The organism is Streptomyces sp. NPDC058001, from assembly GCF_042886315.1.
In the GTDB taxonomy this organism is placed as follows: domain Bacteria; phylum Actinomycetota; class Actinomycetes; order Streptomycetales; family Streptomycetaceae; genus Streptomyces.
This window is the reverse complement of sequence record NZ_JBHVQT010000007.1, coordinates 1,275-114,712: the sequence shown is the minus strand read 5'-3', so window position 1 is coordinate 114,712 and position 113,438 is coordinate 1,275. Positions and strand designations below refer to the sequence as shown.

Here is a 113,438-nt window from a genome sequence, read left to right as displayed (position 1 = left end):
GTGGCCACCGCGCTGTTCGCGTTCATCACCGCGTGGAACGAGTTCTTCTTCGCGCTCGTCCTGCTCAAGACCTCGGAGAAACAGACCTTGCCGGTCGTCCTCACGCACTTCATCGGCGCGGAGGGGGCCGCCGACCTGGGGCCGCTCGCCGCCGCCGCGTTCCTCGCCACGATCCCGTCCCTGGTGATCTTCGCGATCATCCAGCGCCGGATCACGGGCGGGATGCTCACCGGGGCGGTGAAGGGCTGATGCGGCCCCGGATCACCCGGCCTCGTATCACCCGGCCCCGGATCGGGTACGTGTTCGCCGCCCTCCTCGCCCTGGTTCTCCCGCTCGCCCTCACCGGCTGCTCCGGCGGCGGTGGCGAGGGGGACGACGGTGGCCGGATCACGCTCGACTTCCAGTCACTGGCCTGGCAGAAGGAGTCCGTCGACGCCAACAAGCAGCTGGTGAAGGAGTGGAACGCGGCGCACCCGGACATCCAGGTCCGCTATGTGCAGGGCAGTTGGGACAGCGTCCACGACCAGCTGCTGACCTCGTTCGAAGGCGGCGAGGCGCCCGACATCATCCACGACGCGTCGGACGACCTCGCCGACTTCGCGTACGGGGGATACCTCGCCGATCTGCGCGATCTGCTGCCCCGGCGGCTCAAGGACGACATCCCGCAGCGCAGTTGGGACACCGTGACCTTCGGCGACGGCATCTACGGCGTGCCGTTCCTCCAGGAACCGCGCGTCCTGATCGCCAACGCCACCTGGCTGAAGGAGTCCGGCGTACGGATCCCGACACCGGACGCGCCCTGGTCCTGGGACGAGTTTCGCGATGTCACGAAGGAACTGAGCGGCAAGGGCCGGTACGGGATCGCCTGGCCGCTGAAGGAGCCCGTGTCCGCGACGCTGAATCTGTCGCTGTCCACCGGCGGCCGGATGTTCGTGCGGGGCCCCGACGACAAGGTGACGGTCCGGTTCGACGCGGCCGACGCGGTGATGCCCCGTACCGTCCACGAGCAGGTCGGCGTGGACGGCAGCGCGTCCGGGGCGACGCTCGGGATGGGCGGATCGGACACCTTGCCCGGGTTCTTCGGCGGCAAGTACGCGATGGTCCCGCTCGGGTTCTCCTACCGGCAGCAGATCGTCCAGCAGGCACCCAAGGGTTTCGACTGGCAGGTGCTGCCCGCACCCGCCGGGGCGGACGGGCTCGCCCAGGGCGTCAGCCCGCAGACGCTGTCCATCGCCGAGGACAGCCCGCACAAGAAGGAGGCCGCCGCGTTCGTCGACTTCCTGCTGCGCCCGGCGAACATGGTGCGGCTCGCGCTCGGCGACTGGATGCTGCCGACCGGCACCGAGGCGCTGAAGGACGCGGCCCTGCACACGGACCGCGACGACTGGGCCACCGGGACCGCGCTCGCCGATGGGCTGCGTCCGGCGCCCGCGCAGTCCGTACGGGGCTATCCCGAGTGGAAGGACAAGGTCGCGACCCCGGCGTTCCAGGAGTACTACAGCGGGGCCATCGGCCTGGAAGAGCTACGGAAACGGCTGGTCAAGGACGGGAACCTGGTGCTGGCGCGCTATCAGCGGTGAGGTGGCAGGCCGAGATATTCGGTTGTACGAGACGTCTCGTCTTGCGTAGTGTCGCGCCATGACCACCTCCCGCACCCCAGGCATCCCCGGCAGTTCCGGCGCGTCCCGCCCCGCCCACATCGCCATGTTCTCCATCGCCGCGCACGGCCATGTGAACCCGAGCCTCGACGTGATCAGGGAACTGGTCGCCCGGGGACACCGGGTCACCTACGCGATCCCGCCCGCCTTCGCCGAGAAGGTCGCGGAGACCGGCGCGGAACCGAAGCTGTGGAACTCGGTCCTGCCCACCGCCGACGCACCGGAGGCATGGGGCACCGAACTGATCGACCACATCGAGCCCTTCCTGACCGACGCCCTCCAGGCCCTCCCGCAACTCGCCGAGGTGTACGCGGGGGACGAACCGGACCTCGTCCTCTACGACATCACGTCGTACCCGGCACGCGTCCTCGCCCACCGCTGGGGCGTCCCCATCGTGCAGCTCTCACCGAACCTGGTGGCCTGGGAGGGGTACGAGGAGGAGGTCGGCAGGCCGATGTTCGAGCCGCTGAAGCAGACCCCGCGCGGCAAGGCGTTCTACGAGACCTTCGGCGACTGGCTCACGGACAACGGCATCGGGATCGGTGTCGAGGACTTCATGGGCCGTCCCGACCGCTGTCTCGTTCTGATCCCGAAGGCGCTCCAGCCGCACGCCGACCGCGTCGACACCGACCGCTACACCTTCGTCGGCGCCTGCCAGGGCGACCGCGCGGCGCAGGGCACCTGGCGGCGTCCTGCCGGCGCCGAGGACCGGAAGGTGCTGTTGATCTCACTCGGCTCGACCTTCACCAAGCAGCCCGGGTTCTACCGCGAGTGCGTCCGGGCGTTCGGTGATCTGCCCGGGTGGCAGGTGGTGCTCCAGATCGGCAAGCATGTCGACCCGGCCGAACTGGGAGAGATTCCCGGCAATGTCGAGGTGCGTGACTGGGTGCCGCAACTCGCGATTCTGCGGGAAGCTGATGCATTCATCACGCACGCGGGTGCCGGTGGCAGTCAGGAGGGGCTCGCCACGGCGACCCCGATGGTCGCCGTTCCGCAGGCCGCCGACCAGTTCGGCAACGCGGACATGCTCCAGGCACTCGGCGTCGCCCGGCATGTGCCGGCCGAGGAGGCCACCGCCGAGACGCTGCGCGCCGCCGTACTCGACCTGGTGGCAGATCCGAAGGTGGCTCGCCAACTCGCCGCGATTCAGCGGGGAATGGCGGCCGAGGGCGGCACGCCACGCGCCGCCGACCTGATCGAGGCGGAACTCGCGGCGACCGGACGCGAGGCGACGTGAGGCGGGGCGATGCGAGGCGACGTGCGGCGGCGCGAGAGGTGCGTGTGGTAACCAACTAAGACAGGTGACCGAGTCAAAAGGTTGCCCCGGGTCGTCGTTCATTTCATAACGCTCACATAACGCCGGTGCGGCCTGAAATGGCCATTGACTTGGTTGTTCTGTGGGACCCGTACCCCTCGGCAAAGGTTGTGCCGTCCGCTTCTTGAATTTGGTGTGAATTCATTCCTAGCGTGAGGTGAACTCAGATCTAACGCCAGGAAGTTGACTCATGCCCCGAGACATTCCGCCCCTTCACGAGGTGCGCCGCATCACCCAGAAGAAGCGCGACGCGTGGTGGACGGTGTTGCTCGTCGACCCCGTGGCCACTCCTCTGGTGCGGCTGACCGCCAAGTGGACGCGGATCACCCCTAACCAGATCACCTGGGGGGCCCTGCTCCTCGGCCTCGTCTCGGCGGCCTGCTTCGCGATGGGGGACTGGCGCTGGCTGATCGCCGGCGCCGTCCTCTATCACGCCAGCTTCATCCTCGACTGCATGGACGGCAAGGTCGCCCGGCTGACCGGCAGGGGCTCGGTCTTCGGTGCCTGGCTCGACTACATCTTCGACCGGATACGGGTCATGGCCTGCGCCATCGCCCTGATGTGGGGCCAGTACGACCGTACCGGCGACACCCGGTACATCTGGCTCGCGGCGGGCGTCGTCTTCCTCGACGGGCTGCGGTACCTGAACGCGCTGGAGATCTTCAAGACCCGGCACAACATGCGCAAGCAGATCAAGGCCCGTATGCGGCTCGCGCGGCAGGCCGAGGACGAGGCGAGTGTCGCGTTCATGGAGGACCTGCTCCGGGACAACCCCGAGGCGGACATCGAACACGACCTCCAGACGGCACGGACCGCCGAAGCGGAGGCCGACGCGGCTGCGGAGTTCCCGGCGAGGACGGCGACCACGGCGACGGCGGTCACGGGCACGGCGCGCACGGGCACGGCGGCCACTGTGGAGTCGGGCGAGTCGGCGGAGTCGGAAGGCGAGGCCACGCCCAAGCAGGTCATCGACCTTCAGCAGGAGTTCCGCCACCGCTTCCCCGCCTATCTGCGGTTCCGGTCCTTCCTGCTGCGCCACCGCATCCGGACCCACCTCATCAGCGGTATCGAGTTCCAGATGGGCGTCTTCATCGTGGGCCCGCTCTTCGACGCCGTGATCCCCGTGACGATCGTCTCCGGCGGGCTGCTGCTGGTCTTCGAACTCGCCATCGTCTACAAGCTCCTGCTGTCCACCCGGGACTTCGCCCGCACCCTGGACTCCTTCGAGGAGCAGAAGCTGCCGGTCACGGCGGCCTGAGCACCCCAGCGGTACGCGAGTACAGCGGTACGGGGACGGACCCGCGAGTCCGTCCCCGTACCGCTGTGTCAGACCCCTACCTTCTCGCCCTCCACCGACGGCGGCCGGGGCGGTGCGACCGGCTCCGGGGACTCGTCGTGCGTCAGGTCGGGCAGCCGGCGGAGCCACTTCGGCAGATACCAGTTGCGCTCGCCGAGCAGGGTCATCACGGCCGGCAGGAGTACCCCGCGGATGATCGTCGCGTCGATCAGGACGGCCGTCGCGAGCCCCACGCCCATCTGCTTCATCGACTGCATCGACAGCGTGCCGAAGATGGCGAACACCGCGACCATGATGACCGCCGCGCTGGTCACCACGCCCGCCGTCGTCACGACCCCGTGCGTGATCGCGTCCTTGGTGTCGCGGCCCCGCATCCGCGCCTCACGGATCCGCGACACCACGAACACGTGGTAGTCCATCGACAGGCCGAAGAGGATCACGAACAGGAACAGCGGCAGCCAGGTGACGATCGCACCCACGCCCTCGGCGCCCACCAGTGAGGCGCCCCAGCCGTGCTGGAAGACCGCGACGAGGATGCCGTACGCCGCGCCCACCGACAGCAGGTTAAGGGCGATCGAGGTGATCGCGATCGTCAGCGAGCGGAAGGACAGCAGCATCAGCAGGAAGGCGAAGACCACGACGAAGGCGAAGACCGGGACCACCGCGCCCACGAGCTTGTCGTTGAAGTCCTTCGACCCGGCGACCTGACCGGTCACCGGCGCCTCGACCCCGTCGACCTTGCCGAGCGTGGCGGGCCGCACCTCGTCGCGGATGAGGTCGAGACTCTTCTCGGCCCGGTCCTGATCGGAACCGCCGACCAGCGGCACGGACACCAGCGCGACGTTCTGCGAGTCGTGCACCTTGATGTCGACCGGCCCCCGCGAGGCACCCGAACTGACCGCCTGCGCACGGAAGTCGGCGAGCGCGGCCTTCACCTCGGGCGCGTTGATGTCCTTCGCCTTGACGACGACCTCGGCGGGCTCGGAGCCGCCAGGGAACGCGTCGTTGAGCCGCTGGTACGTGGCGACGATCGGCAGTGAGTCGCCGAACTCCTGGTCCAGGGTGAGGTTCTGCGTCTTCATGCCGAGCGCGGGTGACGCGACGGCCAGCAGGGCGCCGGTGGCGACGACGAGGGAAATGACGGGCTTGGCCAGGACGACGTCCAGCACCTTCTTCCAGAACCGGCTCTCGCCCGTCGCCCGCCGGCCGCCCGACCGGCGTCCGCCGCGCCGCAGGAACGGCAGGCGGCCCTTCTCGACCCGTCCACCCAGCAGCGACAGCAGCGCGGGCAGCACCGTCACGGAGCCGACCATGGCGACCGCCACGACCATCAGCGAGGCCAGACCCATCGCCTCGAACTCCGCGATCCCGGTGAACAGCATGCCCGCCATCGCCACGCACACCGTGATACCGGAGACGACGATCGCCCGGCCGCTCGTCGCCGCCGCGATCCGCAGCGCGGTCTCGGGGTCGCGGCCCGCCTCGCGCTCCTCGCGTTCGCGCCGCAGATAGAACAGGCAGTAGTCGACGCCGACGGCCAGCCCCACCAGGAGCATCACGGAGTTGGCGGTGTCACTCATCGGCTGGAAGTGGCTGACGACCGCCATCAGACCCATCGTCGCCATGATCGCGGTGACCGCGAGCGCCACCGGAAGCAGCGCGGCGACCAGCGCGCCGAACGCGATCAGCAGAATGCCCAGGGCGACCGGCACGGCCGAGTACTCGGCCTGCTTGAAGTCGTCGCCGAACGCGTCGTCGAACGTCTTGTTCATACTGGCGGCGCCGATCTCCGAGATCCGCAGGTCGCCATGGTCCTTCTGGACGCCCTCGACGGCCTTGAGTACCGGCTCGACCCGCTCGCCCGCGGTCTCCGCGTCCCCGCGGATGTCGAACTGCACCAGCGCGCTGCGGCCGTCCTTGGAGAGGGTGCCCGCGTCGTACGGCGAGGTCACGGCCGTCACCTTGCCGGTGGACTCGACCGCCTTCATCACGTCGGCGACTGCGGCCCTGAAGCCCGCGTCGGTGGCCTTGGTGCCGGGGTCCTTGCCCTGGATCAGTACCGTCTCGCCGGCCGGTTCGTCGATGCCGGCCGCGTCGATGATGTGGGCGGCCTGGCTCGTCTCGCCCGATATCTGGTCGCTGTCCTTGACGTCCACGCGGCCCGCGGCGGAACCGAGACCCATCGCGAGGACGACGAACAGCACCCAGATCCCGACGGCCGCCCATCGGTGCCGGGCGCTCCAGGCACCGGCTCTCGCGGCGATGCCCCGCACGCGTGTGTCTCGGTTTCCCATGACGGGATGCCCCCCTGTGTGCGGCGGGGCGCCCTTCGCCGCCGCCTTCCAGATGAAGTTACGGGTGGCGGGAGGGGTGCCACGTCGTGCTCCCCGGTGAGCTTGGCGGCGTCGGTCTCCTCCCTCGGGACTCGGCATGTCACCTCGGAGAAGGACGACGGTCCCTTACACCTATCGGGGTGACCGCGGGTTCGCCCTCAGGGACCGAAGGTGGCGCGGCGGCGCGTCGCGGCGCCCGTCCGTTGTCGTACCCGCGGCTTATCGTGAGCGCATGACGACGTACGCGGCGCTGTTGCGCGGGATCAATGTCGGCGGCAAGAGAGTCCCGATGGCGGACCTCCGGGCCATCCTTGAGAGCCTCGGGCACGGGGACGTACGCACATATCTCCAGAGCGGCAACGCCGTCTTCACCAGCGATGAGCGGGGCGAGCGGGACGGGCCGGACGAGCGTGCCGAGTCGGACGAGCGGGACGAGCGGCGGATCGCCGACGGCATCGCCGAGGCCCTGGCGAAGCACTTCGGTTTCCCCGTCGACGTCCTGGTGCGCGGGCACGCCTATCTGAAGGCCGTCGCCGACGCCTGCCCCTTCCCCGCGGCCGAGCTGGAAGGCAAGCAACTGCACGTCACCTACCTCTCCGAGCCCGTGGACGCCGACCGGTTCGCCCACCTCGACCAGGACGCGTTTCTCCCCGAAGCCTTCCGCCTCGGCGACCGGGCCCTGTACCTCTACGCCCCCGACGGCCTCGGCCGGTCCAAGCTCGCCGAAGCCCTCGCGAAGCCCCGCCTGTACCGGGGGATTGTCGCCACCAGCCGGAACTGGAACACCGTCGCCAAACTCGTGGAGATGACCCGTGCCTGACCCGAGGACCGCCGTCGAGGCCGCCATCGAGGGGGAGTTGCGCCTTCTCGACCCGGAGGTGCGCCGCTCCCCGGAGCAGGTCGGCGCGCTCCTGCACCCGGACTTCGCCGAGATCGGCGTCTCCGGGCGGCTCTGGGACCGGCCGTCGATCATCATCGCCCTGGCCGAGCAGACCCGCCCCGGAACCCGGCCCGTCACCACCTCCCGGATAAAGGGCGTCCAGCTCACCCCCGACTGTGTGCACCTCACCTTCGACACCGACTACAACGGCCGCCTGGCCCACCGCAGTTCGCTGTGGCACCGCACCGAGGAGGGCTGGCGGCTCTATTTCCATCAGGGCACTCCGTTCACTCCGGAACAGGAGGACTGATCACCCCGGGAGAGGACGGCCGAGGCTCACTCCCCGATGGGCAGCGGACTGGGCAGCGTGACCTTCCGTACCCCGCCATGGGTGGTGTACGAGATGATCTCGCGCGGTACCGCCAGGCGCGGGTCGGTGGTGAACCGGGCCAGTTCCTCGGGCCGTTCGTGGGCCGCCGCGAGGGCGTCGAGCAGGTCCAGCTCGTCCGCCGGGGCCTCCGCCGCCGCCTCCGGCTCCGAGATACCCCAGCAGTCCCACGGCAGCACCTCCACACCGTGCAGCGCGGCAAGGTCACGCAGCATGTTGCCGCGCACCATCCACAGCCCGAACAGCCCGTCGATGTGACTCACACCGAAGGTCGCCGGGTCCGCGCCACCGGACCGGCACGCCCGCCAGGCCGCGTCCGCGACAAGGAACTGATCGCGGGGTACGTCCATGGGGTCGAACGGCACATCGTGGCCACCGTCGACGAGCTGCGCGTCGACCAGCCGCCACCCGCCGTCCGGCAGGCGGTACTCGGTGACCCAGTGGTCGTCGTGGAAGCCGTCGCCGAAGTACCGGGCGTAGCCGCAGCGGACCCGGGCCGGGGTGCCGGTCGCGCGTAGCAGTGCGCAGTGCAGTACCGAGAAGTCGCGGCAGGTCCCGACGACCCGGTCCTCGGGTGGGCGGCTCTCGGTGAGCGGTGCGGTGGAGCGTGCGCCGAGAATTCGCAGCATCTCCGTGACGTACCGCGACTCGGGTTCCTCGCGGAGGCGCTCCATCGGGATGGTGTGGCCGAAGCGGTCGCCCTCCAGGGTGTGCAGGATCAGTCCGCGTACGACCTGGGCGAGTCCGGCGGGGTCACGGGGGAACGTCGCGAGATCGAGTCCGCCGAGGTCGGTGTAGGGGCTCTGTTCGAGATACCGGGCATCCGGTTCGGTGCGGTAGGTCATGCCGGAAACCTCGGCCTTGCCCCAGGGGCAGGGTCAAGAAGTCGGGGTCACGCAGTCAGGGTCAAGCGGCGTGGTGCACGCCAGGGTCGGACAGAAGGGCTCAGGCCAGGGCGTCCAGCCGTGCCAGGTCCGTCGGGGACAGCCGCAGCCGGGCCGCCGCCAGATTCTCCGTCAGATGCGCCACCGCACTCGTGCCGGGCGTCGGGCACAGGACCGGTGAGTGGTGCAACAGCCAGGCGAGGGCGACCTGGGCCGGGCTCGCGCCCCGCGCGCGGGCGATGTCCGTGCACACCGGGTCCTCGGCCAGCGAGCCGTTGCCCAGCGGGAACCATGGCAGGAACGCGATACCGCGCGTCTCGCACAGCTTCAACAGCGGCTCCGACGCCCGGTCCAGGACGTTGTAGCGGTTCTGTACGGACACGATGTCCACGATGCCGAGGTCCAGGGCGGCTTCGAGCTGTGCGGGCGTCACCGAGTCGAGGCCGACATGGCGGACCTTGCCCGCCCGCCGCAACTCCGCGAGCGTCCCGAGCTGATCGGCGAGCGGTACCCCGGGGTCGAGGCGGTGCAACTGGTACAGGTCGATCGTGTCGACCCGCAGCCGGCGCAGACTCGCCTCGCACATGGCCCGCAGCCGCTCCGGACGCCCGTCGACATGCCACACGTCGGGCCCGGTGCGGACCACACCGCCCTTCGTCGCGACGGTCAGCTCCGACGCGTACGGATACAGGGCCTCGGCGATCAGTTCCTCGGCGACCGACGGGCCGTAGTTGTCGGCCGTGTCGATCAGCGTGACACCCCCGTCGACGGCGGCGCGCAGCACGGCCACGGCGTCCTCGGCACTCCCGCGCGGGCCCCAACAGCCGGGGCCGGTCAGGTGGACCGTGCCGTAGCCGAGCCGCCGTACGGACACCTCACCGGCGATCGCAAAAGTTTCCGAAACCATTCCATGGACCCTACACACGCCTGTGCGAGCTGCCAGGCTCGACCTATGCGCTACATCATCATCGGAGCAGGGGCGGTCGGCGGCACCATCGGGGGACGCCTGGCGGCGGCGGGGCACGAGGTCGTGCTGGTCGCGCGCGGGGCGCACTACGCGGCGTTGCGCGACGGCGGGCTGCGGCTGAGAACGCCCGACGGCGACCGTACGCACCGGTTGCCCACCGTGGACGGGCCCGGGGCCCTCGGCACGCTGCGCGCGGACGACGTGCTCGTACTCGCCGTGAAGACCCAGGACGGCGTCGCCGCGCTCGACGCCTGGTGCCACCGGCCGGTCGCGGGCGGCGGCACGGCGGCCGAGCGGCTGCCGCTGGTCTGCGCGCAGAACGGCGTCGCCGGGGAACGCATGGCCCTGCGCCGCTTCCAGCACGTGTACGGCATGTGCGTCTGGCTGCCCGCGACCTATGTCGAACCGGGCGCCGTGTCGGCTGCGGGCGCCCCGCTCACCGGCATCCTGCACATCGGCCGGTACCCGTCCGGCACCGACGACACCGCCCGCCGTATCGCGGGGGATCTGGAGAAGTGCCCGTTCGAGGCACCCGTCGTGCCCGATGTGATGCGCTGGAAGTACGCCAAACTCCTCGGCAATCTCGCCAACTCCGTAGAAGCCGTCACCGGAGTCCTCGGCGACGACGACGGAATCGCCCTGTACCGGCGGGCCCGCGCGGAGGGCGAGGCCGTGCTCGCCGCCGCCGGGATCGAGGCCACGAGCGAGGACGAGCAGCAGCGGGTCAGGGCGGACAAGATCCGCTTCGAACCCTTCGACGGCTCCGAACGCGGCGGCGGCTCCTCCTGGCAATCCCTGAGCCGGGGCACCGGCACCATCGAGGCCGACTACCTCAACGGCGAGATCGTCCTCCTCGGCCGGCTGCACGGCATACCGACCCCGGTGAACGAGGTGCTGCGCCGCGTCGCCAACTCCTTCGCGCGGGAACGCCGGGCGGCCGGCTCGATGACGGTGGCCGAGCTGACGGCACAGGTGGACGCGGCACGCTGAGCCCGCGTCGCCACCCTGTCGCCTTTCTTCAAGCCCCGGCACCCCCGCCCCGCCTACCGTCACGGGTATGGAGAACGAGCACGCCAGTACGAACGCGTACACCTGCATGAAGGAATGCGCCGCCGAGGCCGCCCGGGTCGCCCGCGGGGTCGACGCCGACCGGCTGCCGGAGCCGTCGCGCTGCGCCGACTGGGATGTTCGGACCCTCGTCAACCACTGGGTCCTCTACTCGTCGCACGGCCTGGAGCATCGCGCGCTGCGTACGCCGCTCCCCGACGAGTTGACGGCGCGTGACTTCACCGCCGACGCGGACTGGGCCGAGCGGTACGCCGATCAGCTGGAGCGGGCCGTCGCCGCCTGGTCCGACCCGGCCGTGTGGGAGGGCGACATCGACCTCGGGCACGCGACGTTGCCGGCCGTCGAGGTCGCCGCGCTGGTCACCAAGGAGCTGGCCCTGCACGGCTGGGACGTGGCCCGATCGACCGGACAGGACTTCCATGTCTCCGATGCGTCGGCCCTGCTGATCCTCGCCACGGTCGACGCCAACGCCGAGCTGTACCGCCGGTACGAGGGTTTCGCCGCACCGGTGCCCCTGCCGGACGAGGCGTCCGCACCGCCGTTCACCCGTGCCCTGTCCCACAGCGGACGCGACCCGCACGCCTGAGCCGTGAATGGCCCATGCGGAGCACCCTTGATTGGACCAGAGGACCGCGCCACTCCCTCACTAGCGTGAAGGTCATGACGACCGACGCCATCGACGTGACCGCCCCATCACTACCGGGCCCCGGACCGACCCGAACCCGGACCCGGGTCGACTTCTTCTTCGACCCCGCCTGCCCCTTCGCCTGGATCACCTCACGCTGGCTCCTGGAGGTCGAGCGGCACCGCCCGCTCGACGTCCGCTTCCACGTCATGAGCCTCTATCTGCACAACATCGGCAATGAACTCCCGGACTGGTACCGCGACTTGGTCGACCGTTCACTCGGTCCCGTGCGGGTCGCGGTGGCGGCGGCCCAAGATCACGGAGAGGAGGTGCTGCGGGACCTCTACACCGCCTTCGGCACCCGGATCCACGGTGCGGGAGAGAAGGACTTCGACCAGGTGATCGCCGCGTCCCTCGCCGAACTCGGCCTCCCCGCCGCCCTCGCGGACGCCGCGCACGACCCCGCGTACGACGACGCCCTGCGCCGCAGCCATGACCCCGGCCGGGAACCGGAATCCGGTGGATACGTGGGGACGCCCACCCTGCACATCGAGGGAACCGTGTGGTTCGGTCCCGTGCTGCGGGCGATTCCGCTAGGTGAGGAGGCGGCGCGGCTCTTCGACAGCTTCCGGGTGCTCGCCGGGAACCCGGACTTCTTCGAGCTGAAGCGGACGCGCACCGGCGGCCTCGATCTCAGCTGAGCCCCCGGCCGGGTCCCCGGACTGCCCACAACAGCCCAGGGCCGCCCGGGTTATGCTCCAGCGCCGCAGGCGGTGCTGGGGAGCACCGGGGGATTCAGGGGTGGGAGAAGCACATGGTCGAGGACCGCAGACCGCCGGGCACGGGGGCGTGGAGGTGGGTGGGGCCCGCGCTGGTGGCGCTCGCGGCGGGTATCTGCGGGACGCTGGCCGTCGAGTTCCACTGGCTGGGCTGGACGTCGATCCCGGGCGGCTCCTGCGGAGGCCGCTACGGCAGCACGTGCCCGGACGGTACGGGTCCCACCCTGCTCCTCGCGTTCCTGTTCTCCTTCACCGCACTGCCCCTGGCGTTGGGCGCGTTCGCCCTGTGGCACCGGTTCCGCAGGGGTGCCTGGATCGCGGTCGTGCTGCTCTGCGCCGGCGCCGGACTGGCCGTGTCGCCGGGTTTCCAGGCGTACGAGTGGATGCGCGGGCCCGTCCTCGACGTCGCCTGGGACACCCCGTACGACCGGCCCAAGTCGGTCCAGGGCAAAGGGGTGTGGGTGCGCGAGGACGGCACGGTGATCCGTGCCAAGGACGACGCGCTGGTGGCGTACGACCCCGACGACGGTGCCCGGCGCTGGACCGTGAAGGCGCCGGTCCGCAAGTCCGTGTGCGCGATGAGCGAGAGCGCCCCGGACGGCGTCGGCGTGATCGCGTACCACCGGCACGGCAAGCCGTGCGACTCGGTCGCCGGGATCGATCTGCGCGGCGGGCGCACCCTGTGGGAGAAGCCGGTCGCCGGCGTCACCCGGTTCACCGACCCCTCCGACGGTCTCGTCGCGGCGGACGACGGGACCGCGGTCGCGGTGACCGATGACGGTGTACGGGCCTTCGGCCTGCGTGACGGTGAGCCCCGCTGGACGCACCGGATCGGAGGGGACCACCGCCCGCTCCTCGCCTCGGCGGCCGGCGGACGGGTCCGTGTCGTCACGGAGCGCGACACCGGCGGGTCCGGCACGCCCGAGACCCGGTTGCTGACCCTCGACGCCGCCACCGGTGACCAGGTGCGCGGCGAGCGGCTTCCCGTGGAGAGCGAGTTCGAGTCGGCCTTCGTCGTCTCGGCCGAGCCGTTCACGCTGTGGCTGAAGGAGGAGGACGAACGCGGCCTCGACGCCTTCCTGGTCTTCCCCGCGAAGGGCGGTGACCCGCTGGTCGTGCCGCGCACGTCGGACGACGAGGACCTGGTGGTGACGTCCGGACTCGGCTACTTCCCGGCCCGCCCGCCGCTGCTCGCGACCGTCCAGGGCGACACCCTGATCGTCGCTTCGCAGAAGCCGGGCGACGACTATCCGACGGCGGTGTCCGCCTACTCGCTGAAGGACGGCGAGCGGCTGTGGCGTACGGGCGTCGGTGACTCGGTCCACGCGGTGGCGTCGGTCGGCGCCGACCGTCTCGGGGTGCTCACGGGTGAAGGCCGGGTGTGGGTTCTGGACGGCCGGACCGGTGCCAAGGATGCCGACTTCGACGAGGGTGTTCCGATCCACGACGAGGCCGGCCGGTTCGATCTGTATCCGCAGCTCGTCCGGGAGCCGGGCGGGGACTGGATGCTCGTCAACGGCGACGGCAACGAGCAGCCACCCGTGATCGGCCTGACCAGGGGATAGCCGGTCAGGCACCCACCGCGACCCGGTGCTCCGCGCGCACCGCGCCGTCGTATCGCTGGAGCAGCACCCGCGCCACCTCCGGCGCGGGCCCCAGCACACCGGCGAGCACATCGGCCCCGGCGTCGACGGCGCCCCGCGCGATGCGGTCCGGCAGGAACCCGGGCGCGAGGAGGTAGGGGGCGACGGCGACCCGGCGCACCCCTTCGGCGCGCAACCGGCGTACGACGTCCTCGGTGCGGGGGAACCCCGAGGGATGTGCGGGAGGCGTGGCGGAGGCGAACGCGGGCCGCACGGCGCACCAACCGGTGTGCCGCCACTCCCGCGCGATTGCTGCGATCACCGCGATCGCCTCCGGGTCGGTGGAGCCCGCCGAGGCCAGGACGACCCCGGTCGTGGGCTTGTCGCCGGGCGCCAACCCGGCCTCGTACAGCCGCTGTTCGAGTGCGGAGGTGAGCAGCGGCGACGGGCCGAGTACCTCGGCCTGCCGGATCCGCAGCCGCGCGGGCGCGGCCCGCAGCACGGCCGGGATGTCGGCCTTGGCGTGGAACGCCCGGGTCAGCAGCAGCGGTTGGGCGACGACGTCCCGTACCCCGTCCGCGGCCAGCGACTCCAGGACGCCGGACACGGACGGGACGTTGAAGTCGAGGAAGCCGGTCTCCACGCGCAGGCCGGGGCGGAGCGCCCGCACCCGGCGCACCAGGGCGTGCACGGTCGCGGCATGGCGGGGGTCGCGGCTGCCGTGCGCGACGACCACCAGCGCCGGGCCGTACCCGTGAACCGGCGCCGGGCCGTACCCGTGAACCGGCGCCGGGCCGTACCCGCGCACGGACATCAGCTCTTCACCAGCAGACCACGCCCGCGCAGCACCCGCCGCTCCAGCGGACTGAAGATCAGCAGATCGATGGCGATACCGACGAGCAGGATCAGGAAGATCGCGAGGAACACCTGGGACATGCTGCTGTTGGTCCGGCCCGCCTCCAGCAACTGGCCGAGCCCGATGCCCAGATCGGGTGACGACGCGATGATCTCGGCGGCCATCAGCGACCGCCACGAGAACGCCCAGCCCTGCTTCAGGCCCGCGAGATAGCCGGGCAGCGCAGCGGGCATCACGATGTGCCAGGTGCCGCGCAGACCGGTGGCGCCCAGGGTACGGCCCGCCCGCAGGAACAGCGGGGGGACCTGGTCGACGCCCGACACCAGACCGTTGGCGATCGACGGGACCGCGCCGAGCAGGATCACCGCGTACATCATCGAGTCGTTGAGCCCGAGCCAGATCACGGCCGGCGGCACCCACGCGACCGACGGCAGTGACTGGAGCCCCGACAGGATCGGCCCGATCGCCGCCCGCACGAACCGCACCCGCGCCACCAGGAGCCCCAGCGGCGTACCGATCACCAGGGCGAGCAGGAAGCCGAGCAGGCCGCGCGACACACTGGTCCAGATGTAGTCGAGGAGGGTGCCCTGGTCCCAGGCGTTGACGACCTCCTGCCATACGTCACCGGGGGGCGGCAGCTTGTAGGTGTCGGTGACCTTCGCCCAGACGAGGATCTGCCACACCGCCAGGACCAGTGCGACCGCGATGACCGGCGGCAGCACCTTCTGCACCAGCGTCTCGCGCAGCGGTGTCCGCCGGGTGTGCACCGTGTCCAGGGCGTCCAGGCCCGCTTCGAGCCCGGCGAGATCGTGCCCGTCGCCACGGGACCCGTTGGATCCGGAGGCCCGGTCGTCCTTGTCGACCGTCGTCTCAGTGCTGCCCATGGCGGCGGATCTCCCCACGCAGTTGTTCGGTGATCTCGACGGACAGCTCCGCCACGGCGGTGTCCTCGATACGACGCGGCTGCGGAATGTCGACCGTCCACTCCCGCGCGATACGGCCCGGCCGGGACGACAGGAGCACCACGCGCTGCGCGAGCCGTACCGCCTCACGGACGTTGTGCGTGACGAACAGGACGGACAGACCCGTCTCGCGCCAGATCCGGGTCAGCTCGTCGTGCAGCACGTCCCGGGTGATCGCGTCGAGCGCGGCGAACGGCTCGTCCATCAGCAGGAGTTTGCTGTCCTGTGCGAGCGCGCGGGCCAGCGCGACCCGCTGCCGCATCCCGCCGGACAGCTCGTGCACCCGCTTGCCGTACGCGTCGGTCAGCCGCACCAGTTCGAGGAGTGCCTGGGCCCGGTCGCGGCGCTCGGGCTTCGCGACGCCCCGTAGTTTCAGGGCGAGTTCGATGTTCTTGCCCGCGGTCAGCCACGGGAACAGGGCGTGTTCCTGGAACATCAGGGCGGGCCTGCCGTGGGTGCTGATGGTGCCCGCGCTCGGGCGGTCGAGCCCGGCGGCGAGGTTCAGCAGCGTCGACTTTCCGCACCCGGAGGCTCCCAGGAGGGTGACGAACTCGCCGGGCGCGACATCGAGGGTGATGTCGTCCAGGACGAGCTGGGGTCCCGCGGGGCCCTCGAAGGACTTCGAGACATGCTCGATCCGCGCGGCGTGCTCCACCGCTTCCGTGCCGTCGGCGGCCTTGGCGAGCGTGGTGGCCATGGTCGTCACCTCCTGGGAGTCGGGGAATCCGGGCTACTTGGCGCCGAGACCGGCGTCGGCGACCGCGGGCTTGCCCTCGGCCTTGAGGACCTTGTTCAGTGTGGTCAGGTCGTAGATGCCCTGGAGGTCGGGCTTCTCCAGGAGACCGGCCTTGACGGCGTGCTGCGCCTCGGTGTCGAGGGTCGACGCCAGCGGGTCGTCCGTGAACTGGATCGACTTCCACGCCGGGTCGATCACCTCGGCGGGCAGTGCCTTGCCGGACAGCTCCTTGAGCTTGGCGTTGGCCGCTTCCTTCGCCTGGTCCGGGTTGGCGTTGATCCACGCGTTGGTCTTCACCGCGCCCCGCAGGACCGCCTCGACTACGTCCGGGTGCTCCGAGAGGAACTTCTGCGACACGATGATGTTCGTGATCACGAACTTCTTGTCGGGCCACAGGTCCGACTCGTCCAGGAGGACCTTGCCGCCCTCGGCGACCAGCTTCGACGCGGTCGGCTCCGGCACCCACGCACCGTCGATGGAGCCGGACTTGTAGGCGTCAGGGGTGATCTTGTTGTCGGTGCGGACCACCGACACATCGCCCTTGCCGCTCTGCGCTTCGACCTTCCAGCCCTTCTCGGCGATCCAGTTGAGGAACGCCACGTCCTGCGTGTTGCCGAGCTGGGGGGTGGCTATCTTCTTGCCCTTGACGTCGTCCAGGGTCTTGATCTTGTCCGGGTTGACGACGAGCTTCACCCCGCCGGACGCCGAACCGCCGATGATGCGCAGGCTCTTGCCCTGGGACTTGGTGTAGCCGTTGATGGCGGGCGACGGGCCGATCCAACCGATGTCGATGGAGCCCGAGTTCAGCGCCTCGATCTCCGAGGGCCCGGCGTTGAACTGCGCGTACGACGCCTTGGTTCCGCCCAGTTCCTTCTGGAGCAGGCCCTGCTGGTCGCCGATGAGCGCGGTCGCGTGCGTCAGGTTCGGGAAGTAGCCGATCTTGACGGTGTCGGCGGAGAGCTTCTTCGCGCCGGCGGCGGGAGCGGCGGAATCGGACGAGTCGTCCGCCTTGGAACCGTAACCGCAGGCCGTCGCGGCGAGTGCGAGGAGCGGGAGCGCGGTGACGGCGGCGAGGCCGCGGCGCAGGGCGACGGAGCGGGTGGTGGCAGGCACGGGAGGTGGTCCTCTCGTTGGCCCGGCGGTCACGACGTCAGGTCGTGGCCGGGAGGTCGGCAGGTCTGCGGCGCCCACGGTGGGCGCGGCGTCGGGGACAGCGGTGCGGGTGGTGCCGGTGGGCGCGCAGGCAGTGCGCGTACGTCAACGCGCACATCGCGCCACTCCGCCCTGTCCGCTGCCGAGGGCGCCGCTGCCGACCCGGCCGCCCTCCTTCGCGAAGGTCGAGAACATGTCGATACCCGTCGGGCCGGTTCTGTCCGTGACGGTCGGACCCGTTCTGCGCACGCTGCTCTGACCGGTTCTGTCCATGATCAGAAATCCCACCCGTCGTCGTCGGCCGGGGCGGTGGCCTCGGCCGGCGCGGCGAACGAGTCGCCCGCCATGCCCGCGGCCAGCGTTGTCCCGTCCGCCGGGTCGATCAGCAGGAAGGAGCCGGTGCGCCGTGAGTCGGCGTACGCGTCCAGGGCCAGCGGTTCGGCCGTGCGGACACGGACGCGGCCGATGTCGTTGGCGACCAGCCGCCCCGGCTCGGGGTGCTGCGAGAGGTCGTCCAGGGTGAGCCGGGACGGGATCTCCTTGACGATCGCCTTCACCGTGCGCGTGGTGTGCTTGAGCAGCACCCGCTGGCCGACCGTCAGCGGCTGGTCGGCGACATGGCAGACGGTCGCCTCGACGTCCTGCGTGGTCGCGGGCGCGTCCCCGGACGGCACGATCAGATCGCCGCGCGACACATCGACATCGTCGGCGAGGAGCAGCGTCACCGACTGCGGGGTCCACGCCACGTCGACCGGGGTGCCGAGCAGATCGATCCCGGCGACCGTGGAGGTGCGCCCGGACGGCAGTACGGTCACCGGCTCGCCGACCCGGAAGGTGCCGGCGGCGATCTGGCCCGCGTATCCCCGGTAGTCGGGGTGCTCGGCGGTCTGCGGACGGATCACGTACTGCACGGGCAGCCGGGCGTGACAGGTCGTCAGATCGTGGCTGACGGGCACGGTCTCCAGGTGTTCCAGGACCGTCGGGCCGCCGTACCAGTCCATGGTGGCGGACGGCTCGACCACATTGTCACCGACCAGCGCGGAGATCGGGATCGCGGTGACCTCGGGGACGCCCAGCTCGGTCGCGTACGCCGTGAACTCCTTGGCGATCGCGGCGAAGACGGGCTCCTTGTAGTCGACCAGGTCCATCTTGTTGACGGCGAGGACCACATGCGGCACCCGCAGCAGCGCGGCGATCGCGGCATGGCGGCGGGTCTGCTCGACCACCCCGTTGCGGGCGTCGACCAGGACGACCGTCAGCTCCGCCGTCGACGCGCCGGTGACCATGTTGCGGGTGTACTGCACATGCCCGGGGGTGTCGGCGAGGATGAACCGGCGCCGGGGCGTGGCGAAGTAGCGGTAGGCGACATCGATGGTGATGCCCTGTTCGCGCTCCGCGCGCAGCCCGTCGGTGAGCAGCGCCAGGTCGGGTACGTCCTGGCCGCGGCTGCGGGACGCGTGCTCCACGGCCTCCAACTGGTCGGTGAGGACCGACTTGGAGTCGTGCAGGAGCCGGCCCACCAGGGTCGACTTGCCGTCGTCGACCGAACCGGCGGTGGCGAACCGGAGCAGGGTCGTCGCGGAGAGACCGGCGAGCTGCCCGGCGGCGGGTGTGGTGCTCGTCATGGCTAGAAGTACCCCTCGCGCTTGCGGTCTTCCATGGCTGCCTCGGAGAGCTTGTCGTCGGCGCGTGTCGCGCCCCGCTCGGTCAGGCGTGAGGCGGCGATCTCCGTGATCACGGCGTCCAGCGTGGTGGCGTCCGAGTCGACGGCGCCGGTGCAGGACATGTCGCCGACCGTGCGGTAGCGGATCAGCCGCTTCTCGACGGTCTCGCCGTCCTTGGGACCGCCCCAGTCACCGGCGGTCAGCCACATCCCGGAGCGCTGGAAGACGTCCCGCTCGTGCGCGAAGTAGATCTCGGGCAGCTCGATGCCCTCGCGGGCGATGTACTGCCATACGTCCAGCTCGGTCCAGTTGGACAGCGGGAACACCCGGACGTGCTCACCGGGCGCGTGCCGGCCGTTGTAGAGCTGCCACAGCTCGGGGCGCTGGCGGCGCGGGTCCCACTGCGAGAACTCGTCGCGCAGCGAGAACACCCGCTCCTTGGCGCGGGCCTTCTCCTCGTCACGGCGTCCGCCGCCGAACACCGCGTCGAAGCGGTGCCGCTGGATCGCCTCGGTCAGTGGCACTGTCTGGAGCGGATTACGGGTGCCGTCGGGCCGTTCGCGGAGGGTGCCCGCGTCGATGTACTCCTGCACGGACGCGACCAGGAGCCGCAGTCCGTGCCGGGCCACCGTGCGGTCGCGGTATTCGAGGACCTCGGGGAAGTTGTGGCCCGTGTCGACGTGCAGCAGGGTGAAGGGGACGGCGGCGGGCGTGAACGCCTTCAGCGCGAGGTGCAGCATGACGATGGAGTCCTTGCCGCCGGAGAACAGGATCACCGGCCGCTCGAACTCACCCGCCACCTCACGGAAGATGTGCACCGCCTCGGACTCCAGGGCGTCCAGGTGCGACAGCGCGTACGGGCTGTCGGTGTCGCCGGAGACGGTGGCCACGGTCGTCGTCATGAGAGACCCCTCTCGATGAGCAGCGCGTGCAGCGCCGCCGCGGACTCGTGCACGGTCTGGTGCTGCGACTCGATGCGCAGATCGGGCGACTCGGGTTCCTCGTACGGGTCGTCGACACCGGTGAGCCCGGAGATCTCACCCGCCGCCTGCTGGGCGTACAGCCCCTTCACATCGCGTACGGAGCACACGTCGACCGGTGTGGCCACATGCACCTCGATGTACGCGGTGCCCTCGCTCTGGTGACGCTTGCGTACCGCGTCCCGGCTGTCCGCGTAGGGCGCGATCACCGGCACCAGGGCCAGCACGCCGTTGCTCGCGAGGAGTTCGGCCACGAAACCGATGCGCTGGACGTTGGTGTGCCGGTCCTCGCGGCTGAAGCCGAGGCCCGCCGAGAGGAAGGTACGGATCTCGTCGCCGTCGAGTACCTCGACGCGGCGGCCCGCGTCCCGCAGCCGGTCCGCCAGTTCATGGGCGATGGTGGTCTTGCCCGCGCTGGGCAGACCGGTGAGCCAGACCGTGGCACCGGTCACCTGGTTCCCTCCCGTCGTCGCTGCCGTCGCTTCCGTGGTCATCAGCCGTGCAGCCCGCATTCCGTCTTGCCGCGCCCGGCCCAGCGGCCGGCGCGCGCGTCCTCGCCCGCCAGCACCCTGCGGGTGCAGGGCGCGCAGCCCACGGACGCGTAACCGTCCATCAGGAGCGGGTTGGTGAGGACCCCGTGCTCGGCGACGTACGCGTCGACGTCGTCCTGGGTCCAGCGGGCGATCGGCGAGATCTTGACCTTGCCGCGCTTCTCGTCCCAGCCGACGACCGGCGTGTTCGCGCGGGTCGGCGACTCGTCGCGGCGCAGGCCCGTCGCCCAGGCCCGGTATCCGGTGAGGCCCTCTTCGAGGGGCTTGACCTTGCGCAGCGCGCAGCACAGGTCGGGGTCGCGGTCGTGCAGCTTCGGACCGTACGCGGCGTCCTGCTCGGCGACGGTCTGGCGGGGCGTGAGGGTGAGGACGTTGACGTCCAGCACGGCCTCCACGGCGTCCCGGGTGCCGATGGTCTCGGGGAAGTGGTAGCCGGTGTCGAGGAAGACGACGTCCACGCCGGGGAAGACGCGGGACGCGAGGTGTGCGACGACCGCGTCCTCCATCGAGGAGGTGACGCAGAAACGCCGTCCGAAGGTGTCGGCCGCCCAGCGCAGGATGTCGAGCGCGGACGCCTCTTCGAGGTCCCGGCCCGCCTGCTCGGCGAGTTCCCTGAGGTCGGTGCTGTCGTGCGTGACGGTCATATCTCGTCCCCTCCACTGTCCTGGCGCCGAAGCCCCCGGGCGAGCAGCCCGAGGAACTTCACCTGGAATGCGCGATTGCATGCCGCGCATTCCCAAGCACCGTGAACACCTTCGACGGCTTCACTGGGACGCAGGTCCTCGTCGCCGCAGTAGGGGCAATAGAAGGGAGCCGCCCTCTCGCTCACGACAGGGCCTCCCCTCTTTTTGAGGCTCGGTTCGCCTCCGGGGCGCAGATGCCTCCGTCGACGGTCGACCGTGCTCGGCCACTCGTTCCTCGCAGCCTCCGCGCGCTCTCCCTTTCGACGGAGGCGCGCCCCTTCGGCTCACTCGCCGAGCTCACGACAGGGCCTCCTCGGAAGCGCGGAGCGCCCACGTGGCGAAGCGTTCGCCGTTCTCCCGTTCGGCCTGGAACCGCTTGAGGACCCGCTCGACATAGTCCGGCAGTTCGTCCGACGTGACCTTCAGACCGCGCACCTTGCGGCCGAACCCGGCCTCCAGGCCGAGCGCGCCGCCGAGGTGGACCTGGAAGCCCTCGACCTGGTTGCCGTCCTGGTCGAGCATCAACTGGCCCTTGAGACCGATGTCGGCGACCTGGATACGGGCGCAGGCGTTCGGGCAGCCGTTGATGTTGATGGTGATCGGCTCGTCGAACTCCGGGATGCGGCGCTCCAGTTCGTCGATGAGCGAGGCACCGCGCGCCTTGGTCTCGACGATCGCGAGCTTGCAGTACTCGATGCCGGTGCAGGCCATCGTGCCGCGCCGGAACGGGGACGCGTTCACCTTGAGGTCCAGCGACTCCAGGGCCGCCACCAGCGACTCGACCCGGTCCTCGGCGACGTCGAGCACGATCATCTTCTGCTCGGCCGTGGTGCGCACCCGGCCCGAGCCGTGCGCGTCGGCGACCTCGGCGATCTTCGTCAGCGTGGTGCCGTCCACACGGCCCACGCGCGGCGCGAACCCGACGTAGAACCGGCCGTCGTTCTGCCGGTGCACGCCCAGGTGGTCGCGCCAGGTGCCGGCGGGCTGCTGCGGCGCGGGTCCGTCGGTGAGCTTGCGCTGGAGGTACTCGTCCTCCAGGACCTGGCGGAACTTCTCCGGGCCCCAGTCGGCGACCAGGAACTTCAGCCGGGCGCGGGTGCGCAGCCGCCGGTAGCCGTAGTCGCGGAAGATGCCGATGACGCCGCCGTAGACGTCGGGGACCTCGTCGAGCGGGACCCAGGCGCCCAGGCGTACACCGAGCTTCGGGTTGGTGGACAGGCCGCCGCCGACCCACAGGTCGAAGCCGGGGCCGTGCTCGGGGTGGTCGACGCCGACGAAGGCGATGTCGTTGATCTCGTGCGCCACATCGAGCTGCGGGGACCCGGAGATCGCGGTCTTGAACTTGCGCGGCAGATTGGAGAAGTCCGGGTTGCCGATGAAGCGGCGCTGGATCTCGTCGATCGCGGGCGTGCCGTCGATGATCTCGTCCTCGGCGATCCCGGCGACCGGGGAGCCGAGGATGACGCGCGGGGTGTCGCCGCACGCCTCGGTGGTGGACAGCCCGACGGCTTCCAGCCGCTGCCAGATCTCCGGGACGTCCTCGATCCGGATCCAGTGGTACTGGACGTTCTGCCGGTCGGTGATGTCGGCGGTGCCGCGGGCGAACTCCTGCGAGATCTCACCGATCACCCGCAGCTGCTCGGTGGTGAGCCGGCCGCCGTCGATACGGACCCGCAGCATGAAGTACTTGTCGTCCAGCTCCTCCGGCTCCAGGATGGCGGTCTTGCCGCCGTCGATCCCGGGCTTGCGCTGGGTGTAGAGACCCCACCAGCGCATCCGGCCGCGCAGATCGTTCGGGTCGATCGAGTCGAAGCCCGTCTTGGAGTAGATCGTCTCAATGCGTGTCCGCACATTGAGACCGTCGTCGTCCTTCTTGAACTGCTCGTTGCCGTTGAGCGGGGTGTAGTGCCCCACGGCCCACTGGCCCTCGCCGCGGTGACGGCTCACCTTGCGGCGGGGCGCGGCTGCGCCAGGCTTCTGCGGCGTTGCGGCCATGGGTATTCGTCCTCCGGGACAGGCAGGAATGCGGCTCTGACTCGCGCATACGGAGAGGGCACGGAGGGCGGAGCCCATCCGTGCGCCACGGTGCGCGAGGATGCGTCTGAGAAAGGGGAAACGGCGGTGCTGGAGAGATCAGCTCGCCGGACAGATGGCGCTGGACATGCGGCCGAGGTCGACGTGTCGCCGACTCACCAAGGCAATTCCAGCTCTGGACATGACGGAAGCGTGTCACGGCGGTCTCGGGGCAGTCCACCATTATCCATCATGTGGACACCCTTGTCCCGAATGGTGGGACAAGGGTGGTGTCGGTCACACCGGGGTTTCCCGGCGGCGAAACCGGGTTCCCCCGGGGTGGCGGTGCGGCCCGCCGCTGCTCAGGCGCCCGGCCAGGGTCCCGGCGTCGCCACCTCCGGCTCCTCCTCGACCTTCGTGTCGAACAGCTGGAAACCGCGCCGCAGGTAGTTGTCCATCGCGTGCTCACCGTCCTTGCTGCACGTATGCAGCCAGACCCGTTTGGTCGGGGGCAGATTCGGCCACCGCTCCGCCAGGTCCCACGCCCGCGCCACCCCGTACGACAGCAGATGCCCGCCGATACGGCGGCCCCGGAACGCGGGGACCAGTCCGAAGTAGACGATCTCGACCGCGCCCTCTTCCTGCGCCTGCATCTCCACATACCCGGCCGGCGTCCCGTGGTCGTACGCGACCCAGGTCTCGGTGCCCGGCCGGGTCAGCGCCTCCTCCCACTGCGCGTACGTCAGCGCGAGCCGGTCCGTCCAGCGGATGTCCTGGCCGACGGCCGTGTAGAGATAGCGGCTGAACTCCGGCGAGGGAACGCCGGCCCGGACGACCGTCACCTCTCCGGGGGGTGCCGTCGCCGGGCGCAGATCGGCCGGCGAGGTCTGCTCAAGGGACCAGGTGGTCACAGTGATGCTCATGCGGGCCAGGGAACCACGGGCGGACCTCCCGGTTCAAAATGACCGGGCACGCAGTACCGCCGGGGCCGTCGAGTGCGGCAACAAGTCCGCCGGGTACGCGGGCAGCACCGTCTCGACCTCCGTGTCCTCGCGGAACCGGTACGGACGGTGCTCGATGAGGCCGCCCAGATAACGGCGTACCCGCGACAGCTCCGCCCGGACCGTCACCCGGCGCTCCGGGTCCCCGAACAGGTCGTCGGCCAGCTCCGCCGCGCTGCGCCCCCCGCGGTGCGCCGCGAGGAGATACAGCAGCTCCGCGTGGCGCGGGCTCAGCTCATGCGTCCAGTCGCCCGCCCCGCCCGACACGGTCACCGACCAGCGCCGCCGCCCGCTCACGTCGAGCACCACCCGCGTCACCGCCCGCCGCCGCTCCTCCGCGTCGCCCGGCCCGTCCACCCGTACCAGCCAGCCGCCCGGCAGCGCCTCCACCGCGCACCCGCCGAGCGACGGCAGCCAGGCGCGGCCCACCGCAAGACCGCGCGGCAGCGCCAGCCGGTCCACCGGGGCCATCCCGGTCACCGCCGCCGTCCAGCCGTGCGCGTCCACCGCGATCGCCCGGCCGCCGATCCGGGCGAGCACCGGCGCCGCCACCGACCGCAGCCGATCGAGCGCCGCCCGATGCCGCTCCCGCAGCCGGGCCTCCGCGAGCTTCGCGACCGTCGCGACCAGCGCCAGCGTCGCCGGATGCATCGTGCCCAGCGGCCCGCTCACGTCCACCACACCGAGCAGCCGCCCGTCCCTCGGGTCCGCTATCGGCGCGCCCGCACACGTCCAGGGATGATGCGTCCGTACGAAGTGCTCCGCCGAGAACACCGACACCGGGCGGCGCACCACCAGCGGCGTCCCCACACCGTTCGTGCCGACCACCGACTCGGCCCAGTCCGCGCCCGGTTCGAAACCGAGCAGGTCCGCCTTCCGCAGCACCGCCGCGTTGCCCTCACGCCACAGCACCCGGCCCTCCGCGTCGCACACCACGACGATGTGCTGCGCCTCGTCCGCCACCGACATCAGCCCCTCACGCAGCACCGGAAGGACCTCGCGCAGCGGCGAGCGCCGCCGCCGCTCCGCCAGGTCGTCCGGGCTCAGCAGCCCCGACCGGTGGTCGTGGTCGGGGTCCACACCCCCGCGCAGCATCCGGCTCCACGACTCGCCGATCACTCGGCGCGGCACGGCGGGCGACCGCTTCCCGGTCAGCGCCGCGGCGCGTATCTCCTTCAGCAGCCGGGCGGCGCGTGCCGCGTCCACGGCGGCGAGCTTCGTCACATCGAACGGTGACGTCGTCACTGGGTACTCCCCGATCCCGAGCGGAGACGTTGCAAGAGGCGTTGCAACCTCTTGCAACTCTGGTGAACGGCCCCTCGTTGCCGGAGGCTTGGCGCGGCGCCGCTCGTTCCGGGCGCAGGCTCCTGTTACGGAGCCAAGTGCGGGGGTGGTGCCGTGTCGGCGCAGCACCACCCCTGTGGCGTACGCCCCTCGGCGCCCCTTGCTTGTCCACTCCTCTTACTGCTCTGCGCCACGTGCCGCTTGTCTGTGTCTCTCACTCGACAGGTCGCGCGCGCTCCACCACGGACGCCAGGTCGAGGCTGTGCGGCAGCGTGCCGAACGCCGAGCCCCAGTCCCCGCCGAGCCGGGAAGCGCAGAACGCGTCGGCGACCTCGGACGGCGCGTACCGCACCAGCAGGGAGCCCTGGAGCACCAGCGCCATCCGCTCCACCAGCCGCCGCGCCCGCGCCTCCACGCCCTCCAGATCGGCGAGTTCGGTCAGCAGGTCCTTGATCGCGCCGTCCAGGCGGTGATCGGCGCCGCGCGCGGCACCGACCTCGTTCAGGAACGCGTTCAGGGACTGCGGCTCACGTTGCAGGGCGCGCAGGACGTCCAGTGCCTGGACATTGCCCGAGCCCTCCCAGATCGAGTTCAGCGGCGCCTCGCGCAGCAGCCGGGGCATGCCCGACTCCTCCACGTACCCATTGCCGCCCAGGCACTCCAGGGCCTCCGCCGTGACCGGCGTGCACCGCTTGGTCACCCAGTACTTGGCGGCCGGCACCGCGAGCCGCAGCAGTGCCCGCTCCTGCTCGTCGCCCTCGGCCGCACGGTCGTAGGCCGCCGCCAGGCGCAGCGCCAGCGTCGTCGCCGCCTCGGACTCCAGCGCCAGATCCGCCAGGACGTTACGCATCAGCGGCTTGTCGATGAGCCGCCCGCCGAACGCCTCCCGGTAGGTGCAGTGGTGCACCGCCTGCGCGACGGCCTGACGCATCAGCGACGCCGAACCGATCACACAGTCGAGCCGGGTCGCCGCGACCATGTCGATGATCGTGCGCACCCCCCGGCCCTCGTCACCGACCCGGCGCCCCCAGGTCCCGTCGAACTCGACCTCGGCCGACGCGTTCGACCGGTTGCCCAGCTTGTCCTTCAGCCGCTGGATCGCGAACACATTGCGTGAGCCGTCCGCGAGGACCCGGGGCACCAGGAAGCAGGTCAGCCCCTCATCGGCCTGCGCGAGCACCAGGAAACCGTCCGACATCGGCGCCGAACAGAACCACTTGTGCCCGGTCAGCGCGTAGGTCCCGGTCTCCGCGAGCGCCCGCGCGACCGTCGTGTTGGCGCGTACGTCGCTGCCGCCCTGCTTCTCCGTCATGCCCATCCCGAAGAGCACACCGGCCTTGCGCGCGGCGGGCCGCAGGCCCTCGTCGTAGATCCGCGAGGTCAGCCGGGGCTCCCACTCGGCGGCCAGCTCCGGGTCGGCGCGCAGCGCGGGCACCGCCGCGTGCGTCATCGACAGCGGGCAGCCGTGGCCCGCCTCGACCTGCGACCACACCAGGAACGCCGCCGCCCGCCGCACATGGCCCCCCGGCCGCGACCAGGCGGCCGTCAGGCCCGCCGATACGCCCTTGCCGAGCAGCCGGTGCCACGCCGGATGGAAGTCGACCTCGTCGATCCGGTGGCCGTAGCGGTCGTGGGTGCGCAGCTTCGGTGGGTTCTCGTTCGCCTGGAACCCCCACTCCTGCGCCTGCGCGGAACCCGCGGTGCGGCCCAGCTCCGACAACTCGGTCCGCGCCTCGTCCAGAAGACCCGGATCGAGATGCCGCCCGACGGCCTCGGACAGGGCCCGGTCGGCGGCAAAAACGTCATATCCGACCAGCGAAGGAGCCTGGTTGGTCACTGTGTGGGTGGTCGCTGCCATGCCGCTACGGTAAGGAGGTGCACCAGGCAAAAGAAACACCTGAGCGGTCTGTCGGCCGTCTTCACCGGGCTCGCGCCCTCTACCGGAACGTGTCGATGCGCAGGACCGCCTGGCTGCTGCTCAAGGACACCGTCAACTCGTGCATGGAGTACCGGATCCTCGGTCTGGCCGCCGAAGCCGCCTTCTTCACGCTGCTCTCCGTACCACCGCTGCTCCTGAGCCTCATCGGCCTCTTGGGTTACGTGGACGACTGGACCGGTGCCAGCACCATCGCCAGCCTCCAGACCAACCTTCTGGAGGCGTCCCGGACCGTCCTGTCCGACCAGGGCGTCCGTGAGATCGCCCAGCCGATCCTCGAAGACGTGATGAAGGGCGGCCGGCCCGACATCATCTCGATCGGATTCCTGTTCGCCCTGTGGTCGGGATCGCGCGCGGTGAACGTCTTCATCGACACCATCACCGTGATGTACGGACTCGACGGCGCCCGCGGCATCGTCAAGACCCGCCTGCTCGCCTTCCTCCTCTTCCTGGTGGCGCTGGTGATCGGTTCGATCGCGCTGCCGCTGATGGTCGCGGGGCCGGACGCCGTCGTGTCGATCGTGCCGTGGTCGGCGACGGTGGTGCAGATCCTGTACTGGCCTGTCGTGATCGTGCTCTCGGTGGTCTTCCTGACGACGCTCTACCACGTGTCCGTGCCGGTCCGCTCGCCGTGGCTGGAGGACGTGCCCGGCGCCCTGGTCGCCCTCGCCATGTGGGTCCTGGGCTCCTTCCTGCTCCGGATCTATCTGACCAGCACCGTCGAAGGCCCCACGATCTACGGCTCGTTGGCCGCGCCCGTCGCCGTACTCCTGTGGATCGGCGTGTCCGCCTTCGCGGTCCTCGTGGGCGCCGCCGTCAACGCCGCCATCGACCGCGTCTGGCCGTCCCTGGCGATCGCCGCCGCGCGTGCCACACAGGAACGGCTGCGGCAGGCCCAGGCCGCCGAGTACGTGGCACGGGCGGCGGCCTGGCGGCGGCACGGTGGCGCCGCGTACTCCGACTACGCCGAGTACGGGGCCGGCGGGGACGACGCCGACTACGCGGACTACTCCGCCGACGACGATGACGCCGATGTGGACATGCCGTCCGAATTCCCGGAACGCTGGTCGAAGTTCCTGCCGCCGGACGACGTCGGCTCCCGCCTGCGGACCCATGTCAAACGCGGCGGCGACCATCCTGCGGTGCCGCATGAGGATCCCTCGCGGGGGTCCAACGGCGGGTCGGGCGCGCAGCCGCGGGGGTGAGCGGGTGCCGGGGTTCCCCCGGCCCGGGGCCGACCGCCCGAACGAACGTTTACGCTGATCGGTATGGACGCCCTCGCCGGCCTGCTGGAAGGGCCACGCGCGCGTGGTGCCTTCATGATCCGTGCGTGCTTCGATCCGCCGTGGTCCGTCCGGGTCGAGGACCGTGCCCCGCTCTCCCTGATGGCCATGGCCCGCGGTGAGGCATGGGTGGTGCCGGACGCCGGTGAACCCTTCCTCCTGCGCCCCGGTGACGTGGCCCTCGCGCGCGGCCCCGACGCCTATGTCTGCGCCGACGACCCGGCGACCGCGCCGCGCGCCCTGTGTCTGCCGGGTGGTGTCTGTGCCACCCCTGACGGGCGGTCCCTCGACGGGGCGATGGACCTGGGCGTACGGACCTGGGGCGACAACCCCGACGGGTCGGCCGTCATGCTGATCGGCACCTACCAGATGCGGGGCGAGATCAGTGGGCGGCTCCTCGACGCGCTGCCTCCGATGCTCACCCTCACCTCCGACATGTGGCAGTCGCCGCTGATGCCGCTGCTCGCCGAGGAGATGGTGCGGGACGCGCCGGGGCAGGAGGTCGTCCTCGACCGACTGCTCGACCTCCTCGTCATCCAGGTGCTGCGGGCCTGGTTCTCCCGGCCGGAGGCGGAGGCACCCGCCTGGTACCAGGCACTCGGCGACCCCGTCGTGGGACGGATCCTGCGCCTCCTCCAGGACGAACCCGCGCATCCCTGGACGGTCGCCTCGCTGGCGGCGAAGGCGGGAGTCTCCCGGGCCGCGCTGGCCCGCCGCTTCAGCGCGCTGGTGGGGGAGCCCCCGATGACGTACCTCACCGGCTGGCGCCTCGCCCTGGCCGCCGACCTGCTCCGGGACGGCGACCACACGATCGCGGCGATCGCCCGCCAGGTGGGCTACGGCAGCGCCTTCGCACTGTCCAGCGCCTTCAAGAGGGAATACGGGGTCAGCCCAGCGGATCACCGTGCGGTGAGCTGACCCGGATATACCGCACCGTTGCCCCCGGCCTGCTGCCGCGACGTCGCCCTGCCAGGCAGCCACTCGCCTCCGGCGGGCTGCGGGGTTACGGGGTTACGGGGGCCACCCTTGCCTCCGGCGGAAAGGGGGGTGCGCGACGCCTCGTATTCCGCCGGACCCTCGCCGCCGGGGCGCGCCGCCGCGTCGGCGGGAACAGGTGCTGACACGTGCCCTCCCGCCTCCGGCGGAGTAGAGGGGTGCGCGACGTCCCGTCGTACCTCGCCATCGCGGCGCGCCGCGGCGTCGGCGGGAACAGATTCCCGCCCTGTGCGGGCGCAATAGGGCGGTCCTGGGTGCCCCCGCCCACACCCTGCGGGACCTCCGCGTCGACCTCGCCGACCTCTGGCCCGCCGCCGAGGTGAACGCCGCCGAGGACCCCGCGACCGCGCTGGAAGCGATCGCACGACGGCGCGCGGCCGACACGGCGCCCCCCGACCCCCTGCTCGCAGCCGGTCAGTCCGGCGCGGCCACCGCCGACGCCCTGGGCCTGGGCGCCCGCCGCCTGGACCGGCACTCCCTCGCCGCGTTCGGCTACGGCCCCAAGACCCTCGCCCGTGTCCTCCGTCTGCAACACGCCCTCGCACTGGCCCGCGCGGGCACCCCCTTCGCGGACACGGCCGCCCGCGTCGGCTATGCCGATCAGGCCCATCTCGCCCGGGACGTGGAGGAGTTGGCGGGCACCTCGCTCACCACCCTGATCCGCTGACCGTGTCGGCGAAGGCTCGGGCCAGTGGGGAGAGGGTGTTCCAGCGGCGTACGGCCCAGCCCACCGGCAGTGGTGGCAGGTCCGGTACGGGGAGGAAGCGGAGCGGGCCGCCCGTGCCCGGGACGTATCGGCCCGGTACGGCCGGTACCACCGCGTGCCCGAGGCCGAGTTCGGCGAGCAGGACGGCGGTGTCCCAGTCGGCGACGCTCGTGTCGGACGTCAGCGGAATGCCCAACGCGGAGAAGGCGGCGTCCAGATGGGCCCGGGACGAGGAATGGTGCGGGAGCCGGATGTGCCGTGCGGCGGCGAGATCGTCGGCGTCGGCCCTGGTCCGTTCGGCGAGCGGGTCATCGGCGCGGACCGCGAGTACCCACGGCAGTTCGAGGACCGTCCGCTGCTCGATGCCGCGTACGGGGTCGCCGATGGTCACCCACGCGAGGTCGAGCAGGTGCGAGGAGAGCGCGTCGAAGCAGTGCCGGCTCGAACTCGCCGTCTGGAACTCCAGGTTCACCCGGGGATGCCGCCGCCGGAAGTCCACGACGGCCTCGGCCATGAAGTGCCGGACGGTCGTCGCGCCCGTCGTCACCCGTACGGAACCGGCCTCCTCCCGCACGAACTCGCCCAGGCGGCGCAGCGCGATGTCGAGTCCGGTGATGCCGTCCGCCGCCGCCGTGAGCAGGATCCGACCCGCAGGCGTGGGGACGACACCGCGCGGCCGGCGCTCCAGGAGCGGGGTCCCGGTCTCGCGCTCCAGCCGCTTCACGCGCTGACTCACCGCGGACTGTGTGCACGACAGTTCCCTGGCCACCGCGCTCAGGCTGCCCGCCCGGCACACCGCCACGAACACCCGTAGGTCGTCAAGGGTCATGAACCCCAAGGTATCGCTTGGGTACGGTGAAGATATCCCGACGATTGACTTGGGTGTCCGGCCTGTTCGATCATCACCACAGGGCCCCAGGGCGGCAACCCGTCCCTCGCCCCCGAGACCGGTCCGGACCGGCGCCCGGGGACGGGGGAGGGGTGCCGACCCACCCGACACGAACCCCCGACGCGACCCTCCCGACGCGACCACCCTCGCCCACAGTCCACCCGACCGCCCGGAAGGACATCCCCGCTGTGCCCACCACCCCACACCCCCGGACATCCGTCGCCGTTCTCGGCCCCGGCGGCGTCGGCGGACTCCTCGCCGCCCTCCTCTCCCGCGCCGGGCACCGGGTCGTCTGTGTGGCGTCGGCGGAGACGGCGCACACACTGCGCCGGGACGGAATCCGCGTACACAGCGGGCAGTTCGGCGACTTCACGGCGCGCGTCGAGGCCGACACGGAACTCCGCGAGCCGGTCGACCTCTGCCTGGTCACCGTCAAACACACCGCCCTGGACGCCGCGTTGGAGCGCATCCCCCCGGCCCTGGTCGCCGACGGTCTCGTCGTACCGCTGCTCAACGGCATCGAGCACCTGGACGCCCTGCGCAGCCGCTACGGCACACGGCAGGTCGCGGCGGCCGTGATCCGCGTCGAGTCGACCCGTACCGCGCCGGGAATCGTGGAGCACGGCAGTCCGTTCACGGAGATCGACCTGGCCGGCGCCCCCGAGCGGCCGGCACCGGTGGCCGCGCTGCTGAACGGCGCCGGAATCCGTACCCGCGTGGTCGAGGACGAGACCACCGCGCTCTGGGCGAAGCTTGCCTTCCTCGCCCCCTTCGCCCTGCTCACCACCCGCTACCGCCTCACCATCGGCGAGGTACGCACCGCGCGCCGCGACGAGCTGACGGCGCTTGTCGCGGAGGCCGCCGAGGTCAGCGCGGCCTGCGGCGCCCCGGCCGATCCGGAGAGGACCATGGCGCTGTACGACGCCTTCGCGGCCGGCGGCAAGTCGTCCATGCTGCGTGACGCGGAGGCGGGCCGGCCACTCGAACTCGACGCGATCGGCGGGGCGTTGCTCCGGGCGGCCGACCGCCACGGCATCCCCGTACCGTTCGCCGCCCGACTGGTAGCCGACCTGTCGGGCTGAGGCCGAACCGTCAGATCGAAGGCCAACCGTTCAGGTCGAGGGCGAACCGTTCAGGCCGAGGGCGGCGCCGACAGTGCGGCGAACAGGTCGACACCGTTCCCGTCGGGGTCCTTGACGACCGCGTACCGCTGCCCCCAGAAGGCGTCCCAGGGCTTCAGCTCACCCTCGTAACCGGCCGCCACCAGCGCGTCGTACGTCCGGTCGACGTCCTCGGGACCGTCGCACAGGAAGGCCAGGCTCAGCCGGCCGCCCGTGCCGGGCCGCCAGCCGGGGTGGAAGGAGCGGATGGTCTCCTCGGTGTCGAGCGCGAAGCGCGGCCCACCCGGCAGCGTGGCCTCGACATGCCCTTCCTGGTCCGCCCCCTCGGGAAACTCGATCCCGAGCCGACGGTAGAAGGCCAGCGAAGCGGCCATGTCGGAGACAACGAGGCCGACAAGATCAAAACGTGGAGTCATACCCCGACCTTAGGCAACGGCGGCGCACTCGGTCTTGAACGAATCGGACACCCGGAAAGTAAGGTGCGGGACATGCCGAGCGAAGAGCCCCGCGTCCTGACGTACTCCAGAACCACCGGTTACCGGCACGATTCCATCCCGGCGGGCATCCGTACCGTGCGCGAGTTGGGCGCGGCCCACGGCTTCGAGGTGGACGCCACCGAGGACCCCACGGCACTGGAGTACGGCCTCAGCAGGTACGCCGCCGTCGTCTTCCTCTCCACCACCGGCGAGATCCTCACCGAAGCGGGCCGTGCCGAGCTGGTCCGGTACCTGGACACGGGCGGCGCCTTCGTCGGTGTGCACGCGGCGGCCTGCGCCGAGTACGACTGGCCCTGGTACGGCGAGCTGCTCGGCGCCCGTTTCGCCCGGCACCCCGCGCTCCAGCCCGGCCGCGTCACCGTCGAGGACCGCACCCACCCGGCGACCCGGCACCTCCCCGCCACCTGGGACCTCACCGACGAGTGGTACGACTTCCGGGCCAACCCGCGCGGCACCGCGCACATCCTGGCCACCGCCGACGAAACCTCCTACGAAGGCGGCGCGATGGGGGCCGACCACCCGCTCGTGTGGTGCCATGGGCACGGCCCCGGGCGCGTCTTCTACACGGCGCTCGGACATACCGAGGAGGCGTACGGCGACCCCGCGTTCCGCGCCCATCTGCTCGGCGGCATCCGCTGGGCGGCCCGGATCGGAGCGGCAGCGGAATGGACCGTGCGGCGACGCCGGAGCATGTGGGAAGACCGGGGCGTGAAGGAAGGCCGGAGTGTGTCGGAAGAAGGAGTGCGGCCGTGACCGACGCCCCCGTGGCGCACACCGTCCACGGCGCCGTGCGCGGCCGGTACGAGGAGGCGACCGGGGCACCCGGTGCGTCCGGTGCCGCGCGGATCGCCGTCTTCCAGGGCATCCCGTACGCCGCCCCGCCCTTCGGCCCGCACCGCTTCCGGCCGCCCGTGCCGCCCGAGCCCTGGGACGGTGTCCGTGACACGGTCGCCTTCGGGCCGACGCCGCCCAAGGTCCCGTACACGGAGGCGTTCGCCCGGCTGCTCGCCGATCCGGTGGTGCTCGGCGACGACTGCCTCACCGTCAATGTGTGGACACCCGAACCCGCGCCGGACGCGCGCCTTCCGGTGATGGTGTGGGTCCACGGCGGCGCCCTGACCCGCGGCTCCTCGGCCGTCCCCGTCTACGACGGCCGCGCCTTCGCCCGCGACGGAGTCGTCCTCGTCTCCTTCAACTACCGCCTGGGCGTGGAGGGTTACGGACTCTTCCCGGACGCCCCCGCCAACCCCGGTCTGCGCGACCAGATCGCCGCGCTGGAATGGGTACGGGACAACGTCGCCGGATTCGGCGGCGACCCGGACCAGGTGACTGTCTTCGGCGAGTCCGCGGGCGCCATCAGCATCGGCGCCCTGCTCACCAGCCCGCGCGCGCAGGGGCTGTTCCGGCGCGCGGTGCTCCAGAGCGGCCCACCGGAGACGCTGCCGCGCGACAAGGTCCGCCGCATGGTCCGGCGTATGGCCGACCGGCTGCGCGTGCCCGCGACCGCCCGCGCGTTCGCCGCCGTGGACCGCGCCGAGCTGCTCGCGGCGCAGCGCGAGGTCACCCGGCGCAGCAGCCCGCTGCTCGGCGGGCCCGCGTTCGGGCTGGTCGTGGACGGCGACACCGTGCCCCGCGATCCCCTGGAGGCCCTGGCCGAGGGCGCCGCCGCGCATATCGACCTGATGGCGGGGTGGACCGCCGACGAGTACCGCCTGTGGCTCGTACCGACCGGACTCGCCGACCGTATCGACCGGTTGGGCCCGATCGCGGTGACCGCCGCCATGGCCCGCTGCCGCTGCGGACCCGATGTGGTCCGTGGCTACCGCGCCGCGCTGCCCGGCGCCCCCGCCTCGCGGCTCGTCGGCCAGATGATCACCGACCGGCTGCTGCGGCTGCCCGTCCAGCGCATCGCCGAGTCCCGCGCGGGCGGCCCCGCCGGCACCTTCGTGTACGAGTTCGCCTGGCCGTCGAACATCCCCGGCCTCGGCGCCTGCCACGCCCTGGAGTTGGGCTTCGTCTTCGACACGGTCGGCGTCCCCGAGGCAGCGATGCTCACGGGACCGGGCGCCCCGCAGGGTCTGGCGGACGAACTGCACGGCGCGTGGGTCCGATTCGCGGTCTCCGGGGACCCAGGGTGGCCCGCGTGGGACGCGGGCCACCCGGTACGGCGCTTCAGTGTGGACGGTGCGCCTGAGGTGGTGCGTGGGCCGCGTGATCGTGAACTCGCCTTGTGGCGGCCCGCGTCCGCGGTGCGCTGAGGGCACGGTCGGGGTTCCTGGTGGCGGCGCCCGACGCTGCGTTGCACGGTGCGGGGGCGCGGTTCGCGGTCTCCGGGGACCCGGGATCGCTTCGGTACGGACGCCGGGCCTGAGGCGGTGCACGGGCCGCGCGATCGTCAACTCGCGTTGTGGCGGCCCGTGTCCGCAGGCCGCTGAACCGGCCTCGCCGGCCGGCTGCTCAGCCGCTTCCCGTCGCGGTGAACACGAACGAGAACGTCGCCGGTGCGACGTCCAGCCGGTAGGGCGGCAGTACCCCGGGTCCGCAGGACGCCGAGCCGATGCCCTGCTGGCCGTGGTCGAGGGTGACATGGACGTGGTCGCCGGGCACCAGGTCCGTAAGGTGCGTCGCCGCGTCCAGTTCCTCCGTGGTCCAGCGGCGGGCCGTGAGCCAGAACAGCGGATCGCCGTCGATCCGCAACCCCCGCCCGCCGTCCGCGAGTTCGGCCCGGCGGACCTCAGCGCGGGCACCGTTCTCCTGGGGCCGCACATAGGGCGTTTGGAGGTCGTCCACGTCCGCCGACCACCGCGCGACCAGTTCCCCGCCCCCGGTGTCCGGATACTTCTCGCCGGGTCCGGCCCCGTACCAGCGGACGTCCTCGTAGCTGCGCGGCAGTGCGAAGCGGATGCCGAGGCGGGGCAGCGGTACCTGCCAGTCGCCCTCCGGCGTCACCGTCACGGTCAGCGCGAGGCGGTGCTCGTCGGCGGTCCACCGGTACACCGTGTCCAGGCCCAGATCGGTCGCCGCCGGGGCGACACGGGTCCGGACGGTCAGCGTGTCACCCGTCAACTCCACGTCGTCCAGGCGGTGTCGGACCCGGTGCAGACCGAGGGCGCGCCAGCGGGCGGCGAGCGGTGGCGCGGGCAGCCGGCCCGTGCCGCTGTCGTTGTCCGTGGGCGCCCGCCACACATCGAGGCGCAGTCCCTCGACCGGCACCGGACCGACCGTGCGCAGCTCGCCGGTGTCCGCGTCGAACGACGCCGGGCCCAGCGTGATCAGCCGCTCCCCGCGCAGGGGCGCGTCCCCGGCGGGCAGCGTGAGCGGCGGCCGGGGTGTGACGACGACCTGGCCGCGCGCCACCGCGTGTCCGACCCTGACCCATGGCGTCCCGACGGCGTTCAGCGCCGTCACCGTCGCGTACGTCTCCCCGGCCGGGCCACCCGGCGGCGGCGCGGGGAGCTTCACCTCTGCGCTCTCGCCGGGCGCCAGCGGCGGTACGGTCAGCGGCCCGTGAGCGAGGGTCTCGCCGTCCACCGCGTACGACCACTCGAAGGTCAGCGCCGACAGATCGGCGAAGTCGTACAGATTGGTGATCCGGACCGTGCCCGCGCCCGGGTCGCCCTCGATCCGCACCGGCTGGACGACCTGCTGGAAGTCGGCCAGGCCCGGCGACGGGGTGCGGTCGGGGAACAACAGCCCGTCGCAGACGAAGTTGCCGTCGTGCGGGTCCTCGCCGAAGTCGCCTCCGTAGGCGAACCCCAGCGTGGGGTGGGTGAGTCCGTGGTCGATCCACTCCCAGACGAAACCGCCCTGGCAGCGCTCGTACGTCTCGAAGAGCCGCTGGTAGTCGGCGAGCCCGCCGGGACCGTTGCCCATGGCGTGTCCGTACTCGCACAGCACGAACGGCATCGCGCGCCTGCGGGCGTCCGACTCCGGGTCGTCCAGCGGGTCTTCGGTGCGCTCGCCGATCCGGCGGACCTCTGTGTGGTCGGCATACATACGGGAGTAGAAATCGGTGTCCGCGCAGGACCGGTCGCCCTCGTAGTGGATCAGCCGGTCCGGATCGCGGGAGCGGATCCACTCGGACATCGCGGTCAGACCCGCGCCGGTCCCGCACTCGTTGCCGAGGGACCAGACGATCACCGAAGGGTGGTTCTTGTCGCGCTCCACCATGCGGGCCGCGCGGTCCAGGAGCGCCGGGGTCCAGCGCTCGTCGGCGACGGGGTTGCCGCGCCAGCCCACCGTGTGGAAGCCGTGCGTCTCCAGGTCGCACTCGTCCACGACCCACAGGCCCGCCTCGTCGCACAGGTCGAGGAACGCCGGGTGCGGCGGATAGTGGCTGGTGCGGACCGCGTTGATGTTGTGCTGCTTCATCAGCCGGATGTCCGCGCGCATGGTCTCCAGGTCGACGGCCCGGCCGTGCTCGGGATGGAACTCGTGCCGGTTCACGCCACGCAGCAGGATCCGCCGGCCGTTGACCTTGACGAGCCCGTCCTCGACGACGACGGTCCGGAAGCCGATCCGCAGCGGGATGCGCTCACCGGCGGTGGTCAGCTCGGCCGCGTACAGGCGCGGCGTCTCGGCGGTCCACGGCTCCACCGGCTGGGTCACGGACTCGCCGGTGGCGACATCGATGTCCAGTTCGGGCACGGTGACCCGGCCGCCGGGCTCGCACTCCACGCGCAGCGTGCCGGTGCCGTCCCGGTGGTCGTAGGAGGCGTGCACGAAGTGGTCGCGTACGGCGCCGGACGGGCGGTGCAGCAGGGTCACCTCACGGAAGATCCCGGGCAGCCACCACTGGTCCTGGTCCTCCAGATAACTCCCGGACGACCACTGGTGGACCCGGACCGCCAGCACATTGCCCTCGGGCCGCAGCAGCGGTCCGACCGCGAACTCGTGCGGGAGCCGGGAGCCCTTGAACTCACCCAGTTCGGTGCCGTTGAGCCACACCCGGGCACAGGAGTCGACGCCGTCGAACCGGAGGTACACATCGCCGGGGTCCGGCTCGTCACCGGCGCTGCCGTGGACGCCCGGAGTGCCGGGCCACTCGCCGACGGGCAGGTCGAAGATCCGCAGATGGTCCCCGGTCGGGTTCTCGGTGGGCACCCGAGGCGGGTCGAGGGGGAAGGGGTAGAGGGTGTTCGTGTACGCGGGTGAGCCATGGCGTCCACCGCCCTGGAGCACCCAGTGGCCGGGCACCGTCAGTTCGTCCCAGCCGGACGCGTCGAACCCCGGCCGGGCGAAGGAGTCGTCGTGCGCGGTCGCTGTGGGGGAGAGCCGGAACCGCCAGGTGCCGTTCAGCGGGAGCCGGGCGGCGTCCGACGACGGGTACCAGGCGCGAGGCGGAAGACTGCCGTGACCTGGGGAGACGTGGTCATGCGTACGCGGGTCCTGAGGCATGGGTCCCATCAGATCTCGCGCCGGAGGCCGATTCAACCCCGCCACGTCGGCCACCCGTTGGACTTTCCTGGACCCGATTGGACTCCTGGTCCCACGCCCCACCGCCCGGTGCGCGCGGCGAGGGGCATACGGTGAGGAACGGGAGCAACGGGGGCTCACGCCACGAGGAGCGAGGAGAGACCATGGGCACCACGGACAGCCGCACCGCGCTGGTCGAGGATCTGCTGGAGCGGTTTCCGCATGTGCCGCGCGAGGCCGTGTTCAAGGAGGACCTGCTGCGCGGCGGCCTCGCCTTCGACGAATCGGCGCTCAGCGACACCGCCAACGAGGCGTCCGGCGACATCAAGCCCAAGTCGTACTTCATCTTCTCCTTCGACCACGGCACCCTTCCCGAGCTGGGCGCCGCCGCGCTGCGCCGCCCGCCGGAGGAGATCGTCCTGACCGGCGGCCCCTACGACCTGCGCCGCACGGTCGTGTCGGTACGGGTCAACCCGGCGTCGCCGTACCGGGTCGCCGCCGACGACGACGGCGTACTCGGCCTCTACCTGGACGGCCACCGCATCGCCGACGTGGGCCTGCCGCCGATGCCGGACTACTACCGCCACACCCTCGCCAACGGCAAGTCGGTGATGGAGGTCGCGCCGACCATCCAGTGGGGCTATCTGATCTATCTGACGGTCTTCCGGGTGTGCCAGTACTTCGGCGCCAAGGAGGAGTGCCAGTACTGCGACATCAACCACAACTGGCGCCAGCACAAGGCGGCGGGCCGCCCGTACACCGGGGTCAAGGACGTCGAGGAGGTCCTGGAGGCGCTGGAGATCATCGACCGGTACGACACGGCGAAGGCATCCACCGCGTACACGCTCACCGGTGGCGCGGTCACGTCGAAGGTCGCGGGCCGCGACGAGGCCGACTTCTACGGGCACTACGCGAAGGCCATCGAGGAACGCTTCCCCGGCCGCTGGATCGGCAAGGTCGTCGCGCAGGCCCTGCCCAAGGACGACGTCAAGCGCTTCAAGGACTACGGCGTCCAGATCTACCACCCCAACTACGAGGTGTGGGACCGGCGTCTGTTCGAGCTGTACTGCCCCGGCAAGGAGCGCTACGTCGGCCGTGACGAGTGGCACCGCCGCATCCTCGACTCGGCCGACGTGTTCGGCGCGCGCCATGTCATCCCGAACTTCGTGGCGGGCGTCGAGATGGCGGAACCGTTCGGCTTCACCACGGTCGACGACGCGATCAAGTCGACCACGGAGGGACTGCGGTACTTCATGTCCCACGGCATCACGCCCCGCTTCACCACCTGGTGCCCCGAGCCGACCACACCGCTCGGCAAGGCCAACCCGGAGGGCGCGCCCCTGGAGTACCACATCCGGCTCCTGGAGTCGTACCGCGCCACGATGGACGAGTTCGGGCTCTCCTCGCCGCCCGGTTACGGTCCGGCGGGCCCCGGCCGGGCGGTCTTCTCGGTCAGCTCGTTCATGGACAGCCTTCAGCCGCAGGAGGCGGTATGAGGGCGCCGGTGTAGGCGGCTTCGTCGTGGCTTTGTCGTGGGTGGGGTCCGTCAGCGCCTGGCGCACAGGGCCGCGTCCACCGCGCCCTGGAGGCGGGCGAGGCGGGAGCCTTCGGCGGCCCAGGTGGTCGTGTAGACGGTGACGGTTCCCCGGCCGCCGGTGGCACGGCCGCCGCCGACCGAGTCGCCGGGGAGGTCACCGCCGTGCCCCCAGTACGCGCCGCCGCAGCTCAGCGGGATGCTCGCCACGCCGTACCCGTAGCGGCTGCCCTTCGGGTACACGTCGCGCCCGCCGACATCGGTCGTGTCGTGCGTCATCCGGCGCACGGCCCAGCCCGGAAGGAGCTTGCCGCCGAACAGGCCGTCCCAGAAGGCGTTGAGATCCTTCGGGGTGGTCACCAGACCGCCCGAAGCGCCGAACTCGTAGCCCGGCAGCTCCGTCGCATCGACCTGACCCGCCCCGGGGTCGGCAGGGTGGACACCATAGTTGCGGGCGTGCGGGCCCCGCAGGGTGAGTTCGCCGGGCGCCGGCCAGTATGTGGCGTTCAGGCGCAGGGGCTTGAGGACCGTCCGCTCGATGTAGGTGCGGAAGTCAGTGCCCGACACATGGCCGATCACCATGCCGAGGACGAGGTAGTTGGTGTTGGAGTAGCCCCAAGCGGTGCCGGGCGGGAAGTCGGACCCGTGCCGCAGCGACAGGTCGAGATAGGTCTCGGGCGTGCCGGGCCGCTGCCAGTCGACCACGTAGATCGGCGAGCAGCCCCCGGCGCGGCGCGTCCGCCCGCCGCTCCTGCAACCCGGGCCGCACGAACAGCATGGTGAGGAAGCCGAGGACATACGAGAACAGGTCGAACAGGAAGGGCAGTTGATGTCCGATGCCGAACAGGGCGCCGCCGAGTGGGCGTCCCGCCAGATCCGCGCCCAGTTCGCGGGCCTGGTTCTGGGCCAGCCCGGTGGGTAGTTGGGGGCGCGGGACGATGTGCGGCAGGGCGGCGGACTCGGCGAGTTGGAAGCACACGAAGCAGGCGCCGTCCAGGAAGACGACGACGAGCAGCGGCGCCACGCTGACCTGGTCGACCGCCACCGCCACCGCCACTACCACGAGCCCCATGAGTACCGCCCGGACACCGTCGGCGGCCAGCATCACCCGCTTGCGGTCCCAGCGGTCGACCAGCGCCCTGGCGGGCAGATACAGCACCAGAAACGGCAGGGTCTGCGCGAAACCCACGAGCCCGGCCTGAAACGGCGAACCCGTCAGCGCGAGCACCAGCAGCGGATACGCGAGCGTCGTGACCCGCATGCCCACGGTCGAGACGACCTGGCCGCTCCACAGGAGCATGAAGTCGCGGTTGCGCCATAACGGCCTTGTGCCGTCGGGCGATGCGAGGTGTTTGGTCATCGCGGCCAGGGTGACGTGCCACCCTCGACGCGTCCATGCCGCCTACATTCCCGCCCGCCACAAAAAGACGTGGCGCCGCCGGACCGGCTCCCCGTACGCTCTGGCGCGCAAGGCGTTCGCGTCATGGGAGCCGTTCGCCCCACGACGACGCGCCCAACGACGAAGAAGAAAGCAGGAGGTGCATTTCGATGATTGCCGACACGCAGGGCAGTGCCCGCGCTCCGTATGTCATCCACACTCCTGCGGTCTCCGGCTGACAGCCACGACTTCCGCGCGCCAACGCGCCGCCGGGACCGCCCTTCGAAGGGTCCCCCTTGTCTTCCTCGTCTTTTCCTTCGTCTTCTTCTTCGTCTCTCTCGTCTCTTTCTCCTTCTGACGCGCTCGTTCCGTACGGGTGGGATGCGGGCTGGGCAGGCGAGTTCTCTCCGTACGCGGCTGACGGGCTTGTCGTCGGTCGGGTCGTTCGGGTCGACCGAGGGCAGTGCGATGTCGTCACCGCCGACGGTGTGGTCCGGGCCGACACCGCCTATGTCACCCCGCGCGATCCGCTGCGCGTCCTGTGCACCGGGGACTGGGCCGTCGTCGAACCCGCCGGTGACCCGCGGTACGTCCGCGCCTATCTGCCGCGCCGCACCGCCTTCGTACGGTCCACCTCGTCCAAGCGGTCCGACGGGCAGATCCTCGCCGCCAACGTCGACCACGCGGTCATCGCGGTGTCCCTCGCCGCCGAACTCGACCTCGGCCGCGTCGAACGGTTCCTCGCCCTTGCCTGGGAGTCCGGCGCGCAGCCCGTGGTCGTGCTCACCAAGGCCGACCTCGTGCCCGATCCGGTGACCCTGGCGCATCTCGTACGGGACGTGGAGACCAGCGCGCCCGGTGTGCAGGTCCTGGCCGTCAGTTCCACCGCCGGTGAAGGGCTCGACGTACTCGCCGCGACCGTCTCCAGCGGTACGAGTGTGCTGCTCGGGCAGTCCGGCGCCGGTAAGTCGACGCTCGCCAACGCGCTCCTCGGCGAGGACGTGATGGTCGTCCAGGCCAACCGCGACGTGGACGGCAAGGGGCGGCACACCACGACCACCCGCAATCTGCTCGTACTGCCCGGAGGCGGTGTCCTCATCGATACGCCGGGGCTGCGCGGCGTCGGGCTCTGGGATGCCGAGACCGGGGTCGGGCAGGTCTTCGCGGAGATCGAGGAGCTGGCCGACGGGTGCCGTTTCCAGGACTGCGCCCATGAGGCCGAGCCGGGCTGCGCCGTACTCGCCGCCGTGGCGGACGGCACCCTTTCGGAACGCCGCCTCGACAGCTACCGCAAGCTGCTCCGCGAGAACCAGCGCATTGTCGCCAAGACGGATGTGCGGGTACGGGCGGACCTGCGACGGGAGTACAAGCGGCGGGGCGCGGAGGGCCGCGCGGCGATGGAGGTCAAGCGGGGAAATTGGGGGCACTGGAACTAGTGCCTCCGGCGGTTGAGCGGTGATTCTGTGGTCGGTGCCGTCTTCGATTCCGCCGGACCCTCGGCGTTGTGGTGTGCCGCCGTGGCGGCGGGATTCCCCTGCGGGAGCCCCCTGCGGGGGGCGGTCGCCCCGGGCCGAGGCGGAGCCCTGGGCGGCGGCGGAATTCCTCGCGGAGGCGGAATCCCTCGCGCAGGCCGAACCCTTGGCCGAGGCAGAATCCCCCGCGGAGGCGGAACCCTGGGCCGAGGCGAACCCTGGGTCGGCGGGGCCTTCGGGTAGGGGTGAGTGGTCCCGCATGGGCCGGATTTCGGGTGGGGGTGGGGTGGTCCGGACCCCCAACCCCCACCAACACGGTGTCCGATTTCCGCCAGACCCCGGCGGTAGCCGTCCCGCACAATGGATGTGTGATTGACGAAGAGACCAGGTACGAGGCGGTGCGGAGTCGGGACGGGCGGTTTGACGGGGCGTTTTTCTTCGCCGTCGAGACGACCGGGATCTACTGCCGTCCCAGTTGCCCGGCCGTCACGCCCAAGCGGCGGAACGTGCGGTTCTTCGCGACCGCCGCCGCCGCGCAGGGCTGCGGTTTCCGGGCCTGTCGCCGGTGCCGGCCCGACGCCGTGCCGGGGTCCGCCGAGTGGAACGTACGCGCGGATGTCGTCGGCCGGGCCATGCGCATGATCGGGGACGGTGTCGTCGACCGTGAAGGTGTCGCCGGGCTCGCGGGGCGGCTCGGGTACAGCGCCCGGCAGGTGCAGCGCCAGCTCACCGCCGAAGTCGGCGCGGGCCCCGTCGCCCTCGCACGCGCCCAGCGCGCCCACACCGCCCGCGTCCTCCTCCAGACCACGGCCCTGCCGATCACGGAGATCGCGTTCGCCGCCGGATTCGCCAGTGTGCGGCAGTTCAACGACACCATCCGGGCCGTGTACGCCATGACCCCGACCCGGCTCCGCGCGACGGCACCCCGCCGCTCGGTGGCGGGCCCCGCCGCCGGGATCCCGCTGCGCCTCGCGCACCGGGGCCCGTACCAGGCCGGCGCCGTATTCGACCTCCTCGCGGACGAGGCGCTCACCGGGATCGAGGACGTGTCCGGGGCGCCCGGGAAGCGCACGTACCGCCGCACACTGCGCCTGCCGTACGGCACCGGCATCGTCGCCGTGGACGAGCGGCCGGGCGGCTCCGGCGCGGGCACCGCCCACGGAGGCGGCTGGCTCGACGCGCGGATCCACCTCACCGATCCCCGGGACCTCACCACCGCCGTGCAGCGGCTGCGCCGGCTGTTCGACCTGGACGCCGACCCGTACGCCGCCGACGAACGCCTCGCCGCCGATCCCCGCCTCGCGCCGCTCGTCGCCGCCCGGCCGGGACTGCGCTCACCGGGGGCCGCCGACCCCGACGAACTCGCCGTACGCGCCGTCGTCGGCCGCACCGTCGCCGAACGGCTCGTGCAGCGGTACGGCAAGGCCCTCGACGCACCCTGCGGACCGCTCACCCATGTGTTCCCCGAGCCGGGCGTACTCGCCGGGGCCGAGCCGGACGGCACCCTCGGCGCGCTGACCGCCGCCCTGGCCGACGGTGCCCTGCGGCTCGACGCGGGCGCCGACCGGGACGAGGCCGAGGCCGCCCTGCGCGCACTGCCCGGTATGGACGCCCGTACCGTCGCCGTCATCCGCACCCGCGCGCTCGGCGACCCCGACGTGGCGCCCCCGGACCGGCCCGTGCCCGACACCTGGCGCCCCTGGCGCTCCTACGCCCTGCGACACCTGCGCACCGCCGGAGAGACGGAATGACGACCCCCATGACGACCCCCACGACCACGCCCAAGGCGGCCTCCGAAGCGACCGCCACCACGCTGTACACCACCGTCACCAGCCCGCTCGGCGACATCCTGCTCACCGGTGACGCCTCGGGCGCGCTCACGTCCCTGTCCGTGCCGGGCCAGAAGGGCGGCCGGACCGTGCGGCCCGAATGGCGTCATGCCCCGGACGCCTTCCGCGCGGCCGAGGAGCAGCTCGCCGCCTACTTCGCCGGTGAACTCACCCGATTCCGGCTGGAGTTGCGGCCCGAGGGCACCGAGTTCCGCCGCCGGGTGTGGGACGCGCTGGACGACGTACCGTACGGCGGGACCACCAGCTACGGCGCCTTGGCCGCCCGGATCGGTGCCTCGCGGATGGCCGTGCGCGCGGTGGGCGGGGCGATCGGCGCCAATCCGCTGCTCGTCGTGCGGCCCTGCCACCGGGTCATCGGCGCGGACGGCTCCCTCACCGGGTACGCGGGCGGCCTCGCCCGCAAGGAGTATCTGCTGGCGCTCGAAGCCGGCGATGCCCCCGACGCTCCCGACGCCCCCAAGTAGCTCAGTCCTCCTCCAGGCCCCAGCTGTGGATCCGCTTCGGATGGATCCTGATCACTTCCTCACTCATGTGCGTGCCCAACTCGTGCGGTCCGGTGATGAGTTCGGCCTCACCCCGGATGTCGACGCCCCGTACCTTCCACGGGCGTTCGCTGACGATGTCGTCGACGACCAGGGCGACCTTCGGATTGGCCGTCAGGTTCCGCCACTTCTTCGTGGAGCCCATCGAGTAGCCGCCGATGAGGATCGTGCCGTCGTCCTGCGGAAAGAACCCGACGGGGTTCGCCTGCGGCTGCCCGTGCGGGTCGACGGTGGCGAGCCGCCCGAGCCGCTGGGACCGCAGATACGCACGTTCGGCCTCGCTGAATTCGGTCATACCGCGAGCCTCGCAGAGCGCCGTACGGCATGCCAGCCGACGGCGCCACGGCCGCGTGACACCAGGGTCAGGGGCTCTCGGGCTTACGGGCCAGGACGCTGACGTACGCCCGCTTCTTCCCCTCGTCGGGCCCCTGCTCCAGCCGCGCGGAGACGACGAGTCCGGCCCGGGTGAGCAGGTCGGCGATGCGGTCGAGGGACAGGAAGTGGAACTGGTACGACACCGGGTGGCCGTAGCCCTGAGCGGGGCGAATGTGTTCGTCGTCGCCGACATAGCCGCCGATGAGCAGCCGGCCGCCGGGCGCGAGCGTGCGGTGGAACTCGGCGAACACCTCCGGCAGCCGCTCGGGCGGGGTGTGCTGGATCGAGTACCAGGCGAGGATGCCGCCCAGTGTGTCGTCGCCGATGTCCAGCGCGGTCATCGAGCCCTCATCGAACCGGAGCCCGGGGTGGGCCCGCCGGGCCAGTTCGATCATCCTCGGCGACACGTCGACGCCGAACGCGGAGACGCCCAGCGTGGTCAGATACGCCGTCACCAGACCGGGCCCGCACCCGACGTCCGCGACCGGTCCGCGCCCGCCGATCCGCACGATCTCCGCGAACGCGGCCAGGGTCGCGCGGCTCAACGGATCCAGGTCGGCCGGGCGCGGAACCCGCTCCAGATAGGTGTCGGCGACGGTGTCGTACGACTCCCGCACGGCGGACAGATAAGAGATCTCACTCATCCGCCGAACCCTAACGACCCCCTCTGACAATGCCGTTCACGATGCACCTTGCTCCCGGGGCGGTTACCCGGGAAGCCCCCAGCGGGCCACCGTTCCCTCGCCAAGGACGGGTGCGATCCGCAGATCCGGACGATCGCCCGCCCGCGTGATCAGAGCGGACTCGCCCTTCCGCAGCGTGATCCGGATCGCCCCCTCCCCGGCGTCCTCGTACCGAAGCCGCCGCCCCCGCGAGTCCCGTACATCGAGCGCCCCCGCGACCCCGTGGCGGACCACGCACGGCGCCCCCGCCTCACTGGTCAGGCGCACCCAGCGTGTCGCGCCGTCCTCGCGCACCGCGCTGAGCAGGAACGCGCCCTGGGTACGGAAGTCGTGCACCACCAGGTCACGCCACGCGGCCGGTACCGCAGGGAAGACCCGGATGATGTCGCCCCACGACTGGCACACCATGTCGTGCAGGGACTGCGCGGCCGACAGTGGTGTCTCGATGACCGGTCCGGACTCCTTGTACATGGTGTTGGCCTGGATGTAACGGCTCATCAGTTGGCCGAGGTACCTCAGGGCGTCGTCACCCTTGCCGAGCAGCGCGGAGATCGAGGCGGCGCCGGTGAAGGTGTAGCCCTGGAGTGCGCCCTCGAAGCCGACCCAGTGGGCCAGGGACTTCTCGATCAGCGCCGTCTCCTGCGGTGTGCGGCCGGTGAGTTCGTACAGCGGATACACGGCGAGCAGATGCGAGTAGTGCCGGTGCGACTTCGCGAAGGGGATGTCCGCACCGATCACGAAGCCGTTGGCGTCCGTCGGATAGGGCGTACGCCGGGCCAGTACCTCGCGCCACCGGGGCGCCGACTCGTCCTCGATGCCCAGGAGTTCGGCGGATTCCAGCAGGGTCCGGCAGCCCCACGTCAGCAGCATCAGGTCGTAGTTGCAGTCGCGGGAGTTGCCGCCGTACTCCGGCGAGAAGGTGGCCGGAAGGTGCAACTTCCCGTCCGGACCGGGCTGGAGGAAGTGCAGATAGTAGGCGACGGCCTTGCGCAGCAGCGGGAACAGGACGTCCCGCAGGATCGACTCGTCCATGGTGTGCCGGTAGCTGAGCCACACATTGTGCAGGGCCCAGGTGAGGTTGCCGACCTCGGGCGTCGGCGGATCCTCGCCGGGTATTCCGACGCCGTACCCCTGATCGTCCGCCGTGGAGCCGCCGTTGATCAGGCGTGCGTCGGTGGTGCGCGGAATGCCGAGCGAGTCCGCGCGGTACGCGGGCGCCATCTCCTCCGTGAGATGGTCCCGGAACTCGCTCAACGCCCGGGTCACGGCGTCGAGTTCGAGATGGTTCGAGCCGTGGATCAGCCAGTACTCAAGCTGCACATTGAGATTCCACCAGGTCGCGGGCCACGGCGTGGGCTCCAGCCACGGCCCCGACGTCGCCATCACCGGCGCGTCCCGGCGGGCCGCCGACGCCGTCTTGTACAACTGGATCCAATAGAACCGCTGCATCCGCGCGTCCGGCAGCGACAGAAAACTCTTGCGGTAGAAGGCCCGCCACCAGAGGCGGTGCGTGACGGCCAGCGCGTCGTACGGCAGCAGCGCGGCCCCCTCGACCGTCCGCAGCGCCTCCGCCCTGGCCGTCGTACGTGGATGGGAGTGCGCCACGTTCACATACAGCGTGCGGCGCGTGCCCCGGGTCGACTCGCGCCACGCGGTCACGTGCTGGCCGCCCGCGAGCAGCGGCTGTACGGCGACCGATGTGCCGTCGACCGTGCTGACCTCGGCGGGCGGGTTGCCTGTGTATCCGCCGGGCAGCGGCTTGAACGCGGCGCGCGGGCTGATCGCCTCGGCCGGATGGAACAGCCACCGGAAACCCCGCTCACCGGCGCTGGGCGTGACCTCGACGGCGAGGACCGACCGCGAGGTGTGGACGAGGGCGCGCAGCGTGAGAGTGCCCCGGTCCGTGGTGAGCGTGCCGGTGAGTTCGGCGTCGCGCAGCGCGAGGCGCCAGTCGAGCGCGGTGATCGTGCCGACCGGCTCCAGCGTGAAGTACCCGATCGGCAGCCGCGCGAGACCGAACAGCGAACCGAACTCGGGCCGGTGGTCCTGCACCTCGGAGTGCTGCACCTGGAAGCGGACGGCCTTCGTGGGCGCGGCCGGGTCGGCGTAGATCCCGGAGCCGAGAAAGCCGTTGCCGAGATACGGGCCCTCGTACCAGGTCGTCGGCATCCGCTGCCAGACGAGGTCGGCGTCGTCGAGCACCGCCCGCCAGGGGTCGCCGGACGGCCGCACCTCCGTCGCCCCGGCCGGCACATCGGCCGCCCCGGGTTCCGCCGCCGATGCCTGTGCCGGAACACCTCCGGCGAGCGCTGCCCCGCCCAGCGCGGTCGTGGTGGCGAGGACGGTTCGTCTGGACGGGCTGGGCATACGCGCCTCCCGGCGGCTCGTGTGCGGCGGCTGAGCAATACGTCGAATGATTCATCGGAGCTATCCCCTGCGGAAAGGTAGAGACGGTGTGACCGCACGTCAACAGGAAGATATAGATCCGATGTGCCGTTACGTATGTGGACCAGGGGCGGAGACATGGACGAGGGTGCTTGCGCGGACACGCTCTCGCGGCCGGGCCTCAGGCCCAGACCACCGCTCCCAGCCACGCCCCGAAGATCAGCAGACACGCGAACAGCTCCGCGAGCACACTCCAGCCCCCGGCCCGCAGCGCGGTACGCACCCCGGCCACCGCATCGCCGTGACTGCCCAGGCGCAGCCGCTCCGACACATAGATACCGCCGATGAATCCGAGGATCCCGCCGAGCACCGGCACCACGAAGAACCCCACCAGCGCGCCACCGCCCGCCCACACCGCCATCCGGCGCGTCGCCCCGCTCTGCCGCAGCCGGCGCGGCGGCAGTTGCCAGCGCACGGCCTGGGACACCAGCAGTACGAGGGTGGCGCCGACGAAGAAGGCCCAGGTCAGTCTGCGCGGGTCCTGCAACGCCCACCACAGCACCGAGGCCCACACCAGCCATGAACCGGGCACCCCCGGCACCAGCACTCCGCACAGCCCGAGCAGCATCACCACCCCGACCAGCAGGAGTTCCCACGCTCCCATCAGCCCAGGGTGCAGGAGAGCGCGTGAACCCGCAGGTCGCGTTAGCCCTCCGGGGTCGGATCCGGCCGCCCCGCCCGCTGCGAAGGCAGCTCCCGCTGGGAGACCGCCTCACGCGGCGGGCGACCTTCCCGGGCCACCCAGTCCTTCTCGTACGCGTGCCAGCCGAGCTGCAACCTGGTTGTCACGCCGGTCAGTTCCATCAGCCGCTTGACGCGGCGCTGCACGGTCCGCAGTCCGAGGTCGAGCTGTTTCGCCACGCTCGCGTCGGTGAGCCCGGCGAGCAGCAGCGACAGGATCTCCAGATCGGTGCCGTCGGGCCCGTCCGGGTGCTGTTCCGTGATGCCGCCGCCCTGGCCCAGGCGGAGCGGCAGCGCGTCCCGCCACACCGCCTCGAACAGGCCCGACAGTGACTCCAGGAGCCCGCTGGCGTGGACGACGAGCGCGGCGGGTTCGGCGGTCCGCGAGGTGAGCGGCACCATCGCGAGGGTCCGGTCGGCGATCACCAGCTTCGTCGGCACCCGCTCCACCACCCGTACCTGCTCGTCGCGGCCGAGCGCGGCGGACAGTTCGAGCAGGCCGGTCGGCAGGTTCAGGACCTCGCGTTCGACGACGACCCGATAGGCGACGCCCCGGCCCGCGGCCTGTTCCTCGGCCTTGTTGTCCCGGCCCGAGACCACCACCGGATTGCCCGTCACCAGGGCGCACACCTCGTCGCTCGCGCCGAGCTGGAGCTGGAGGAACCGCTGGGAGACCGCGCCCGCGCCGGTCACCACCTCGACCAGGTCGTGCACGGCCGGTTCGGCGGCCTGCGCCCGGTACTCCTCGGCGAGCAGCGCGGCGGCCAGCTCCGCCTTCTCCAACTCGTGCCGCTGCTGGGTGAGCAGCGCCCCCAGCGCGACGCCCGGCGGCGCCGCGACCCAGCGCCCCGGGCGGGCCGACGACTGCGCGGCGAGCCCGTGCCGCTCAAGCCGGCGCAGGGCCCGGTCCGTGGCGTCCTCGCCGAGCGTGAGCCGGCGCGCCAGATCCGGTACGTCGGCTGCGCCCACCGACACCAGGGCGCGGTACGCCGATTCATGCACTTCGTCGAGCCCCAGCGCTGCCAGCATGCGGCGACGTCCCTCCCCGAGCGTTCCGTTCCGGTGGCCGACGCCGACCCGGTGGCGGAAAGCGGCCACGGCGTAAAGCCGCCTCGGCACATCATCGCCGTACCACCCGCCTCTCTGCCAAGGTGGCGCCACCGCAGTACCAACATCAGCCCGTAATGCGGTGCTTGGACCGTATTGGCCTGGGCGCGGCAGACCTTGAGGGGAGCGATGCGCGCGATCTCGCGTACGGCCCTGGGTTCGGCGTCCGTGGACCACGCGGGGGCGGGCGGGTGTCCCGTCACTGTGCGGGCCCAACTGACCGTTGCGCGCGGTGCGTTCGTGACACAGACCGTGATCCGGGCCTACGACGTGCGGTTGCGACCGTAGCCCCAGGTCACACCGGCGACCGCCGGGCGGCACTCCCGTGGGGGGTGGGGCCGTCCGGCGGTCTCGCCATGGCGGGTTGTGGGCCGTCGCCACGGGATTTTCCGGATGCCCCGTTTTCGTGCGCGCCGCGCGGTGGACAATAAGGGCATGAGCCAGCAGGGGGACAGCCGCACCGGCCACGAGGACGACTGGTGGGGGGAGTTGTACGGCGACCGGACCGACGACACGGGCCCGGCCCCGACCACCGACACCTTGGACGACAGGTTCAGTTCGGCCACATCAGCCGTGAACGGCGTACCGACCGAGCCCCGCGACGCCCCGCGCCCCCCGGCCGAAGCTCCGGCAAAGGCACCCTCGGGGGACGCTCCCTCCGGGTTCGGGTCGGCTCCGGCTCCCTGGGAAGTGCCGGTGGGGGCCGCCGTGCCCCGTACCTTCCCCGACCGTCCCCGGAAACCGTCCGCCGAGCCGCCCGCGGGTCCGCACGGCATCCTGCCAGGACCCGTCACCGTACCGGCGCCCCGCGCCGACGAGGTCGCGCCGCCGCCCTCGCCGCCCCATCGACCCGCGCCCGTGTACGTCGGGGACCGGCCGCCCACCTACGAGGCCGAGCCCACCGCCCTCCCGCCCGCCGACCCCGAGGACGTCGGCGAGATCGTGGCCGACACCGTGCTCGACGGAGCCCGGTACGGAAAGACCACCCTGCGGGCCGCATCCGTACGCGGGGACTCCGCCCGGTACCGGGGCGAACCCCGCCGCGACGCCCTGCTCACCGCCCGGTTCGGCACCGGCGACGACGCGCTCGTCCTCGTCGCCATGGCCACCGGCGCCCGCGCCACCGCGGGAGCCCACCGCGCCGCCGCCGACGCCTGCGCCTGGATCGGCGGGGCCGTCGGCCGCAGCCACGCCCGGCTCACCGAGGACATCCGCGCCGGGCGCCGCGGCGACCTCAAGTCGGGCCTGCACCGCCTCACCGACCGCAGCCTCGGCAAGCTCCGCGCCCGCGCCGCCGAACTGGGCGTCGAACCCGAGGAGTACACGGCGAGTCTGCGCTGTCTGCTGCTGCCCGCCGACCCCGCGTGCCGTACCCGCGTCTTCTTCGGCGTCGGCACCGGCGGTCTCTTCCGGCTGCGTGACGGCGCCTGGCAGGACATCGAGCCGCAGACCGCCGACACGGCGGGCGAACCCGTCGTCGGCTTCGGCTCACCGCCCAGCGAGACCCCGGAAGGCGACCGCCTCACCATGGACCTGGGCATCACGACACCCCCCAGCCCCTATGAGCCGGCCCCGGAGCCGCCCCGCGCCCCGTTCCGCTTCCGCGCGTCCGTCGCCCGCCCGGGTGACACCCTTCTGCTCTGCACCGGCGGCCTCGCCGATCCGCTGCACGGCGAACCCGACCTCACCCGGCACCTCACCGCCCGCTGGGCCGGCGACGAGCCACCGGGCCTCGCCGCCTTCCTCGCGGACACCCAGGTCAGGGTCAAGGGCTATGCCGACGACCGCACGATCGCCGCCGTGTGGGAGGCGTAACCGCGTCCGCTGTGAATTCATGGACCCAAGCCCTGTCCAGCGAGCGCGAAGGGGTCCGTGAAGTCATGGCCAAGCAGAACGTCGCCGAGCAGTTCGTCGACATCCTCGTCCGCGCGGGCGTCAAACGCCTCTACGGCGTCGTCGGCGACAGCCTCAACCCCGTGGTCGACGCGATCCGCCGCACTGCCGCCATCGACTGGATCCATGTCCGCCACGAGGAGACCGCGGCGTTCGCGGCGGGCGCCGAGGCGCAGATCACCGGCTCGCTCGCCGCCTGCGCCGGCTCCTGCGGCCCCGGCAATCTGCACCTCATCAACGGCCTCTACGACGCCCACCGCTCCATGGCCCCGGTCCTCGCGCTGGCCTCGCACATCCCGTCCGGCGAGATCGGCCTCGGCTACTTCCAGGAGACCCATCCCGAGCAGCTGTTCCGCGAGTGCAGCCACTACAGCGAGATGATCTCCAACCCGAAACAGATGCCGCGGCTGCTCCAGACCGCCATCCAGCACGCCGTCGGCCAGGGCGGCGTCAGCGTCGTCACGCTGCCCGGCGACATCGCCGACCAGCCCGCCCCGGACAAGGCCGCCGAGTCCGCCCTGGTCACCAGCCGGCCCACGGTCCGCCCCGGCGACAGCGAGATCGACAAACTGGTCCGGATGATCGACGCGGCCGACAAGGTCACCCTGTTCTGCGGCAGCGGCACGGCGGGCGCGCACGCCGAGGTCATGGAGTTCGCCGAGCGGATCAAGTCCCCGGTCGGCCACGCCCTGCGCGGCAAGGAGTGGATCCAGTACGACAACCCCTTCGACGTGGGCATGAGCGGACTGCTCGGCTACGGCGCCGCCTATGAGGCCACCCACGAGTGCGATCTGCTGATCCTGCTCGGCACCGACTTCCCGTACAACGCCTTCCTGCCCGACGACGTACAGATCGCCCAGGTCGACGTGCGGCCGGAGCGGCTCGGGCGGCGCTCCAAGCTGGACCTCGCCGTCTGGGGCGATGTGCGCGAGACGCTGCGCTGTCTCACCCCGCGCGTCCAGCCGAAGACGAACCGCCGCTTCCTCGACAAGATGCTGAAGAAGCACGCCGACGCTCTCGAAGGCGTCGTCAAGGCGTACACCCGCAAGGTCGACAAGCACATCCCGATCCACCCCGAGTACGTCGCCGCCGTCCTGGACGAACTCGCCGACGAGAACGCCGTGTTCACCGTCGACACCGGTATGTGCAATGTGTGGGCGGCCCGGTATCTCTCGCCGAACGGCCGGCGCCGCATCATCGGCTCGTTCTCGCACGGCTCCATGGCGAACGCCCTTCCGCAGGCCATCGGCGCCCAGTTCACCGACCGCGACCGCCAGGTCGTGTCGATGTCCGGCGACGGCGGATTCTCCATGCTGATGGGCGACTTCCTCACCCTCGTGCAGTACGACCTGCCCGTGAAGGTCGTCCTGTTCAACAACTCCTCACTCGGCATGGTCGAGTTGGAGATGCTGGTCGCGGGGCTGCCCTCGTACGGCACCGCCAACCACAACCCCGACTTCGCCGCCGTGGCCCGTGCGTGCGGGGCCTACGGTGTCCGGGTGACGAAGCCCAAGCAGCTCGCGGGCGCCCTCAAGGACGCCTTCAGCCACAGGGGCCCCGCACTCGTCGACATCGTCACCGACCCGAACGCGCTCTCCATCCCGCCGAAGATCAGCGCCGAGATGGTGACCGGGTTCGCGCTCTCCGCCTCGAAGATGGTGCTGGACGGGGGCGTCGGCAAGATGGTGCAGATGGCCCGCTCCAACCTGCGCAACGTCCCCCGCCCGTAAGGCAGTTGAAAAGACTGGCTACACCGGACGCAGCCGCAGCGTCAGGATCTGGAACGGCCGCAGCGCCAGTGTGAGACCCGTGTCCCCGGTCTCGGCGGGACTCAGCGGCCGTTCCAGCAGATCGGTCACCTCGGCCCGCGCCACCGGGAACGACGCCGTGAGCGTCGCGTCCGCGCGCCCGCCCCGCGACTCGTACAGCCGCACCACCACATCGCCGCTGCGGTCCTCCGCGAGCTTCACCGACTCGATCGTCACCGCCGGATGGTCGACCGCGACCAGCGGCGGTAGCTCCGGCGCCTCGGCGACCCGCAGCGGCAGATTCAGCGCGAGACCCTCCGCCACCGCGTCCCCGACCCCCGCGCCGGGCAGCAGCGCGTACGTGAACCGGTGGCTGCCGAGGTCGGTCTCCGGGTCCGGGCTGTGCGGCGCCCGCAGCAGCGTCAGCCGGACCGTGGTGCCCAGGCCCCGATCGTGCGGCGTACGGGTCACGTCATGGCCGTACGTCGAGTCGTTGAGGACCGCGACGCCGTACCCCTCCTCGGCGACCCGCAGCCAGCGGTGCGCGCAGATCTCGAAACGGGCCGCGTCCCAGCCGGTGTTGGTGTGCGTCGGCCGGTGCACATGCCCGAACTGGATCTCGGCGGCGGACCTTTCGGCGTGCACGTCCAGCGGGAAGGCCGCCTTGAGGACCTTCTCAGACTCCCGCCAGTCGACGTCCGTCACGAAGTCGATCCGGCCACTGCCGGCCGCGAGCCGGATCTCCTGCGTGATCCGCGAGTCGCCGAACGCCCGCACCACCCGTACGACCGCCCGCAGCGGCCCGGACTCGACCAGCTCGACCGACTCGGCGGCCGTCAGATCGGTGTGCCGGTGCCGGTAGTGCCGGTCGATGTCCCAGGCGTCCCACTGATTGGGGTGATCGGGGTGCAGCTGAAGGAGGTTGGCGGCCGAGCCCGGTGCCAGGACCTCCCGGTCCACACGCAGATCGCGGACCGACGCGACGAGCCCGTCCTCGTCCACGGTGACCCGCAGCAGACCGTTGTCGAGGACGAGGGAGCCGTCGGGGCGGCCCACCAGTGTGGTCACCTCCGAGTCGGGGACCGCCGCCATGATCCGGGTCGCCGCCAGCGGACCCACGGTCACCAGGGCCGACGGCGCCCCGTCCGTCACGACCACCTCGGTCCGCTCGTACGGCGACGCGTTGAGCACCGACGGCCCGCCGGGACCCAGCGCGCGGACCGCGTCGGCCGTGATCTCCTCCAGCTCGGCCAGCACCCGCGCGTAGGTGTCCCTGGCCTCCCGGTGCACCCAGGCGATGGACGACCCCGGCAGGATGTCGTGGAACTGGTGCAGCAGCACCGTCTTCCAGAGCCGGTCGAGCGCGTCGTACGGATACACGTACCCCGTACCGCGCAGCGCGGCGGCGACACACCACAACTCGGCTTCGCGCAGGCGATGTTCGGAGTACCGGTTGCCCTGCTTGGTCTTGGCCTGCGTCGTGTACGTCGCCCGGTGCAACTCCAGATACATCTCACCGGACCACACCGGCGCCCGCTGTCCGTACTCCTCCTCGGCGGCCGTGAAGAACGCCGACGGGCGTTCGATCTCGACCGTCGGTGAGCCCTCCAGGGAGCGCAACCGGCGCGCCTTCTCCAGCATCTCGCGGGTCGGGCCGCCCCCGCCGTCGCCCCAGCCGAACGGCACCAGGGACCGCGTGGCCCGCCCCTTGTCGGCGAAGTTCCGCTCGGCGTGCGCGAGTTCACGGGCGTGGAAGTGCGCGTTGTACGTGTCCACCGGCGGGAAGTGCGTGAAGACGCGGGTGCCGTCGATGCCCTCCCACCAGAAGGAGTGGTGCGGCATCTTGTTGGTCTGGTTCCAGCTCAGCTTCTGCGTCAGGAACCAGCGCACCCCCGCGAGCCGCGCCAACTGCGGGAAGGCCGCCGTGTACCCGAAGGAGTCGGGCAGCCAGATCTCCTCGGTCTCCACTCCCAGCTCCTCGGCGAAGAACCGTTTGCCGTGCACGAGTTGGCGGGCCAGGGCCTCACCGCCCGGCATGTTCGCGTCGGACTCCACCCACATCGAGCCCACCGGCGCCCAGGTGCCGTCCGCCACGGCCTGCCGGATGCGATCCCAGATGTGCGGCTGGTTCTCCTTCACCCACGCGTACTGCTGTGCCTGCGAGCACGCGAAGACCAGCTCCGGGTAGTCGCGGGCCAGCGCGGTGACGTTGGCGAAGGTCCGGGACGCCTTGCGGACCGTCTCGCGCAGCGGCCACAGCCACGCCGAGTCGATGTGCGCGTGCCCGGCGGCCGACACCCTGTGCGCGCTCGCCGACGCGGGCCGGGACAGGGCGTCGGCCAACTCGGCGCGGGCGGCGGACGCGGTACCGGACACGTCGTGCAGATCGAGCGCGTCGAGCATGTTCTCCAGGGCCCGCAGGATTTCGTGCCGCCGGGGCAGCGCCGGGTCCAGCTCGTGCATCAGCTCGGACAGGACCTCGACGTCGAGGATCAGATGCCACACCTCCTCGTCCAGTACGGCGACGTCGGCGGCGGCGAACCGGTACAGGGGCCGGTCCCCGGCGGTCAGCACGTCACCGAGCGGTGTCGGCAGGAAGTCGTGCAGAACGGCAGGGTTCGCCGCCGCCTCAAGGAGCAGCGCGACCGGCTCGCCGCCTCGCGCAGGGGAACCCACCGTCAGATGCCGGTTGCGCGGGTGGATGCCCTTGATCGGCACGCCCGACGCGTCATACAGCATGCCCTCCGCCTGGAAGCCGGGCCCTTCCCCGGTGAAGCCCGGGTCCACGACCACCTCCACGGTGCGGCCCGCCCACGCGTCGGGCACGGTGCCGTCGAGCCGGAACCAGCTCGTCGACCAGGGGCTGCCCCACTCCGTCCCGGTCGTGAACGGCTCGTACCCGGCGGACAGGGCATCGGCCACGGGCACCGGTTCACCCGGCGCGTGCCACACGGTCAGGGTCAGCGGGACGCGTTCGGCGTACTGGGCGGGGCGGACGAACTGGCGCATCGCCCGTTCGAGGCGGCCTTCCACCAGTAGTCGGTCGTCGTGCACGGCGGCTCCTTCAGGTACTCGTTGAGCGACTCGCACAGGTACGCGCGGTACTCGCACAGATGGTCCACCGCAGTGCCTTCCCCGTACCGCCCCGGCACACCCGGCCGGTACGGGATCAAAGGCGCAGGCGTGCGGCTCGCCGGGGCGGGCATGCATCCCGTGTACGTGTTCGAGCAGAGAGGCGGCATCGGCGTGCAGGCGGGGGTCAAGACGGGGGAGAGCACGGACGACCAGGGGGAAGGAGCGAAGAACGGTACGGCGAACGGCACGGAGGAACGTGCGGAGACCGGTACGGAGATCAGTGCGCGGACCGACACGCAGACCACTACGCAGAGCAGTGCGCAGACCAGTGCGCAGACCAGTACGCAGACCAGTACGCAGACCAGTACGCAGACCAGTGCGGAGAACGGGGAACGTATACGGCGGCTGCGGCGGCGCTTCGCCCGGTCGGATCTGCGGGCGGTGCCCGAGGCCCGGCGCGCGGTGCGGGAGCTGCTGAGCCACTGGGGGAGACCGGACGGCGCGGCGACGGCGGAGCTGCTCACCAGCGAACTCGTCACCAACGCCCTCGTCCACACGGACCAGCAGGCGATCCTGACCGTCACGGCGGGCCCGTCCCGACTGCGGGTCGAGGTACGGGACTTCACGGGACGCAGGCCGAAGCCGCGGGTACCGGTCGCCGACGACGGTACGAGCGGCAGGGGACTGTTCCTGGTGGAGGCCCTGGCGGACGCCTGGGGGGTCCTCGGACAGGGCGTGGGGAAGGTGGTGTGGTTCGAACTGGACGGCGCCTGGACGTGAGCGCGGCGGATTCGGCACGGGGATGCGGTTGCCGGGAAAGCGGTCGGGGCGGGGTACGGACCCAGCCGTACCACCGCCCCGCGTCATCGCCGGCTCAGCCGGACCGCCGCTCAGCCGAACTGCTGCTCAAGGTCCTTGAGCTTGCGTTCCAGGGAGTCGAGCCGGGGCAGTGCCATGGTGTCGTCCTCGGCGGTGAGGTCGACGGTCCGGCGCTCACTCCCGGAACCGATCGCCTGAAGCGACGGCCGGGCGCGCAGGGGCAGTTGCTCCGGCTCGGATATCGCGGGCTCCGCGCCGGCCTGCGCACCGCCGGATCCGGCGGTCACGGCGGGCGGTCCGTCGACGTGCGGGAGCTGGCGTCCGCCACCGCGCGGCCAGCCGCGGTGGTGGCCCCGGCTGAGCGCCTTGAGCTGCGCCCGCTTCAGCTTGTCCTGGTCCCGCCTCAGGAGCCGGTTCTGCTCATTCGCGCGACGGTCCTCACGGACCTCGTCGACGGCCTCGTCCAGGGTCCGTACATTCTCCAGGAGCATCAGCGACCAGGCGGCGAACGTCTCACGGGGCGCGCGCAGCCAGCGGACGATGCGGATCTGCGGCAGCGGACGCGGGACGAGACCCTGCTCACGCAGGGCGGCACGGCGGGTCTGCTTCAGCGCGCGGTCGAAGAGGACGGCGGCCGACATGGACATTCCGGCGAAGAACTGCGGGGCACCGGCGTGTTCGAGGCCGCGCGGCGCGTGCACCCAGTTGAACCAGGCCGCGGCGCCTGCGAACAGCCACACCAGGAGCCGGGAGCCGAGCGCCGCGTCACCGTGGCTGGCCTCCCGCACCGCGAGCACCGAGCAGAACATGGCGGCGCCGTCGAGGCCGAACGGGACCAGGTACTCCCAGCCCCCGGAGAGATTCAGATTCTGCTGGCCGAAGCCGACCAGGCCGTGGAAGGAGAGCGCGGCTGCGACCGCCGCGCAGCAGAACAGCAGGGCATAGGAGGCGGTGCCGTATATGGCCTCCTTGCGCCTACGGCGCTCCTCGCTGCGCTCCCACGAGTCGCCTTCGGCGGACGTCTTCTCCTTGGCCTTCCTGCTCCGCGTGAGCACCGCAACCGCCGCCAGGATGCCCAGGAGCAGTACGGCGCCGGGTAGCAACCAGTTCAGCGATATGTCGGTCAATCTCATGGTGTGGGTCCCTCGCATCGCAGTAGGGCGTTTCGGGCGCCATAGTGGCTCAATCCCGGTGCCGCGCTGGGGGTTTCGGTGAAAGGGAACGCCAAGGTGGTGCCGGGGTACGCCAAGAGCAGGCATCTTATCGAACTCACGGTTGAGGTTGGCCAGTTCCGTTCGATTAACGCCACTCTTACGAGGGGTTCACGCGGAAGGAGCCGCACAGAGCCGTGCCACGCGGTCCGCGTCGCCGGTACGGGGGCAGGTGACGCAGGTGTCCTCTGGACGCAGAGTGTAGAAGAGGCAGCAGCTCGCGCGGTCCCGGGTGGGCAGGGACTCGCCTTTCGGACCGGTCAGTGTACGGAAGGCGGGGGTGCCGACATACGGCTTGGTGGTGCCGGGCAGCAGGCCCTCCAACTCCCGTATACCGCGCTGCTCCTCGCCCATGAGATGTGCGATGTACCAGAGCCCTTCGACGACTTCGTCGGTCGCCATGCCCCACAGGGCCCGGCCCCGGCGCCGCATACGCGGGCCGAACCCGGCGAGCACCGGCGTCAGATGCTCGGCGACGGCGTCCCGCACCTCGGCGCGCAGGGCCTCCTCGTCCGGCACGACACGGGCGCCCGGCAGCCGCGCCGCCGGGTCGTCCGGCAGACAGGCGAAGTCCTCGACGCGCACCGCCCAACGGCCCAGGGCGCGGTGGAAGGAGACCCGCTCCGCGGGGAGTCGGGGGACCCTGCGGTGCAGGAACCAGGGGACCGTGATCAGCAGACAGGCCGGCCAGGCGTAGCGGTGCAGACCGAAGCTGGCGACCACGTCGGGGCGGGCCCGCTGCCCGTAGTCCTCGACGACCTGTGCGTCGTCCCGGGCGAGGAACGCGTCGAGGTCGGGGCCGCCCGCCGCGAGCGTCGACACGGGGACCCAGCCGCCGTCCGCCGGCATCGCGTGGCCCGCGCGCAATTCCTCGATCCGCAGCTCCGGGAAGACCTCGGTCAGCCGGGTGTACGCCTCCGTGACGGGAGACACGTCCGGGTGTGCGGGGCTCGGGTGCGGGACACGCGGGGTGCTCGTGGCCAGGGCGGGAACGGTCATGCGGGACCACCGAATCACGATCGTCAGCAGGTAAGGCTAACCTTACCCGAACTGATCGAGGTTTGAACTGTGCGCGGCTCGGCCTATCGTTCTGCGGGTGCGGATCCCCCGGAGGAGGCCCGAATGAGACCACACAGCCGCCAGGGCGTCCCGGACCGGACCGCCACGCCCGCCCCATCGGGAGCCGTCGAGGCATGGGCCGCCGCCGAGGCGCCCCGGGTGCCGCCGCAGGCTTCCGCCCCGGCTCCGGTCCCGGCCGCGCCGGAGCGCGCGGCCCGGGGCGAGCACACCCACTCCGAGCAGCCGATGCCGCGCCCCCGGGTCGCCGTCGTACAGCGGGCCAGTGTGCGGGGGCAGGTGCTCGACGCCCTGCGGACCGCCCTCGTGGACGGGGAGCTGGTGCCGGGCGAGGTGTACTCGGCGCCGGTGCTCGGTGAGCGCCTCGGGGTCTCGGCCACACCCGTCCGTGAGGCCATGCAGCAGCTCGCCGTCGAAGGCGCCGTCGAGGTGGTGCCGAACCGGGGGTTCCGGGTCACCCGGCGCAGTGCGCGGGAGGTGGCCGAGCTGGCGGAGGTACGGGCGCTCATCGAGGTGCCCGTACTGCTCCGGCTCGCCCGGACGGTACCGGCGGCGCGATGGGCCGAGCTGCGTCCGCTCGCCGACGCGACCGGCGCCGCCGCGGCGTGCGGTGACCGGGCCGGGTACGCCGAGTCCGACCGCGCCTTCCACCGCGGGCTGCTGGCGCTCTCCGGCAACGAACAGCTCGTCCAGATCGCCGACGACCTCCACCGCCGAGCCCAATGGCCCCTGGTCTCGGGCCCCCTGACGCACCGCCGGGCAGACCTCCTGGCGGACGCCGCCCAACACGTGTCCCTGCTGGACGCGTTGACGACGGGCGACACACCAAAGGCCCACTCCCTGATCCACACCCACTTCACCCCCACCTGACCCACCACCCTTCTGAACCCCCACCTTGTCCTTCGGCCCGCCGTGGCGGTGGTGCGCTGCCATGGCGGGCGTCCGGTGCGGTGTTCGGCAGCCGGCCGTCCTGGATTCCGCCGGACCCCACGGCCGTGGTGCTCCGCCGCGACGGCGGGATGTTGATCCGGCGGGCCTCTACGGGATCGGCCGCCGCGTGACAACCCTCACCCGCCGCCTGACAACCCCTCCCCGCCGGGGCGGGTTTCTTCCCGCCGCGGCGGTGGTGCGCCACCCCGGTGAGGGTCCGGCGGAATGTGCGACGGCGCCTGCCCGCCCGGATGCCGTCAGGCCCTCCCGCATGCGGTCGGGCCCTCTCCAGTTCGGTGGAGTGCCGGTGGCCCTCCCGGTGGAGGGCGGGCCCACGGGAGTGGGGCGAGCGGGCGGGCCTACGGGAGTGGGGCGAGGCGGGTGGGGATTCCGTCCAGGAGGCGCAGCAGGCGGCCGGCTTCCTGGTGGAGCCGGGTGGCCTCGGGTTCCGGTTCGGTCTGGGCGAGCGCCGCCAGCGCGGGCGCCGTGCCCACCAGGAACCCCAACTCCTCCAGCAGCCGCAGCGATTCCGCGAACCCGTGCCGCGCCTCCGCCAACTCCCCTTCCAGAAGGGCGAGTCCGGCGAGGTGATGCCAGGTGAAGCAGAGCAGTAGATGGTCACCGTGCGCCGTGGCACCGGCATGGGCCCGCCGGTACGCCGCGCGAGCGGACTGCGGCGACTGCGACAGGTTCTCGGCGATGAGCCCCCGCCGGAAGTCGAGGAGAGCCCGACCCGGTGCCCCGGGAGCGATCAGCGCGGCGGCCCGCCCCAGCGCGGACCGCGCCTCGTCCGCCCGGTCCCGTACCCCGAGCAGCGTCGCCGCGTACGCCAACTGCCCCCGCTCACACGCCGCGGCCCCCCGCTGATCGTCGTCCCCCGCCAGCGCCTCCGCCGTCCGCAGCGCGTCCTCGGCCTCCGCCCAGCCCTGCTCCGTATAGAGGCACCGCTCCACCAGGAGCGAGGCCCGCTGGAGCGCCGCCCCCGCGTCGGTGACCGCGAGCCGGTCGAGAAGTGCCGCCGCGTCCGTCCAGCAGGCGCGTGAGCGCAGCCGCCATACCGCGGTCTGGAGTGGATCGTGCTTTTTGGTCGTTCCGGTACCAGACATGGCGGTATGCGCCACGTTGCCCTCCCCGAGCACACCCTTGTGATCCTGAGCCGATGCGGAATCTCAGCACGGATGGGCGCGCCCGGCCAAGGGGGTAGGTGAAGGATTTCACAAAGTCATGGATCACGGAACGCCCACGGCGGTCCCGTGATCCACCCGCCGCACCCTCGCGCGCCCCTTGTGGCGTCAGCTCATCCGCAGTGCCAGGAAGAAATCCAACTTGTCCTCAAGGCGGGAGAGATCACGCCCCGTCAACTGCTCGATACGGCCGACGCGATAGCGCAACGTGTTGACGTGCAGATGCAGTCGGCCCGCACACCGCGTCCAGGAACCGTCGCATTCGAGGAACGCCTCCAGCGTCGGGATCAGCTCGGCCCGGTGCCGCCGGTCGTAGGCGCGCAGCGGATCGAGCAGCCGCGCCGTGAAGGCCCGCCGCACGTCGTCCGGCACGAACGGCAGCAGCAGTACGTGCGAGGCCAACTCGTGGTGCCCCGCGGCGCACACCCGCCCGGGACGCGCCGCGGCGACCCGCCGGGCGTGCCGGGCCTCCTCCAGGGCGCCGCGCAGCCCCTCGGCGGACTGCACGGGCGCGCTGACGCCGATGGTGAGCCGCTCGTCGTCGGCGAGCCCCGCCGTCAGCGGCCCCCGCACCGACCGCAGCAGCGTGTCCGCGAGCAGCCCGACCTCCTGACCGGATCCCGCCTTCTCGCCGTCTCCGGCCCCCTTGCCACCCCCGGCCTGCTCATCGCCCCCGGAGTCCCCGGCCGCCCCGACCCCCGTACCGGACAGCTCCGTCGCCGTCGGCAGCGGTACCAGCGCGACAGCCTCGTCCCCGGTGTGCGCCACCGCGATCCGGTCCGACGGCTCGGGCCCCGCCGTCTGCGGGTCGACGAGGATCTCCTCCAGGAGCGCCTGGGCCACCGGGCCGCCCTCGATCTCACCGCCGTCCCACTCGACGCGTGCCACGACCACCTGCCAGTGCGGCGCGCTGCCGAGCCCCGGCAGGAGTACCGGCGCGGCGACCCGCAGCCGCGCGGCGATCTCGGCGGGCGCGGCGCCCGTCTGCACCAGTTCCAGGATCTCCTGCGCGAGCCGCCGCCGTACCGTACGGGCCGCGTCCCGCCGGTCCCGTTCCACCGCGATCAGCTGGGTCACGCCGTACAGCAGGTCGAGGCGTTCGTCGGGCCAGTCGCCGGCGTCCGCCGCCACGGCGAGCAGCCAGTCCGACAGGACCGTCTCGCGTACGTCCCGCGTCGCCGCCGTGACGCCGCGCCCGCCGCCGCGGACCGGGAACAGCGAGTACACCGTCCCGCCCACGGTCACCCGGTGCGGTCCCCGCCGCCCGGACCGGGTCGCCGCCAGATGCTCGGCGGCGAGCGCCGCGCACACCTCGCCGGACAGCGCGGGCCCCGGCCCCGGCGCGCCCGCGACGGTCCGCCCGGCGGGGGACAGCACCCACGCCCGCAGATCGAGGTCGGTGCCGAGCAGGTCGAGCACGACGTCCGGGCCGCCGCCGGCGGGACCCGAGGTCATCAGCCGCCGGTGCCGGTCCACCACGGCCGCCAGGTCCCCGGCCCGCTCGCCCGACACCTGCCGTACGACATGCTCGGTGATCGTCGCGAACGCCACCCGCTCGTTCACCGCGAACAGCGGCAGCCGGTGCCGGGCACAGGCCGCGACGATGTCCTCGGGAATGTCGCCCAGCTCCGCCTCGCCCGCCGCGAGCGCGGCGACCCCGGCGCCCGTCAGGATCCGTACGAAGGGTTCCGCGTCGTCGGCGCCGCGCCGCCAGGCGAGACCGGTGAGGACCAGTTCGCCGCCGGACAGATAGCGGCTGGGGTCCCGCAGGTCCGTCGTCATCACCCCGCGTACCGTGCGGTCCAGCTCGTCCGCGCCGCCGAGCAGCCGCAGCCCCAGCGCGTCGGTGTCCAGGAGTGCGCGCAGCCGCATGTCTCGTCGCCGCCGATCAGTCGCGATGTCGTACATCTGTTCGATGTCGCACATCTGTGCCCATGGTCGTGGGTGTGGCCGGTGCTTGTGGTTTCCGGGGGAAGTCGAGGGGGTTAAAGGGCCTCACCCTTCATACGAATCTACAAGAGGGAGTGACTGGCCAGCCAACTCCTTCATGGTTTCGGTGACTGACACTGGTGGTGTACGGAGCTGTGTACTGAGCCCACTCCGGCCTCGGGACCGCGCTCCCGGACGCGGGGAACGGCCCACGATACGAAGAAGAGAGCCGCGCATGGACTTCCTTCGCCCCGCCAGCTGGGAGGAGGCGCTCGCCGCCAAGGCCGAGCACCCCACCGCTGTGCCGATCGCGGGAGGCACCGATGTGATGGTCGAGATCAACTTCGATCACCGCAGGCCCGAATACCTCCTCGACCTCAACCGCGTAGGTGAGTTGAGCGAGTACGAGATCGGCGAGGAATCCGTACGGCTCGGTGCCTCCGTCCCGTACACCCGGATCATGGAGGACTTGCGCCGGGAGCTGCCCGGACTGGCCCTCGCCTCGCACACCGTCGCCTCACCGCAGATCCGCAACCGGGGCGGTGTCGGCGGCAATCTGGGGACCGCCTCACCCGCCGGCGACGCGCATCCCGCGCTGCTCGCCGCGGGCGCCGAGGTCGAGGTCGAGTCGGTGCGCGGCTCCCGCCGGATACCCATCGACGCGTTCTACACCGGGGTGAAGCGCAACGCCCTGGAAGCCGATGAACTCATCCGCGCCGTCCATGTCGCCAAGGCCGACGGGCCGCAGCAGTACTCGAAGGTCGGCACACGCAACGCGATGGTGATCGCCGTCTGCGCCTTCGGTATGGCCCTGCACCCCCGGACGCGGACCGTCCGCACCGGTATCGGCTCCGCCGCGCCGACACCCGTCCGGGCCAAGGACGCCGAACTGTTCCTGAACGCCGCGCTCGACGAGGGCGGCTTCTGGGACAACGGCCGCGTCATCACCCCATCGGTCGTCAAGCAGTTCGCCGATCTGTGCGCGGCGGCCTGCAACCCCATCGACGACGTCCGCGGCACCGCCGGGTACCGCAGGCACGCGGTCGGCATCATGGCCCGCCGCACCCTGACCTGGACCTGGGAGTCGTACCGCGACACCGCCCGCGCCACCGAGGGAGCTGCGTAATGCGCGTGAACTTCACGGTCAACGGCCGTCCGCAGGAAGCCGACGACGTATGGGAGGGCGAGAGCCTGCTGTACGTCCTGCGGGAGCGCATGGGCCTGCCGGGCTCCAAGAACGCCTGCGAACAGGGCGAGTGCGGCTCCTGCACGGTCCGGCTCGACGGCGTACCCGTCTGTTCCTGTCTGGTCGCCGCAGGACAGGTCGAGGGCCGCGAGGTCGTCACGGTCGAGGGCCTCGCCGACTTCGCCCGCCAGCGGGCCGAGCGCACCGGTTGCGCGGGCCATTCCGCCGACGGCACCTCGCTCCAGGACGCCCACCAGTGGGCCGCCAAGGGCACCGACTCGCAGACCGGCGAAGGGACCCCGCTCTCGCCCGTCCAGCAGGCGTTCATCGACGCCGGCGCCGTCCAGTGCGGTTTCTGTACGCCGGGCCTGCTCGTCGCCGCCGACGAGATGCTGGAGCGCAACCCGAACCCGTCCGACGCGGACATCCGCGAGGGCCTGTCGGGCAACCTGTGCCGCTGTACCGGCTACGAGAAGATCATGGACGCGGTCCGCCTGGCGGCAGCCCGCCAGGAACGTCAGGGAGAGGCGGTCTGAGATGGGCACCACCGGCACCCCCACCAACCTCACCCAGGGCACCCGTACCAAGGGCGGCATCGGCGAGTCCACGCTCCGGCCCGACGGCACCCTCAAGGTGACCGGCGAGTTCGCGTACTCCTCGGACATGTGGCACGAGGACATGCTGTGGGGCCAGATCCTGCGCTCCACGGTCGCCCACGCGGAGATCGTGTCCATCGACACCTCCGAGGCCCTCGCCCAGCCGGGTGTGTACGCGGTCATGACGTACGACGACCTGCCGACGGAGGTGAAGAACTACGGTCTGGAGATCCAGGACACGCCCGTCCTCGCGCACGGCAAGGTCCGCCACCACGGTGAGCCCGTCGCGATCGTCGCCGCCGACCACCCGGAGACCGCGCGCCGCGCCGCCGCGAAGATCAAGGTCGACTACCGCCAACTCCCCGTCATCACGGACGAGGCGTCCGCGACCGCGCCCGACGCGATCCTGATCCACGAGAACCGCACCGATCACCACATAGGCCATGTCCCGCACCCCAACGTCGTCCACCGCCAGCCGATCGTGCGCGGCGACGCCGACGAGGCCGCCCGGCGCGCCGACGTCATCGTGCGCGGTGAGTACACCTTCGGCATGCAGGACCAGGCGTTCCTCGGCCCCGAGTCCGGGCTCGCGGTGCCCGACGAGGACGGCGGCGTCGACCTGTACATCGCCACCCAGTGGCTGCACAGCGACCTGCGGCAGATCGCCCCGGTCCTCGGACTGCCCGAGGACAAGATCCGGATGACGCTCTCCGGCGTGGGCGGTGCCTTCGGCGGCCGTGAGGACCTGTCGATGCAGATCCACGCCTGTCTGCTCGCGCTGCGCACGGGCAAGCCGGTCAAGATCGTCTACAACCGCTTCGAGTCGTTCTTCGGTCATGTCCACCGCCACCCCGCGAAGCTCTTCTACGAGCACGGCGCGACCCTCGACGGCAAGCTCACGCACATGAAGTGCCGGATCGTCCTGGACGGCGGTGCCTACGCGTCCGCGTCCCCTGCGGTCGTCGGCAACGCGTCCTCGCTGGCCGTCGGCCCCTACGCCGTGGACGACGTCGACATCGAGGCCATCGCGCTCTACACCAACAACCCGCCCTGCGGCGCGATGCGCGGCTTCGGCGCGGTCCAGGCGTGCTTCGCCTACGAGGCACAGATGGACAAGCTCGCGGACCGACTGGGCATGGACCCGGTCGCCCTGCGCCAGCTCAACGCCATGGAGCAGGGCACCCTCCTGCCGACCGGGCAGCGCGTCGACTCACCGGCCCCGGTCGCCGAACTCCTGCGCCGTGTCAAGGCGATGCCGATGCCGCCGGAGCGGCAGTGGGAGACCACCGAGGGCTCCGACGTACGCCAGTTGCCCGGCGGTCTGTCCAACACCACGCACGGCGAAGGTGTCGTCCGGGGTGTGGGCTACGCGGTCGGCCTGAAGAACGTCGGCTTCTCGGAGGGCTTCGACGACTACTCCACCGCCCGGGTCCGCCTCGAAGTGGTCGGCGGTGAGGCGGTCGCCGTGGTGCACACGGCGGCGGCGGAGGTCGGTCAGGGCGGAGTCACCGTGCACGCGCAGATCGCCCGTACCGAACTCGGCGTCACGCAGGTCACGATCGCCCCGGCCGACACCCAGGTCGGCAGCGCCGGTTCCACGTCCGCTTCCCGGCAGACGTATGTCACCGGGGGAGCCGTCAAGAACGCCTGCGAGCATGTCCGCGAGGACGTCCTGGAGTTGGGCCGCCGCAAGTTCGGCACCTACCACCCGGCCTGGGCGACCGCCGAACTCCTCCTGGAGGGCGGCAAGGTCGTCACCGACGGCGGTGAGGTACTCGCCGAACTCGCGGACGTTCTCGGGGACGACGCCGTCGACCGTGAACTCGAATGGCGCCACCGCCCGACCGAACCCTTCGACCTGCGCACCGGGCAGGGCAACGGTCATGTCCAGTACTCCTTCGCCGCGCACCGCGCCGTGGTCGAGGTGGACACCGAACTCGGCCTGGTCAAGGTCATCGAACTGGCCTGCGCCCAGGACGTCGGCAAGGCGCTCAACCCGCTGTCCGTGCTCGGCCAGATCCAGGGGGGAACCATCCAGGGTCTGGGCGTCGCGGTGATGGAGGAGATCATTGTCGACCCGAAGACCGCGAAGGTACGCAACCCGTCCTTCACGGACTATCTGATCCCCACCATCCTCGACACGCCGACCATCCCCGTCGACGTGCTCGAACTCGCCGACGACCACGCGCCGTACGGCCTGCGCGGCATCGGCGAGGCCCCCACCCTGTCCTCGACCCCGGCGGTCCTGTCCGCCATCCGCCAGGCCACGGGCCTGGAACTCAAGAGAACCCCGGTCCGCCCGGAACACCTGACAGGCACCTGACGCCCTGCCCTGCGGGCAGGCGTGCCGCAGGGCGGCACGGGTGGGCGCAGGGCACCCCGGTGCCGGGCAACTCGAATCTCAACGGCGCCCAGCACCCGTAACAGAAACACCGGTACACCACATCTCGGGCCGTCCCCCGGGTCGTGCAGCCGACATCCATCCCAAATCCCGCACCGGCACTCCCCAGGAGTCCCCGGACGGGTGTCCCTGTGAACCTTGGGAGTAGGCAACCATGACCCACTCATCAGTGGAGCCCGGAACCACCGCAGAAGACGCGGGCGCGGGGACGCGCCAGGCGGCGGGCAGGTCCTGGCTCGACCGTTACTTCCACATATCCCGGAGAGGATCCTCGGTCGCGCGCGAGGTGCGCGGCGGCGTCACCACCTTCATGGCGATGGCGTACATCCTGCTGCTCAACCCGCTGATCCTGTCCGGCAAGGACGTGGCGGGGAACACGATGGGGCAACAGGCCCTCATCACCGCGACGGCGTTCGCCGCCGCCCTCACCACCCTGCTGATGGGCTTCGTCGGCAAGGTGCCGCTCGCCCTCGCCGCCGGACTCTCCGTGTCCGGGGTGATCTCCTCGCAGGTCGCCCCGGCGATGACCTGGCCCCAGGCGATGGGCATGTGCGTGATGTACGGCGTCGTGATCATGCTTCTGGTGGTCACCGGGCTGCGCGAGATGATCATGAACGCGATTCCGCTCGCGCTCAAACACGCCATCACGATGGGCATCGGCCTGTTCATCGCCCTCATCGGCCTCTACAAGGCCGGGTTCGTCCATCAGGGCGAGGCCACCCCGATCACCCTCGGCCCGGCCGGTGAACTCGCCGGGTGGCCCGTCCTGCTCTTCGCGGCGACCCTGCTGCTGATCTTCATGCTCCAGGCCCGCGACATCCCGGGCGCCATCCTCATCGGCATCATCGGCGGCACGGTCGTCGCGGCGATCCTCAACGCGGCCGGTGTCATCGACCCGAAGCAGTGGGCGAACGGCGCTCCCGAACTGCACGGCGGCGCGGTCTCCGCACCCGACTTCTCGCTGTTCGGGAAGGTCGAGTTCGGCGGCTGGGGCGAGGTCGGCGCGATGACCGTCGGCATGATCGTGTTCACGCTCGTACTCGCCGGGTTCTTCGACGCGATGGCCACCATCATCGGCGTCGGCACCGAGGCCGAACTCGCCGACGACAAGGGCCGGATGCCGGGCCTGTCCAAGGCGCTGTTCATCGACGGCGCGGGCGGCGCCATCGGCGGAGTCGCGGGTGGCTCGGGCCAGACCGTGTTCGTCGAGTCCGCGACCGGCGTCGGCGAAGGGGCCCGTACCGGGCTCGCCTCGGTCGTCACCGGACTGTTCTTCGCCGCCTGCCTGTTCTTCACGCCACTCACCGCGATCGTGCCGCAGGAGGTCGCGTCCGCCGCGCTCGTCGTCATCGGCGCGTTGATGATGATGAACGCCCGGCACGTCGACTGGGGCGACCGCGCCACCGCGATCCCCGTCTTCCTGACGGTCGTGATCATGCCGTTCACGTACAGCATCACGGCCGGTGTCGCGGCGGGTGTCATCTCCTACGTCGCCATCAAGATCGCCCAGGGCAGGGCCCGGGAGATCGGCGCGTTCATGTGGGGCCTTGCGGTGATCTTCCTCGTCTACTTCGCCCTCAACCCGATCGAAGGCTGGCTCGGCGTCCACTGACGCGCGACGCCCTCCACGCACCCGTAAGGAGACCGAGATGCTGGACATCGCTGACGAGTTGTACCGGTGGGTCGGGCAGGGCCGTGACTTCGCCGTGGCGACGGTGGTCGCCGTGGGCGGCAGTGCGCCCCGGCAGCCGGGCGCGGCACTGGCCGTCGACGCCGAGGGCACGGCGATCGGTTCGGTGTCGGGCGGGTGTGTGGAGGGCGCGGTGTACGAGTTGTGCCGGCAGGCCCTGGAGGACGGTACGTCGGTCCTGGAGCGGTTCGGGTACAGCGACGAGGACGCGTTCGCGGTGGGCCTGACCTGCGGGGGTGTCATCGACATCCTGATCACCCCGGTCCGCGCGGACACCCCGGTGCGGGAGGTGTTCGCGGCGGCTCTGGCGGCTGCGGTGGCGGGCGACGCGGCGGCGGTCGTACGGGTCGCCGACGGGCCCGCCGAGTTGCTGGGCGGTGTGCTTCTGGTCCGCCCGGACGGGTCCCGCGCGGGTGGTTTCGGCGGGGATACGGGGCTGGAACGTACGGCGGCCGGTGAGGCGCTGGCGATGCTGGACGCGGGGCGGACCGGGACGGTGCAGATCGGTGCGGCGGGATCACGCTGCGGTGAGCCGGTGACGCTCCTGGTCGAGTCGTCGGTGCCCGCGCCCCGGATGATCGTGTTCGGTGCGATCGACTTCGCGTCGGCGCTGGTGCGGATGGGCAAGTTCCTCGGCTACCGCGTGACGGTGTGCGATGCCCGGCCGGTGTTCGCGACGCGGGCCCGCTTCCCGGAGGCGGACGAGATCGTGGTCGACTGGCCGCACCGCTATCTGGAGCGTACGGAGGTCGACGGGCGGACGGTGTTGTGTGTGCTGACACATGACGCGAAGTTCGATGTGCCGTTGCTGCGGCTGGCGTTGCGGTCCCCGGTCGCGTACGTGGGGGCGATGGGGTCCCGGCGTACGCATGAGGACCGCGATCGGCGGCTGCGTGAAGTGGGTGTGTCGGAGTGGGAGTTGGCGCGGCTGCGGTCGCCGATCGGCCTTGACCTGGGGGCGCGTACGCCGGAGGAGGTGGCGGTGTCGATAGCGTCGGAGATCGTCGCCGTCCGCCGGGGCGGCAGCGGCGTCTCGCTGACCGGAGCCCACACCCCGATCCACCACGACGAACCCCGCCCGTCACCGGACCGCCTCGACTCGGTCGCCTGACCACGGGCACACGACCGGCGGGGAGTGCCGGCGTCAGCGGAAAGCGCCGGTGTCAGTCGTCCGCCAGCAGCCGTGTGACCGCCCTGCCGAACAGCGTCCGCCCCGCGCGGGCCAGCAAACCGTCGGCGGCGGACGGCAGCCACCGGACCCGTAGTTCCTCCCGCCATACCAGCCGGGAACCCGACATCCCGTGCGCGTAGACCTCGATCTCGGCCCAGCCCGTGACGAAGGTGCCGCGTTTCTCCAGCCGGCACAGGCCCGGTGCCGTCGTGGTCGGTGGATGCCAGGTCACCACGTCCATCGGGTCGTCGAACCCGAGGCGCCCGACGCCGGTACGGGCGACGAAGCGGGTTCCGGTGCCCGACGGCGGGGGAGTGACGACCGTGACCCGGGTCAGCGGCACCGTCCTACTGTGCCGGGGCCAGTCCGTGAGCCGGCGCCACACCTCGGCGGGCGGCAGCGGAGATTCCCGTACGAGCGCGATGAGGGCCACCCGGCGATCGTAGGCGGGCTGTCGTGGCGCGGGGGTGTGCGGCACGATGGGCCCGACCGTATTCGCGTTCCCGGAGGGGTGTCCCATGGACCCTTCACCCTTGCCACCACTCGCACGGCTCGACGCCTTGCAGCGCGATCCCTATCCGGTCTACGAACGGGCCCGGCGCGCCGACGGGCTCACCTATGTCGAGGAACTCGACGCCTGGCTGGTCGCACGGGACGCGGACGTCCGCGAAGTGCTGCGCCGACCCGACGAGTTCTCGTCGGCCAACGCCCTGCGCCCGGACGTCATGCCGTCCCCGGCCGCGCTCGCCGTCCTCGGCGGCGGCTCCGCCCGGGGGGCCGTCGTGCTCAGCGCGGACGGCGCCCGCCATCAGGAGTTACGCGCGCCGATCGTCCGCGCGCTGTCACCGGCACGGGTCGCCGCCGTCCGGCCGTACGCCGTCGAGCGGGCCACCGCCCTGGTCGACGCCTTCGCCGAGGACGGCGAGGCCGAGCTGATGGCCGCGTACGCGCGGCGGCTGCCCGGCGAGGTCATCGGGCGGATCGTCGGCATCGACCCCGCCGATGTGCCCACCGTCGTCCAGGGCGGCCACCGCGCCGAGCAACTGCTGTTCCGGCCGCTCCCGGAGGACGAGCAGATCGCCGCCGCCCAGGACATCGTCGCGATGCGGCACATCCTCGACGCCGCCGTACGCGCCCGCCGGGCGGCGCCGCGTGACGACCTGTGCTCCGAACTCGTCGCCGGGCTCGTCCCCGGCACCGACGACCTCGACGCCGAGGACCTCACCCCCGCCCAGAGCGCGGAATGCGTGGCACATGTGCAGAACCTGCTGCTCGCCGGGCATCTCACGACGACCGCGCTGATCGGTACGACGCTGCTGCATCTGCTGTGCCACCCGGACCAGTGGGACCTGCTGTGCGCCGAGCCGGAGCGGATCCCCGACGCCGTCGAGGAGGCCGCGCGCTACGACACCGCCCTCCAGGGGTTCCGCCGGGTCACCACCCGCCCTGTGTCGCTCGCCGGTACCGAACTCCCTGCGGGCGCACCGGTGTTCGTCGCGTTCGGCGCGGCGGGCCGGGACGGCGCCCGGCACGGGCGGCCCGACGTCTTCGACATCACCCGCGCTCCCGCCCGCCATCTCGCGTTCGGGCACGGCGTGCACGGCTGCCCCGGCTCCCAGCTCGCCCGCGATCAGGTGCGGCTCACGCTGGAGCTGTTCACCCGGCGGCTGCCCTCGCTGCGGCTCGCCGGTGACCGGCCGGTGACCATGCGCCCGACGATGATCCATCGCTCTCCGGAGACGCTGCACCTGGTGTGGTGACCCGGTCGGCGGGGCGACCCGTCAGGGGCGGTGGCGTCAGGGGCGGTAGACCGTGCCCGGCTCCGGGGCGGCGGGGGCCATCAGCTGCGGCACGGTCACGAACACGTACCCCCGCTTCTTCAGCTCGTCGACGATGCCGGGGACGGCGGGCACGGTGCCCCGGTAGATGTCGTGCAGCAGGATGATGCCGTCCCGCTCGGTCCGGTCGAGCACCCGCTGCTCGATCAGTGCCGAGTCCTCGGTCGTGTAGTCCTTCGCGGTGACGCTCCACAGCACCTCGGAGAGGCCGAACTCGCGGCAGATCTCGTGCACCGTGTCGTTGGTACGGCCCTGCGGCGGGCGCATCAGTGTGGGTCTGCGGCCGATCAGCTTCTCTATCGCGTCGTCGGGCCGCTTCAGCTCCTCGCGTATCTCGTCCGGCTTGATCTTGGTGAGGATCTTGTGCGACCAGGTGTGGTTCGCGATCTCGTGGCCCTCGGCGTCCATCCGCTTGACCAGCTCGGGATAGCGCTCGATGTGCCGCTTGCCGAGCAGGAAGAAGGTCGCGGGCACCTTCTTCTCCTTGAGGATGTCGAGCAGCCGGGTGCTGTTCTCGCTCGGCCCTGCGTCGAAGGTGAGCGCCACACACTTCGCCTCACGGCAGTCCACCGTCCCGAACGTGCCCTTGCCGTCGTCGCCGGCGTTCTCGCGGGCCGTGCTCGGCGCGGTCGTGTCCAGCCGTGCGCACCCGCTCATCGCGAGGGTCAGGGTCACGAGCACGGAAAGAAGCGCGGCGGCAGGCAACCTCGACGGCGTTCGGCGCATCTTTGTTGACGCATTCACGTTCTTTCGTGATGCGTACATCTTTCGGGTGGACATGGCTCGAAGCGCGGACAGGAAGCCGCGCTGGTGATGTGCAGGCATAGAAGCACTATACATAGCGTGTATACACCGCATGTATAGAGGGTGTCGGTTCCCCGAAATCCGCCGGGAATTCCCTCGCGCTTACGCCACCGGGTGATCTTTTTGCAGGTCAGAGGCGTGTTGGGGACGTGTCGGGGACGTGGGTGCGATACGGCGTACGGAAGCCGTCAATACCGTGCGGGGCGGCGTAAGAGCCCCGTCAACGCCGGTCGTGAAGCGCCGGAAAGAAGGTTTCCTCTAACCGTCCGCTTGATCCATTTTCCGCCAAGGAGCTAACGATGGCCGATGTGGCCTTCGTCGTCACCGTGATCGCCGTGTTCGCACTGGTGGCGCTTGTCGCCAAGGGGGTGGCGAAACTGTGAGCGTCGAGAACATCGTCGGCCTCGTCGTCGCCGTCGCCCTGCTGGGATATCTCATCCTCGCCCTCCTCTTCCCGGAGAGGTTCTGAGCGCCGACATGAGCCCCGAACTCGCCGGAGTGCTTCAGCTGCTCGCGCTCGTCGCGGCACTGGCGCTGGCCTACCGCCCGCTGGGCGACTACATGGCCCGCGTGTACTCCTCCGAAAAGCACCTGCGTGCCGAGAGATGGATCTACAAGAGCATCGGCGCCAACCCGAACGCGGAGATGCGCTGGCCCTCCTATCTCCGCTCCGTCCTCGCCTTCTCCGCCGTGGGCGTCCTCTTCCTCTATCTCCTCCAGCGGATCCAGGGCGGACTGCCCGGATCCCTCGGCTTCTCCTCGATCGAACCGGCCCAGGCGTTCAACACCGCCGCGTCCTTCGTCTCGAACACCAACTGGCAGTCGTACTACGGCGAACAGGCCATGGGCCATGTCGTGCAGACCGGCGGCCTCGCGGTGCAGAACTTCCTGTCCGCCGCCGTCGGTATCGCGGTCGCCGTGGCGCTGGTCCGCGGCTTCGCCCGGTCCCGTACCGGTGAACTCGGCAACTTCTGGGCCGACCTGGTGCGCGGCACCGTACGGATCCTGCTGCCCATCGCCGTCGTCGCCGCCGTCGTCCTGGTGGCGTGCGGCGCCATCCAGAACTTCTCCGGTATCCACGAGGTCGGCCAGTTCGCCGGCGGCTCGCAGCAGTGGAACGGTGGCGCGGTCGCCTCGCAGGAGGCCATCAAGGAACTCGGCACCAACGGCGGCGGCTACTTCAACGCCAACTCCGCCCACCCCTTCGAGAACCCCAACGCGTTCTCGAACCTGTTCGAGATCTTCCTGATCCTGCTGATCCCTTTCGCGCTCACCCGCACCTTCGGCACGATGGTTGGCTCGGTCCGCCAGGGCTACGCGATCCTCGGCGCGATGGTCACCATCTGGATCGCCTTCATCGCCCTGATGTGGTGGACCGAATTCGCCCACCGAGGCCCCGCGTTCGAGATCGCGGGCGGTGCCATGGAGGGCAAGGAGACCCGCTTCGGGATCGGTGCCTCGTCCATCTTCGCGGTGTCCACGACGCTGACCTCGACCGGCGCGGTCGACTCCTTCCACTCGTCGTACACCGGACTCGGCGGCGGAATCACCATGCTCGGCATGATGCTCGGCGAGATCGCGCCCGGTGGTACCGGCTCCGGTCTCTACGGCATGCTGATCATGGCGATCATCGCGGTGTTCCTCGCCGGTCTGATGGTGGGCCGCACGCCCGAGTACCTGGGCAAGAAGATCGGCACCCGCCAGATCAAGTTCGCCGCGTGCTACATCCTCATCACCCCGGCGCTCGTCCTCGTCTTCACCGGCGCCGCGATGGCCCTGCCGACCCCGGGGAACTCGATTCTCAACCCGGGCGCGCACGGATTCTCCGAGATCCTCTACGCCTATACCTCCGGCGCCAACAACAACGGTTCCGCGTTCGCGGGACTCAACGCGAACACCGACTGGTTCAACACCACGATCGGTCTGGCGATGCTGCTCGGCCGGTTCCTGCCGATGGTGTTCGTGCTCGCGCTCGCCGGTTCGCTCGCCGAACAGCGGCCGGTGCCGGTCACGGCGGGCACCCTGCGTACCGAGAAGCCCCTGTTCACCGGACTGCTCGTCGGCACCATTCTCATCGTCACCGGTCTGACGTACTTCCCCGCGCTGGCCCTGGGCCCGCTCGCCGAAGGACTGGCGTCATGACCCCCCGTACCGGCAAGAACGCACCGGACAAGAACACGCCGGACACGAACGCACCGGACCAGAACACAGAGGGCTCCATGTCCACAGCCACACCCACCCCCGCGCCGCACCAGGACGTGCCGACCGGGCACAAGGACGAAGGGCGCGTCGGCGCGGGCCTGTTCGACGCGCGGCAACTGGTGAAGTCGCTGCCCGGCGCGTTCCGCAAGCTCGACCCCCGGGTGATGGTCAAGTCGCCCGTCATGTTCGTCGTCCTGGTCGGCTCGGTCCTCACGACCGCGTTCTCGATCTCGAAGCCGGGCGACTGGTTCGGCTGGGCGATCTCCGCCTGGCTGTGGCTCACCGTGATCTTCGCCAACCTCGCCGAGGCCGTCGCCGAAGGACGCGGCAAGGCGCAGGCCGACACCCTGCGCAAGGCCAAGACCGACACGGTCGCCCGCCGGCTCAATGGCTCCGCGGAGGAGCGCGTACCCGGCACCGATCTGCGGATCGGCGACCTCGTCGTCTGTGAGGTGGGCGACATCATCCCCGGCGACGGTGACGTGGTCGAGGGTGTCGCCTCGGTGGACGAGTCCGCCATCACCGGTGAGTCGGCCCCGGTCATCCGCGAGTCCGGCGGTGACCGCTCCGCCGTCACGGGCGGTACGAAGGTGCTGTCCGACCGGATCGTCGTCAAGATCACGACGAAGCCGGGCGAGACCTTCATCGACCGCATGATCAGCCTGGTCGAAGGCGCGGCGCGGCAGAAGACGCCGAACGAGATCGCGCTGAACATCCTGCTCGCCTCGCTGACGATCGTGTTCCTGCTCGCGGTGGCGACCCTGCCGCCGTTCGCGGACTACGCGGGCACGCACCTCAGCATGATCGTGCTGGTCGCCCTGCTGGTCTGTCTGATCCCGACGACGATCGGCGCGCTGCTCTCCGCGATCGGCATCGCCGGCATGGACCGGCTGGTGCAGCGCAATGTCCTCGCCATGTCGGGGCGCGCGGTCGAGGCGGCGGGCGATGTGTCCACGCTGCTGCTCGACAAGACCGGCACCATCACGCTCGGCAACCGTCAGGCGTCGGAGTTCGTGCCGGTGACCGGCACCACCGAGGCCGAGGTCGCCGACGCTGCGCAACTGTCGTCGCTGGCCGACGAGACACCCGAGGGCCGCTCCATCGTGGTCCTGGCGAAGGAGAAGTACGGGCTGCGCGAGCGCCACCAGGGCGAACTCGCGGGCGCCGACTGGATCGCGTTCACCGCCCAGACCCGGATGTCGGGTGTGGACGTGGACGGGCGCGAGATCCGCAAGGGCGCCGCCGGTTCGGTCCTCACCTGGGTCAGGGAAAAGGGCGGCACGGCGTCCGACGACGCGGGACGTCTCGCGGGCGAGATCTCGGCGGCGGGCGGCACTCCGCTCCTCGTCGCGGTCCACGACACCGACGGCGCACGGGTCCTGGGCGTCATCCACCTCAAGGACGTCGTCAAGGACGGGATGCGTGAACGGTTCGGCGAGCTGCGCCGGATGGGCATCAAGACCGTCATGATCACCGGTGACAACCCGCTGACGGCGAAGGCCATCGCGGACGAGGCCGGCGTGGACGACTTCCTCGCGGAGGCCACGCCCGAGGACAAGATGGCCCTCATCAAGCGGGAACAGGCCGGCGGAAAGCTCGTCGCGATGACGGGCGACGGCACGAACGACGCGCCCGCGCTCGCGCAGGCCGATGTGGGCGTCGCGATGAACACGGGCACCTCGGCCGCCAAGGAGGCCGGGAACATGGTGGACCTGGACTCCAACCCGACCAAGCTCATCGAGATCGTCGAGATCGGCAAGCAACTCCTCATCACCCGGGGCGCGTTGACGACGTTCTCCATCGCCAATGACGTCGCGAAGTACTTCGCGATCATCCCCGCGCTGTTCGCCGTGGTCTACCCGGGCCTGGACAAGCTCAACATCATGCGGCTGTCCTCGCCGGACTCCGCGATCCTGTCCGCGGTCATCTTCAACGCGCTCGTCATCATCGCGCTCGTACCGCTCGCCCTGCGCGGGGTCCGCTACCGGCCGGTGAGCGCGGACAAGTTGCTGCGGCGCAACCTCGGGATCTACGGACTCGGCGGCCTGATCGCGCCCTTCATCGGCATCAAGATCATCGATCTGCTGATCTCCCTCATCCCCGGGCTGCACTGAACAGGAGCGTGTCGACAGCCATGAACAACTCGGTCACCAACACCGCCCGGCTGTTCGCGGCGGGCCTGCGGGCCCTCCTCGTACTGACCGTCGTCACCGGAGTCCTCTACCCGCTCGCGATCACGGGCATCGGGCAGGGCCTCTTCGGCAACAAGGCCAACGGCTCGGAGATCACACACGACGGCAAGGTCGTGGGCTCCGCACTCATCGGGCAGGCGTACAACCTGCCCCTCAAGGAGGGGCAGCAGACCCCGGAAGCCGACCTCAAGTGGTTCCAGGGCCGCCCGCAGAACGGCCTCGGCACCAACACCGTCAACACCCAGTACAAGCTGATCCTCTCCGGCGCGACCAACCTCGCCGGGGACAACGAGAAGCTGGTGAAGCTGGTCAAGGACGCCAAAGCCGCCGTGATCAAGGACAACTCGACGCCCGGCTACACGGTCAAGCCCTCGCAGGTGCCCGCCGACGCGGTCACCTCGTCGGGCTCCGGACTCGACCCGGCCATCTCCCCGCAGTATGCGGACCTCCAGGTGCACCGGGTCGCCGAGAAGAACCACCTCACGGTCGACCAGGTGCGGAAGTTGGTCGACGAGAACACCCAGGGGCGTCAGCTCGGCTTCATGGGTGAGCCCACCGTGAATGTCCTCCAACTGAACATCGCCCTCAAGGATCTCACCAAGAGATGACCAAAGGGATGACCAACTCCCCACGCTCCGACGAGTTTTGAGGGAGCATCACCTCTCGTTCTGTTCGCCGGAGGTGGTAGGTATGATGTCGTCCTCGTCGACGGGTGTGCTGGCGCGCGTCCCCGAGCTGCTGCGGGGCGTGCCGCCGGAACAGGCGGGTGCGGTGTGGCGGCTGTCGGCCGAGGCCCGGCAGCTCGACGCCCATGTCGTCAGGCTGGGTCCGGACGCGCCACCGGTCGCGCACGTGGAGCCCGATCTGGACGTCCTGCTGTACGTCACCGGGGGCAGCGGTTGGCTGACCACCGGTGGCAGCAGGCAGGACCTGGTGCCGGGCTCGGTCGCCTGGCTGACGCACGGTATGGCGCGGACCCTCGTCGCGGGAGGCGAGGGGCTGAGCTATCTGACCGTGCACAAGCGCCGTCCGGGTCTGGCCGTCCGCTCGTCGGCGGCACCGGACAAGGGCGGCGCGGACCGCGACGGTACGGAAGGGAACGGCGCCCGCGGGCGTGGGGCCAGGTCGGTCGTCTGCGCCGACTGCGGGCACTTTCCCCGGGAGTGGGACGCCCGGTTCTGTGCCAGGTGCGGGGCACGCGTGATGCGGCAGGGGCAGAGGTAGACGTCGGTCCGGCCGGACCGGGTGCGGGAGGGGACCCGCCGCCGACGCGCTGTGGGTGGGGTGGGCGCGCCGGCGGCGGGCGACTGGGACGGCGTCGGAAGGTGACGCCGAAGGAGGCGGGTGAACGCCTCCAGAATCTACAGCACTGTAGAAGTTACCGTAAGGAAGTGTCTCGACGGCCGGGAGGGTGACCGGCCCCTGGGTCGGCCGGTCGGTCGGTGGTGACCGGTCAGTCCCGGGAGTTGCCGAACAGCAGGCGGTAGCCGATCAGCAGGACCAGGGAGCCGGCGATCGCCGCGCCCCAGGTGGTGAGGTCGAAGAACTCCTTCTGGATGGGCCGGTCCAGGAACTTCGCGGAGAGCCAGCCGCCCACGAAGGCGCCCGCGACACCGATGAGAGTGGTGCCGATCAGCCCGCCCGGGTCCCGGCCGGGCAGCAGGATCTTGGCGATCGCCCCGGCCACCAGTCCCAGGATGATCCAGCTGATGATGCCCACGGTGTCGACTCCTCGCGTACGATGATTCATTGCTTGGTTGCGCAACTGTACAGACGGTGAGGGAGACGCGAGAAGAGCGCCTGCGGTTGCGCCCCTGGACCGCGTACCCGGGGAGGTGTGACCGCACGCCTAGACTGAGCGGCACATCCGGAACCTCTTCGTACGGGCCGGACACACCGACGGACAGACAAGGCAGAACGGGAGAGGCACCGTGGCGGCAGAGGCCGGCGACTTCGAGGATCCGCCCGCCGACGTACTGGCGGAGGCGGCTGCCGCCTTCGGGCTGCTCGCGTCGCCCGCGCGGCTGCACATCGTGTGGGCCCTCGCGCAGGGCGAGAGCGATGTGACCGGGCTCGCCGAACGCGTCGGCGGCGCGCTGCCCGCGGTGAGCCAGCATCTGACCAAGCTGAAACTGGCCGGGCTCGTACGGTCCCGGCGCGAGGGCCGGCGGCAGGTGTACTTCGTCGACGACACGGACGTGGTGACCGTGGTGCGGCTCATGGTCGGCCAGCTGACCGACCGCGCCGCGCATCCCGCCGCGCGCCCCCTCCGCGGCCTTGGTGCCTGAGACCGCCGCGGACCTCACCTCCTTGCAGGTCCTGCGGCACGTGGACAGCGGGCCGCGCGGGCTGACCGACGCCCAGGCCGAGGAACGGCTCGTCACCCTCGGCGCCAACACGGTGCCCGCCTGGCGCGCACCGTCCTGGCCCCGGCTGCTCGTCCGCAGTGCGCGCGACCCGTTCACGGCCGTCCTGCTCTGCCTCGGGCTCGTCTCCTCGCTGGTCGCCGCCTGGGGCACCGCCTGTGTGATCCTCTTGCTGGTCGTCGTCAGCTGCGTCCTGCGCTCCGCCGGCGAGCACCGTGCCGACCGTTCCATGGCGTCGCTGCGGGACCTCGTCGCCACCACGGCCACCGTCCTGCGCCGCACCTCGCGGGACGGGACACCCCGGGCCCGCGAGATCCCCGTCGAGGAACTGGTGCCCGGCGATGTCGTCCGGCTCGGACCCGGCGACCTGGTACCCGCCGATGTGCGGTTGCTGCGGTCCGGCGGACTCACCGTCCACCAGGCGGCGCTCACCGGGGAGTCGGCGCCCGTGGCCAAGGGCGCCGTGGACGCACCAGGTGTGACCGCGCTCGCCGGGCCGACCGGACCGCCCGACCCGTTCGGGGTGCCGCAACTCTGCTTCCAGGGCAGCAGCGTCGCGTCGGGCAGCGGGACCGCCGTCGTCGTCGCGACCGGCCCCCGTACCCGGTTCGCCGCCGCGCACCGCCCGCCCGGCCGCCGCGAGGCCAGCGCCTTCGACCGCTCCGTGCACGGCATCTCCTGGGTCCTGATCCGGTTCATGCTGCTCACCCCGCCGCTGGTCCTGATGGCCAACGCGGCGCTGCGCGGACGCGGCCTGGAAACCCTGCCGTTCGCCGTCGCGGTCGCCGTCGGACTCACCCCCGAGATGCTGCCGGTCATCGTCACCACTTGTCTGGCCCGCGGCGCCTCCCTGCTCGCCCGCACCCACGGCGTGATCGTCAAACGGCTGCCCGCGCTGCACGACCTCGGCGCCGTCGACGTCCTGTGCCTCGACAAGACCGGCACCCTCACCCAGGACCGACCCGTCGTCGACCGGGCACTCGACGCGGCCGGGCGCGACGCCCCCGACGTCCTGCGCTGGGCCGCCGTGAACTCCTGGTGGACCCTCCAACTCGCCGACCTGCCCGCGCCCGATGCCCTGGACGAGGCGATCCTCGACGCCGCCGACGAGGACGAACCACTGCGCTACGACGGCGTGACCGCCCTGCCCTTCGACCCGGTACGCCGCCTCGCCACCGCTGTCGTCCGGCCTCCCGGCCGCCTCGGCCTGCACACCCTCGTCGTGAAGGGCGCCGTCGAATCCGTCCTGGAACGCTGCGCCCTCGACCCGGCCGAGCGGGACGCGCTGCTCGCCCTCGCCGCACGCGAGGCGGACAGCGGACTACGGCTCCTCGCGGTCGCGACCGCCGAACGGCCCGCCCGCACCCGCGACTGGACGCCCGCCGACGAACGCGGACTCACCTTCGCCGGCTTCGTCGCGCTGCGGGACGCCCTCACACCGACCGCCGCCGACGCCCTCAAGGTCTTCGCCGACCGGGGCGTCGCCGTCAAGATCCTCACCGGCGACCACCCCGGCACCGCCGCCCGCGCCTGCCGTGACCTCGGTATCGACCTCGGCCCCGGCGACCTCCTCACGGCCGACCGGATCGACGGCCTCACCGACGCCGAACTCGCCCGCGCCGCATCGCGTACGACGGTCTTCGCGCGCTGCACACCCGAGCACAAGGCCCGTATCACCGACGCCCTGCGCGCCGCCGGACACACCACCGGCTTCCTCGGCGACGGCGTCAACGACCTGCCCGCGCTGCACGCCGCCGACGTCGGGATCGCCCCGCGCCAAGCCGTCGACGTGACCCGCGAGAGCGCCGACGTGGTGCTCGCCGAGAAGGACCTCATGGCCATCGACCACGCCATCACGGCCGGCCGGTACAGCAGCGGCAACATCGCCACGTATCTGCGGATCACCCTGTCGTCCAACCTCGGCAACGTCATCGCGATGCTCTCCGCCGGTCTGCTGCTGCCCTTCCTGCCGATGCTGCCCGCGCAGGTACTCGCCCAGAACCTTTGCTTCGACGCCGCGCAACTCGCCTTCGCCTACGACCGTCCGCACCCCGTCGCGCTGCGCCGCCCGACCGTGCTGCGGCCCCGGGACTTCCTCCGGTTCATCACCGGCTTCGGCACCCTCAACGCCGTCGCCGACCTCGCCACCTTCGCCGTCCTCTTCTTCGCGCTGCACACCTCCGGCGCGGCCGACAACGAAGAGGTTTTCCACTCCGGCTGGTTCACCGAGAACCTGCTGACCCAGGCCCTGGTGATGCTGCTGCTCCGCGCGGGCAGCCGCAGCGCGCAGGGCCGCGCGCCGAGCCCCGTCGCCTGGGCCGCGGCCGGACTCGCCGCCGTAGGACTCCTGTTGCCCCTCTCACCGCTCGGCCCGCTGCTCGGCATGGAGGCCCTGCCCGGCCTCTACTATCTGCTGCTCGCCGCCGTCCTCGCCCTGTACGCGACCGGCCTGATGGCCGTACGGGCGCGCTATGTACGGCGGTCGGTACGGGCCGGGATCGCGCCGTGAGCGGGGACACGCCGTCGCGCGGACGGTGGCGCTGGGTCGCGCTGCCGGTGGCGGCGCTGGCCGTCTGGGCGGTGGTGCGTGGCGGCTCGGACACCGGGAGCGCGGCACCGCCGAGTTCGCCGACCCCGCACGCGTCGGCCACACCGTCGAAGCCCCCGTCGCAGCACCCCTCACCCTCACCTTCACCCAGTGAAGGGCTGTCCGGCCCCTACGACCCCGCCGACTACGCCACCCAGGTCCGTCACCGGGCCCAACAGGCCGGAGTCAGCCCCCAGTTGGTCATGGCGGTCCTCTACAACGAGTCGTACAAACCGCACGACCCGGATCTGGAGAGGGCCTGGCAGCGGTACAAGCCCGACGCCGCGTTCGGCATCGGGAACATGCACCGGGCCACCTTCGACCTGACCAAACGCGGACGGGACTTCGCCGGCCGGCGCTGGGATGAACTCCCCGACGACCGGGACCTCGCGATCGAGTCCACCGCCTGGTATCTGCATGATCTCGGCGCCCAACTCCCGTCCCACTGGACCGGCCCCCACACCCGCGACGAACTCCTCGCCCTGGGCTACAACACCGGCGCCGGCAACATGCTCGCCTTCGCCCGAGGCACCCACCCGGGCACCCAGGCCCAGTCGTATCTGACCCGCCTGCACGACAACTGGGAGAAGGCGGGCAAGGCGGTCGCCGCTCGGCCATGAGGGCACGGAGGCGCGACACCGGCGCATGAATCGGTCCGACGTACGGTTCCCCGGGCCCACTTCCGTACTTCCGGCCGGTCCACCGCGCGCCCGCACTCGCTCTGGCGGATCAGGCGCCGCGTGAGCTGACGACCCCTGGTCATCCGTGTCATCCGTACGACAGGTTCGAGCACGGGTTGTCGTCGGCCGAGCGGGCGTCGTCGGTGACCTTGGAGGGGATGGCCGTCGGTTCGGTGGCGGCGGGGGGTGAGGGGTTCGCCGCGTACGCCGAGCCGACGACGACATTGATGCCGGCCGTCGTCGTGGACTGAAGCTTGGCCCCCGAGAAGAGACGGGCGGCGGTCTTCGCCTTGTCCTGCTGTCCCGGCCCGTACTCGATGAGCGTGCCGGTGTGGTCCTGGGTGCTCGCGGTCGCCGTGCCGGTCACCGTGAACCCGTGCTTCTTGAGGGTGTCGGCCGCCTGCGCGGCGAGACCGGTGACGGTGGTGCCGTTGTAGACGGCGACGGCGACATCGGCGCCCGACACCGGTCCGCTCGGGCTCTTCGGGGCGCTCGGCTTGTCCTTCTTGCCGCTGGCGTCCGTGCCGTCGATGGTGCGGTCCGCCTTCAGCGCCGCCCACAGCGCACTGGCGTCCGGCTCGACGATCGCGACCCGACTGCCCTCGTAGCGCCAGGGGATGGTGACGAACTTGGTGTTGTGCAGATCGATGTTCTTGAGCGACATGGCGAACGAGATCAGCTTGTCGGCGGAGCCGAGGCCGGGGTCGACGGTCATCGAATTGGTGGCCGCGTCCGCGAGCGGCAGCAGCTTGGTGGGAGTGAGCCCGTCGCTCTTCACCTTCTTCATCAGGCTTGCCACGAAAGCCTGTTGGCGCTTGATCCTGCCTATGTCGGAGCCGTCGCCGATGCCGTGCCGGATACGCACGTAGTCCAACGCCCGCTGACCCGCGACCTCCTGCTCCCCCTTGTGGAACAGGAGCTTGCCCTGCGTGGGGCGGCTGGGGCTGAGGTCCTTCTGGTAGATGTCCTGCGGCAGACAGACCTTGACGCCGCCCACCACATCGGTGAGCGCGGCGAACCCCTTGAAGTCGACCACCACGGTGTGGTCCACGCGCAGCCCGGTGAGATGTTCCACGGTGTTCTGCGTGCACGCCGGGTTGCCCTTGGCCGTCTGGCCCACGGAGTACGCCGCGTTGAACATCGTGTTGTCCTGTGGCCGGGTCCAGGTGCCGTCGGGCAGTTTGCAGGGCGGGATGGTGAGCAGGGTGTCGCGGGGGATGGACACCGCGACGGCGTGCTTGTGGTCGGCGTACACATGCAGCAGGAAGGCGGTGTCGGAGCGGCCTATGTCGCCCTTGTCGCCGCCGCCGAGCGCGCTGTTGCCGCCGGTACGGGCGTCGGAGCCGATGACGAGGACGTTCTGACCCTTGGATGCCGCCGCGTCGGGCCGGTTGTCGGAGAGGCCGTCCGCGCCGAATGTGTCGATGTTCCCGTTCAGCTTCAGATACATCCAGCCCGCGCCCGCCGTCGCGAGGACCACCAGCGAGAGGAAGATCAGCAGGGCCAGGCGCAGCCCGCCGCCCTTGCGGCGCCGCGCGGCGCGGGCGGCGGCCCTGCCCCCGGGCGCGACCTCCGCGTGGGCGCCCCGGCGCCGTGGGGGTGCCGCCTGCGGGCTCCGTGTCATCTGCGCACCCCTCGTTCGGTCCGTATCCACCCGGCGGTCGTCCGGTTCGGGACCGGCTCAGTACCGCTCGGTCAGGAAGACGGTTGATCCTGCCTCTTGGTTGTACAGTTGCGCAATGTAGCAATCTTTAGTGGGCGCCTTCCGGGCGGTCGGCGCCCTTGGCAGGAGAGGACGGGACGACGGGAATGTTGCGCAACGGGCTGGAACCCTGGCATCTGCTGATCGTGGCGATCGTGCTCATCGTGCTGTTCGGCTCCAAGAAACTGCCGGACACCGCACGGGCCGTGGGGAAGTCCCTGCGGATCCTGAAGAGCGAGACGAAGGCGATGAAGGAAGAGGGGGCGGCGGGCGCCTCGGGTGCGACGGCCTCGACGGCGGCCCCGACGGTGGAAGGTACGGCACGGCTCGCCGCCGAACAGCGCGACGTCACGCGCTGACGCGAGCCGCTTGCCACTGTGAACCGCGCGCCGGCGCGCATACGGCCCGACCCCGAGGTGGGGCCGGGCCGCCGCTCGTCGGCCATGCGTACGCGCTCGCCCCGTACCCGCTTCTCAGGGGCTCGCGCCGTCGAACCCGTACCGCACGGGCTCGTCGCCGTCCCGCAGGACGCGCCGGTACACGTACAGCGCCTCCACCTTCACCCGGGCTTCGTGCGGTGCCTCGTCGACCTCGCACGGATAGGTCACCTGGACCACCGATGGCCGGTCGACGACCCGCATCCGCAATCCGTCGGCGGGTCCTCCGGAGAGCACCGCCGTCTCCCACTCCGCCACTGCTTCAGCATCCATATGAATACTTTAAAGGTTGCGCAATGCTGAAAGTGAAGTGTGGGTGGCGAGGTCTTGTCAGGAGCCCAGCTTGCCCTTGATGTCGGCGATCTGGGGTCCGGTGTCCTGGGACGGGACCCGCCAGGCGTGCGGAGCCTGCGTACCGTCCGTGTAGACCAGCTTCCCCTGCTGGGCCTGCGCGGGCGTGATGTCGAAGATCCGGGCACGGGTCGCTGTCGCCCCCGGCTCGATGGGGCCGGACGCGACGTACCCGTCGAGGGTGACCTGTCCGGCGCTGCCGCCGCCCGGGGCGACCGGCTTGCCGTCCGGGCCGATCCACTGCCAGCCGCCGTCCGGTGCCGCCTCCTCGTCGGCGGGGTTCGCGGTCATCGACTTCTCGCTGAGGACCACGATCGCGAACACGCCGTTCTGCGGGGTCGCTCCGCCGGTCTTCGTGGCGTAGACGACGGTCGTCGGGGTGATCTCCAGGATGCCGACGGTCTTGCCGCCGACAGTCCTGGCCGGTTCGGTGAATCCGATCGCGGTGGGACCCGAGTCGTCGCCGGCCGGTGCGTCGGTGGCGGTGGCGGTGGGGCTCGGCTTCGGCTGGGTCGCCGTGGAGGTGGGCGACGGCTTGGTGTCGACGGAGTCGTCGGTGTCGCCCTCGCAGGCGGTGAGGGCGAGACAGGTGACGGCCGTCAGGCTGACGGCGATTAGGGCTCTGCGCATGATTCCCCCCAAGGCTTCGGTACGCAGGGGGACCGTAGCGCTCATAGATGGCGCGCAGGAGGCCGGTCGCGGACTTGGGACGTACGGGATACCGCCGTGACAGATCCGCCGCATTCCCACCCGCCCCATGGGCCCCACCACCCCCGGCGGTACGGGACTCGCGACCGGCCTGTTGTCGTGTGTGGTGTCAGTCGGCGAGGAAGTCCAGGAGGGCCCGGTTGACCTCCTCCGGGTGGGTCCAGGCGATGTTGTGCGGGCCGCCGTCGACGGCGACGAAAGTCAGGTCCTTGATCAGACCGGGCAGCCGGCTCGCGGTCGCCGCGTACGGCAGGATCCGGTCGTCCGTGCCGTGCACCAGCAGGGTCGGCACATCGATCTCGGCGAGATCCGCGCGGAAGTCGGTGAGCCAGGTGTCGACACAGTCGTGCGCGGCCTGCGGGGAAGCTCCCACCGCCACGATGAAACTGCTCAGCCATGCCTGCTCACTGATGCGCGTACCGGAGTAGACGTCCACGTTGTAGAAGTTGTCGAGGAAGTCCTTGAAATAGGCGGGCCGGTCGGCGATCACGGCCGCCTTGATGCCGTCGAAGACGGACTGGTCGACGCCCTCCGGATTGTCGGCGGTCTTCAGCAGGAACGGCGGGAGCGCCCCGAGGAGCACCGCCTTGCGGATCCGTTCCGAGCCGTAGGTGCCGAGGTAGCGGGTGACTTCTCCGGTGCCCATCGAGAACCCGCAGAGCACCGCGTCCCGTAGATCGAGATGGTCGATCAGCGCCTTGAGGTCGGCGGCGAAGGTGTCGTAGTCGTAGCCCACACTCGGCTGGCTCGACGCGCCGAACCCGCGCCGGTCGTAGGTGATGACCCGGTACCCGGCGGCGAGCAGCACCCGCTCCTGCTTCTCCCAGGAGTGCCCGTTCAACGGATACCCGTGGATCAGTACGACCGGCCGCCCGGTGCCGTGGTCCTCGTAGTACAGCTCGATGGGGGCGGAGTTCTCTTCACCGACGGTCAGATACGTCATGGTCTTCTCCTCGCTTTCTCCTCGGGGTACTGGGTGCCCGTGACGGTCTCCGTGACGGTCTCCGTGACGACGCCCATGACAAGCGGCCCCCCGCTTCAGGATCGACCGGTTCGTGGCGGCCCGCATCACCGGCGGGCCGAGCGATCACGCGATCACGCGATCACGCGTATCGCGTCGCGGAGCGGGAAGACCCCCGGATATGGCGGGGTCATGGAGGACACCGCCCGGAAGCTGTGCGCGGCGACGGGGACCGTGGCTGTACGGGACGCGATCGCCGCCGCCGACATGGCGCTCGCCGAGGCGTGCCGTGCCGCACCGCGGGACAGCGGCGCGCCGGCCTCACGGCGTGAGCGAACGGAGCGAACGGAAGGAGCACGGATGAGCATCGACAGACCGTGGTCGTACCGGCCGGACAGCGGCCACACCGAAGGCCAGGACCTGACGGGGTTCACCGTCGAGGCGACCGACGGGACGGTCGGACAGGTGGACCGGCAGACCGACGTCTCCGACATGCGCCACCTCGTGGTCGACACCGGGGTGTGGGTCTTCGGCAAAAGCGTCCTGGTCCCGTCGGGAGCCGTCACGGGTATCGACCCGCGGGCCCGGCAGATCAAGCTGGCGTTCACGAGGGACGAGGTCAAGGCGGCCCCGCTGTTCCGAACCGACCGGGAAACCCGGGACCCGGACTACCTGGACCGGGTGGACGCGTACTACAGAACGCTGCCCCCCAGGCAGCCCGCATGACGTAACATCCGGAGCCCGGCCCACCCGCCCCGGCACCGACCGGACTCTCGCGCCAGGCGCCGCGATGGCGTCGATTTCGGCAACCGTGATCCGATGAACCCATGGAACTCCGGGAGATGCGAGCGTTCGTCGCGGTTGTCGAGGAGGGTGGTCTGTCCGCCGCGGCCCGCAGGCTGCACATCAGCCAACCCGCCCTGTCACAGACCGTGGTCGCTCTGGAGCGGCGGTTCGGTGTGCGGTTGCTGGTGCGCAGCAGTACGGGAGTCCGGCCCACCGACGCCGGAGTCACGCTGCTGGCCGAGGCCCGCGCGGTACTGGCCCGCCATGACCGGGCACTGGCCGCGATGGCCGCCCACACCGAGGCCGGCGGCAGCGTGCTGCGGATCGGAATCCCGCTGGAGCTGCCGACCGACCTGCTCTCCCGTGCCCTGGCCGAACTCGCCGACGCCAGTCCCGTCACCCGGGTCCAGGCCCGTCACCTGTCGACCGCCGAGCAGCTCACGGCACTGCGTGACGGTGAACTCGACCTCGGACTGCTGCGTGAGCGCCCCACGGGACCGGACCTCGACGCGATGCTGGTCGTGGAGGAGCGCCTCGGTGTCCTGCTGGCCACGGAGCCGGCCGACAAGCTGCGCGGGCCCGAAGGGATCCACCTGGACGCCCTGGCCGGACTGGACTGGGTCGGCTTCCCGCGCTCCGGCAGCCCCGCCTGGTACGACGCCCTCACGGCGACGCTGCGCGGCCACGGCATCGACATCGGCGCCGAACCTCCGGCGGGACAGTCACTCATCGCCGAGGTCAAACTCGCCGCCGTGGGCACCGGCCGGGCCTTCACCCTCGCGCCCCCCAACTGGTCCCAGCCGCTCCCGGACAACGTCACCTGGTCCCCGCTCGTCGGCCACCCTCTCGTACGGCGCACCTGGGCGGTGTGGCCCGCCGGCTCGCACCGGCGCGACCTCGGCCACCTCGTCGCGGCCCTGGACCAGCCACCGTCCGCCGGTCTCTGAGCGCGTAAAATTGCAGGTCAGAGGCGTCTAAGTGGCGCTTATGGGGGCCATCGGTCCCGTGTATGACCTCCCGGGAAGTGCGCGGGGCGTCTGCGGCTTACACCACCCGTAGCGAGCCCCTTCGTGGAGCACACACATCCGGGAGTGAGAAACGATGTCTGGACCATCTGGAGTATCTGGACCGTCTCGACCGTCCGAACTGTCCGAACCGGCTGAGTCGTCGGGAACTTCGGCCTCGTCCGGCACTTCGGCGTTGGTGACGGGCGGCACCAGCGGTATCGGCCGGGCGACGGCCCTGGCACTGGCCAGCCTCGGAGCGCGGGTCGTCCTGTCCGGCCGTAACGCCGAACGCGGCGAGAAGGTCGTGGCGGAGATCGAGGCGGGCGGCGGCCAGGCCCATTTCGTGGCCGCCGATCTGCGCGACGAGACCTCGGCCCGCACCCTCGCCCGCGAGGCCGCCGCGCTCGTCGGGCCCCTCGACATCCTGGTCAACAACGCCGGGATCTTTCCGTTCGGACCGACCGGCGATGCCACCGAGGCCGACTTCGACGCGGCGTACGGGCTGAACGTGAAGGCGCCGTACTTCCTGGTCGCCGAGATCGCCCCGGGCATGGCCGAACGCGGCCGTGGCTCGATCGTCAACGTGACCACGATGGTCGCCGAGTACGGCGCGGACGGCATGAGCCTGTACGGCTCCAGCAAGGCCGCCCTGGTACTGCTGACCAAGTCGTGGGCCGCCGAGTTCGGGCCGCGTGGCGTGCGCGTGAACGCGGTCAGCCCGGGTCCGACCCGCACCGAGGGCACCTTCGGGATGCCCGAGGTCCTCGACGCCCTGGCCGCCCAGGCACCGGCCCGACGGCCGGGAACCGCTCAGGAGGTGGCCGACGCCATCGTCTACCTGGCCACCGACCGCGCCAGCTTCGTCCACGGCGCGGTACTGCCGGTCGACGGCGGACGGATCGCGGTCTGACGTATGGTCAATCCCGGCCTGGGCGGCGGCACATGGCGGCCTACGCGTGGCGGTGGCGCATGACGGCGCATGCGCCCTGCGCCGTCGAAGCGCCGTGTGAGGACCCCTGTGAACCCTGTGAGCCCTATGACCCCTGGGACAGTGCCCCCCGTACCGCCGCGTCCTACGCTCCTGCCCGTCCGCGAGCATTCCCGCGCGGTGTTCGTCGGCTCCAGTGCCTGTCTGCCGCAGTCGACCTCCGCCATCCGGCAGCCGGAGGAGGTGACCGACCGTCTGACAGAGGTGCTCACCTCTCCCGGCCCCCATGGCGCGTTGCACCGGCAGGGCACCACCTGCGTACGGGACCCGGAGCGGCCGGCCGATGTGCTCGACGCCCTCCGCCAGGCCGCCGAACTGGCTTCGGACGTCCTGCTGTTCTTCTACGCCGGTAGCGCCTTCCTCCACGGGAGCGGGCTCGTTCTCGGCGTGGGGGAGACCGATCACAGGCGCCCGGCCGAGACCGGCGTCGCCCTGGACACGGTGGCCGAGATCATGAGCACCGGCCGGGCGGCCCGGCCCGTCGTCATCCTCGACTGCGACTACGGGGATCTCGCCGCCCACAGGTTTGCCGAAGCGGTCCCCGGCCTCTCCCTTCTGGCCGCCGGGACCTCAAGCTTCCGGCCCACGGTGGATCCCTTCACCGCGACCCTGATCGAGGGGCTGACGGGCGGTGTTCAGGACGGCCCGGAGACGCTCGATCTCGTGACACTCCAGAACGCGATCGAGGCCGACTTCACGCGCACCCGCTACTTCGTGGAGAACGAGTACATCGGGGGGCCGTCGAGTGTACTGGCGCGGGGTGGCCGGAATCTTGCCCTTGGCGTCAACCCGGCCTTCGGCCGGAACGGCTCCGGTGCGCTGCCGCCGCATCCGGATGTCGTCCATGAACAGGAAGCGTGGTGATGACCGCCTTCCCTCGCTGGTACGGGACCTTCAGTGATCATCGCTCAGTGCTGGGTACTTCCGTCGCGGTGTGCGCGGACGTGCCCCGGCTCATCGCCAGCACCGCGTCCCGGCGGTTCAGCCCGCCGAACGGTGAACCGCCGGTAGGCGCGTCGCTGCCGTAGATCCAGGTGGGTCCGTCGGCGAGGTGGTCGAGCGCTTCCTCGGCCACGTCGTTCGGGTCGGCGAGTTGGCCGAGCGGTCCGGCCCCGCCGTCGAGCGCCCGGCGCAGGGAGGGGGTGTCGGTCCGGCCGAGTACGAGCCCGAGGACGTCGACTCCGCAGGTGCGCCACTCCGCCCACAGACTTTCCGCGAGGATGAGATCAAACGCCTTCGTGGCCCCGTACGCGGCGCGCGTGGCCCCGCCCGCCCAGGCCGCGCCCGATGTCACCAGCACCATGGCCCCTCGCTTGCGCGCCACCATCGGGGCGCCGAAACGGTAGGCCGCTTCGAGCACGGCGGCGCAGTTGCGGTGGACGAGTTGCAGGTGGGTGTCGAGGTCCTTGTCCAGGAACGCCGTACTGCGGTCGTCGCCACCGGCGTTGTAGACGAAGAGCCCCACCTCCAGGTCGGAGGCCGCGCGTTCCAGTGCGGAGAGGGCGCCCGGCGTGCTGAGGTCGAGCGGGACGGTGCGGACCTCGACGCCGTACCGCGCCCGGATGTCGGCGGCGGACGCCTCAAGGACGGGGACCCGTCGCGCCACCAGTACGACGTTCATGCCCCGGGACGCCATCGCGTGGGCGAACGCGGCACCGATGCCGTCGGACCCACCGGCGACAATGCCCCACGGTCCGTAGGTGCTGGTCAGAGTCTCAGCCATGGGGTACCTCTCAACTCGGCCGACTGGGTGGGGAGTTCGGTGGATCGGCTGGGTCGGGCGCCAGCAACTCCCGGTGTTCGGCGGTGCCGTCGAGGTTGGCGTTGATCCGCTCGGTGACGCGCCAGCCCTGCGGGGTGCGTGCCCAGCGCCAGGTGTTCGCGGAGACCCGGGCCACCCAGAACCGTTCGGCGTCGGCGTCCCACCGTATGTTGAGCGCGTAGCCACGGCCGGTCGCACGGTCACCGTCGACCACGATGTGCGGCACGGTCAGGACATGTCCGCAGCCACCCCGGATCAGGCTCTGGTGCCCGTCGCCATGGACCATGCCGGCGATGTCGTCCCGGCCCCGCATCCGCAGTTGGGGTACGGCGTCGAAGGTGCCGTCGTCGGTCCACAGCGCGGCGGCGGCCTCACCGGAACCACTGTCGACGGCGGGCCCGTACTGGGCGACGAGCTGCATGATCTCGACCTGGTCCTCCAGTGCGCGGGTCTTCGCCGCCAGCAACTCGACGGTGGCACGAAGTTCGTCGATCTCGCTCATATGGCCCTTTCTGAACGCGTGTTGCCTGTCCGGCATCGGGTCAGGGCACGACGATGATGCGGGCCGGCCCGTTGGCGTCGCGTGCGGCGTCGAGGGCGGCGGGCACCTCGTCAAGGCCGACGGTCCGGCCCAGCATCGGCCCGACATCGAGGCCGCCCGAACAGACCGCCTCGAACGCCTCGTCCCAGTGGGCCATCGTCGGGCCGCCGCCGAACTGGATGTTGAGGCCCTTCCGCTTGGCGGTCAGGGTGTGCAGGTGGTCGCCCTCCGGCGGACCGCCCACAGAGAAGATCCGGGTGCCGCGCTCGCAACCCTTGATGATCGAGTCGAGGACGCCCGGGACACCGACACACTCGAACACGACGCATCCCGGCAGCCCGGCAAGCGCCATCAGTTCCTTCAACGCCTCCGCCGACCCACCCGACCTGCCCGACGCGGCTGACCCGGCCGACGCCTGGGCCACATCGCGCCACGCCTCGTACGGAGAGAACTCGGCGGGATCGACGACCACATCGGCGCCCATGGCGAGCGCGGTCGCGCGCCGCGAGGCCACGAAGTCGACCGCCAGGATCGGGCCCACACCAAGGCGTTTGAGCTGGGCGATCACCGAAAGGGCGATCGCGCCGCAGCCGATGACCAGCGGCACCTCTTTCGTCGTCACCTGTGCGCGCGACGCCGTCGACCAGCCGACCGAGATCGCGTCGGCGACGCACACGATCTCGCTCGGGAGATCCGAACCCACGACCCGGGTCATCACCTCGGTCAGCAGCAGGTACTCGCCGAACCCACCGGGCGATTCCGGGTTCTGCCCGATGATCCGGCGCCCTGCGGCGGTGGCCAGAACGGGCAGGGAACTCACCCGCGTACCGATGGGGATCCGGCGCTCGGTGCCGGGGCCGTGGTCCACGACCTCGGCGCAGTACTCGTGGCCCATCACGATGTCGACATCCTGGTCGTACGTCGACATTCCGCTGTCGTCGTCGGCGCCCGCCTCCGGATGATCCATGAAGTGCAGATCCGACGCGCAGATCCCGCACGCGAGCGAACGCACGAGGAGCTGGCCCGGTCCGGGGACGGGATCGCCGATGGTCCGCGTCTCGACTCTCCCGCCTCGCAGCACAGCAGCACGCATAAGCCACTTCTCCTCGCCGTGAGGGGACGGGGGACACCTTCGTGCCCTCCGCAGGGGACTGTAGCGACGCCACGGGAGTTATAGAAGACAGTCTCCTGAAAATAATTATGGAAGAGGGTGTCCTATATGTGAGGAGCGGGGGCCGTAGGGAAACGGGACTTGCCTGGCCACGGTCACTACACTCGCCGACATGGCAGAGCCGCCCCGCCGCCCGGGACGCCCCCGCGACGCGAGCATCAACGAACGAGCCCTCACGGCAACGCGTGAGTTGCTGGTCCAACGCGGCTTCGACGCGACGACGATCCAGGCCGTCGCTGAGCACTCCGGTGTGCACGCCTCAGCCATCTACCGGCGCTGGCCGTCCCGTATCGAACTGATCGAGGAAGCCACGTTCCCCGGACTCAGCCCGCTGAGCGTCCGGCCGACGGGGGATCTCCGGCGCGATCTGCGCCGCTTCATCCGCGCCTACCTCGCCGCCTTCGGCGCGCCCGCGGCCCGCGCCGCAGCGGCCGGCCTCCTCGCGCACCACCAGACATCGGACCGCACGCGTCCGCCGGAGCTGTACCTACGGGTGTCGGCGCGCCCGCAGTTCCAGGACATCCTGCGCGCCGCGCCACCCGGAAGCGTGGACCCCGACGTCGACCCGGACGACGTCTTCGACATGCTCCTCGGCGCCGTCCTTGCCCGCACCCTGCTGTTCAGCGCCACGGCGCGACGCCGGCCCATCGAGCGCACCGTCGAAATGATCCTCAGACTCCTCCGCCCCGCCGCCGGCGACGGGCCGACGCGGTTCTGAGCGCGGGGGTGTGCGCTCGGCGCCCCGGCGCGGGATGATTCCTCCATGAGAACAAAGGCGTTGATGTGGACCGGAGTTGCCCTGTGTGTGGCGGGTGCGGCCACGCTGATCGTGGTCGCCGTCGTCGACCTCGGCAAGGCGGACCAGACGGCGAGCGTGACCGGCGGCGTCGTAGGTCTCGTGGGCCTCGCGCTCGCCCTGTACGCGCAGTTCGGCACCGCCGCCCCGCCGCCCGCTCCATCGGGTGTCGACGCCTCGGGCGACGGCGCCATCGCGGCGGGCGGGAACATCGGCGTCGCGTCGACGGGAGGCACCACACCGCCCAGCGCAACGCCGCCCACGCCCCCCGCACCGCCTTCGGGCCCGCCCCAGCAGCAGCCCGGCAACGTGAGCGCCTCCGGCAAGGGCTCCATCGCAGCGGGCGGCGACATCGGCTCCGCGTCGACCGGCACCTGACGAGTGACGGCCTGATGCCATGTGTCGCGGCGGTCGGGGATCAGATCGGATACGCCGTGTGGATATGGCCGTCGCGGATGACGACTTCTACGGTGCTGGTTTCCCGCCCGCTGCCGTTGATGCCCACCGGTTCGCCGTGGTCGAAGCGGTGCCGGTGAGTGTCCTGTCCGGCCCTGGCGCGGGGGTTGGGTATGGCCGGGGTCCCGTCGACGCCCTCCCGGAGCCGTCGGCCGAGGGCGAAGTGTCGCCGTCCCAGAGGAAGTCGTCGTAGAACTCACCGGGCAGTGAGGGTTCAGGCCCTGTGGGGTCGGCGTTCTCCCTTACCCGGTCCTGGGCACCGGGTCCGTGCTGGCCCTCGATATGGGCCTCGCGTTCCTCCGCGATGCCGTGCCTGCTGCTCTCGCAACTCACCAGCCCCCATGGGTCAGTCCAGCGCAGCGGGTCGGGGACGTACGCGTGGTGGTTCGGTGCGGGGGCGAGGCCCAGCGGGTCCGGGCTGATGTAACGGGCGTTCTCGGGATCGTAGTAGCGGCGGAAGTTGTAATGGAGGCCGGTCTCGGGGTCGTGGTACTGGCCCGGGAAGCGGAGGGGGCAGTCGACCCGGTCCGCGGCGCCGCCCAGGGGTGTACCCCAGAGCGTGGTGCGTGACCGCCACGCGATCCGGCCCTCGTCGTCGACCAGTTCGGTGGGCGTACCGACCAAGTCGGTGACGATGGCGTAGAAGCGGCGGTCGACCTCGTCCTGGTCGCTCTGGAGCAGGGCACGGTTGGTGCCGGGAGCCCATTCCCAGCTTTGGGTGGGGCCGCCGGCGGAACTGCTCTGTTCCACCAGGTGGGAACTGTCCCAGGTGAAGACGGTCTCCTCGACCGGTCGGCCGTCGTCGGACAGCAGCCGCTTGGCGACACGTCGACCGAGCCCGTCGTAGACATACGCCCAGCGGCGTCCGTCGGGCGTCGTGACCTGAGTGAGCCGGTCCTCGGCGTCCCACGCGTAGGTCCATTCCCGCGTTCCCCCGGACAGCAGCTTGCGCGTCTGCCGGACGAGGCGCCCCTGTGCGTCGTGGACGTAGGTGATGTGGCCGGCCCTGCGTATGAGCGTGCCGTCGTGGACCCGCCGCCCCTGCACACCCTCCGGTGCGTCCGCCCCGCTGACGTTGCCGGCCGCGTCGTACGCGTACCGCTCGGACCACCCGGTGGCGGAGACCGTCTCTACCCGGCCGAGACGGTCACGGGTGAATCGGCGGACGCCGTAGGTCTGGTCCTCCACCGCGGCCAGGCTGCCGTCCTGTCCGTATGTGTACGAGCGTTGCAGAAGTGCCTCACCCGAGGGACCCGTGTCGGACGCGGCCTGTCCGAGAACCGTCCGGCTGGTCAGACGGTGTCCGGCGTCCCACTCCTGGGACAGTACCGCCGTCTCCCCGAGCCGCCGCTCGATCTCGTGCCCCGATGCCCCGTACGTGAAGGACAACGCGTGGTCGGCGAGTCGAATCCGGGTGGGGCGGTTGTTCGCGTCCCATTCCCAGCGACTGACGGCGCCCGACGGAGTGCGGCGCTCCACCCGCCGGCCGAGGATGTCGTACGTCGAGTGCAGCGCGCGACCGTCGCACTCCTCGGTGACGACACGGCCCAGCGCGTCGCGTGTGAGGGCGAGACGCGTGTCGGGGGTGACGGCCGCGACCAGGTGGCCGGCGGAATCGTAGGTGAAGGTCGTGGTCGCCTCACCGGAGTGCCGCTCCACGACCCGTCCGCACGCGTCGCTCCCCCCGTCGCATCGCGCACCCAACGCACGTATGCCTCAGCAAAGTTACTTGGTCCTCAGCTCGTAGACTCGGCGAGTGAGCCGCAACCACGTGACGCCCGGGGATGATGCTTCCGATCACCATCTCTGGGGGCGGTCCGAACCGGCGGATTTGAAGAATCTGGCCGAGCATCGGCCGGAGGTGCTGTACGAAGCGCTGGAGGAGCTGTGCCGCCGAGTGTCCGGCGGAGGGGCCGATGGAGCTTCCGCGGCCCGGACCGTCGGGCGGATCGCCGAGACCCTCGCCGACACGCGCTCGCGGGAGTGTGCCGCGTTCGCCGTGGACATCGTGAGTCGGCTGCTGCCCTCCGGGGCCACGGCTCGTAAGGACACGGATCGCCAGGGCACGGACCGTAAGGAAGCAGACCGCGAGGCAGGTGACCGGCTGCTGCGGTCGGTGGCCGCGCGGCTGGCCAAGGCTCAGCAACTGCGCGACCTGGAGCCGCTGTTCGGCGAACTGCCGGAAGGAATCGAGGGTCCGGCGGTCGAGCTACGGGCCTGTCTCCTCGGGGAGCTGGCGCTGATCGGCTCGGGGCTCGGTCGGCGCCTCCTGGACGCGTACGCCGAAAGGCTGCGGGAGTTGGGGCATCCGCTGGCTCAACTGCCCAGGGAGCGGCTGGACATCGAGCATCGGCTCACGGTCCGTGTCCGGGGCCTGGGGTCGATCAAGACATCGAAGCAACTCCGGTCACGTTTCCCGGAGATCCCCCCGACCGACAGCGGTGCGGACGCGGGCCGCGGCGCCGGTGAGACGCAGGACGACGTGCGCGCGACGGCGCTCGCCGGGCCGTTCACGCTCGGCGGCTGGGCCCGCGAGCCCGAGGCACGGTTCTTCACAGTGCCGAGCCCGCTCAGCACTGACGACTTCGGCATCTCCTTCATCAAGGAACTGCCCCTGGACTGCCTGGCAGGCGAAGGCGGACACCGGGGCAGCGCGCTCGCCTGTGCGACGACACCCGACGATGTGCTCAACGAACTCTTCTCGGCTGCGTACAACGGCGGAGTGAACGGGCACGGGCAGGGCGGTGCCTACGCGCGGCTGTACGCCTGGGGCAGCCTGTACGCGCTGATGGGGCTGGCGGCCGACGTGCCGTACCTGGAAGCGGTGCGGCGCGCCGCCGATCACCGGTGGCTGCGCTTCATGGCCTTCACGGACTGGTTCCACCACGACACGGCGGACGTGGCGTTCGCCGTACTCGATCCCACCCGGACCCGGGTCGCGGTGCTGGCGGCGACCGATACCGACGCCGGCCAGGACCTCGTTGGGTAGCCCATGGTGAAGACAGTGCGGTGCAGGGTGCTCACCAGTTCATGCGGATCACCGCGTACGTCTCGCCGTTCTCCGGTGGCCGAGTCCAGGAGCGGGTGGCGAACGTGTGCAGGCGCCCGTTCACGATCGCGTGACGCGGCAGACAGGCACCGAACTCCCCAGCCACGGCTTCCAGCAGCGACCGTTCCGCCTCGGCGCCGTCCTCCAGGTCACCGAAGAACCGGCTCGGTTCCAGCGCCCGCGGTATGTCCCCGCTCTTCTCGATCTCTCCCTCCGCGTACGTGAAGGCGTACTGCTCGGCACCGTCTCGTGCCACCGAAAGGTGGAAGAACGGGTCCCCGCGCCCTGCCCTCAAACCACTCCACACCACGACGGCGCGGGTGCCCGCGCTGACGGACGCGGACGGGGAGATGAACCGTTGCCGGTGGAACGGGGCAGGGCCGCCGTCGAAGGCGAAGCTCCAACCGGTGCCGGCCCGGCCGACCGCCATGAGAGCCCTGTCGTCGTAGGACGAGAACTCCCTCTGGTTCTGCCGCGATCTGTGGTGCTTCTCCCAGGCGGTCATGGGTGCGTTCAGCCCGGTGTCGTCCCCGTCCGCGAGACGTTCGGGCAACTCCTCCGGCTCCACCCCCTCCACCAGGACAAACCGGTACGACGTGCGGTTGCCGCCCGGGTCCGGCTCCGCGAGCCACGCCAGGTCGCCCGGGTCGAGCCCGGCCGTCGGACTCGGTGCCTCGCCCGCCTGCCCGCCCCGTGGTGTGGAGAGCAGTTCGCGGCCCCGCTCCGGGGTCAGCAGCGGCCCGAGTAGCGGGTCGGCCACCCACCCCAGCGGCGCCAGGTGGTCCGGTCCCAGCGGCTCCCACAGGGGCAGGGCATTCCTCAGCGTCCGCCAAGCCCCGTCGGTGTCTCCCCAGCGCGCCAACCCCCGTGCCCGGTCGACGGCTTCCCCGAACGGTCCGGCCGCCGTGTACCGGTACGTACCGTCCCGTATCTGATCCAGCATCGCGTGAGCCAGTGACACCAGGTCGTCACCGGCGCCTCGCAGATGGAACGTCAGCGTGGAGTCGTCCCGGTACGAGTGGGCCGCGTGCTCGGCGACCAGCGGTGGCAGCAGTTCGGGCGCGTACCGCGGGTCCGTCACCGGGCCGTCGAAGTACACCATGTACGTCTGTCCGAGCAGACGGCGTATCTGGTCACCCAGCCCGGCGGCCCGCGGCCTGCCGTACTCCTTGGCCTCGTCCAGCGCCTTTCCGGCTTGTTCCCAGCCGCCGCGCAGCGCCTCCAGCCGGGCTTCCTCGATCAGGGCGTCCAGCTTTCGCGTCGTGTCGTTGGCGAACACCGGCTCCTCGTCGCTCCGGTGCGCCCGCAGGGTGTGGAACTCCCGGTGCATGTCCCGCATGAACTCAAGGAAGTTCGGGTACCGCTCGGGTGGCGCGGCCCGCCAGCCCGCCCAGGTGTACACGGCCCACTCACCGTCCTCGTCCACGTCCTCGGGATCCATGAGGACGTACATGGCATCGGACTGGACGTCGAGTTGCAGTCCGCGCCGCCAGAGGTCCGCCTCCCGCAGCTCCTCGGGCTGGGAGTCCTCGTCCAAGTTCTCCTCGAACACGTCCGCGAGTCCCGACTCGTCGTTGTGCCAGCGCGCCTCCTTGGTCCCCGCCAGCAGCCACACGAACCCGCCCGCGTGCTGCCACCCGTCGCTGACCTTGAGGAACTCCCGGTACGACGGGGGCATTCGGAGGCCGATGCGCTTCTCCATCGCCATGATCCGATCCTCGGACGCGGGCGGGAACCCCAGCCAACGCGCCTGCCGCGCGGCCTCGTCGTCCTCGCCCCGCGTCTCGCCCTCCGGCAGAGAATCCGCCCACTCCCCGCTCCACCCGAGCAGAAAGGACCGCCAGTCGAATGCCGTGGTATCCGTCATACCCCCGATGCTCCCACCCACCACTGACACCACCCGCACCACCAGCCGAACCGCCCCGTCCCCTTCCATCAGGGAGGTCCGGTGCGGTGAAGCGCCCCGCAAGGGGCGCGGGGAACTGCGCGCCCAGCCCACGACGGCCTGCGGCTTTGGTCATGCCCCCTTCCATCGGGGAAGTCCCGTGCGGCGAAGCGCCCCGCAAGGGGCGCGGGGAACTGCGCACCTGGCCCCCGACGGCCCGCGGCTTCCGTAACGGCCCCCTACCGTCGGGGAAGTCCCGTGCGGCGAAGCGCCCCGCAGGGGGCGCGGGGAACTGCGCACCCACCCCCCGACGGCCCGAGGCCCCCGTACCGGTCCACCCGCGGAGCACTCAGCTCTGTTCCCCAGCCGCGACGAGCCCGTCCGCGACGGCGATGAGCGAGGTGCCGGCCAGCCGCGGCACGCAGTGCCCACGTACCCGATCAACCTTCTCCCGCCACCGAAGCGGCAGCGCACCGGCACCGTTCAGCGCACCGGTGAGGGCGCCCACCATCGCGGGCATGCTGTCGCTCTGCTTGGCGACCATGCCGGCCAGCGGCAGCGCGGTCACCGGGTCCCCGCCGGTCGACAGGACGATCGCGAACGCGGAGGCGAGCGTCTCAGGGGCGACGGTGCCGAAACTGTAAGAGGCGTTGGCCACCTGGTCGTTGAGGTCGGCGATCAGGTCCAGGGGAGTGGCGGCAGCGGCAGCCAGGTCGAGCGCGCGCGTCATCTGCCGGGAGAGCCAGCTGTCCCGTGGGATCCGGTCGACTCCGGTGGTCACCGCCTCGACGGTGTCCGCTCCGGACAGGGCGGCGGCGATACTCGCCGCCATCGCCGCCGCCGCCCACACACCGTCGTCGGCGTGGGTGATTTCGGCGAGGCGGGTGGCCACTCGGGCCGCCTGCTCGGGGTGGCCGGCATGCCGGATGCCTACCGGTACGGCGCGTGCCACGGCGCCGTCGTCGAAGCACGCCGGGTTGTCGTTCCCGGTGGCCGGGGGTGTGAGGCCCGCCCGAGTGTTGACGATCGAGGAGCGTTCGGCGATGCCCGACCACACCTCGTCGGCCCGGTCCACCACCAACTTCCGCCACCCGGCGAAGAGTTCCTCGCTGGTGGCGTCGTCGCCGGAGTCGAGGAGGATGTGCGCGGCGACGACGGCGAACTCGGTGTCGTCGGTCCCGGCCAGCTCCAGCGGCTCCGGGCGGCCCAGCGTGAACGGCAGGGGGAACCGCAGCACTTGGTTGGTGTCGGCCTCGGCGCTGAAGTGCCACAGCCAGTCCCGCGGTTCGCCGAGGCGTGCGCCCCGGTGGTAGAGGGCGGGCAGGCCGGCCGCGTCGCCGATCGCCAGCCCCAGCAGGGCCCCTCGGGCGCGATCGCGCAGGTCCGAGGGGGAAGCAGCGGGTGCGGTCATGCGACTGGGTCCTTCCTGAGTAACTACTTGAGTGACTGCCGGAGTGGTTTCCTGAGCAACTTCCTGAGTGATGTCCCGAGCAACTTCCTGAGTGACGTCCCGAGCAGTACGCGACGTCATGCGCCGGCCTCTTTCGCGAGCAGCACCGCGTGCAGATCACGGGCGAGAGCCGCGAGGTCCGTCCCGGCCGTCGAGGCGATGCAGTGGCCACGGACGACGTTGATCCGTTGGCGCCACTTCTCGGGGACGGCCTGAGAGCCGTGCAGCGCGCCGGCCATCGACCCGGCCATCGCGGCGATGGTGTCGGCGTCGCGGCCGACGTTGGTGCCACCGAGCACCGTGGGAACGTACTCACCCCGGGCGGCGACGAACACACCCATCGCCAGGGCCGTGGCTTCCGGTCCCACATCGGCGAAGGGGTAGTGGAAGATCGAGATCCGCTCGTACAACTCGTCCAGGGCTGCCGAAAGATCCTCGTTCGAGGCGCCGATGTCGACCGCGCGGCGGATGGTCCGCCCGGTCCAGGAGTCGGCGGGCGCAGCCCCGAGCGCGGCGTCCACCACCTTCTGCCAGGAGTCGGCGGTCAGTGCGGCGGCGACACCGGCGGCGATGACCTGGGCGCAGTAGATCCCGTCCTTGGCGTGGGAGACCTGGGCCTCGATCGCGGCCAGCCGGGCCGCCTCGCCCGGATCACCGGCGCACAGGATGCCGACCGGCGCGATCCGCATCGCGGCGCCGTCGCTCCACATCTCGTGGTTGTCGCTCCCGGTGACCGGTGGGGCCAGCCCGGCGCGAAGATTGTTGATCGCGGTCATCTCACTGAACCCGCCGCCGTAGAAGCCGCCCACCTGGTTGACCAGATTCTCGGTCCAGGTGGCGGCCACTTGGGCCGGGGTGAGCTGTGCGCCGTGGTCCAGCAGCACCCGTGCCGTCAGCACCGCGTACTCGGTGTCGTCGGTGCCCGCCGGGTCGTCGTCGACGAAGTCGGACACCCACCCGTACCGCTCGACGATCTGCGCCCGGGTGAGGCCCTCGGTCGGCGCCCCGAGCGCGTCGCCCACCGCCTGTCCGATGAGCGCGCCGTACACACGCTCGAACGATGAAGTCACTGGAACCTTCCTTGACTACCTTGCCCGCAGAACTATGCAAGACGATTTGCACGCCAACTGAAGCCGATGCCCTGCTCACCGTCAAGACTCGGTCCGTAATTCACGCAACAGCCTCGAGATCTTCGATTAATGCGTGATTTACCTCTTGACAACATCGACACGCGAGGCGAGTGTGGCGGCCACGAAGCGCCAAACGTTTTGCATGGAGGTCAAAGGTGCCGCAGGTCGGGATGACAGAGGTCGCCGCGCAGGCCGGGGTTTCCGTCACGACGGTGTCCCATGTGCTGTCCGGACGCCGACCGGTCGCCGAGAGCACCAGAGCCCGGGTCCTTGAGGTGATCGAGGAACTCGGGTACCAGCCCAACTCGCTGGCTCAGGGCCTGCGGACGCGCCGCACGATGACCGTGGGGCTGTTGGTTCCCGACCTGACCAACCCGTTCTATCCGATGGTCCTGCGCGGCCTGGACGACGTCCTGGTGCCGGCCGGGTACCGCGTCGTGGTGTGCAACACCGACGGGGCCCGCGAGCAGGAGGACGCCTTCCTGCGGGACATGGCCACGCGCAGCGTCGACGGGGCCGTCGTCGCCGCCTTCCAGCTCCCCCGCAAGGACTTGCTGGAGCACCGCAAGAACATGCCGGTGGTCCGACTCGGCGGCGGGTACTTCGACGCCGACCTCGGTGACCTGGTCCGCAGCGACGACGAGGGCGGAATGGCCCAGGCGGTCCGCTACCTGCTCGAACAAGGCCGCCGCAAAGTCGCGTACATCGGTGGCACCCGGCACACCGGCCCCAGCGATCTCCGCGAGGCGGGCTATCGCCGGGCGCTGGCCGAGGTCGACCGGGTGGTCGACGAGGACCTGGTGGTCCGGGGTGGCTTCACCCGGGACGCGGGCCGGGAGGCGGCGGAAGCCCTGCTGAACAGGGAGGAGCGGCCGGACGCCATCGCCTGCGCCAACGACCTCATCGCGATCGGGGTGCTCGACGCCGCCCGCAAGCACGGCCTGAAGGTGCCGGACGACCTCGCCGTCACCGGATACGACGACATCGACGCCGCGTCTCTCGTCCACCCGGCGCTCACCACGGTGGTGAACCCGGCGCGTGAGGTGGGGCGTGCCTGCGGTACGGCTCTCCTACGGCAGCTCACGGCCGAGGAGGCCGAACCCGCCCGAGAGCTGGTCATCGCCAACTCCCTGGTCCGCCGGGAGTCGGCCTGAGGGCCCCCACCGCTGAGGGCCCCGCCCCTGAGAGCCCCACGCCTGCGAGCCCCACCCCGGAGAACCCCTTGCACATGAACCGACAGGAGCAGTGAACGGTGCACCACGACCACCAGCCCCACGATCCGCGTGAACTGCTGCGCTGGGAGCTGGCACAGCGGCGGGAGAGCGGGTTCGCGCTCGGCGATCTCGCCGAAGCCGGGCAGCGGGCCGCTGACGGCGACGACGCGACAGAGGCCCGCAGGGTCCTCGACGCGCTGTACGCGACCAGCCGCGACGAGAGGTGGGCGTACGAGGAGCCCGAGAGCCTTGAGGCCATCCTCGCCGGCCTGCCCGACGTCGCTCCTGTGCCCACCATCGGCGACGCCGAACTGCGTGACCGGATGCTCGGAGCCTGGCTCGGCCGCTGCGCCGGATGCAACCTCGGCAAGCCGGTCGAGAGCGGCGACCACTGGACGGCCGCACATCTGCGCACCTACCTCAAGCTGGCGGACGCCTACCCACTGCGCGACTACATCCCCGTCCTGGACCCGATGCCCGAGGGCTTCGAGCTGCGCGAGTGCTGGCCCTTCACCACCCGTGGCCGGATCACGGAGAGCGCGCGCGACGACGACATCGACTACACGATCCTCGGCCTGCACATCCTTGAGGAGTACGGGTTCGACTTCACCACCGCCGATGTGGCCACGGAATGGCTCGACCGGCTGCCGTACACGCAGACGTTCACCGCCGAGCGCGTCGCCTACCGCAACCTCGCGATCGGGCATGCCCCCGGCCTCGCGGGCACGGTCGACAACCCTTACCGGGAGTGGATAGGCGCCCAGATCCGCGCGGACATCTTCGGCTACGTGCACCCGGGCAACCCCCGGGCCGCCGCCGAACTCGCCTACCGCGACGCGACGCTGTCGCACTCGGCCAACGGTGTGTACGGGGAGATGTGGTCGGCCGCGCTGGTGGCCGCCGCGTTCACCGGCACCGCGCGGGAGGCCGTCGAGACGTCCCTGACCTGTATCCCGCCCGGCAGCCGCCTGGCCGAAGCCGTCAGGTTCGTCCTCGACCGGCATACGGCCGGGGACACCTGGGAGGAGGCACGCGCGGCCATCGGGGACCGCTACGGCCACTACTCCTGGGTCCACACGATCAACAACGCGGCCCTCGTCGCGGCCGGACTCCTGTGGGGGGACGGCGACTTCACCGCCACCATCGGACTCACCGTGCAGGGCGGCTGGGACACCGACTCCAACGGCGCCACCGCCGGCAGCGTCGCGGGGATCATCAGCGGCGCCCAGCGTATTCCGCCGCACTGGGTCGAGCCGTTCCACGACACCACGCGCAGCGCGATTCGCGGCTTCGACCGCTCCCGTATCTCGGACCTCGCCGAGCGCACCGTACGACTGGTGACGAGCAGATGACTCCCCACCAGCCCCAGCCCCATCAGCCCCCCTCCAGTACCACCGCGAACACCAGAACTCGGAGGCTGCTCCTATGCCCGCACCACTTTCACGTCGCCGGTTCCTGCAGCTCACCGGCACCGCCGCCCTGGGCGCGACCACTTTGACCGCCTGCGGATCGGGGAGCGGCGCCTCCGGGAACCAGATCAACTTCTGGGGCGCGTTCGCGAGCAAGGACATCGAGAAGTACTTCCAGAAGCAGTTCATCGACGGCTACAACAAGACCGCGACCGGTGCGAAGGCCCTCGATGTCCGTATGACGGTCAAGCAGATCGACACCATCGACCGGCTCACCCAGACCGCCGTCGCCTCGGGCAGAGGCCCCGACCTCATTACCACCACCGGTCCGGCGCAGACGCTGAGCTATGTCAACAACGGCAACCTGCTGCCGCTGGACGAGTATGTGGACAAGCTCGGCTGGCGGGACTCCTTCCTGCCGTGGGCCCTGGACGCCGCTCGCGTGGACGGCAAGCTGTACTCGCTCCCCGCCAACCTCGAAACCCTGTCCGTCTACTACAACCCGGCCACGCTCGACAAGCACGGCTGGAAGCCGCCGACCTCCCGGGCCGAGTTCGAGGACCTGTGCAAGGACGCGAAGGACCAGGGCATCGTGCCCATCGGCGCGGGCAACGCGGAGTGGAAGCCGGCCACCGAGTGGCATGTGACCTGGGTCTGGAACACCTTCGCCGGACCCGAGGCCCTCTATGAGGCGCTCACCGGGAAGCGCAGGTGGACCGACCCGGTCTTCGTCGAGGCGATCGCCCTGCTCAAGAGCTGGTTCGACAAGGGCTGGTTCGGCGGCAGCACGGACCGCTACTTCACCAACAAGTTCACGACCGTCTACGAGCAGTTGGCGAGCGGCAAGGCAGCCCTGTACTTCAACGGGTCGTGGACGTTCAGCGAGATCGGACCGTACTTCGGCAAGGCCGCGGGCAACGACGCGACCTGGGACTGGGCGCCCCTGCCGTCCCTGAACAGCGGAGTGCCCGCGGAGGTGCAGCCGCTGTCGATCGGTACCGCCTACTCCGTCAACAAGGACTGCGAGCACCCCGCCCAAACCGCCGACTGGCTCACCTACGTCCTCGCCGATCCCCGCCGTCAGCTCGACTATCTGTCCTCGACCGGTGTGGCACCCGCTCCCGTCAAGATGCCCGAGAAGGACTTCCCCTCGGACATCGACCCCCGGGTCAAGCGCCAGTACCTGGAACTCAGCACCGCCAAGAACATCGGCTACACGACGTGGACGTTCTGGCCCCCCAAGTCGGACACCTACATCTACGAGCAGATGGAGAAGGTACTCACCGGCAAGCTCAGCCCCAAGGACTACTGCGCCGACCTGGACAAGCTGTTCCAGCAGGAGCTGAAGGCCGGGGCACGGCCACCCGTGCCCGCTCCGAAGGGCGCGTGAGCCATGGCCGTCCTCCAGGTCGACCGTCCCAAGGCGCCACACGCGCCCCCCGGCCGGGGCGCCCGACGCTCCAAATTGCGCCGCACCGCCATCGGGTTCGCGTTCATGGCGCCGCTGCTCGTGGTGAACATCGTCGTGATCGCCGTGCCCGCCGTCCTGTCGATCTGGTACTCGTTCACCGACTGGACCGGCCTCGGCCCGGCCCACTTCATCGGCCTGGACAACTACCAACGGCTGTTCGGCGACGAGGAGTTCCGTAACGCGCTGTGGCACAACACCCTGTGGACGGCGTTCTTCCTCACCGTGCCCATGGCCATGGGCCTGCTGGGAGCGTTCCTGCTCTCCCGCGTCCACCGCTTCCACATGCTGTTCCGCGTCGCCTACTTCATCCCGTACGTCGTCGCCACCGTCGTCTCCGGCTCCATCTGGGAGAGCCTGCTCGACCCCGACCAGGGCATCCCGCACGGCCTGCCCTTCCTCCAGGACGTCAACTTCCTCGGCGACCCCGATCTCGCCCTGGGCACGGTCGCGTTCGTCAACACCTGGCAGTGGTGGGGCTTCCTCGTCGTCATCTTCCTGGCGTCGATGCAGGCGGTGAATCCGTCGCAGTACGAGGCCGCCCGCCTGGACGGGGCGACCCTGTGGCAGGAGTTCTGGCACATCACCCTGCCGGGAATCCGGCCGACCCTGATGTTCCTCGGCCTGATGACCGTCATCTGGTCGTTCCTGATCTTCGACTACATCTACATCCTCACCCAGGGCGGCCCGGCCGGCTCCACCGATGTGCTCGGCACCCTGCTCTACCGCAACGCCTTCGCCAACCAGGAAGCGGGCTACGCCGCGTCGACCGGCGTCGTCATGGCACTGATCAGCGTGCTCGCCGTCTCCGGCTTCCTCTACCTGCGCCGCCGGGGGTGGGACATTTGAGTACCGCGACAACCCCGCGGACGCCCGTCAGGAAGATCTCGCCCGGACGGTACGCGGTCTACGGCGTCCTTCTGCTGCTCGCGCTCTTCGCCATCGGCCCGATGCTGCTGTTCGCGTTCAACGCCCTCAAGACCCGCTCCGGCCTCGCCGACAATCCGCTCGGCCTGCCCACAAGCCCGCAGTGGCACAACTTCGTCGACGCCTGGCAGCAGGCCAACATGGGCGTCGGCCTGCGCAACAGCGCCATCGTGGTGATCGCCACCGCGCTCGGCGTGTGTGTCATCTCCAGCTGCGCCGCATACGCGCTGAGCCGCCTGCGCGTCCCCGGCAGCAACGCCTTCATCTACTACCTGCTGGTCACCACGGCCCTGCCGATCCAGCTCTTCCTGGTCCCGCTGTTCTACATGTGGACCAACCTGGGCCTCTACGACAGCCTGTTCGGCCTGGTCATCATCTACTGGGCCATCTTCAGCCCCTTCGCCACCCTGCTGATCCGCTCCTTCATGGTCGGGCTGCCCAAGGAGTACGAAGAGGCCGCCCGGCTCGACGGAGCAGGCGAGTGGCGGGTGTTCGCCCGCGTGGTCCTGCCGATGGCCTGGCCCGGACTCCTGACGGCCGCGCTCGTCGCGGGACTTCAGGCGTACAACGAGTTCCTGCTCGCTGTGACCTTCATCCAGAGCAGCGACAAGATGCCGGTCTCCACCTCGTTCTTCAACTTCAAGTCCGGCTACACGCAGGACTACACGCTCGTCAGCGCCGGCGGTCTGATCATGGTCATCCCGGTCCTGATCGCCTTCCTCCTGCTCCAGCGCCGGTTCATCGACGGCTACACCTCGTCGGGCATGACGGGCTGAATCCATCCCACCTCCCTCCAGGAGATTCGTATGGCACTCTCCAGACGTAGCATCGCCCTGTCCGGAATGTTGGGCCTTGCCCTGGTACTTCCTCCGGCTCTGCCGGCCGCGTCCGCCCCGTCCACCGTGCCCGCGGGGAGGAGCACCCAGCACTCGACGGACTCGACGGCGTCGACGGACTTCCAGAACCTCAACGGCTTCATGTGGTTCTACAACACCTACTTCGACTACAAGTTCAAGGACATCGAGAAGGACCTCGGCGACCTCAAGAACCGCGGTGTCCGGGTGCTCGGCTTCTTCAGCCCGTACAACGGCGACAAGAACGTGTGCGACGGCTGCTCCCCGTCCGACTTCTATTCGGTACCGCCGCAGAACGGCACGATGAAGGACTGGAAGAACCTGGTCGCCGCGGCGCACCGCAAGGGGATGAAGGTCGTCTCCTACTTCGTCAACATCTACATGGACGAGAAGGCGCCGTACTTCAAGACCGCCGAGCGGCAGTACGCGGCCGGCGACCGCACCTCGCGCGAGGTCAGCTCCTTCCACTGGACCACGGACCCCACCGACCCGCTGCCCAGCCTGCGGATGGGCCCGCCCTGGGCGAGCACCTGGGAGTACAGCGAGACGGCCGGCGCCTACTACTGGAAGCTCTGGTTCGGCCCCGGATTCGACTACGACCTGGCCGGCAACACCGCCGAGGTGGAGCGGATCGAGAAGTTCTGGCTGGACACCGGGATCGACGGGTTCATGTGGGACGTGGGCACCACCGACCCGCGCTGGAAGCCGTACGCGGTGGACATCCCGACCACCTACACCACCAACGACAAATGGCTGACCCATGAGCGGGCGAACGCCGCCACCGCCGAGGCCAACAAGGCGTTCGGCCTGACGTCCTGGTTCAACTACAAGGACTCCGACACCGAGAACGACTACTCGCGGATCGTGGACGGCACCACCGACGCCGACGGTCTGGAAGCCGCCCTGCACAACACGGACATCGCGCGGGAGGCGGGCGCGACCACGTACACCTGGAGCATCTGGGGCGACGACGCCGCGACCAATCTCGACCCGCACATCTATCCGACGTATGCGCGGGACGACGTCATGCGGGTGCAGGAGGCGGCGCTGCTGGCCGGGTCCGGGATTCTGTACGGGGCGGGCATGTACGACCAGTACATCCGCTGGTCGCCGAAGCTGAGGTCGAACTGGGAGAAGGTGCTGCGGACCGTCAACGCCAACAAGGCGCTGCTGCCGGCCGCCGACCGCACCCAGGTCCCCGCCGGGGACGATCCGCAGGCGTACGCGATGCGGCGCACCAGCGAGAACGGCAAGCAGACCGCGCTGCTGGTCTACAACTTCGACGACGCCCCGAAGAAGGTGACCGTGAACCTCACGGGCACGGGCATCGACACCAGCCAGACGCCGAAGGACCTCTACAAGGGGGGCAAGGCGCCCGCGATCAAGGGCAACTCGTACTCGGTGACACTCCCGGCGTACGGCTTCACCATCCTCGACGTGAAGTCCCACTAGCGGCCGGCCCCTCCAGGCCCAACCGCGGGGCGGAGCGGCACCCACCCGAGGCCGCCATCCACGGCAAGTCGGTCGCGGATCTGGACACCGGCACCGCCCGCCGGGCCGCCCTTGCACTGGAGCGCGCCGGACTGCGCGCCTACTGCCTGTCCACGAGGGTCTTCGACGACCATGTGGAGCGCGGGGAGGAGGTATTTCGCACCGAGCATCTGGCCACGCTCGACCGGGTGTTGGAGGCGCCGGCGTACTGCGGCCCCGCTTTGTCCGACTGATCGCGGGAAAGCTCACCGGTGCCGGTGCCGGCGGCTCCGTGCCCCGTCTCAAGAACGAGAACCCCTGGGTCGCCGACGTCCATCAGGCGGCGCTGCTGTCCGACAACCAAGAAATCGACTTGACCGACCTGAAGGACAAGGCGTGAGCGAGTACGACTTCCACCAGCACCTGCGCACCACCGTCGAGCACGTCATCGAGCCGCAGCCGTGGGGTCGGCTCGAATGGTACGTCTCGGCGGCCATCGGCAACTCCACGACGATGACCGTCGGCAAGTGCGTACTCGACCCCGACCAGGCCAACGGGCGCCACTGTCACCCGAACTGCGACGAGATCCTCACCGTGCTCAAAGGCCGCATCATTCAGCACTGGGACGACCAGTCGAGGGTGATGGTGGAAGGTGACGTCGTCTCGATCCCCAGCGGCGTACGGCACAGCGCCCACAACATCGGCGCCGGACAAGCCGAACTCGCCATCTCCTTCTCCAGCGCCCACCGACAGACGGTCGGCGCGGAGCGGTGGTCGAGGTGTCGCGGGGTTCGGCGGGCCTGAACTGACTGCCGGGCCAATAGAATTACCGGATCGGCAGATCTTCATACGAGCGCCGTATGTGTACCGCATTTCACGCCCGAGCGCTCGCCTGAATGGCTGACTCGCCAGCCGAAGACTTGCCTTGATTTCACCCGAGTGGGTTACTCGTTCTATCCGCATAGGCGGGTGTACGCATCCTCAACCGACGCGAGCAAGTTCCTTGTTTTCGGCGCCAGTTGGCGCTGACAGTTGTGTTTCTCAATGACCTTGTATGCGGACGGGCGGCCGGCAGACCGTCATCCGAACAATGGCACAAGGCCATTGAGATACCACGTGGCCCGTGGACACGAGAGCTGGCTCGCACCCACCAGGGCGGTTCGAGGATCCGAACGCCCCAATCACGCTCGGCAATGTACCGCATTCCGAGCGAGAAAGAAGCTCTCATGCCCATCAGCCCGAACCAGGGATCCAGTGGTGGCGGCACACTTGTGACCATCACCGGCACCAACCTCAGCGGCACCTCCGCGGTGCGTTTCGGCACCCGGAGCGCCACCTCGGTCACCAACGTCTCACCCACTCAGGTCACCGCGGTCTCCCCTTCCGGCAGCGGTGCGGTCGGCGTCACGGTGACCACTCCGGGAGGGACGAGCAACCCGATCCCCTTCTACTACGTCGGGGCGCCGTTCAAGCAGTCCCTGAGCCCGACCTCCGGGTCGACCGCGGGCGGCGGGACCGTCACCATCAACGGCACCGGTCTCTCCAGCGCCACCAGCGTCGCCTTCGGCGCCAACAGCGCCGTTCCCACGGTGGTGTCCGACAGCCAGATCACTGTCGTCGTACCGGCCGGCGCGGCCGGCGCGGTGGGCGTCACCGTCACCACGGCGGGCGGCACCAACAACGGCCTCTCGTACACCTACGTCGCCGCGCCGACGGTGACGACGGTCGCCCCCAATGAGGGGCCGACGTCGGGCGGTACCGCTGTGACCGTGACCGGGACCAGCCTCACCAGCACCTCCTCGATCACGTTCGGCGGCACCCCGGCACCCTTCACGGTGATCTCCGCCACCTCGGTGTCGGCGGTCACGCCTCCCGGGGCCGCGGGCGCGGTCGACGTGGTCGTGACCAACGACGCGGCCAGCGCGACGGCTGCGGGCGCGTTCACCTACGTCGCCGGTCCCGGCATCTGACCGAGCCTCAGCGGCACGGTCACGATCGAACCAGCCCCACCCGGGGCGGACGGGGCAGCCCTGACGGGGTGTCTCGTCCGCCCCTCCCTACCCCAGGCCCCTTCGGGGCCTTCTGAGACCTACGGAGACATCGTGGAAGACAGCCCCCAGGGGGCGGTGGCCGCTCTGCTCGCGGCGGCACCTGTCCTCGGCTCGGTCGTACCCAGTACGGGGCCCGCGGCGGGCAACAACAACGTCACCCTGAACGGAAGCGGTTTCATCGGGGCCACCGCGGTCACCTTCGGAACCTCGGCCGCCCTCACCTACACCGTCAACTCCGCTACGCAGATCACCGCCGTGGCGCCCGCGGGGACGGGAGCGGTGCCGGTCACCGTCCGAACCCCCGGCGGGACCAGCAATTCCGTCACCTACACCTACGCGGCGACGCCCACCCTCGTATCGCTCTCGCCCAGCCAGGGTCCGACGGCGGGTGGTACGTCGGTCGTTTTGACGGGGAGTGGTTTCTCGGGGGCGACGGCGGTGACGTTCGGGGGTACGGCGGCGACGTCGTACATCGTCAACTCCGCTACGCAGATCACGGCCGTGGCGCCCGCCGGAACGGGGGCGGTGCCGGTCACCGTCACCACGGTCGGCGGTACCACGGGCCCCGTCTACTTCTTCTATGTCAGCGCCGCTTCCCTCGTATCGCTCTCGCCCAATCAGGGTCCGACGGCGGGTGGTACGTCGGTCGTTTTGACGGGGAGTGGTTTCTCGGGGGCGACGGCGGTGACGTTCGGGGGTACGGCGGCGACGTCGTAC

101 protein-coding genes and 1 pseudogene (1 of these 102 only partly in view) are annotated in these 113,438 nt (G+C 70.8%); 55 read left to right on the top strand and 47 right to left on the bottom strand.

Annotated features, from left to right (window positions below):
* The 4 genes from ACFVT5_RS18700 to ACFVT5_RS18685 form a co-directional block, all read left to right on the top strand.
* Window positions 1-249 carry the final stretch of a carbohydrate ABC transporter permease gene (locus ACFVT5_RS18700; protein WP_389888502.1) on the top strand. It extends 588 nt beyond the left edge of the window, so 249 of the gene's 837 nt are visible here — the last part of the coding sequence; its start codon lies off the left edge, out of view; it ends in the stop codon at window positions 247-249.
* Window positions 249-1,580 (top strand): ABC transporter substrate-binding protein, encoded by a 1,332-nt coding sequence (locus ACFVT5_RS18695; protein ID WP_389888499.1) that lies wholly within the window; start codon window positions 249-251, stop codon window positions 1,578-1,580. The genes ACFVT5_RS18700 and ACFVT5_RS18695 overlap by 1 nt, the downstream gene beginning before the upstream one ends.
* 58 nt (window positions 1,581-1,638) lie before the next feature.
* The gene (mgt, locus tag ACFVT5_RS18690) at window positions 1,639-2,895 is read left to right on the top strand and encodes a macrolide-inactivating glycosyltransferase (RefSeq protein ID WP_389888496.1); all 1,257 of its coding nucleotides are present in this window, start codon (window positions 1,639-1,641) and stop codon (window positions 2,893-2,895) included.
* A gap of 268 nt (window positions 2,896-3,163) precedes the next feature.
* Window positions 3,164-4,231 (top strand): CDP-alcohol phosphatidyltransferase family protein, encoded by a 1,068-nt coding sequence (locus ACFVT5_RS18685; RefSeq protein ID WP_389888493.1) that lies wholly within the window; start codon window positions 3,164-3,166, stop codon window positions 4,229-4,231.
* Between the two features lie 68 nt (window positions 4,232-4,299).
* Here the strand turns inward: ACFVT5_RS18685 and ACFVT5_RS18680 are convergent, their stop codons facing one another.
* Window positions 4,300-6,564 carry an MMPL family transporter gene (locus ACFVT5_RS18680; protein ID WP_389888490.1) on the bottom strand — a complete coding sequence of 755 codons (2,265 nt, stop codon included), beginning with the start codon at window positions 6,562-6,564 and terminating at the stop codon, window positions 4,300-4,302.
* Window positions 6,565-6,835: 271 nt separating this feature from the next.
* Between ACFVT5_RS18680 and ACFVT5_RS18675 the strand changes: the two genes are divergently transcribed.
* Both ACFVT5_RS18675 and ACFVT5_RS18670 read left to right on the top strand, forming a co-directional pair.
* The gene (locus tag ACFVT5_RS18675) at window positions 6,836-7,423 is read left to right on the top strand and encodes a DUF1697 domain-containing protein (RefSeq protein ID WP_389888487.1); all 588 of its coding nucleotides are present in this window, start codon (window positions 6,836-6,838) and stop codon (window positions 7,421-7,423) included.
* Window positions 7,416-7,793, top strand: a complete 378-nt coding sequence (locus ACFVT5_RS18670) for a DUF4440 domain-containing protein (RefSeq protein ID WP_389888484.1) — start codon at window positions 7,416-7,418, stop codon at window positions 7,791-7,793. The genes ACFVT5_RS18675 and ACFVT5_RS18670 overlap by 8 nt, the downstream gene beginning before the upstream one ends.
* A 26-nt stretch (window positions 7,794-7,819) precedes the next feature.
* Here the strand turns inward: ACFVT5_RS18670 and ACFVT5_RS18665 are convergent, their stop codons facing one another.
* Complete coding sequence (locus tag ACFVT5_RS18665) at window positions 7,820-8,716, bottom strand: transglutaminase-like domain-containing protein (protein ID WP_389888481.1); 897 nt, start codon at window positions 8,714-8,716, stop codon at window positions 7,820-7,822.
* Window positions 8,717-8,816: 100 nt separating this feature from the next.
* Entirely contained in the window at window positions 8,817-9,662 is an 846-nt protein-coding gene (locus ACFVT5_RS18660; RefSeq protein WP_389888478.1) for an aldo/keto reductase, read from the bottom strand.
* 45 nt (window positions 9,663-9,707) lie between these two features.
* Between ACFVT5_RS18660 and ACFVT5_RS18655 the strand changes: the two genes are divergently transcribed.
* The 4 genes from ACFVT5_RS18655 (at window position 9,708) to ACFVT5_RS18640 (ending at window position 13,759) form a co-directional block, all read left to right on the top strand.
* Window positions 9,708-10,712, top strand: coding sequence for a ketopantoate reductase family protein (locus tag ACFVT5_RS18655; protein WP_389888474.1), 1,005 nt, complete (start codon window positions 9,708-9,710; stop codon window positions 10,710-10,712).
* A gap of 67 nt (window positions 10,713-10,779) precedes the next feature.
* Complete coding sequence (locus tag ACFVT5_RS18650; protein ID WP_389888471.1) at window positions 10,780-11,376, top strand: TIGR03086 family metal-binding protein; 597 nt, start codon at window positions 10,780-10,782, stop codon at window positions 11,374-11,376.
* Between the two features lie 74 nt (window positions 11,377-11,450).
* Window positions 11,451-12,116, top strand: coding sequence for a DsbA family protein (locus ACFVT5_RS18645; RefSeq protein WP_389888468.1), 666 nt, complete (start codon window positions 11,451-11,453; stop codon window positions 12,114-12,116).
* 113 nt (window positions 12,117-12,229) lie between these two features.
* Window positions 12,230-13,759, top strand: a complete 1,530-nt coding sequence (locus ACFVT5_RS18640; protein WP_389888465.1) for a PQQ-binding-like beta-propeller repeat protein — start codon at window positions 12,230-12,232, stop codon at window positions 13,757-13,759.
* Window positions 13,760-13,763: 4 nt separating this feature from the next.
* On the opposite strand, the gene ACFVT5_RS18635 is transcribed toward ACFVT5_RS18640, so the two are convergent.
* The 15 genes from ACFVT5_RS18635 to ACFVT5_RS18565 form a co-directional block, all read right to left on the bottom strand.
* Window positions 13,764-14,591 (bottom strand): sirohydrochlorin chelatase, encoded by an 828-nt coding sequence (locus ACFVT5_RS18635; protein WP_389888463.1) that lies wholly within the window; start codon window positions 14,589-14,591, stop codon window positions 13,764-13,766.
* Entirely contained in the window at window positions 14,591-15,517 is a 927-nt protein-coding gene (locus tag ACFVT5_RS18630) for an ABC transporter permease (RefSeq protein ID WP_389888460.1), read from the bottom strand. The genes ACFVT5_RS18635 and ACFVT5_RS18630 overlap by 1 nt, the downstream gene beginning before the upstream one ends.
* Window positions 15,504-16,292, bottom strand: coding sequence for an ABC transporter ATP-binding protein (locus ACFVT5_RS18625; RefSeq protein WP_389888458.1), 789 nt, complete (start codon window positions 16,290-16,292; stop codon window positions 15,504-15,506). Before ACFVT5_RS18625 ends, ACFVT5_RS18630 begins: the two co-directional genes overlap by 14 nt.
* Before the next feature lie 33 nt (window positions 16,293-16,325).
* Window positions 16,326-17,444 carry an ABC transporter substrate-binding protein gene (locus ACFVT5_RS18620; RefSeq protein WP_389888455.1) on the bottom strand — a complete coding sequence of 373 codons (1,119 nt, stop codon included), beginning with the start codon at window positions 17,442-17,444 and terminating at the stop codon, window positions 16,326-16,328.
* Window positions 17,445-17,588: 144 nt separating this feature from the next.
* Window positions 17,589-17,756: a hypothetical protein gene (locus ACFVT5_RS18615; RefSeq protein ID WP_389889466.1), complete on the bottom strand. Its 168-nt coding sequence runs from the start codon at window positions 17,754-17,756 to the stop codon at window positions 17,589-17,591.
* A 2-nt stretch (window positions 17,757-17,758) separates the two neighbouring features.
* Entirely contained in the window at window positions 17,759-19,108 is a 1,350-nt protein-coding gene (locus ACFVT5_RS18610; RefSeq protein WP_389888452.1) for a sulfate adenylyltransferase subunit 1, read from the bottom strand.
* A 2-nt stretch (window positions 19,109-19,110) separates the two neighbouring features.
* The gene (gene cysD, locus ACFVT5_RS18605; protein ID WP_389888449.1) at window positions 19,111-20,049 is read right to left on the bottom strand and encodes a sulfate adenylyltransferase subunit CysD; all 939 of its coding nucleotides are present in this window, start codon (window positions 20,047-20,049) and stop codon (window positions 19,111-19,113) included.
* Complete coding sequence (gene cysC / locus ACFVT5_RS18600) at window positions 20,046-20,621, bottom strand: adenylyl-sulfate kinase (RefSeq protein ID WP_389888446.1); 576 nt, start codon at window positions 20,619-20,621, stop codon at window positions 20,046-20,048. Before cysC ends, cysD begins: the two co-directional genes overlap by 4 nt.
* A complete protein-coding gene (locus ACFVT5_RS18595) occupies window positions 20,621-21,322 on the bottom strand; it encodes a phosphoadenylyl-sulfate reductase (protein WP_389888444.1) in 702 nt (233 codons plus the stop codon). The genes cysC and ACFVT5_RS18595 overlap by 1 nt, the downstream gene beginning before the upstream one ends.
* Window positions 21,319-21,507, bottom strand: a complete 189-nt coding sequence (locus ACFVT5_RS18590; RefSeq protein WP_389888441.1) for a hypothetical protein — start codon at window positions 21,505-21,507, stop codon at window positions 21,319-21,321. The genes ACFVT5_RS18595 and ACFVT5_RS18590 overlap by 4 nt, the downstream gene beginning before the upstream one ends.
* A gap of 151 nt (window positions 21,508-21,658) precedes the next feature.
* The gene (locus ACFVT5_RS18585) at window positions 21,659-23,356 is read right to left on the bottom strand and encodes a nitrite/sulfite reductase (RefSeq protein WP_389888438.1); all 1,698 of its coding nucleotides are present in this window, start codon (window positions 23,354-23,356) and stop codon (window positions 21,659-21,661) included.
* A gap of 138 nt (window positions 23,357-23,494) precedes the next feature.
* Window positions 23,495-23,578 (bottom strand): putative leader peptide, encoded by an 84-nt coding sequence (locus ACFVT5_RS18580; protein ID WP_313879519.1) that lies wholly within the window; start codon window positions 23,576-23,578, stop codon window positions 23,495-23,497.
* Window positions 23,579-23,736: 158 nt separating this feature from the next.
* A complete protein-coding gene (locus ACFVT5_RS18575; RefSeq protein ID WP_389888435.1) occupies window positions 23,737-24,297 on the bottom strand; it encodes a GNAT family N-acetyltransferase in 561 nt (186 codons plus the stop codon).
* Between the two features lie 33 nt (window positions 24,298-24,330).
* Entirely contained in the window at window positions 24,331-25,620 is a 1,290-nt protein-coding gene (locus ACFVT5_RS18570; protein ID WP_389888432.1) for a GAF domain-containing protein, read from the bottom strand.
* A gap of 253 nt (window positions 25,621-25,873) precedes the next feature.
* Window positions 25,874-27,517, bottom strand: a complete 1,644-nt coding sequence (locus ACFVT5_RS18565) for an acyl-CoA dehydrogenase family protein (RefSeq protein ID WP_389888429.1) — start codon at window positions 27,515-27,517, stop codon at window positions 25,874-25,876.
* A 17-nt stretch (window positions 27,518-27,534) separates the two neighbouring features.
* Here ACFVT5_RS18565 and ACFVT5_RS18560 point away from each other — a divergent pair, with 17 nt between their 5' ends.
* From ACFVT5_RS18560 to ACFVT5_RS18550, 3 genes and pseudogenes are all read left to right on the top strand, one after another.
* Window positions 27,535-28,800, top strand: coding sequence for a YihY/virulence factor BrkB family protein (locus ACFVT5_RS18560; protein ID WP_389888426.1), 1,266 nt, complete (start codon window positions 27,535-27,537; stop codon window positions 28,798-28,800).
* 63 nt (window positions 28,801-28,863) lie between these two features.
* Entirely contained in the window at window positions 28,864-29,796 is a 933-nt protein-coding gene (locus ACFVT5_RS18555) for a cupin domain-containing protein (protein ID WP_389888423.1), read from the top strand.
* Between the two features lie 310 nt (window positions 29,797-30,106).
* A pseudogene (locus ACFVT5_RS18550) lies at window positions 30,107-30,541 on the top strand (helix-turn-helix domain-containing protein); the annotation flags it as partial.
* Here ACFVT5_RS18550 and ACFVT5_RS18545 read toward each other — a convergent pair.
* Window positions 30,522-31,409 (bottom strand): LysR family transcriptional regulator, encoded by an 888-nt coding sequence (locus tag ACFVT5_RS18545; RefSeq protein ID WP_389888420.1) that lies wholly within the window; start codon window positions 31,407-31,409, stop codon window positions 30,522-30,524. The pseudogene ACFVT5_RS18550 and the gene ACFVT5_RS18545 overlap by 20 nt on opposite strands.
* Before the next feature lie 248 nt (window positions 31,410-31,657).
* On the opposite strand from ACFVT5_RS18545, the gene ACFVT5_RS18540 reads away from it, so the two are divergent.
* The gene (locus tag ACFVT5_RS18540; RefSeq protein ID WP_389888417.1) at window positions 31,658-32,551 is read left to right on the top strand and encodes a ketopantoate reductase family protein; all 894 of its coding nucleotides are present in this window, start codon (window positions 31,658-31,660) and stop codon (window positions 32,549-32,551) included.
* A gap of 50 nt (window positions 32,552-32,601) precedes the next feature.
* On the opposite strand, the gene ACFVT5_RS18535 is transcribed toward ACFVT5_RS18540, so the two are convergent.
* Window positions 32,602-33,006: a VOC family protein gene (locus ACFVT5_RS18535; protein WP_389888413.1), complete on the bottom strand. Its 405-nt coding sequence runs from the start codon at window positions 33,004-33,006 to the stop codon at window positions 32,602-32,604.
* 72 nt (window positions 33,007-33,078) lie between these two features.
* On the opposite strand from ACFVT5_RS18535, the gene ACFVT5_RS18530 reads away from it, so the two are divergent.
* Together ACFVT5_RS18530 and ACFVT5_RS18525 are read left to right on the top strand one after the other, a co-directional pair.
* Window positions 33,079-33,840: a ThuA domain-containing protein gene (locus tag ACFVT5_RS18530; protein WP_389888410.1), complete on the top strand. Its 762-nt coding sequence runs from the start codon at window positions 33,079-33,081 to the stop codon at window positions 33,838-33,840.
* A complete protein-coding gene (locus ACFVT5_RS18525; protein WP_389888407.1) occupies window positions 33,753-35,345 on the top strand; it encodes a carboxylesterase/lipase family protein in 1,593 nt (530 codons plus the stop codon). Before ACFVT5_RS18530 ends, ACFVT5_RS18525 begins: the two co-directional genes overlap by 88 nt.
* A gap of 199 nt (window positions 35,346-35,544) precedes the next feature.
* Here the strand turns inward: ACFVT5_RS18525 and ACFVT5_RS18520 are convergent, their stop codons facing one another.
* Window positions 35,545-38,484 carry a glycoside hydrolase family 2 TIM barrel-domain containing protein gene (locus ACFVT5_RS18520; protein ID WP_389888404.1) on the bottom strand — a complete coding sequence of 980 codons (2,940 nt, stop codon included), beginning with the start codon at window positions 38,482-38,484 and terminating at the stop codon, window positions 35,545-35,547.
* A 182-nt stretch (window positions 38,485-38,666) separates the two neighbouring features.
* Here ACFVT5_RS18520 and ACFVT5_RS18515 point away from each other — a divergent pair, with 182 nt between their 5' ends.
* On the top strand, window positions 38,667-39,998 hold the full coding sequence (locus ACFVT5_RS18515) for a radical SAM protein (RefSeq protein WP_389888401.1): 1,332 nt from the start codon (window positions 38,667-38,669) through the stop codon (window positions 39,996-39,998).
* Between the two features lie 50 nt (window positions 39,999-40,048).
* Here ACFVT5_RS18515 and ACFVT5_RS18510 read toward each other — a convergent pair whose 3' ends face one another.
* Both ACFVT5_RS18510 and ACFVT5_RS18505 read right to left on the bottom strand, forming a co-directional pair.
* Window positions 40,049-40,690, bottom strand: a complete 642-nt coding sequence (locus ACFVT5_RS18510; RefSeq protein ID WP_389889431.1) for a serine hydrolase domain-containing protein — start codon at window positions 40,688-40,690, stop codon at window positions 40,049-40,051.
* Entirely contained in the window at window positions 40,590-41,396 is an 807-nt protein-coding gene (locus tag ACFVT5_RS18505) for an MFS transporter (protein ID WP_389888399.1), read from the bottom strand. The genes ACFVT5_RS18510 and ACFVT5_RS18505 overlap by 101 nt, the downstream gene beginning before the upstream one ends.
* Window positions 41,397-41,710: 314 nt before the next feature.
* On the opposite strand from ACFVT5_RS18505, the gene rsgA reads away from it, so the two are divergent.
* The 3 genes from rsgA to ACFVT5_RS18490 all read left to right on the top strand — a co-directional run bounded on the left by rsgA (window position 41,711) and on the right by ACFVT5_RS18490 (window position 45,200).
* Window positions 41,711-42,850 carry a ribosome small subunit-dependent GTPase A gene (gene rsgA, locus ACFVT5_RS18500; RefSeq protein ID WP_389888396.1) on the top strand — a complete coding sequence of 380 codons (1,140 nt, stop codon included), beginning with the start codon at window positions 41,711-41,713 and terminating at the stop codon, window positions 42,848-42,850.
* 407 nt (window positions 42,851-43,257) lie between these two features.
* Window positions 43,258-44,637: a bifunctional transcriptional activator/DNA repair enzyme AdaA gene (locus ACFVT5_RS18495; RefSeq protein ID WP_389889429.1), complete on the top strand. Its 1,380-nt coding sequence runs from the start codon at window positions 43,258-43,260 to the stop codon at window positions 44,635-44,637.
* An 8-nt stretch (window positions 44,638-44,645) separates the two neighbouring features.
* A complete protein-coding gene (locus ACFVT5_RS18490) occupies window positions 44,646-45,200 on the top strand; it encodes a methylated-DNA--[protein]-cysteine S-methyltransferase (protein WP_389888393.1) in 555 nt (184 codons plus the stop codon).
* Between the two features lies 1 nt (window position 45,201).
* Here the strand turns inward: ACFVT5_RS18490 and ACFVT5_RS18485 are convergent, their stop codons facing one another.
* From ACFVT5_RS18485 to ACFVT5_RS18465, 5 genes are all read right to left on the bottom strand, one after another.
* Complete coding sequence (locus ACFVT5_RS18485) at window positions 45,202-45,573, bottom strand: PPOX class F420-dependent oxidoreductase (protein ID WP_389888390.1); 372 nt, start codon at window positions 45,571-45,573, stop codon at window positions 45,202-45,204.
* 67 nt (window positions 45,574-45,640) lie between these two features.
* Window positions 45,641-46,297, bottom strand: a complete 657-nt coding sequence (locus tag ACFVT5_RS18480) for a class I SAM-dependent methyltransferase (RefSeq protein WP_389888387.1) — start codon at window positions 46,295-46,297, stop codon at window positions 45,641-45,643.
* 63 nt (window positions 46,298-46,360) lie between these two features.
* Entirely contained in the window at window positions 46,361-48,703 is a 2,343-nt protein-coding gene (locus ACFVT5_RS18475) for a glycoside hydrolase family 95-like protein (protein WP_389888384.1), read from the bottom strand.
* Window positions 48,704-48,902: 199 nt separating this feature from the next.
* Window positions 48,903-49,385: a DUF456 domain-containing protein gene (locus ACFVT5_RS18470; RefSeq protein ID WP_389888381.1), complete on the bottom strand. Its 483-nt coding sequence runs from the start codon at window positions 49,383-49,385 to the stop codon at window positions 48,903-48,905.
* 41 nt (window positions 49,386-49,426) lie between these two features.
* Window positions 49,427-50,491, bottom strand: a complete 1,065-nt coding sequence (locus ACFVT5_RS18465) for a helix-turn-helix domain-containing protein (protein ID WP_389888379.1) — start codon at window positions 50,489-50,491, stop codon at window positions 49,427-49,429.
* 513 nt (window positions 50,492-51,004) lie between these two features.
* Here ACFVT5_RS18465 and ACFVT5_RS18460 point away from each other — a divergent pair.
* Window positions 51,005-52,384: a protein phosphatase 2C domain-containing protein gene (locus ACFVT5_RS18460; RefSeq protein WP_389888376.1), complete on the top strand. Its 1,380-nt coding sequence runs from the start codon at window positions 51,005-51,007 to the stop codon at window positions 52,382-52,384.
* A gap of 65 nt (window positions 52,385-52,449) precedes the next feature.
* Window positions 52,450-54,192 carry a pyruvate dehydrogenase gene (locus ACFVT5_RS18455; protein ID WP_389888373.1) on the top strand — a complete coding sequence of 581 codons (1,743 nt, stop codon included), beginning with the start codon at window positions 52,450-52,452 and terminating at the stop codon, window positions 54,190-54,192.
* Between the two features lie 18 nt (window positions 54,193-54,210).
* On the opposite strand, the gene ACFVT5_RS18450 is transcribed toward ACFVT5_RS18455, so the two are convergent.
* Window positions 54,211-57,264, bottom strand: coding sequence for an alpha-mannosidase (locus tag ACFVT5_RS18450; RefSeq protein WP_389888370.1), 3,054 nt, complete (start codon window positions 57,262-57,264; stop codon window positions 54,211-54,213).
* A gap of 417 nt (window positions 57,265-57,681) precedes the next feature.
* On the opposite strand from ACFVT5_RS18450, the gene ACFVT5_RS18445 reads away from it, so the two are divergent.
* Entirely contained in the window at window positions 57,682-58,065 is a 384-nt protein-coding gene (locus ACFVT5_RS18445) for an ATP-binding protein (RefSeq protein ID WP_389889427.1), read from the top strand.
* A 110-nt stretch (window positions 58,066-58,175) separates the two neighbouring features.
* On the opposite strand, the gene ACFVT5_RS18440 is transcribed toward ACFVT5_RS18445, so the two are convergent.
* Both ACFVT5_RS18440 and ACFVT5_RS18435 read right to left on the bottom strand, forming a co-directional pair.
* A complete protein-coding gene (locus ACFVT5_RS18440) occupies window positions 58,176-59,237 on the bottom strand; it encodes a DUF2637 domain-containing protein (RefSeq protein ID WP_389888367.1) in 1,062 nt (353 codons plus the stop codon).
* 189 nt (window positions 59,238-59,426) lie between these two features.
* Window positions 59,427-60,314 (bottom strand): (2Fe-2S)-binding protein, encoded by an 888-nt coding sequence (locus ACFVT5_RS18435; RefSeq protein ID WP_389888364.1) that lies wholly within the window; start codon window positions 60,312-60,314, stop codon window positions 59,427-59,429.
* 123 nt (window positions 60,315-60,437) lie between these two features.
* Here ACFVT5_RS18435 and ACFVT5_RS18430 point away from each other — a divergent pair, with 123 nt between their 5' ends.
* Window positions 60,438-61,262: a GntR family transcriptional regulator gene (locus ACFVT5_RS18430; protein WP_389888361.1), complete on the top strand. Its 825-nt coding sequence runs from the start codon at window positions 60,438-60,440 to the stop codon at window positions 61,260-61,262.
* A 419-nt stretch (window positions 61,263-61,681) separates the two neighbouring features.
* On the opposite strand, the gene ACFVT5_RS18425 is transcribed toward ACFVT5_RS18430, so the two are convergent.
* Window positions 61,682-62,443: a hypothetical protein gene (locus ACFVT5_RS18425; protein ID WP_389888358.1), complete on the bottom strand. Its 762-nt coding sequence runs from the start codon at window positions 62,441-62,443 to the stop codon at window positions 61,682-61,684.
* 171 nt (window positions 62,444-62,614) lie between these two features.
* On the bottom strand, window positions 62,615-64,378 hold the full coding sequence (locus ACFVT5_RS18420; RefSeq protein WP_389889425.1) for a PucR family transcriptional regulator: 1,764 nt from the start codon (window positions 64,376-64,378) through the stop codon (window positions 62,615-62,617).
* Window positions 64,379-64,670: 292 nt separating this feature from the next.
* On the opposite strand from ACFVT5_RS18420, the gene ACFVT5_RS18415 reads away from it, so the two are divergent.
* The 5 genes from ACFVT5_RS18415 (at window position 64,671) to ACFVT5_RS18395 (ending at window position 71,419) form a co-directional block, all read left to right on the top strand.
* A complete protein-coding gene (locus ACFVT5_RS18415) occupies window positions 64,671-65,561 on the top strand; it encodes an FAD binding domain-containing protein (RefSeq protein ID WP_389888355.1) in 891 nt (296 codons plus the stop codon).
* The gene (locus ACFVT5_RS18410; protein ID WP_389888353.1) at window positions 65,561-66,157 is read left to right on the top strand and encodes a (2Fe-2S)-binding protein; all 597 of its coding nucleotides are present in this window, start codon (window positions 65,561-65,563) and stop codon (window positions 66,155-66,157) included. Before ACFVT5_RS18415 ends, ACFVT5_RS18410 begins: the two co-directional genes overlap by 1 nt.
* A 1-nt stretch (window position 66,158) precedes the next feature.
* The gene (locus ACFVT5_RS18405) at window positions 66,159-68,540 is read left to right on the top strand and encodes a xanthine dehydrogenase family protein molybdopterin-binding subunit (RefSeq protein ID WP_389888350.1); all 2,382 of its coding nucleotides are present in this window, start codon (window positions 66,159-66,161) and stop codon (window positions 68,538-68,540) included.
* A 232-nt stretch (window positions 68,541-68,772) separates the two neighbouring features.
* Complete coding sequence (locus ACFVT5_RS18400; RefSeq protein WP_389888347.1) at window positions 68,773-70,230, top strand: NCS2 family permease; 1,458 nt, start codon at window positions 68,773-68,775, stop codon at window positions 70,228-70,230.
* A 37-nt stretch (window positions 70,231-70,267) separates the two neighbouring features.
* Entirely contained in the window at window positions 70,268-71,419 is a 1,152-nt protein-coding gene (locus ACFVT5_RS18395) for an XdhC family protein (protein WP_389888344.1), read from the top strand.
* 52 nt (window positions 71,420-71,471) lie between these two features.
* On the opposite strand, the gene ACFVT5_RS18390 is transcribed toward ACFVT5_RS18395, so the two are convergent.
* A complete protein-coding gene (locus ACFVT5_RS18390) occupies window positions 71,472-71,912 on the bottom strand; it encodes an SRPBCC family protein (protein ID WP_389888341.1) in 441 nt (146 codons plus the stop codon).
* 85 nt (window positions 71,913-71,997) lie between these two features.
* Between ACFVT5_RS18390 and ACFVT5_RS18385 the strand changes: the two genes are divergently transcribed.
* Window positions 71,998-73,239 (top strand): cytochrome P450, encoded by a 1,242-nt coding sequence (locus tag ACFVT5_RS18385; RefSeq protein WP_389888338.1) that lies wholly within the window; start codon window positions 71,998-72,000, stop codon window positions 73,237-73,239.
* A gap of 36 nt (window positions 73,240-73,275) precedes the next feature.
* Here ACFVT5_RS18385 and ACFVT5_RS18380 read toward each other — a convergent pair whose 3' ends face one another.
* Window positions 73,276-74,043, bottom strand: coding sequence for a polysaccharide deacetylase family protein (locus ACFVT5_RS18380; RefSeq protein ID WP_389888335.1), 768 nt, complete (start codon window positions 74,041-74,043; stop codon window positions 73,276-73,278).
* Between the two features lie 457 nt (window positions 74,044-74,500).
* On the opposite strand from ACFVT5_RS18380, the gene kdpF reads away from it, so the two are divergent.
* The 5 genes from kdpF to ACFVT5_RS18355 all read left to right on the top strand — a co-directional run bounded on the left by kdpF (window position 74,501) and on the right by ACFVT5_RS18355 (window position 79,739).
* Window positions 74,501-74,590 (top strand): K(+)-transporting ATPase subunit F, encoded by a 90-nt coding sequence (gene kdpF / locus ACFVT5_RS18375; RefSeq protein ID WP_389888332.1) that lies wholly within the window; start codon window positions 74,501-74,503, stop codon window positions 74,588-74,590.
* A gap of 8 nt (window positions 74,591-74,598) precedes the next feature.
* Window positions 74,599-76,263, top strand: a complete 1,665-nt coding sequence (kdpA, locus tag ACFVT5_RS18370) for a potassium-transporting ATPase subunit KdpA (RefSeq protein WP_389888329.1) — start codon at window positions 74,599-74,601, stop codon at window positions 76,261-76,263.
* Between the two features lie 77 nt (window positions 76,264-76,340).
* Window positions 76,341-78,437 carry a potassium-transporting ATPase subunit KdpB gene (gene kdpB / locus ACFVT5_RS18365; RefSeq protein WP_389889422.1) on the top strand — a complete coding sequence of 699 codons (2,097 nt, stop codon included), beginning with the start codon at window positions 76,341-76,343 and terminating at the stop codon, window positions 78,435-78,437.
* Between the two features lie 20 nt (window positions 78,438-78,457).
* Complete coding sequence (locus tag ACFVT5_RS18360) at window positions 78,458-79,123, top strand: potassium-transporting ATPase subunit C (protein ID WP_389888326.1); 666 nt, start codon at window positions 78,458-78,460, stop codon at window positions 79,121-79,123.
* An 82-nt stretch (window positions 79,124-79,205) separates the two neighbouring features.
* Entirely contained in the window at window positions 79,206-79,739 is a 534-nt protein-coding gene (locus tag ACFVT5_RS18355) for a hypothetical protein (protein WP_389888323.1), read from the top strand.
* A 229-nt stretch (window positions 79,740-79,968) separates the two neighbouring features.
* Here ACFVT5_RS18355 and ACFVT5_RS18350 read toward each other — a convergent pair whose 3' ends face one another.
* Entirely contained in the window at window positions 79,969-80,235 is a 267-nt protein-coding gene (locus ACFVT5_RS18350) for a GlsB/YeaQ/YmgE family stress response membrane protein (RefSeq protein WP_389888320.1), read from the bottom strand.
* Window positions 80,236-80,446: 211 nt separating this feature from the next.
* Here ACFVT5_RS18350 and ACFVT5_RS18345 point away from each other — a divergent pair, with 211 nt between their 5' ends.
* From ACFVT5_RS18345 to ACFVT5_RS18335, 3 genes are read left to right on the top strand one after another with little or no spacing between them, the layout of a single operon-like run.
* Window positions 80,447-80,803 carry an ArsR/SmtB family transcription factor gene (locus ACFVT5_RS18345; RefSeq protein ID WP_389888317.1) on the top strand — a complete coding sequence of 119 codons (357 nt, stop codon included), beginning with the start codon at window positions 80,447-80,449 and terminating at the stop codon, window positions 80,801-80,803.
* On the top strand, window positions 80,796-83,390 hold the full coding sequence (gene mgtA / locus ACFVT5_RS18340) for a magnesium-translocating P-type ATPase (protein ID WP_389888314.1): 2,595 nt from the start codon (window positions 80,796-80,798) through the stop codon (window positions 83,388-83,390). Before ACFVT5_RS18345 ends, mgtA begins: the two co-directional genes overlap by 8 nt.
* Window positions 83,387-84,088, top strand: a complete 702-nt coding sequence (locus ACFVT5_RS18335; RefSeq protein WP_389888311.1) for a lytic transglycosylase domain-containing protein — start codon at window positions 83,387-83,389, stop codon at window positions 84,086-84,088. Before mgtA ends, ACFVT5_RS18335 begins: the two co-directional genes overlap by 4 nt.
* A 148-nt stretch (window positions 84,089-84,236) precedes the next feature.
* Here the strand turns inward: ACFVT5_RS18335 and ACFVT5_RS18330 are convergent, their stop codons facing one another.
* Window positions 84,237-85,772: an LCP family protein gene (locus ACFVT5_RS18330; RefSeq protein ID WP_389888308.1), complete on the bottom strand. Its 1,536-nt coding sequence runs from the start codon at window positions 85,770-85,772 to the stop codon at window positions 84,237-84,239.
* A 185-nt stretch (window positions 85,773-85,957) separates the two neighbouring features.
* Here ACFVT5_RS18330 and tatA point away from each other — a divergent pair, with 185 nt between their 5' ends.
* Window positions 85,958-86,209, top strand: a complete 252-nt coding sequence (gene tatA, locus ACFVT5_RS18325) for a Sec-independent protein translocase subunit TatA (RefSeq protein WP_389888305.1) — start codon at window positions 85,958-85,960, stop codon at window positions 86,207-86,209.
* A 114-nt stretch (window positions 86,210-86,323) separates the two neighbouring features.
* Here tatA and ACFVT5_RS18320 read toward each other — a convergent pair whose 3' ends face one another.
* The 3 genes from ACFVT5_RS18320 to ACFVT5_RS18310 form a co-directional block, all read right to left on the bottom strand.
* Window positions 86,324-86,560 carry a hypothetical protein gene (locus ACFVT5_RS18320; protein ID WP_389888302.1) on the bottom strand — a complete coding sequence of 79 codons (237 nt, stop codon included), beginning with the start codon at window positions 86,558-86,560 and terminating at the stop codon, window positions 86,324-86,326.
* 57 nt (window positions 86,561-86,617) lie between these two features.
* Window positions 86,618-87,268: a hypothetical protein gene (locus tag ACFVT5_RS18315; RefSeq protein ID WP_389888299.1), complete on the bottom strand. Its 651-nt coding sequence runs from the start codon at window positions 87,266-87,268 to the stop codon at window positions 86,618-86,620.
* A gap of 187 nt (window positions 87,269-87,455) precedes the next feature.
* Complete coding sequence (locus tag ACFVT5_RS18310; RefSeq protein ID WP_389888296.1) at window positions 87,456-88,289, bottom strand: alpha/beta fold hydrolase; 834 nt, start codon at window positions 88,287-88,289, stop codon at window positions 87,456-87,458.
* Between the two features lie 75 nt (window positions 88,290-88,364).
* On the opposite strand from ACFVT5_RS18310, the gene ACFVT5_RS18305 reads away from it, so the two are divergent.
* From ACFVT5_RS18305 to ACFVT5_RS18290, 4 genes are all read left to right on the top strand, one after another.
* The gene (locus ACFVT5_RS18305) at window positions 88,365-89,033 is read left to right on the top strand and encodes a DUF5133 domain-containing protein (RefSeq protein ID WP_389889419.1); all 669 of its coding nucleotides are present in this window, start codon (window positions 88,365-88,367) and stop codon (window positions 89,031-89,033) included.
* Between the two features lie 101 nt (window positions 89,034-89,134).
* A complete protein-coding gene (locus tag ACFVT5_RS18300; protein WP_389888293.1) occupies window positions 89,135-90,040 on the top strand; it encodes a LysR substrate-binding domain-containing protein in 906 nt (301 codons plus the stop codon).
* Between the two features lie 154 nt (window positions 90,041-90,194).
* Window positions 90,195-91,010, top strand: coding sequence for an SDR family NAD(P)-dependent oxidoreductase (locus tag ACFVT5_RS18295; RefSeq protein WP_389888290.1), 816 nt, complete (start codon window positions 90,195-90,197; stop codon window positions 91,008-91,010).
* 126 nt (window positions 91,011-91,136) lie between these two features.
* The gene (locus tag ACFVT5_RS18290) at window positions 91,137-91,952 is read left to right on the top strand and encodes a hypothetical protein (protein ID WP_389888286.1); all 816 of its coding nucleotides are present in this window, start codon (window positions 91,137-91,139) and stop codon (window positions 91,950-91,952) included.
* Between the two features lie 37 nt (window positions 91,953-91,989).
* Here the strand turns inward: ACFVT5_RS18290 and ACFVT5_RS18285 are convergent, their stop codons facing one another.
* The 3 genes from ACFVT5_RS18285 to ACFVT5_RS18275 are packed head-to-tail and all read right to left on the bottom strand — an operon-like array spanning window position 91,990 to window position 94,484.
* Window positions 91,990-92,811 carry an SDR family NAD(P)-dependent oxidoreductase gene (locus ACFVT5_RS18285; RefSeq protein WP_389888283.1) on the bottom strand — a complete coding sequence of 274 codons (822 nt, stop codon included), beginning with the start codon at window positions 92,809-92,811 and terminating at the stop codon, window positions 91,990-91,992.
* A gap of 10 nt (window positions 92,812-92,821) precedes the next feature.
* Window positions 92,822-93,352: a nuclear transport factor 2 family protein gene (locus ACFVT5_RS18280; protein WP_389888280.1), complete on the bottom strand. Its 531-nt coding sequence runs from the start codon at window positions 93,350-93,352 to the stop codon at window positions 92,822-92,824.
* Between the two features lie 40 nt (window positions 93,353-93,392).
* Window positions 93,393-94,484, bottom strand: a complete 1,092-nt coding sequence (locus ACFVT5_RS18275; protein WP_389888277.1) for a zinc-binding dehydrogenase — start codon at window positions 94,482-94,484, stop codon at window positions 93,393-93,395.
* A 190-nt stretch (window positions 94,485-94,674) separates the two neighbouring features.
* On the opposite strand from ACFVT5_RS18275, the gene ACFVT5_RS18270 reads away from it, so the two are divergent.
* The gene (locus ACFVT5_RS18270; RefSeq protein WP_389888274.1) at window positions 94,675-95,280 is read left to right on the top strand and encodes a helix-turn-helix domain-containing protein; all 606 of its coding nucleotides are present in this window, start codon (window positions 94,675-94,677) and stop codon (window positions 95,278-95,280) included.
* Window positions 95,281-95,325: 45 nt separating this feature from the next.
* Entirely contained in the window at window positions 95,326-95,736 is a 411-nt protein-coding gene (locus ACFVT5_RS18265) for a hypothetical protein (RefSeq protein WP_389888271.1), read from the top strand.
* An 87-nt stretch (window positions 95,737-95,823) separates the two neighbouring features.
* Here ACFVT5_RS18265 and ACFVT5_RS18260 read toward each other — a convergent pair whose 3' ends face one another.
* On the bottom strand, window positions 95,824-97,518 hold the full coding sequence (locus tag ACFVT5_RS18260) for an RHS repeat domain-containing protein (RefSeq protein ID WP_389888268.1): 1,695 nt from the start codon (window positions 97,516-97,518) through the stop codon (window positions 95,824-95,826).
* 52 nt (window positions 97,519-97,570) lie between these two features.
* On the opposite strand from ACFVT5_RS18260, the gene ACFVT5_RS18255 reads away from it, so the two are divergent.
* A complete protein-coding gene (locus tag ACFVT5_RS18255) occupies window positions 97,571-98,803 on the top strand; it encodes a DUF6183 family protein (RefSeq protein ID WP_389888265.1) in 1,233 nt (410 codons plus the stop codon).
* 31 nt (window positions 98,804-98,834) lie between these two features.
* Here the strand turns inward: ACFVT5_RS18255 and ACFVT5_RS18250 are convergent, their stop codons facing one another.
* From ACFVT5_RS18250 to ACFVT5_RS18240, 3 genes are all read right to left on the bottom strand, one after another.
* Window positions 98,835-100,730 carry an SMI1/KNR4 family protein gene (locus ACFVT5_RS18250; protein ID WP_389888262.1) on the bottom strand — a complete coding sequence of 632 codons (1,896 nt, stop codon included), beginning with the start codon at window positions 100,728-100,730 and terminating at the stop codon, window positions 98,835-98,837.
* A gap of 367 nt (window positions 100,731-101,097) precedes the next feature.
* Entirely contained in the window at window positions 101,098-102,159 is a 1,062-nt protein-coding gene (locus tag ACFVT5_RS18245; protein WP_389888259.1) for an ADP-ribosylglycohydrolase family protein, read from the bottom strand.
* Window positions 102,160-102,275: 116 nt separating this feature from the next.
* Window positions 102,276-103,268 (bottom strand): ADP-ribosylglycohydrolase family protein, encoded by a 993-nt coding sequence (locus tag ACFVT5_RS18240; RefSeq protein ID WP_389888256.1) that lies wholly within the window; start codon window positions 103,266-103,268, stop codon window positions 102,276-102,278.
* A 230-nt stretch (window positions 103,269-103,498) separates the two neighbouring features.
* On the opposite strand from ACFVT5_RS18240, the gene ACFVT5_RS18235 reads away from it, so the two are divergent.
* From ACFVT5_RS18235 to ACFVT5_RS18195, 9 genes are all read left to right on the top strand, one after another.
* The gene (locus ACFVT5_RS18235; RefSeq protein WP_389888253.1) at window positions 103,499-104,482 is read left to right on the top strand and encodes a LacI family DNA-binding transcriptional regulator; all 984 of its coding nucleotides are present in this window, start codon (window positions 103,499-103,501) and stop codon (window positions 104,480-104,482) included.
* Between the two features lie 98 nt (window positions 104,483-104,580).
* Window positions 104,581-105,894: an ADP-ribosylglycohydrolase family protein gene (locus ACFVT5_RS18230; protein ID WP_389888250.1), complete on the top strand. Its 1,314-nt coding sequence runs from the start codon at window positions 104,581-104,583 to the stop codon at window positions 105,892-105,894.
* Between the two features lie 73 nt (window positions 105,895-105,967).
* Complete coding sequence (locus ACFVT5_RS18225) at window positions 105,968-107,341, top strand: ABC transporter substrate-binding protein (RefSeq protein ID WP_389888247.1); 1,374 nt, start codon at window positions 105,968-105,970, stop codon at window positions 107,339-107,341.
* 3 nt (window positions 107,342-107,344) lie between these two features.
* Window positions 107,345-108,268, top strand: coding sequence for a carbohydrate ABC transporter permease (locus ACFVT5_RS18220; protein WP_389888244.1), 924 nt, complete (start codon window positions 107,345-107,347; stop codon window positions 108,266-108,268).
* The gene (locus ACFVT5_RS18215; RefSeq protein WP_389888242.1) at window positions 108,265-109,122 is read left to right on the top strand and encodes a carbohydrate ABC transporter permease; all 858 of its coding nucleotides are present in this window, start codon (window positions 108,265-108,267) and stop codon (window positions 109,120-109,122) included. Before ACFVT5_RS18220 ends, ACFVT5_RS18215 begins: the two co-directional genes overlap by 4 nt.
* 30 nt (window positions 109,123-109,152) lie before the next feature.
* Complete coding sequence (locus ACFVT5_RS18210) at window positions 109,153-110,652, top strand: alpha-amylase family glycosyl hydrolase (RefSeq protein WP_389888239.1); 1,500 nt, start codon at window positions 109,153-109,155, stop codon at window positions 110,650-110,652.
* A 414-nt stretch (window positions 110,653-111,066) separates the two neighbouring features.
* Window positions 111,067-111,474 carry a cupin domain-containing protein gene (locus ACFVT5_RS18205; RefSeq protein ID WP_389888236.1) on the top strand — a complete coding sequence of 136 codons (408 nt, stop codon included), beginning with the start codon at window positions 111,067-111,069 and terminating at the stop codon, window positions 111,472-111,474.
* A 422-nt stretch (window positions 111,475-111,896) separates the two neighbouring features.
* Window positions 111,897-112,640 (top strand): IPT/TIG domain-containing protein, encoded by a 744-nt coding sequence (locus ACFVT5_RS18200; protein ID WP_389888233.1) that lies wholly within the window; start codon window positions 111,897-111,899, stop codon window positions 112,638-112,640.
* Window positions 112,641-112,772: 132 nt separating this feature from the next.
* Window positions 112,773-113,438: IPT/TIG domain-containing protein (locus ACFVT5_RS18195; RefSeq protein ID WP_389888230.1), on the top strand; the 666-nt coding region annotated here is incomplete at its 3' end.

What these genes read in the sequence shown, in the direction of transcription:
- ACFVT5_RS18655 (WP_389888474.1), top strand. Translation starts at nt 9,708, where the DNA reads ATGCGCTACATCATCATCGGAGCAGGGGCGGTCGGCGGCACCATCGGG.
- ACFVT5_RS18475 (WP_389888384.1), bottom strand. Translation starts at nt 48,703, where the DNA reads ATGCCCAGCCCGTCCAGACGAACCGTCCTCGCCACCACGACCGCGCTG.
- ACFVT5_RS18300 (WP_389888293.1), top strand. Translation starts at nt 89,135, where the DNA reads ATGGAACTCCGGGAGATGCGAGCGTTCGTCGCGGTTGTCGAGGAGGGT.
- ACFVT5_RS18615 (WP_389889466.1), bottom strand. Translation starts at nt 17,756, where the DNA reads ATGGACAGAACCGGTCAGAGCAGCGTGCGCAGAACGGGTCCGACCGTC.
- ACFVT5_RS18680 (WP_389888490.1), bottom strand. Translation starts at nt 6,564, where the DNA reads ATGGGAAACCGAGACACACGCGTGCGGGGCATCGCCGCGAGAGCCGGT.
- ACFVT5_RS18235 (WP_389888253.1), top strand. Translation starts at nt 103,499, where the DNA reads ATGACAGAGGTCGCCGCGCAGGCCGGGGTTTCCGTCACGACGGTGTCC.
- kdpB (WP_389889422.1), top strand. Translation starts at nt 76,341, where the DNA reads ATGTCCACAGCCACACCCACCCCCGCGCCGCACCAGGACGTGCCGACC.
- ACFVT5_RS18695 (WP_389888499.1), top strand. Translation starts at nt 249, where the DNA reads ATGCGGCCCCGGATCACCCGGCCTCGTATCACCCGGCCCCGGATCGGG.
- ACFVT5_RS18330 (WP_389888308.1), bottom strand. Translation starts at nt 85,772, where the DNA reads ATGACACGGAGCCCGCAGGCGGCACCCCCACGGCGCCGGGGCGCCCAC.
- ACFVT5_RS18435 (WP_389888364.1), bottom strand. Translation starts at nt 60,314, where the DNA reads ATGACCGTTCCCGCCCTGGCCACGAGCACCCCGCGTGTCCCGCACCCG.
- ACFVT5_RS18645 (WP_389888468.1), top strand. Translation starts at nt 11,451, where the DNA reads ATGACGACCGACGCCATCGACGTGACCGCCCCATCACTACCGGGCCCC.
- ACFVT5_RS18470 (WP_389888381.1), bottom strand. Translation starts at nt 49,385, where the DNA reads ATGGGAGCGTGGGAACTCCTGCTGGTCGGGGTGGTGATGCTGCTCGGG.
- ACFVT5_RS18485 (WP_389888390.1), bottom strand. Translation starts at nt 45,573, where the DNA reads ATGACCGAATTCAGCGAGGCCGAACGTGCGTATCTGCGGTCCCAGCGG.
- mgt (WP_389888496.1), top strand. Translation starts at nt 1,639, where the DNA reads ATGACCACCTCCCGCACCCCAGGCATCCCCGGCAGTTCCGGCGCGTCC.
- ACFVT5_RS18480 (WP_389888387.1), bottom strand. Translation starts at nt 46,297, where the DNA reads ATGAGTGAGATCTCTTATCTGTCCGCCGTGCGGGAGTCGTACGACACC.
- ACFVT5_RS18535 (WP_389888413.1), bottom strand. Translation starts at nt 33,006, where the DNA reads ATGACTCCACGTTTTGATCTTGTCGGCCTCGTTGTCTCCGACATGGCC.
- ACFVT5_RS18520 (WP_389888404.1), bottom strand. Translation starts at nt 38,484, where the DNA reads ATGCCTCAGGACCCGCGTACGCATGACCACGTCTCCCCAGGTCACGGC.
- ACFVT5_RS18280 (WP_389888280.1), bottom strand. Translation starts at nt 93,352, where the DNA reads ATGAGCGAGATCGACGAACTTCGTGCCACCGTCGAGTTGCTGGCGGCG.
- ACFVT5_RS18430 (WP_389888361.1), top strand. Translation starts at nt 60,438, where the DNA reads ATGAGACCACACAGCCGCCAGGGCGTCCCGGACCGGACCGCCACGCCC.
- ACFVT5_RS18400 (WP_389888347.1), top strand. Translation starts at nt 68,773, where the DNA reads ATGACCCACTCATCAGTGGAGCCCGGAACCACCGCAGAAGACGCGGGC.
- ACFVT5_RS18515 (WP_389888401.1), top strand. Translation starts at nt 38,667, where the DNA reads ATGGGCACCACGGACAGCCGCACCGCGCTGGTCGAGGATCTGCTGGAG.
- ACFVT5_RS18220 (WP_389888244.1), top strand. Translation starts at nt 107,345, where the DNA reads ATGGCCGTCCTCCAGGTCGACCGTCCCAAGGCGCCACACGCGCCCCCC.
- ACFVT5_RS18665 (WP_389888481.1), bottom strand. Translation starts at nt 8,716, where the DNA reads ATGACCTACCGCACCGAACCGGATGCCCGGTATCTCGAACAGAGCCCC.
- ACFVT5_RS18315 (WP_389888299.1), bottom strand. Translation starts at nt 87,268, where the DNA reads ATGCGCAGAGCCCTAATCGCCGTCAGCCTGACGGCCGTCACCTGTCTC.
- ACFVT5_RS18525 (WP_389888407.1), top strand. Translation starts at nt 33,753, where the DNA reads ATGGACCGTGCGGCGACGCCGGAGCATGTGGGAAGACCGGGGCGTGAA.
- ACFVT5_RS18630 (WP_389888460.1), bottom strand. Translation starts at nt 15,517, where the DNA reads ATGGGCAGCACTGAGACGACGGTCGACAAGGACGACCGGGCCTCCGGA.
- tatA (WP_389888305.1), top strand. Translation starts at nt 85,958, where the DNA reads ATGTTGCGCAACGGGCTGGAACCCTGGCATCTGCTGATCGTGGCGATC.
- ACFVT5_RS18275 (WP_389888277.1), bottom strand. Translation starts at nt 94,484, where the DNA reads ATGCGTGCTGCTGTGCTGCGAGGCGGGAGAGTCGAGACGCGGACCATC.
- ACFVT5_RS18580 (WP_313879519.1), bottom strand. Translation starts at nt 23,578, where the DNA reads ATGTCCAGAGCTGGAATTGCCTTGGTGAGTCGGCGACACGTCGACCTC.
- ACFVT5_RS18355 (WP_389888323.1), top strand. Translation starts at nt 79,206, where the DNA reads ATGATGTCGTCCTCGTCGACGGGTGTGCTGGCGCGCGTCCCCGAGCTG.
- ACFVT5_RS18685 (WP_389888493.1), top strand. Translation starts at nt 3,164, where the DNA reads ATGCCCCGAGACATTCCGCCCCTTCACGAGGTGCGCCGCATCACCCAG.
- ACFVT5_RS18610 (WP_389888452.1), bottom strand. Translation starts at nt 19,108, where the DNA reads ATGACGAGCACCACACCCGCCGCCGGGCAGCTCGCCGGTCTCTCCGCG.
- ACFVT5_RS18575 (WP_389888435.1), bottom strand. Translation starts at nt 24,297, where the DNA reads ATGAGCATCACTGTGACCACCTGGTCCCTTGAGCAGACCTCGCCGGCC.
- ACFVT5_RS18385 (WP_389888338.1), top strand. Translation starts at nt 71,998, where the DNA reads ATGGACCCTTCACCCTTGCCACCACTCGCACGGCTCGACGCCTTGCAG.
- ACFVT5_RS18625 (WP_389888458.1), bottom strand. Translation starts at nt 16,292, where the DNA reads ATGGCCACCACGCTCGCCAAGGCCGCCGACGGCACGGAAGCGGTGGAG.
- ACFVT5_RS18405 (WP_389888350.1), top strand. Translation starts at nt 66,159, where the DNA reads ATGGGCACCACCGGCACCCCCACCAACCTCACCCAGGGCACCCGTACC.
- ACFVT5_RS18460 (WP_389888376.1), top strand. Translation starts at nt 51,005, where the DNA reads ATGAGCCAGCAGGGGGACAGCCGCACCGGCCACGAGGACGACTGGTGG.
- ACFVT5_RS18530 (WP_389888410.1), top strand. Translation starts at nt 33,079, where the DNA reads ATGCCGAGCGAAGAGCCCCGCGTCCTGACGTACTCCAGAACCACCGGT.
- cysD (WP_389888449.1), bottom strand. Translation starts at nt 20,049, where the DNA reads ATGACGACGACCGTGGCCACCGTCTCCGGCGACACCGACAGCCCGTAC.
- ACFVT5_RS18320 (WP_389888302.1), bottom strand. Translation starts at nt 86,560, where the DNA reads ATGGATGCTGAAGCAGTGGCGGAGTGGGAGACGGCGGTGCTCTCCGGA.
- ACFVT5_RS18640 (WP_389888465.1), top strand. Translation starts at nt 12,230, where the DNA reads ATGGTCGAGGACCGCAGACCGCCGGGCACGGGGGCGTGGAGGTGGGTG.
- ACFVT5_RS18200 (WP_389888233.1), top strand. Translation starts at nt 111,897, where the DNA reads ATGCCCATCAGCCCGAACCAGGGATCCAGTGGTGGCGGCACACTTGTG.
- ACFVT5_RS18285 (WP_389888283.1), bottom strand. Translation starts at nt 92,811, where the DNA reads ATGGCTGAGACTCTGACCAGCACCTACGGACCGTGGGGCATTGTCGCC.
- ACFVT5_RS18505 (WP_389888399.1), bottom strand. Translation starts at nt 41,396, where the DNA reads ATGACCAAACACCTCGCATCGCCCGACGGCACAAGGCCGTTATGGCGC.
- ACFVT5_RS18660 (WP_389888478.1), bottom strand. Translation starts at nt 9,662, where the DNA reads ATGGTTTCGGAAACTTTTGCGATCGCCGGTGAGGTGTCCGTACGGCGG.
- ACFVT5_RS18635 (WP_389888463.1), bottom strand. Translation starts at nt 14,591, where the DNA reads ATGTCCGTGCGCGGGTACGGCCCGGCGCCGGTTCACGGGTACGGCCCG.
- ACFVT5_RS18295 (WP_389888290.1), top strand. Translation starts at nt 90,195, where the DNA reads ATGTCTGGACCATCTGGAGTATCTGGACCGTCTCGACCGTCCGAACTG.
- ACFVT5_RS18555 (WP_389888423.1), top strand. Translation starts at nt 28,864, where the DNA reads ATGGACGCCCTCGCCGGCCTGCTGGAAGGGCCACGCGCGCGTGGTGCC.
- ACFVT5_RS18245 (WP_389888259.1), bottom strand. Translation starts at nt 102,159, where the DNA reads ATGACCGCACCCGCTGCTTCCCCCTCGGACCTGCGCGATCGCGCCCGA.
- ACFVT5_RS18565 (WP_389888429.1), bottom strand. Translation starts at nt 27,517, where the DNA reads ATGGCAGCGACCACCCACACAGTGACCAACCAGGCTCCTTCGCTGGTC.
- ACFVT5_RS18455 (WP_389888373.1), top strand. Translation starts at nt 52,450, where the DNA reads ATGGCCAAGCAGAACGTCGCCGAGCAGTTCGTCGACATCCTCGTCCGC.
- cysC (WP_389888446.1), bottom strand. Translation starts at nt 20,621, where the DNA reads ATGACCACGGAAGCGACGGCAGCGACGACGGGAGGGAACCAGGTGACC.
- ACFVT5_RS18410 (WP_389888353.1), top strand. Translation starts at nt 65,561, where the DNA reads ATGCGCGTGAACTTCACGGTCAACGGCCGTCCGCAGGAAGCCGACGAC.
- ACFVT5_RS18265 (WP_389888271.1), top strand. Translation starts at nt 95,326, where the DNA reads ATGAGAACAAAGGCGTTGATGTGGACCGGAGTTGCCCTGTGTGTGGCG.
- ACFVT5_RS18675 (WP_389888487.1), top strand. Translation starts at nt 6,836, where the DNA reads ATGACGACGTACGCGGCGCTGTTGCGCGGGATCAATGTCGGCGGCAAG.
- ACFVT5_RS18290 (WP_389888286.1), top strand. Translation starts at nt 91,137, where the DNA reads ATGACCCCTGGGACAGTGCCCCCCGTACCGCCGCGTCCTACGCTCCTG.
- ACFVT5_RS18420 (WP_389889425.1), bottom strand. Translation starts at nt 64,378, where the DNA reads ATGCGGCTGCGCGCACTCCTGGACACCGACGCGCTGGGGCTGCGGCTG.
- ACFVT5_RS18225 (WP_389888247.1), top strand. Translation starts at nt 105,968, where the DNA reads ATGCCCGCACCACTTTCACGTCGCCGGTTCCTGCAGCTCACCGGCACC.
- ACFVT5_RS18465 (WP_389888379.1), bottom strand. Translation starts at nt 50,491, where the DNA reads ATGCTGGCAGCGCTGGGGCTCGACGAAGTGCATGAATCGGCGTACCGC.
- ACFVT5_RS18310 (WP_389888296.1), bottom strand. Translation starts at nt 88,289, where the DNA reads ATGACGTATCTGACCGTCGGTGAAGAGAACTCCGCCCCCATCGAGCTG.
- ACFVT5_RS18440 (WP_389888367.1), bottom strand. Translation starts at nt 59,237, where the DNA reads ATGAGATTGACCGACATATCGCTGAACTGGTTGCTACCCGGCGCCGTA.
- ACFVT5_RS18305 (WP_389889419.1), top strand. Translation starts at nt 88,365, where the DNA reads ATGACAAGCGGCCCCCCGCTTCAGGATCGACCGGTTCGTGGCGGCCCG.
- kdpA (WP_389888329.1), top strand. Translation starts at nt 74,599, where the DNA reads ATGAGCCCCGAACTCGCCGGAGTGCTTCAGCTGCTCGCGCTCGTCGCG.
- ACFVT5_RS18270 (WP_389888274.1), top strand. Translation starts at nt 94,675, where the DNA reads ATGGCAGAGCCGCCCCGCCGCCCGGGACGCCCCCGCGACGCGAGCATC.
- ACFVT5_RS18250 (WP_389888262.1), bottom strand. Translation starts at nt 100,730, where the DNA reads ATGACGGATACCACGGCATTCGACTGGCGGTCCTTTCTGCTCGGGTGG.
- ACFVT5_RS18415 (WP_389888355.1), top strand. Translation starts at nt 64,671, where the DNA reads ATGGACTTCCTTCGCCCCGCCAGCTGGGAGGAGGCGCTCGCCGCCAAG.
- ACFVT5_RS18650 (WP_389888471.1), top strand. Translation starts at nt 10,780, where the DNA reads ATGGAGAACGAGCACGCCAGTACGAACGCGTACACCTGCATGAAGGAA.
- ACFVT5_RS18595 (WP_389888444.1), bottom strand. Translation starts at nt 21,322, where the DNA reads ATGACCGTCACGCACGACAGCACCGACCTCAGGGAACTCGCCGAGCAG.
- ACFVT5_RS18545 (WP_389888420.1), bottom strand. Translation starts at nt 31,409, where the DNA reads ATGACCCTTGACGACCTACGGGTGTTCGTGGCGGTGTGCCGGGCGGGC.
- ACFVT5_RS18210 (WP_389888239.1), top strand. Translation starts at nt 109,153, where the DNA reads ATGGCACTCTCCAGACGTAGCATCGCCCTGTCCGGAATGTTGGGCCTT.
- ACFVT5_RS18360 (WP_389888326.1), top strand. Translation starts at nt 78,458, where the DNA reads ATGAACAACTCGGTCACCAACACCGCCCGGCTGTTCGCGGCGGGCCTG.
- ACFVT5_RS18585 (WP_389888438.1), bottom strand. Translation starts at nt 23,356, where the DNA reads ATGGCCGCAACGCCGCAGAAGCCTGGCGCAGCCGCGCCCCGCCGCAAG.
- ACFVT5_RS18395 (WP_389888344.1), top strand. Translation starts at nt 70,268, where the DNA reads ATGCTGGACATCGCTGACGAGTTGTACCGGTGGGTCGGGCAGGGCCGT.
- ACFVT5_RS18380 (WP_389888335.1), bottom strand. Translation starts at nt 74,043, where the DNA reads ATGCGCCGAACGCCGTCGAGGTTGCCTGCCGCCGCGCTTCTTTCCGTG.
- ACFVT5_RS18490 (WP_389888393.1), top strand. Translation starts at nt 44,646, where the DNA reads ATGACGACCCCCACGACCACGCCCAAGGCGGCCTCCGAAGCGACCGCC.